At 62.5% G+C, this 106,021-nt stretch carries 116 protein-coding genes and 1 pseudogene (1 of these 117 cut by a window edge); 61 read left to right on the forward strand and 56 right to left on the reverse strand.

What is annotated here, in order from left to right:
- From ACFSOZ_RS30850 to ACFSOZ_RS30860, 3 genes are all read right to left on the reverse strand, one after another.
- Window positions 1-150 carry the start of a GntR family transcriptional regulator gene (locus tag ACFSOZ_RS30850; protein WP_379104346.1) on the reverse strand. 510 nt of this gene lie to the left of the window's left edge, so only the first 150 of its 660 coding nucleotides appear in the window; its start codon is at window positions 148-150; its stop codon lies beyond the left edge, outside the window.
- 22 nt (window positions 151-172) lie between these two features.
- Window positions 173-1,054, reverse strand: coding sequence for a dihydrodipicolinate synthase family protein (locus ACFSOZ_RS30855; protein WP_379104349.1), 882 nt, complete (start codon window positions 1,052-1,054; stop codon window positions 173-175).
- Between the two features lie 332 nt (window positions 1,055-1,386).
- Window positions 1,387-2,169, reverse strand: a complete 783-nt coding sequence (locus ACFSOZ_RS30860) for a hypothetical protein (RefSeq protein WP_379104351.1) — start codon at window positions 2,167-2,169, stop codon at window positions 1,387-1,389.
- 274 nt (window positions 2,170-2,443) lie between these two features.
- Between ACFSOZ_RS30860 and ACFSOZ_RS30865 the strand changes: the two genes are divergently transcribed.
- The 3 genes from ACFSOZ_RS30865 to ACFSOZ_RS30875 are packed head-to-tail and all read left to right on the forward strand — an operon-like array spanning window position 2,444 to window position 4,525.
- The gene (locus ACFSOZ_RS30865) at window positions 2,444-3,025 is read left to right on the forward strand and encodes a glycosyltransferase family 4 protein (RefSeq protein ID WP_379104353.1); all 582 of its coding nucleotides are present in this window, start codon (window positions 2,444-2,446) and stop codon (window positions 3,023-3,025) included.
- The gene (locus tag ACFSOZ_RS30870) at window positions 3,015-3,824 is read left to right on the forward strand and encodes a glycosyltransferase (RefSeq protein ID WP_379104355.1); all 810 of its coding nucleotides are present in this window, start codon (window positions 3,015-3,017) and stop codon (window positions 3,822-3,824) included. The genes ACFSOZ_RS30865 and ACFSOZ_RS30870 overlap by 11 nt, the downstream gene beginning before the upstream one ends.
- A gap of 2 nt (window positions 3,825-3,826) precedes the next feature.
- Window positions 3,827-4,525, forward strand: a complete 699-nt coding sequence (locus ACFSOZ_RS30875) for a Stf0 family sulfotransferase (protein WP_379104356.1) — start codon at window positions 3,827-3,829, stop codon at window positions 4,523-4,525.
- 57 nt (window positions 4,526-4,582) lie between these two features.
- Here ACFSOZ_RS30875 and dprA read toward each other — a convergent pair whose 3' ends face one another.
- From dprA to ACFSOZ_RS30895, 4 genes are read right to left on the reverse strand one after another with little or no spacing between them, the layout of a single operon-like run.
- Window positions 4,583-5,716: a DNA-processing protein DprA gene (gene dprA / locus ACFSOZ_RS30880; RefSeq protein WP_379104565.1), complete on the reverse strand. Its 1,134-nt coding sequence runs from the start codon at window positions 5,714-5,716 to the stop codon at window positions 4,583-4,585.
- Window positions 5,717-5,733: 17 nt separating this feature from the next.
- Entirely contained in the window at window positions 5,734-6,321 is a 588-nt protein-coding gene (gene plsY, locus ACFSOZ_RS30885) for a glycerol-3-phosphate 1-O-acyltransferase PlsY (RefSeq protein ID WP_379104358.1), read from the reverse strand.
- 56 nt (window positions 6,322-6,377) lie between these two features.
- Complete coding sequence (locus ACFSOZ_RS30890; protein WP_379104361.1) at window positions 6,378-7,664, reverse strand: dihydroorotase; 1,287 nt, start codon at window positions 7,662-7,664, stop codon at window positions 6,378-6,380.
- The gene (locus tag ACFSOZ_RS30895) at window positions 7,661-8,626 is read right to left on the reverse strand and encodes an aspartate carbamoyltransferase catalytic subunit (RefSeq protein WP_379104363.1); all 966 of its coding nucleotides are present in this window, start codon (window positions 8,624-8,626) and stop codon (window positions 7,661-7,663) included. Before ACFSOZ_RS30895 ends, ACFSOZ_RS30890 begins: the two co-directional genes overlap by 4 nt.
- Before the next feature lie 177 nt (window positions 8,627-8,803).
- Here ACFSOZ_RS30895 and ACFSOZ_RS30900 point away from each other — a divergent pair, with 177 nt between their 5' ends.
- The 3 genes from ACFSOZ_RS30900 to ACFSOZ_RS30910 all read left to right on the forward strand — a co-directional run bounded on the left by ACFSOZ_RS30900 (window position 8,804) and on the right by ACFSOZ_RS30910 (window position 11,527).
- Window positions 8,804-10,432, forward strand: a complete 1,629-nt coding sequence (locus ACFSOZ_RS30900; protein ID WP_379104365.1) for a DNA alkylation response protein — start codon at window positions 8,804-8,806, stop codon at window positions 10,430-10,432.
- A gap of 196 nt (window positions 10,433-10,628) precedes the next feature.
- On the forward strand, window positions 10,629-11,186 hold the full coding sequence (locus tag ACFSOZ_RS30905; RefSeq protein WP_379104366.1) for a hypothetical protein: 558 nt from the start codon (window positions 10,629-10,631) through the stop codon (window positions 11,184-11,186).
- The gene (locus tag ACFSOZ_RS30910) at window positions 11,186-11,527 is read left to right on the forward strand and encodes a DUF6105 family protein (RefSeq protein ID WP_379104368.1); all 342 of its coding nucleotides are present in this window, start codon (window positions 11,186-11,188) and stop codon (window positions 11,525-11,527) included. Before ACFSOZ_RS30905 ends, ACFSOZ_RS30910 begins: the two co-directional genes overlap by 1 nt.
- On the opposite strand, the gene ruvX is transcribed toward ACFSOZ_RS30910, so the two are convergent.
- The gene (gene ruvX, locus ACFSOZ_RS30915) at window positions 11,445-11,951 is read right to left on the reverse strand and encodes a Holliday junction resolvase RuvX (protein WP_379104370.1); all 507 of its coding nucleotides are present in this window, start codon (window positions 11,949-11,951) and stop codon (window positions 11,445-11,447) included. The two genes, ACFSOZ_RS30910 and ruvX, sit on opposite strands and share 83 nt — an antisense overlap.
- A gap of 123 nt (window positions 11,952-12,074) precedes the next feature.
- Between ruvX and ACFSOZ_RS30920 the strand changes: the two genes are divergently transcribed.
- The 6 genes from ACFSOZ_RS30920 to ACFSOZ_RS30945 all read left to right on the forward strand — a co-directional run bounded on the left by ACFSOZ_RS30920 (window position 12,075) and on the right by ACFSOZ_RS30945 (window position 16,496).
- Window positions 12,075-12,782, forward strand: a complete 708-nt coding sequence (locus tag ACFSOZ_RS30920; RefSeq protein ID WP_379104372.1) for a metal-dependent hydrolase — start codon at window positions 12,075-12,077, stop codon at window positions 12,780-12,782.
- 24 nt (window positions 12,783-12,806) lie between these two features.
- Complete coding sequence (locus ACFSOZ_RS30925) at window positions 12,807-13,223, forward strand: hypothetical protein (RefSeq protein ID WP_379104374.1); 417 nt, start codon at window positions 12,807-12,809, stop codon at window positions 13,221-13,223.
- Between the two features lie 130 nt (window positions 13,224-13,353).
- Entirely contained in the window at window positions 13,354-13,641 is a 288-nt protein-coding gene (gatC, locus tag ACFSOZ_RS30930; protein ID WP_379104375.1) for an Asp-tRNA(Asn)/Glu-tRNA(Gln) amidotransferase subunit GatC, read from the forward strand.
- A gap of 7 nt (window positions 13,642-13,648) precedes the next feature.
- On the forward strand, window positions 13,649-14,104 hold the full coding sequence (locus tag ACFSOZ_RS30935; RefSeq protein ID WP_379104377.1) for a GNAT family N-acetyltransferase: 456 nt from the start codon (window positions 13,649-13,651) through the stop codon (window positions 14,102-14,104).
- Window positions 14,104-15,669 (forward strand): amidase, encoded by a 1,566-nt coding sequence (locus ACFSOZ_RS30940; RefSeq protein WP_379104379.1) that lies wholly within the window; start codon window positions 14,104-14,106, stop codon window positions 15,667-15,669. The genes ACFSOZ_RS30935 and ACFSOZ_RS30940 overlap by 1 nt, the downstream gene beginning before the upstream one ends.
- Before the next feature lie 29 nt (window positions 15,670-15,698).
- On the forward strand, window positions 15,699-16,496 hold the full coding sequence (locus tag ACFSOZ_RS30945; protein ID WP_379104381.1) for a YdcF family protein: 798 nt from the start codon (window positions 15,699-15,701) through the stop codon (window positions 16,494-16,496).
- Here ACFSOZ_RS30945 and ACFSOZ_RS30950 read toward each other — a convergent pair.
- Complete coding sequence (locus ACFSOZ_RS30950) at window positions 16,469-17,188, reverse strand: DUF599 domain-containing protein (protein ID WP_379104383.1); 720 nt, start codon at window positions 17,186-17,188, stop codon at window positions 16,469-16,471. The two genes, ACFSOZ_RS30945 and ACFSOZ_RS30950, sit on opposite strands and share 28 nt — an antisense overlap.
- Before the next feature lie 181 nt (window positions 17,189-17,369).
- Here ACFSOZ_RS30950 and ACFSOZ_RS30955 point away from each other — a divergent pair, with 181 nt between their 5' ends.
- The 4 genes from ACFSOZ_RS30955 (at window position 17,370) to ACFSOZ_RS30970 (ending at window position 20,894) form a co-directional block, all read left to right on the forward strand.
- Window positions 17,370-18,773 (forward strand): L-serine ammonia-lyase, encoded by a 1,404-nt coding sequence (locus ACFSOZ_RS30955; protein WP_379104385.1) that lies wholly within the window; start codon window positions 17,370-17,372, stop codon window positions 18,771-18,773.
- Window positions 18,774-18,950: 177 nt separating this feature from the next.
- On the forward strand, window positions 18,951-19,388 hold the full coding sequence (locus tag ACFSOZ_RS30960) for a DUF1489 family protein (RefSeq protein WP_379104387.1): 438 nt from the start codon (window positions 18,951-18,953) through the stop codon (window positions 19,386-19,388).
- Window positions 19,389-19,464: 76 nt separating this feature from the next.
- A complete protein-coding gene (locus ACFSOZ_RS30965; RefSeq protein WP_379104567.1) occupies window positions 19,465-20,196 on the forward strand; it encodes a vWA domain-containing protein in 732 nt (243 codons plus the stop codon).
- Window positions 20,196-20,894, forward strand: a complete 699-nt coding sequence (locus ACFSOZ_RS30970) for a DnaJ domain-containing protein (RefSeq protein ID WP_379104389.1) — start codon at window positions 20,196-20,198, stop codon at window positions 20,892-20,894. The genes ACFSOZ_RS30965 and ACFSOZ_RS30970 overlap by 1 nt, the downstream gene beginning before the upstream one ends.
- Before the next feature lie 47 nt (window positions 20,895-20,941).
- On the opposite strand, the gene ACFSOZ_RS30975 is transcribed toward ACFSOZ_RS30970, so the two are convergent.
- Window positions 20,942-22,369, reverse strand: a complete 1,428-nt coding sequence (locus ACFSOZ_RS30975) for an SPOR domain-containing protein (RefSeq protein WP_379104391.1) — start codon at window positions 22,367-22,369, stop codon at window positions 20,942-20,944.
- 284 nt (window positions 22,370-22,653) lie between these two features.
- On the opposite strand from ACFSOZ_RS30975, the gene ACFSOZ_RS30980 reads away from it, so the two are divergent.
- The 4 genes from ACFSOZ_RS30980 to ACFSOZ_RS30995 all read left to right on the forward strand — a co-directional run bounded on the left by ACFSOZ_RS30980 (window position 22,654) and on the right by ACFSOZ_RS30995 (window position 26,776).
- Window positions 22,654-22,983 (forward strand): phasin family protein, encoded by a 330-nt coding sequence (locus ACFSOZ_RS30980; protein ID WP_379104393.1) that lies wholly within the window; start codon window positions 22,654-22,656, stop codon window positions 22,981-22,983.
- A gap of 297 nt (window positions 22,984-23,280) precedes the next feature.
- Entirely contained in the window at window positions 23,281-23,610 is a 330-nt protein-coding gene (gene clpS / locus ACFSOZ_RS30985; RefSeq protein ID WP_010909565.1) for an ATP-dependent Clp protease adapter ClpS, read from the forward strand.
- A gap of 6 nt (window positions 23,611-23,616) precedes the next feature.
- The gene (gene clpA / locus ACFSOZ_RS30990) at window positions 23,617-26,085 is read left to right on the forward strand and encodes an ATP-dependent Clp protease ATP-binding subunit ClpA (protein WP_379104395.1); all 2,469 of its coding nucleotides are present in this window, start codon (window positions 23,617-23,619) and stop codon (window positions 26,083-26,085) included.
- A 64-nt stretch (window positions 26,086-26,149) separates the two neighbouring features.
- Window positions 26,150-26,776, forward strand: coding sequence for a chloramphenicol phosphotransferase CPT family protein (locus tag ACFSOZ_RS30995; protein WP_379104397.1), 627 nt, complete (start codon window positions 26,150-26,152; stop codon window positions 26,774-26,776).
- 31 nt (window positions 26,777-26,807) lie between these two features.
- On the opposite strand, the gene ACFSOZ_RS31000 is transcribed toward ACFSOZ_RS30995, so the two are convergent.
- The 4 genes from ACFSOZ_RS31000 to ACFSOZ_RS31015 all read right to left on the reverse strand — a co-directional run bounded on the left by ACFSOZ_RS31000 (window position 26,808) and on the right by ACFSOZ_RS31015 (window position 29,817).
- Entirely contained in the window at window positions 26,808-27,239 is a 432-nt protein-coding gene (locus ACFSOZ_RS31000; protein ID WP_379104399.1) for an HIT family protein, read from the reverse strand.
- A 99-nt stretch (window positions 27,240-27,338) separates the two neighbouring features.
- Entirely contained in the window at window positions 27,339-28,553 is a 1,215-nt protein-coding gene (locus ACFSOZ_RS31005) for a GNAT family N-acetyltransferase (RefSeq protein ID WP_379104402.1), read from the reverse strand.
- 56 nt (window positions 28,554-28,609) lie between these two features.
- A complete protein-coding gene (locus ACFSOZ_RS31010) occupies window positions 28,610-29,338 on the reverse strand; it encodes a glycerophosphodiester phosphodiesterase (RefSeq protein WP_379104404.1) in 729 nt (242 codons plus the stop codon).
- Between the two features lie 14 nt (window positions 29,339-29,352).
- Window positions 29,353-29,817, reverse strand: a complete 465-nt coding sequence (locus tag ACFSOZ_RS31015) for a RidA family protein (RefSeq protein WP_379104406.1) — start codon at window positions 29,815-29,817, stop codon at window positions 29,353-29,355.
- Window positions 29,818-29,955: 138 nt separating this feature from the next.
- Here ACFSOZ_RS31015 and ACFSOZ_RS31020 point away from each other — a divergent pair, with 138 nt between their 5' ends.
- From ACFSOZ_RS31020 to tsf, 6 genes are all read left to right on the forward strand, one after another.
- The gene (locus ACFSOZ_RS31020; protein WP_379104408.1) at window positions 29,956-30,783 is read left to right on the forward strand and encodes a cell envelope integrity EipB family protein; all 828 of its coding nucleotides are present in this window, start codon (window positions 29,956-29,958) and stop codon (window positions 30,781-30,783) included.
- Window positions 30,784-30,898: 115 nt separating this feature from the next.
- Window positions 30,899-32,197: a lysophospholipid acyltransferase family protein gene (locus ACFSOZ_RS31025; protein WP_379104410.1), complete on the forward strand. Its 1,299-nt coding sequence runs from the start codon at window positions 30,899-30,901 to the stop codon at window positions 32,195-32,197.
- A 51-nt stretch (window positions 32,198-32,248) separates the two neighbouring features.
- Window positions 32,249-32,527 (forward strand): DUF4031 domain-containing protein, encoded by a 279-nt coding sequence (locus ACFSOZ_RS31030; protein WP_379104412.1) that lies wholly within the window; start codon window positions 32,249-32,251, stop codon window positions 32,525-32,527.
- On the forward strand, window positions 32,524-33,135 hold the full coding sequence (locus ACFSOZ_RS31035; protein ID WP_379104414.1) for a LysE family translocator: 612 nt from the start codon (window positions 32,524-32,526) through the stop codon (window positions 33,133-33,135). Before ACFSOZ_RS31030 ends, ACFSOZ_RS31035 begins: the two co-directional genes overlap by 4 nt.
- Window positions 33,136-33,312: 177 nt before the next feature.
- Window positions 33,313-34,095 (forward strand): 30S ribosomal protein S2, encoded by a 783-nt coding sequence (gene rpsB, locus ACFSOZ_RS31040; RefSeq protein ID WP_013895360.1) that lies wholly within the window; start codon window positions 33,313-33,315, stop codon window positions 34,093-34,095.
- Window positions 34,096-34,204: 109 nt separating this feature from the next.
- Window positions 34,205-35,128 (forward strand): translation elongation factor Ts, encoded by a 924-nt coding sequence (gene tsf / locus ACFSOZ_RS31045; RefSeq protein ID WP_379104416.1) that lies wholly within the window; start codon window positions 34,205-34,207, stop codon window positions 35,126-35,128.
- A 13-nt stretch (window positions 35,129-35,141) separates the two neighbouring features.
- Here tsf and ACFSOZ_RS31050 read toward each other — a convergent pair whose 3' ends face one another.
- A complete protein-coding gene (locus tag ACFSOZ_RS31050; protein WP_379104418.1) occupies window positions 35,142-36,080 on the reverse strand; it encodes a LysR family transcriptional regulator in 939 nt (312 codons plus the stop codon).
- Window positions 36,081-36,195: 115 nt separating this feature from the next.
- On the opposite strand from ACFSOZ_RS31050, the gene ACFSOZ_RS31055 reads away from it, so the two are divergent.
- From ACFSOZ_RS31055 to lpxB, 13 genes are all read left to right on the forward strand, one after another.
- The gene (locus ACFSOZ_RS31055) at window positions 36,196-36,732 is read left to right on the forward strand and encodes a nuclear transport factor 2 family protein (RefSeq protein WP_379104421.1); all 537 of its coding nucleotides are present in this window, start codon (window positions 36,196-36,198) and stop codon (window positions 36,730-36,732) included.
- A gap of 27 nt (window positions 36,733-36,759) precedes the next feature.
- On the forward strand, window positions 36,760-37,866 hold the full coding sequence (locus ACFSOZ_RS31060) for an aldo/keto reductase (RefSeq protein WP_379104423.1): 1,107 nt from the start codon (window positions 36,760-36,762) through the stop codon (window positions 37,864-37,866).
- 151 nt (window positions 37,867-38,017) lie between these two features.
- Window positions 38,018-38,740 carry a UMP kinase gene (gene pyrH / locus ACFSOZ_RS31065; protein ID WP_111546675.1) on the forward strand — a complete coding sequence of 241 codons (723 nt, stop codon included), beginning with the start codon at window positions 38,018-38,020 and terminating at the stop codon, window positions 38,738-38,740.
- Window positions 38,741-38,850: 110 nt separating this feature from the next.
- Window positions 38,851-39,405, forward strand: a complete 555-nt coding sequence (gene frr, locus ACFSOZ_RS31070) for a ribosome recycling factor (protein ID WP_015317784.1) — start codon at window positions 38,851-38,853, stop codon at window positions 39,403-39,405.
- 34 nt (window positions 39,406-39,439) lie between these two features.
- Window positions 39,440-40,174, forward strand: coding sequence for an isoprenyl transferase (locus ACFSOZ_RS31075; RefSeq protein WP_379104426.1), 735 nt, complete (start codon window positions 39,440-39,442; stop codon window positions 40,172-40,174).
- Complete coding sequence (locus ACFSOZ_RS31080) at window positions 40,171-40,986, forward strand: phosphatidate cytidylyltransferase (RefSeq protein ID WP_379104428.1); 816 nt, start codon at window positions 40,171-40,173, stop codon at window positions 40,984-40,986. The genes ACFSOZ_RS31075 and ACFSOZ_RS31080 overlap by 4 nt, the downstream gene beginning before the upstream one ends.
- Before the next feature lie 104 nt (window positions 40,987-41,090).
- A complete protein-coding gene (gene rseP, locus ACFSOZ_RS31085; RefSeq protein ID WP_379104430.1) occupies window positions 41,091-42,233 on the forward strand; it encodes an RIP metalloprotease RseP in 1,143 nt (380 codons plus the stop codon).
- A 217-nt stretch (window positions 42,234-42,450) separates the two neighbouring features.
- Window positions 42,451-44,820: an outer membrane protein assembly factor BamA gene (gene bamA / locus ACFSOZ_RS31090; protein WP_379104569.1), complete on the forward strand. Its 2,370-nt coding sequence runs from the start codon at window positions 42,451-42,453 to the stop codon at window positions 44,818-44,820.
- 75 nt (window positions 44,821-44,895) lie between these two features.
- Complete coding sequence (gene lpxD / locus ACFSOZ_RS31095; protein ID WP_379104432.1) at window positions 44,896-45,954, forward strand: UDP-3-O-(3-hydroxymyristoyl)glucosamine N-acyltransferase; 1,059 nt, start codon at window positions 44,896-44,898, stop codon at window positions 45,952-45,954.
- Entirely contained in the window at window positions 45,947-46,414 is a 468-nt protein-coding gene (gene fabZ / locus ACFSOZ_RS31100) for a 3-hydroxyacyl-ACP dehydratase FabZ (protein WP_027036657.1), read from the forward strand. Before lpxD ends, fabZ begins: the two co-directional genes overlap by 8 nt.
- Before the next feature lie 13 nt (window positions 46,415-46,427).
- Window positions 46,428-47,261 (forward strand): acyl-ACP--UDP-N-acetylglucosamine O-acyltransferase, encoded by an 834-nt coding sequence (lpxA, locus tag ACFSOZ_RS31105; RefSeq protein ID WP_379104435.1) that lies wholly within the window; start codon window positions 46,428-46,430, stop codon window positions 47,259-47,261.
- Entirely contained in the window at window positions 47,248-48,150 is a 903-nt protein-coding gene (locus ACFSOZ_RS31110; RefSeq protein WP_379104437.1) for an LpxI family protein, read from the forward strand. The genes lpxA and ACFSOZ_RS31110 overlap by 14 nt, the downstream gene beginning before the upstream one ends.
- On the forward strand, window positions 48,143-49,315 hold the full coding sequence (gene lpxB, locus ACFSOZ_RS31115; RefSeq protein WP_379104438.1) for a lipid-A-disaccharide synthase: 1,173 nt from the start codon (window positions 48,143-48,145) through the stop codon (window positions 49,313-49,315). Before ACFSOZ_RS31110 ends, lpxB begins: the two co-directional genes overlap by 8 nt.
- Window positions 49,316-49,346: 31 nt before the next feature.
- Here the strand turns inward: lpxB and gltA are convergent, their stop codons facing one another.
- Window positions 49,347-50,675: a citrate synthase gene (gene gltA, locus ACFSOZ_RS31120; protein WP_379104440.1), complete on the reverse strand. Its 1,329-nt coding sequence runs from the start codon at window positions 50,673-50,675 to the stop codon at window positions 49,347-49,349.
- Between the two features lie 184 nt (window positions 50,676-50,859).
- The gene (gene gltX / locus ACFSOZ_RS31125; RefSeq protein WP_379104442.1) at window positions 50,860-52,284 is read right to left on the reverse strand and encodes a glutamate--tRNA ligase; all 1,425 of its coding nucleotides are present in this window, start codon (window positions 52,282-52,284) and stop codon (window positions 50,860-50,862) included.
- Between the two features lie 102 nt (window positions 52,285-52,386).
- Between gltX and ACFSOZ_RS31130 the strand changes: the two genes are divergently transcribed.
- Window positions 52,387-54,849 carry a ComEC/Rec2 family competence protein gene (locus ACFSOZ_RS31130; protein WP_379104444.1) on the forward strand — a complete coding sequence of 821 codons (2,463 nt, stop codon included), beginning with the start codon at window positions 52,387-52,389 and terminating at the stop codon, window positions 54,847-54,849.
- On the opposite strand, the gene lexA is transcribed toward ACFSOZ_RS31130, so the two are convergent.
- Window positions 54,843-55,580, reverse strand: coding sequence for a transcriptional repressor LexA (gene lexA, locus ACFSOZ_RS31135; protein ID WP_379104446.1), 738 nt, complete (start codon window positions 55,578-55,580; stop codon window positions 54,843-54,845). The genes ACFSOZ_RS31130 and lexA overlap by 7 nt on opposite strands.
- 371 nt (window positions 55,581-55,951) lie before the next feature.
- Window positions 55,952-56,689: a GntR family transcriptional regulator gene (locus ACFSOZ_RS31140; RefSeq protein WP_379104448.1), complete on the reverse strand. Its 738-nt coding sequence runs from the start codon at window positions 56,687-56,689 to the stop codon at window positions 55,952-55,954.
- Between the two features lie 160 nt (window positions 56,690-56,849).
- Here ACFSOZ_RS31140 and kynU point away from each other — a divergent pair, with 160 nt between their 5' ends.
- On the forward strand, window positions 56,850-58,097 hold the full coding sequence (gene kynU / locus ACFSOZ_RS31145) for a kynureninase (protein WP_379104450.1): 1,248 nt from the start codon (window positions 56,850-56,852) through the stop codon (window positions 58,095-58,097).
- Between the two features lie 162 nt (window positions 58,098-58,259).
- On the opposite strand, the gene kynA is transcribed toward kynU, so the two are convergent.
- Both kynA and ACFSOZ_RS31155 read right to left on the reverse strand, forming a co-directional pair.
- A complete protein-coding gene (gene kynA / locus ACFSOZ_RS31150; RefSeq protein WP_379104452.1) occupies window positions 58,260-59,096 on the reverse strand; it encodes a tryptophan 2,3-dioxygenase in 837 nt (278 codons plus the stop codon).
- On the reverse strand, window positions 59,093-60,718 hold the full coding sequence (locus ACFSOZ_RS31155) for an AMP-binding protein (protein ID WP_379104455.1): 1,626 nt from the start codon (window positions 60,716-60,718) through the stop codon (window positions 59,093-59,095). Before ACFSOZ_RS31155 ends, kynA begins: the two co-directional genes overlap by 4 nt.
- A 311-nt stretch (window positions 60,719-61,029) precedes the next feature.
- Between ACFSOZ_RS31155 and ACFSOZ_RS31160 the strand changes: the two genes are divergently transcribed.
- Window positions 61,030-61,860: an alpha/beta hydrolase gene (locus ACFSOZ_RS31160; protein WP_379104458.1), complete on the forward strand. Its 831-nt coding sequence runs from the start codon at window positions 61,030-61,032 to the stop codon at window positions 61,858-61,860.
- Window positions 61,861-61,908: 48 nt separating this feature from the next.
- On the opposite strand, the gene ACFSOZ_RS31165 is transcribed toward ACFSOZ_RS31160, so the two are convergent.
- From ACFSOZ_RS31165 to ACFSOZ_RS31185, 5 genes are read right to left on the reverse strand one after another with little or no spacing between them, the layout of a single operon-like run.
- Window positions 61,909-63,114, reverse strand: a complete 1,206-nt coding sequence (locus tag ACFSOZ_RS31165) for a molybdopterin molybdotransferase MoeA (RefSeq protein WP_379104461.1) — start codon at window positions 63,112-63,114, stop codon at window positions 61,909-61,911.
- Entirely contained in the window at window positions 63,114-63,596 is a 483-nt protein-coding gene (gene moaC / locus ACFSOZ_RS31170; protein ID WP_379104463.1) for a cyclic pyranopterin monophosphate synthase MoaC, read from the reverse strand. The genes ACFSOZ_RS31165 and moaC overlap by 1 nt, the downstream gene beginning before the upstream one ends.
- Before the next feature lie 2 nt (window positions 63,597-63,598).
- Window positions 63,599-64,411, reverse strand: a complete 813-nt coding sequence (trpC, locus tag ACFSOZ_RS31175) for an indole-3-glycerol phosphate synthase TrpC (RefSeq protein WP_379104465.1) — start codon at window positions 64,409-64,411, stop codon at window positions 63,599-63,601.
- A gap of 3 nt (window positions 64,412-64,414) precedes the next feature.
- On the reverse strand, window positions 64,415-65,425 hold the full coding sequence (gene trpD, locus ACFSOZ_RS31180; RefSeq protein ID WP_379104467.1) for an anthranilate phosphoribosyltransferase: 1,011 nt from the start codon (window positions 65,423-65,425) through the stop codon (window positions 64,415-64,417).
- Complete coding sequence (locus ACFSOZ_RS31185; RefSeq protein WP_379104468.1) at window positions 65,422-67,314, reverse strand: SurA N-terminal domain-containing protein; 1,893 nt, start codon at window positions 67,312-67,314, stop codon at window positions 65,422-65,424. Before ACFSOZ_RS31185 ends, trpD begins: the two co-directional genes overlap by 4 nt.
- Before the next feature lie 144 nt (window positions 67,315-67,458).
- Here ACFSOZ_RS31185 and tpiA point away from each other — a divergent pair, with 144 nt between their 5' ends.
- The 5 genes from tpiA to ACFSOZ_RS31210 all read left to right on the forward strand — a co-directional run bounded on the left by tpiA (window position 67,459) and on the right by ACFSOZ_RS31210 (window position 72,603).
- Window positions 67,459-68,226 (forward strand): triose-phosphate isomerase, encoded by a 768-nt coding sequence (tpiA, locus tag ACFSOZ_RS31190; protein WP_379104470.1) that lies wholly within the window; start codon window positions 67,459-67,461, stop codon window positions 68,224-68,226.
- Window positions 68,227-68,375: 149 nt separating this feature from the next.
- Window positions 68,376-68,840: a preprotein translocase subunit SecG gene (gene secG / locus ACFSOZ_RS31195; protein ID WP_379104472.1), complete on the forward strand. Its 465-nt coding sequence runs from the start codon at window positions 68,376-68,378 to the stop codon at window positions 68,838-68,840.
- Between the two features lie 210 nt (window positions 68,841-69,050).
- The gene (locus ACFSOZ_RS31200; RefSeq protein WP_379104474.1) at window positions 69,051-70,163 is read left to right on the forward strand and encodes a L,D-transpeptidase; all 1,113 of its coding nucleotides are present in this window, start codon (window positions 69,051-69,053) and stop codon (window positions 70,161-70,163) included.
- Window positions 70,164-70,404: 241 nt separating this feature from the next.
- The gene (locus tag ACFSOZ_RS31205; RefSeq protein WP_013531733.1) at window positions 70,405-72,042 is read left to right on the forward strand and encodes a CTP synthase; all 1,638 of its coding nucleotides are present in this window, start codon (window positions 70,405-70,407) and stop codon (window positions 72,040-72,042) included.
- A 21-nt stretch (window positions 72,043-72,063) separates the two neighbouring features.
- Entirely contained in the window at window positions 72,064-72,603 is a 540-nt protein-coding gene (locus ACFSOZ_RS31210) for a DUF1697 domain-containing protein (protein ID WP_379104476.1), read from the forward strand.
- Between the two features lie 38 nt (window positions 72,604-72,641).
- Here the strand turns inward: ACFSOZ_RS31210 and ACFSOZ_RS31215 are convergent, their stop codons facing one another.
- Window positions 72,642-74,099 (reverse strand): NCS1 family nucleobase:cation symporter-1, encoded by a 1,458-nt coding sequence (locus ACFSOZ_RS31215; protein WP_379104478.1) that lies wholly within the window; start codon window positions 74,097-74,099, stop codon window positions 72,642-72,644.
- A 294-nt stretch (window positions 74,100-74,393) separates the two neighbouring features.
- On the opposite strand from ACFSOZ_RS31215, the gene ACFSOZ_RS31220 reads away from it, so the two are divergent.
- Window positions 74,394-74,696 (forward strand): DUF982 domain-containing protein, encoded by a 303-nt coding sequence (locus tag ACFSOZ_RS31220; RefSeq protein WP_378917335.1) that lies wholly within the window; start codon window positions 74,394-74,396, stop codon window positions 74,694-74,696.
- Window positions 74,697-74,797: 101 nt separating this feature from the next.
- On the opposite strand, the gene ACFSOZ_RS31225 is transcribed toward ACFSOZ_RS31220, so the two are convergent.
- From ACFSOZ_RS31225 to ACFSOZ_RS38840, 4 genes and pseudogenes are all read right to left on the reverse strand, one after another.
- Window positions 74,798-75,157, reverse strand: a complete 360-nt coding sequence (locus ACFSOZ_RS31225) for a YybH family protein (RefSeq protein WP_379104480.1) — start codon at window positions 75,155-75,157, stop codon at window positions 74,798-74,800.
- A gap of 337 nt (window positions 75,158-75,494) precedes the next feature.
- Window positions 75,495-75,839, reverse strand: a complete 345-nt coding sequence (locus ACFSOZ_RS31230; RefSeq protein WP_379104482.1) for a LysR substrate-binding domain-containing protein — start codon at window positions 75,837-75,839, stop codon at window positions 75,495-75,497.
- A 131-nt stretch (window positions 75,840-75,970) separates the two neighbouring features.
- A complete protein-coding gene (locus ACFSOZ_RS31235) occupies window positions 75,971-76,822 on the reverse strand; it encodes a PhzF family phenazine biosynthesis protein (RefSeq protein WP_379104484.1) in 852 nt (283 codons plus the stop codon).
- A gap of 58 nt (window positions 76,823-76,880) precedes the next feature.
- Window positions 76,881-77,024, reverse strand: a pseudogene (locus ACFSOZ_RS38840) (transposase domain-containing protein); the annotation flags it as partial.
- Window positions 77,025-77,172: 148 nt separating this feature from the next.
- Here ACFSOZ_RS38840 and ACFSOZ_RS31245 point away from each other — a divergent pair.
- The 3 genes from ACFSOZ_RS31245 (at window position 77,173) to dusA (ending at window position 79,649) form a co-directional block, all read left to right on the forward strand.
- On the forward strand, window positions 77,173-77,565 hold the full coding sequence (locus ACFSOZ_RS31245) for a calcium-binding protein (RefSeq protein WP_379104486.1): 393 nt from the start codon (window positions 77,173-77,175) through the stop codon (window positions 77,563-77,565).
- Window positions 77,508-78,278, forward strand: coding sequence for a calcium-binding protein (locus ACFSOZ_RS31250; RefSeq protein ID WP_379104488.1), 771 nt, complete (start codon window positions 77,508-77,510; stop codon window positions 78,276-78,278). Before ACFSOZ_RS31245 ends, ACFSOZ_RS31250 begins: the two co-directional genes overlap by 58 nt.
- Window positions 78,279-78,650: 372 nt before the next feature.
- Window positions 78,651-79,649 (forward strand): tRNA dihydrouridine(20/20a) synthase DusA, encoded by a 999-nt coding sequence (dusA, locus tag ACFSOZ_RS31255; RefSeq protein ID WP_379104490.1) that lies wholly within the window; start codon window positions 78,651-78,653, stop codon window positions 79,647-79,649.
- Between the two features lie 16 nt (window positions 79,650-79,665).
- Here dusA and ACFSOZ_RS31260 read toward each other — a convergent pair whose 3' ends face one another.
- Together ACFSOZ_RS31260 and ACFSOZ_RS31265 are read right to left on the reverse strand one after the other, a co-directional pair.
- A complete protein-coding gene (locus ACFSOZ_RS31260) occupies window positions 79,666-80,367 on the reverse strand; it encodes a TIGR02281 family clan AA aspartic protease (RefSeq protein WP_379104492.1) in 702 nt (233 codons plus the stop codon).
- A 7-nt stretch (window positions 80,368-80,374) separates the two neighbouring features.
- The gene (locus tag ACFSOZ_RS31265; RefSeq protein ID WP_379104494.1) at window positions 80,375-80,608 is read right to left on the reverse strand and encodes a DUF1289 domain-containing protein; all 234 of its coding nucleotides are present in this window, start codon (window positions 80,606-80,608) and stop codon (window positions 80,375-80,377) included.
- Window positions 80,609-80,809: 201 nt separating this feature from the next.
- Between ACFSOZ_RS31265 and ACFSOZ_RS31270 the strand changes: the two genes are divergently transcribed.
- Window positions 80,810-81,808 carry a nicotinate-nucleotide--dimethylbenzimidazole phosphoribosyltransferase gene (locus ACFSOZ_RS31270; protein ID WP_379104572.1) on the forward strand — a complete coding sequence of 333 codons (999 nt, stop codon included), beginning with the start codon at window positions 80,810-80,812 and terminating at the stop codon, window positions 81,806-81,808.
- 32 nt (window positions 81,809-81,840) lie between these two features.
- Here the strand turns inward: ACFSOZ_RS31270 and ACFSOZ_RS31275 are convergent, their stop codons facing one another.
- A complete protein-coding gene (locus ACFSOZ_RS31275; protein ID WP_379104496.1) occupies window positions 81,841-83,370 on the reverse strand; it encodes a sensor histidine kinase in 1,530 nt (509 codons plus the stop codon).
- Between the two features lie 74 nt (window positions 83,371-83,444).
- Here ACFSOZ_RS31275 and ACFSOZ_RS31280 point away from each other — a divergent pair, with 74 nt between their 5' ends.
- The 4 genes from ACFSOZ_RS31280 (at window position 83,445) to ACFSOZ_RS31295 (ending at window position 85,998) form a co-directional block, all read left to right on the forward strand.
- Window positions 83,445-84,065, forward strand: a complete 621-nt coding sequence (locus tag ACFSOZ_RS31280; protein WP_379104498.1) for a thermonuclease family protein — start codon at window positions 83,445-83,447, stop codon at window positions 84,063-84,065.
- Window positions 84,066-84,121: 56 nt separating this feature from the next.
- Entirely contained in the window at window positions 84,122-84,733 is a 612-nt protein-coding gene (locus ACFSOZ_RS31285) for a glutathione S-transferase (RefSeq protein WP_379104500.1), read from the forward strand.
- Window positions 84,673-85,398, forward strand: a complete 726-nt coding sequence (locus ACFSOZ_RS31290; RefSeq protein ID WP_379104502.1) for a uracil-DNA glycosylase family protein — start codon at window positions 84,673-84,675, stop codon at window positions 85,396-85,398. Before ACFSOZ_RS31285 ends, ACFSOZ_RS31290 begins: the two co-directional genes overlap by 61 nt.
- A gap of 108 nt (window positions 85,399-85,506) precedes the next feature.
- Window positions 85,507-85,998 (forward strand): Lrp/AsnC family transcriptional regulator, encoded by a 492-nt coding sequence (locus ACFSOZ_RS31295; RefSeq protein ID WP_006205209.1) that lies wholly within the window; start codon window positions 85,507-85,509, stop codon window positions 85,996-85,998.
- A gap of 14 nt (window positions 85,999-86,012) precedes the next feature.
- Here the strand turns inward: ACFSOZ_RS31295 and ACFSOZ_RS31300 are convergent, their stop codons facing one another.
- The 13 genes from ACFSOZ_RS31300 to moaA form a co-directional block, all read right to left on the reverse strand.
- Window positions 86,013-86,582 carry a DUF3299 domain-containing protein gene (locus ACFSOZ_RS31300; protein WP_379104504.1) on the reverse strand — a complete coding sequence of 190 codons (570 nt, stop codon included), beginning with the start codon at window positions 86,580-86,582 and terminating at the stop codon, window positions 86,013-86,015.
- 46 nt (window positions 86,583-86,628) lie between these two features.
- Window positions 86,629-87,210 carry a GNAT family N-acetyltransferase gene (locus ACFSOZ_RS31305; protein WP_379104506.1) on the reverse strand — a complete coding sequence of 194 codons (582 nt, stop codon included), beginning with the start codon at window positions 87,208-87,210 and terminating at the stop codon, window positions 86,629-86,631.
- The gene (locus ACFSOZ_RS31310; RefSeq protein WP_379104508.1) at window positions 87,170-87,874 is read right to left on the reverse strand and encodes a DNA alkylation repair protein; all 705 of its coding nucleotides are present in this window, start codon (window positions 87,872-87,874) and stop codon (window positions 87,170-87,172) included. Before ACFSOZ_RS31310 ends, ACFSOZ_RS31305 begins: the two co-directional genes overlap by 41 nt.
- Window positions 87,875-87,882: 8 nt before the next feature.
- On the reverse strand, window positions 87,883-88,752 hold the full coding sequence (locus ACFSOZ_RS31315; protein WP_379104510.1) for an NAD(P)-dependent oxidoreductase: 870 nt from the start codon (window positions 88,750-88,752) through the stop codon (window positions 87,883-87,885).
- Window positions 88,753-88,863: 111 nt separating this feature from the next.
- On the reverse strand, window positions 88,864-89,733 hold the full coding sequence (locus ACFSOZ_RS31320; RefSeq protein WP_379104512.1) for an ABC transporter permease: 870 nt from the start codon (window positions 89,731-89,733) through the stop codon (window positions 88,864-88,866).
- Window positions 89,730-90,449 (reverse strand): ABC transporter permease, encoded by a 720-nt coding sequence (locus ACFSOZ_RS31325; RefSeq protein WP_379104514.1) that lies wholly within the window; start codon window positions 90,447-90,449, stop codon window positions 89,730-89,732. The genes ACFSOZ_RS31320 and ACFSOZ_RS31325 overlap by 4 nt, the downstream gene beginning before the upstream one ends.
- A gap of 75 nt (window positions 90,450-90,524) precedes the next feature.
- Window positions 90,525-91,310 carry an ABC transporter substrate-binding protein gene (locus tag ACFSOZ_RS31330; RefSeq protein ID WP_379104516.1) on the reverse strand — a complete coding sequence of 262 codons (786 nt, stop codon included), beginning with the start codon at window positions 91,308-91,310 and terminating at the stop codon, window positions 90,525-90,527.
- Window positions 91,311-91,467: 157 nt separating this feature from the next.
- Complete coding sequence (gene mobB, locus ACFSOZ_RS31335; RefSeq protein ID WP_379104518.1) at window positions 91,468-91,977, reverse strand: molybdopterin-guanine dinucleotide biosynthesis protein B; 510 nt, start codon at window positions 91,975-91,977, stop codon at window positions 91,468-91,470.
- Entirely contained in the window at window positions 91,974-92,606 is a 633-nt protein-coding gene (gene mobA / locus ACFSOZ_RS31340) for a molybdenum cofactor guanylyltransferase MobA (protein ID WP_379104520.1), read from the reverse strand. The genes mobB and mobA overlap by 4 nt, the downstream gene beginning before the upstream one ends.
- 44 nt (window positions 92,607-92,650) lie before the next feature.
- On the reverse strand, window positions 92,651-93,571 hold the full coding sequence (locus ACFSOZ_RS31345; protein ID WP_379104522.1) for a DMT family transporter: 921 nt from the start codon (window positions 93,569-93,571) through the stop codon (window positions 92,651-92,653).
- A 121-nt stretch (window positions 93,572-93,692) separates the two neighbouring features.
- Window positions 93,693-94,052: a hypothetical protein gene (locus tag ACFSOZ_RS31350; protein ID WP_379104524.1), complete on the reverse strand. Its 360-nt coding sequence runs from the start codon at window positions 94,050-94,052 to the stop codon at window positions 93,693-93,695.
- 117 nt (window positions 94,053-94,169) lie between these two features.
- On the reverse strand, window positions 94,170-94,643 hold the full coding sequence (locus ACFSOZ_RS31355) for a hypothetical protein (protein WP_379104525.1): 474 nt from the start codon (window positions 94,641-94,643) through the stop codon (window positions 94,170-94,172).
- Window positions 94,644-94,698: 55 nt separating this feature from the next.
- The gene (gene moaA / locus ACFSOZ_RS31360) at window positions 94,699-95,694 is read right to left on the reverse strand and encodes a GTP 3',8-cyclase MoaA (RefSeq protein WP_379104527.1); all 996 of its coding nucleotides are present in this window, start codon (window positions 95,692-95,694) and stop codon (window positions 94,699-94,701) included.
- A 209-nt stretch (window positions 95,695-95,903) separates the two neighbouring features.
- Between moaA and ACFSOZ_RS31365 the strand changes: the two genes are divergently transcribed.
- Both ACFSOZ_RS31365 and ACFSOZ_RS31370 read left to right on the forward strand, forming a co-directional pair.
- Window positions 95,904-96,257: a gamma-butyrobetaine hydroxylase family protein gene (locus tag ACFSOZ_RS31365; protein ID WP_379104528.1), complete on the forward strand. Its 354-nt coding sequence runs from the start codon at window positions 95,904-95,906 to the stop codon at window positions 96,255-96,257.
- 67 nt (window positions 96,258-96,324) lie between these two features.
- Complete coding sequence (locus ACFSOZ_RS31370; RefSeq protein ID WP_379104531.1) at window positions 96,325-96,936, forward strand: pyridoxamine 5'-phosphate oxidase family protein; 612 nt, start codon at window positions 96,325-96,327, stop codon at window positions 96,934-96,936.
- A 19-nt stretch (window positions 96,937-96,955) separates the two neighbouring features.
- Here ACFSOZ_RS31370 and ACFSOZ_RS31375 read toward each other — a convergent pair whose 3' ends face one another.
- A complete protein-coding gene (locus ACFSOZ_RS31375) occupies window positions 96,956-97,408 on the reverse strand; it encodes a MarR family winged helix-turn-helix transcriptional regulator (RefSeq protein WP_379104533.1) in 453 nt (150 codons plus the stop codon).
- Between the two features lie 47 nt (window positions 97,409-97,455).
- Here ACFSOZ_RS31375 and ACFSOZ_RS31380 point away from each other — a divergent pair, with 47 nt between their 5' ends.
- Window positions 97,456-98,367: an alpha/beta hydrolase gene (locus ACFSOZ_RS31380; RefSeq protein ID WP_379104535.1), complete on the forward strand. Its 912-nt coding sequence runs from the start codon at window positions 97,456-97,458 to the stop codon at window positions 98,365-98,367.
- 14 nt (window positions 98,368-98,381) lie between these two features.
- Here the strand turns inward: ACFSOZ_RS31380 and ACFSOZ_RS31385 are convergent, their stop codons facing one another.
- Both ACFSOZ_RS31385 and ACFSOZ_RS31390 read right to left on the reverse strand, forming a co-directional pair.
- Window positions 98,382-98,777, reverse strand: a complete 396-nt coding sequence (locus tag ACFSOZ_RS31385) for a rhodanese-like domain-containing protein (RefSeq protein ID WP_184874214.1) — start codon at window positions 98,775-98,777, stop codon at window positions 98,382-98,384.
- 161 nt (window positions 98,778-98,938) lie between these two features.
- A complete protein-coding gene (locus tag ACFSOZ_RS31390) occupies window positions 98,939-99,553 on the reverse strand; it encodes a TetR/AcrR family transcriptional regulator (RefSeq protein ID WP_379104537.1) in 615 nt (204 codons plus the stop codon).
- Window positions 99,554-99,652: 99 nt separating this feature from the next.
- Here ACFSOZ_RS31390 and ACFSOZ_RS31395 point away from each other — a divergent pair, with 99 nt between their 5' ends.
- Both ACFSOZ_RS31395 and ACFSOZ_RS31400 read left to right on the forward strand, forming a co-directional pair.
- Window positions 99,653-100,414: a 3-oxoacyl-ACP reductase family protein gene (locus tag ACFSOZ_RS31395; RefSeq protein ID WP_379104539.1), complete on the forward strand. Its 762-nt coding sequence runs from the start codon at window positions 99,653-99,655 to the stop codon at window positions 100,412-100,414.
- 212 nt (window positions 100,415-100,626) lie between these two features.
- Window positions 100,627-102,510: a L,D-transpeptidase family protein gene (locus ACFSOZ_RS31400; RefSeq protein WP_379104541.1), complete on the forward strand. Its 1,884-nt coding sequence runs from the start codon at window positions 100,627-100,629 to the stop codon at window positions 102,508-102,510.
- A 1-nt stretch (window position 102,511) separates the two neighbouring features.
- Here ACFSOZ_RS31400 and ACFSOZ_RS31405 read toward each other — a convergent pair whose 3' ends face one another.
- The 6 genes from ACFSOZ_RS31405 to ACFSOZ_RS31430 form a co-directional block, all read right to left on the reverse strand.
- Window positions 102,512-102,994, reverse strand: a complete 483-nt coding sequence (locus ACFSOZ_RS31405; protein ID WP_379098206.1) for a hypothetical protein — start codon at window positions 102,992-102,994, stop codon at window positions 102,512-102,514.
- 144 nt (window positions 102,995-103,138) lie between these two features.
- Window positions 103,139-103,618: a hypothetical protein gene (locus ACFSOZ_RS31410; protein WP_379098104.1), complete on the reverse strand. Its 480-nt coding sequence runs from the start codon at window positions 103,616-103,618 to the stop codon at window positions 103,139-103,141.
- Window positions 103,619-103,753: 135 nt separating this feature from the next.
- Window positions 103,754-104,155: a hypothetical protein gene (locus tag ACFSOZ_RS31415; RefSeq protein WP_379104542.1), complete on the reverse strand. Its 402-nt coding sequence runs from the start codon at window positions 104,153-104,155 to the stop codon at window positions 103,754-103,756.
- Between the two features lie 502 nt (window positions 104,156-104,657).
- A complete protein-coding gene (locus ACFSOZ_RS31420) occupies window positions 104,658-104,915 on the reverse strand; it encodes a PepSY domain-containing protein (RefSeq protein WP_379098101.1) in 258 nt (85 codons plus the stop codon).
- A 157-nt stretch (window positions 104,916-105,072) separates the two neighbouring features.
- On the reverse strand, window positions 105,073-105,291 hold the full coding sequence (locus ACFSOZ_RS31425; protein WP_379104544.1) for a hypothetical protein: 219 nt from the start codon (window positions 105,289-105,291) through the stop codon (window positions 105,073-105,075).
- A 31-nt stretch (window positions 105,292-105,322) separates the two neighbouring features.
- Entirely contained in the window at window positions 105,323-106,000 is a 678-nt protein-coding gene (locus tag ACFSOZ_RS31430) for a tetratricopeptide repeat protein (protein ID WP_379104546.1), read from the reverse strand.
- Window positions 106,001-106,021 lie beyond the last annotated feature (21 nt).

Below are 106,021 nucleotides of genomic sequence, written 5' to 3' on the forward strand. Positions count from 1 at the left end.
GCGAATGGCACCGAGCGGCAATCCGGTGAAGGCAACCAGTTCGCGTTGCGACACGAACTGGCCCGGCAGCAGGTCGCGGGCCAGCAAATGCCGCGTGAAGCTGGCATAGGCTTTTTCCCTGAGGGTGGTCGGTTCGCTGCCGTCTTCCATTTCAGCGCGCTTCCTTTGCCGGTCAGGCCGCTTCCGTTGCAAACAGCCTGTCATAGGCGGCTGCAAGCTGCTGTTGCCCCTGCGAAGCGATCGGCTCCAGCGGCGGACGGACCGCCAGCCAGCGCTCGTCGCCGGTCTTGCGCGCCACCATGACCTTCACCGCTGGCGTGACCGGATATTTGAGCAATTCGAGCACGAAGGTCTCGACGCGGGCATCGTCGCGTCCATCGGCCATGGCGCGAACCTCGCTCGTTGCGAAATTGGCCATGCCGGAGATTGCGCCTTGAGCACCAATTCGCACCGCTCGTGCCAGATGCCGCTCGTCACCGATCAGGATCACCAGATCACGATGAGCCCCGAGCAGTGCCGCGCTGTGGTCCCAGTCTCCACCGGAATCCTTGACGCCGGCGACCACGTCCGGAAAGGCCGTGCGCAACCGGCCGATCAGGCCAAGCGAGAGTTGCACCATCGTGACCGAGGGAATGTTGTAGAGGAGCACGCCACGGGCGAGGGGACCAAGCGCGGCAAAGACAGCGGAAAACCAGCCGAAAAGACCATCTTCACCGACATTCTTGAAGTAGCTCGGCGGCGCGAGGAGAATGTTGCGGGCGCCGTGTTGCAACGCATGCCGGGCCTGTTCGGCGGCGTCTTCGGCTGCATCGACCAGCACGCCGGCAACAAGCTGATGCGGCAGAATCCCGGCGGCCAGCATGGCTTCGGTCACCGCCCGCCGCTCCACGGCACCCACCGAAGCGCCTTCGCCCGTGGTGCCGAAAAGCGTCACGCTACCGCATCCCTCGGCCAGACAGCTCTTGGCCTGGGCGACCATGGGGGAGATGGCGATCTGCCCGGAGGCATCAAAAGGCGTGGTAAGGGCAGCTGAAAGGCCAAAGCGTGATGTCACCGGCAAGTCTCCGAAAAGAAGTTCGCTGGCAGTGATATCTCACTAACATGTCAGTTGTAAATCAGGCTGGCCAAATTTTTTTGCAATGAGGGGTTCGCACACCGCCCCTTAGCCGGATCTGCTTTTTCGAGCCCCGCAGGAGCGTGCAGCCCGCCCAAGAGGCGAGCGCGAAAAGTTGACTGGCGATGCGATTGCCGAGGCGGGCGGTTTGCAAGACCGCTAGAACCTCAGAATCCCGTCCATCGCGATAGTGGTGAGTAAGTGATGAGCTCGATCCCATCGCCCTCACCATCGTTTCACAATCGGCGCAGGTATAGGTCGAGATCTCGTGGCTAGGCCCTAGAAAGCAGGCGCCCGACTTTACGCGACGCGTGGTTTCGGTCGCTTTCCGACATGAGCTGCCGGGCCACCGGCTGCACATTTTCCCTGTAGGTGATGCATCTGTCGTAAAGTTTGTTCGCCACGCGCTCTTTGCCGATTCGCTCCCACTCCGGCGTCCAGGGCACATCCCAGTCAAAGAGCTGCGAGATGAGACGTTCCCTGTCGAAGCACTGCGGATCCCGATCCAAAATCTGACGGGCTTCATCCGCCAATGGCGTGTAGGCTTTGACCGCAGCCATCTTTCTGGCGCGAGCAGCCGGATCCAGTTGAATTTCTACCTCGACAACCCCCGACACATTGGGAACCGCGGCGGAGCAAAGCTGCTTGCGCCCGGGCTTTGTGCCTTGCAGAAGCCTGTTGAGAGCATTGCCGAATGCGTAGGCCAGATCGTGCATCGGATTGTAGCCATCGACCGCGTCCGAGACGACTTGCACGTCCTGCATATCAGACACATCGACACTGATTCTCGTCAGCACGTCGGCAAAGATGCCACTGTCCCCAGTCAACAGCGCTTTATACCAGGCAGCGTCCGGGATATCGCCGAACACCGCCCCCGCGGTTGCGCCAGCAGCCTCCACCACGTCGCGAGAATATTGGGTTCGGGCAGAGTGGCGACCGCCTGAGCCATCCGTCAAAAGGTAGATTCGGGGTTTCTTGAGCTCAAGCCAGTGATTAATCCTGAGCTCATGCCCTGGATGTGCAAGGATCAGCACATGCTGCAACTTTTCGGACAAGCAACGGCTCCAATCCAGGTTTTCGGCATACGTCCGCGTTTTGATTGTATCTAAGGCGACCGGGCGTCAAAGGCTTCCCTAATATTGGGACAGGCGCCGGTCATTTTTGCACAAACTTGTCTGGTCGATGTCTTCAAACTAAGAACGCTGCCTAGCACCTGTTATCCTCGCCGCCAATGCGGAGATTGTGAAACAGGCAGGAGGCGGCATTTTGCGGGTTCTCATTACCAATCTGTTCGTGTCGCAGAACAGCGGCACCGAAGCCGTTGTCGAATTGCTGGCCGACGGGCTTCGCGGCGCCGGTCATCAAACCATGGTGCTGGCTCCAACTCTTGGCGATATGGCCGACAGAATGCGCCGCCGCGGACATCATGTGGTCGACCGGATTGCGGAGATCGTCGAAAAGCCCGACATCATCCATGGCCAGCATTTGACGCCTTGCCTGACGGCGCTGGCGCGGTTTCCCGATGTGCCAGCCGTGTTTTCCTGCCACAGCGCATTCTTCGAGGTCGAAGCTCCCATGCTTCATCCGCAGATACGCCGCTGGATCGCGGTCGACGAGGCGTGCAAGGCCAAATGCCTGTCACGCGGTGTACCGGCGGACAGGTTGGACCTCATCTACAACGCGGTCGACCTTGACCGTTTCAAGCCCCGCCTGCCGCTGCCTACCCGACCCGCCAGAGGGCTGCTGCTGACCAAGAATTTCGACCACCAGCAGGCCGTGCGCGAAGCCTGCTCGAAAAGCAACGTTCACCTGGATGAGTTGGGTCCGGCTACGGGACGCTTTTTCCCATCAACTCGAAAGGGATTTGCTCGAATACGACATAGTGTTTGCAACAGCCCGCATGGCCATTGAAGCCGCCGCCGTGGGGTGCTCGGTCGTCGTCTGCGACGCGCGTGGCATCGCCGGCCTGCTGGATACGGCAAACATGAAGGCATGGCGGCAAATGAACCTTGGGGTTGGTCTTCTGACCAAGCCGGTCACCGCCGAGAATCTGATGGAAGCGATCTCGCGGTTCGATGCCGACGATGCCGCGAAGGTTTCGGCCTATTTTCGTGAAGTGGCTGGTATCCCGCACTTCGTTCAAGAGCATCTCAGGGTCTACAACGAGGCCATTGCGGCCGATACGGACACGACCGCTGACGAACGGTCACTGGCCACAGCGTGCTGGATCGAGGAAATCGGCGTGTCGCATCCGTCGCGCAGATGGGCCGCCATCGTGAAGGAGATGCACGGATGGCAGACTTCGCCAGACCAGGCTGCGCTTGTGGAATTGCTGCGATCAAACACAAAAACGCTGGAAAGCAATGCCGCATCGTTGATGGAGCTTGGCGAGCAGGTCAAAGCCATTGGACCCGAAATTGCAAAAACTGGTCCGATCCTTGATGTCTCCGCTTCGCTCGACAGGGTAGCCCATGACAGTCAGGCCAGATTGCATCGGCTTGAAGAGCAGCTATCCGGCCTTTCAAACTCTGTCGTCGATAGCTCCGCTTCGCTCAACCGCGTGGCCCACGATAGCCAGGCTGCATTGCATCGAATTGACGAGGAGCTTTCGAGCCTTTCAAATTTCGTCAACGAGAGCAAACGACTCTACAACGGCATGATCCCGCTGTTCATGAGAAAAATGTTTCTTCGGGCTCGCGGGCGAGGCTGAAGGTGTCCGACGACGTACGCGGCTACTCAATTTGCACATCGCCGAGATCTGGCAGCAACTTCCTGGGACTGCATCTCAGTGGCACCGGTGTGCTCGGACACCCGCTTGAGTATTTCAATTGGAGGGGGCGCCGATTTTTCGACGATCCCAACTTTCCTGAAGATGTGGCCGGGCAGGTCGAGAAAATTCTGACCGTCGGGGCCACGCCCAACCATATATACGGCCTGAAAATATTCGCTCACCAGCATGATTGGATTTCAAGCGAAATAGGCTGGTTCGACGCGCTTCCGAATCTTCGGTTCATCTTTCTTTCAAGGCGGGACCTTCTCGGTCAGGCAATATCCTGGGCGAGAGCCCTCCAGACCGGTCAGTTCCGGTCGACTCAACCGGTGAGCCAAGAGGCGGTTTTCGATGCCGAGTTGATTCAGCGGCAACTTGATGCGCTGGTCCGGGAAACGGCGCGTTGGGAGATGTTCTTTGCCCGGACCGGGATTTGCCCTCTCAGGCTCGACTACGAGACGGTGGCGGCGAATCCACGGGGTGCTGTCCGTCAAGTCGCCGACATGATGGGTGTGACGCTCCCGCGCAGCCCAGATTCCATCAGCATCGCGATCCAGCAACAGCGCGACTCAATCAGTCTCGAATGGGCCGATCGTTTCAGGCGTGAGCGCGGTAATCCAAATATGCTGGACCTTGTATAGAGCTGCCTGCATGCGGCGGTGACGAGTGTCGAATGGATCAGGGATCGACGCGGCCCCTCAGGAACCTTCGAACACCAGCGAAACATGACCGCCGGCATGGCGCTCGAGCCGGCCGGCGAGGTCAAGTTCCAGCAGCACCATGAACACCTGGGCCGGATGCAGGCCGGTGTGCCGGATGATCTCGTCGACCGACACTGGCGTCGGGCCGAGCGCCTCGATGACGCTGGCGCGGTCGCTTTCGCCGGGTGGCGGTGTGGCCGAGAAATCGGGCGGGTCTTGAAACGGCGGCACATCCGGCGCCCGCATACCCGTCAGTGGCGCAATGGCGTTGGAAATGTCGGCCGCTTCCGTCACCAGCGTGGCGCCGTCTTTGAGCAGGCCGTTGGTGCCGGCGGCGCGCGGATCGAGCGGGGAGCCGGGCACGGCGAAGACCAGCCGTCCCATCTCCCCGGCAAGCCTGGCGCTGATCAGCGAGCCCGAACGTTGCGCTGCCTCGACCACCACCAGCCCAAGGGCTGCGCCCGCGACAAGGCGGTTGCGGCGCGGAAAGTCCTCGGCGCGCGGCTGCCAGCCGAAGGGCATTTCCGAAATCACGGCGCCGCGCTCGGCAATGTCCTCGCACAGGCCGGCATTTTCAGGCGGGTAGGGCAGGTCGAGGCCTCCGGCCAGCACACCGATCGTGCCGGTCAACAGACTGCCCTGATGCGCCGCCGTGTCGATTCCGCGCGCCAGCCCCGAGACGATGCCATAGCCGTCGCGGCCAAGGTCGGCCGCCAGCATGCGCGCCATCTTGATGCCGGCCAGCGATGCGTTGCGCGCGCCGACGATGGCGACCCCCGGCAGTCTGAACACGGCGGCGTTGCCCTTGACCGCCAACAGCGGCGGCGGATTGTCCATGCTGCGCAACAGCGGCGGATAGTCGGGTTCGCCGATGCCGACAAAGCGCGCGCCAGCCTTTCGGGCTGTCTCCAATTCGGCCTCGATTTCGGCAACGGAAGGGATGCGGGCAATGCGATTGGCGCCGCCCGAAATCATCAATTCCGGAAGTATCTCCAGCGCCACCTCGGCCGAACCGAAGCGATTGATCAGGTCGCGGAAGGAGGCGGGGCCGACATTCTGGGTGCGGATCAGCCGCAGCCAGCTCAGCCGCTGCCGGTCGCTGAGGCGCGGCCCGGCGGCAGGTTCGCTCACCCCGGTGGGGCGATCGCTCACCCCTTGGCTCCGATCTTGCCCTCGGTGCCGGCAAGCAGGCGCGAAATGTTTTCCCGATGCTTGATGAAGACAATGACGCTCATCGCCACGAACAGGGCGGCAATCTGCGGTGTGCCCAGGACGTAGAGGGCGACCGGCACGATGACAGCCGCTGTCAGGGCTGCCAGCGAGGAATAGCGGAAGAGGAATGCCATCACCAGCCAGACGACGGCGAAGATCAGCGCCACCTGCCAGGCCAGGCCGATCAGCACGCCGAGATAGGTGGCAACACCCTTGCCGCCCTTGAACCCCAGCCATGCCGGAAAGAGATGGCCGAGAAAGGCGCCAAGACCGGCCCAGATCGCCATTTCGGGTGCGAAATGCCCGGCAATCAACACGGCGGCCGTACCCTTGAGCGCATCGAGCAGCAGCGTCGCGGCGGCAAGCCCCTTGTTGCCGGTGCGCAGAACATTGGTGGCGCCGATATTGCCGGAGCCAATCTTGCGCACATCGCCAAGGCCGGCGGCGCGCGTCAGCAGCAGCCCGAATGGAATCGAGCCCAGGAGATAGCCGAACACCAGCGCTGGGATGAGGCTGTAAGTCATTGTTTCCCCCCGTTTCCCCAGACAGGCCAGATCAGGCGCGGTGCGCGATCACCGTCTTAGATTGAGAACACTGTGCGGCCCGCCACCAGCGTTTGCAAGACCTTGCCCTGCAGGCGCGCGCCTTCGAAACAGGTGTTTTTCGAGCGCGAACGAATGCCGCTTTCGGCGACGATCCAGGGTTCGTTCAGATCGATCAGTGCAAGATCGGCCATCGCGCCTGGCTTCAGCGTGCCGCCGGGCAGGCCGAACAGTCTTGCCGGCGCAGTCGATAGTGTCTCAATCAGCCTGAGCAATGGCACGTCGCCATTGTGGTAGAGCCGCAACGCTGCACCCAGCAGGGTTTCGAGCCCGATGGCGCCGGCCGCCGCGTCGGCAAAGGGTAGGCGCTTGGTGTCGACATCCTGCGGATCATGCGACGAGACGATGATATCGATCGTACCGTCCCTGACCGCCTCGATCATCGCCAGCCGGTCTTCCTCGGCGCGCAACGGCGGCGTCAGACGGAAGAAGGTGCGGTATTCGCCGACATCGTTTTCATTGAGCGACAGATTGTGGATCGCCACGCCTGATGTCACCGTTGCGCCGTCGGCTTTCGCCCGCGTCACGGCGTTTGCCGCCATCGACGTCGAGATCTTGGCCGCATGATACGAACCGCATGTCAGCCGCGCCAGCGCAAGGTCGCGCTCCAGCGGGATGGATTCGGCTTCACGCGGAATGCCGGAGAGGCCAAGCCAGCTGGCGTACAGGCCTTCGTTCATGACACCGGACGAGCCGAGGTCAGCGTCCTGCGTTTCATGCACGATGGTGGCGCCGAAGTCGCGCGCATAGGTCAGCGCGCGGCGCATCACCAGCGCGCTTGATATGGTGTGACGGCCATCGGTGAAGGCAACGGCGCCAGCCTCGCGCAGCAGGCCGAACTCGGTCATCTCGCGCCCCTCGAGGCCCTTGGTGATCGCCGCCGCCGGAAAGACGTTGACGCTTGCCGTGTCCTTGGCGGTGCGCAGCACGAACTCGACCAGCGCCACATTGTCGATCACCGGGTCGGTGTCGGGCATCATGACGATGGAGGTGACGCCGCCGGCCGCCGCCGCGACACTCGCCGAAGCGATGGTTTCGCGATGCTCGCCGCCCGGCTCGCCGATGAAGACGCGGCCATCGATCAGGCCTGGAATGATCGCCCTGCCGGCGCAGTCGATGACGGTCGCACCCTCGGGCGCGCCCTGGTTCAGCGCCGCCTTGCCGGCGGCAACGATCTTGCGGCCATCGACGATGACGGAGCCGACTTCGTCGATGCCGCGCGACGGGTCGACGATGCGAGCACGCTCGAAGACGGTCGTGCTCATGCGCCGCGGCCCTCATGGTTGCGGCGCGGGTCGAGCAGCGCTTCCATCACCGCCATGCGCACGGCAACGCCCATTTCGACCTGTTCCTGGATGACGCTTTGCGGACCATCGGCGATTTCCGAGGCGATCTCGACACCGCGGTTCATCGGGCCGGGATGCATCACCAGCGCGTCGTCCTTGGCCGCCTTCAGTTTTTCGGCATCGAGGCCGAAATAGCGGAAATATTCGCGCACCGAAGGCACGAACGCGCCTTCCATGCGCTCGCGCTGCAGACGAAGCATCATCACCACATCGGCGCCCTTGAGGCCTTCAGCCATCGAGCGGGTGACAATGACACCCATCTTCTCGATGCCCGACGGCAGCAACGTCGACGGGGCGACGACCCGTACCTGCGCGCCGAGCGCGTTGAGCAGCATGATGTTGGAGCGCGCCACGCGCGAGTGCAGGATGTCGCCGCAGATCGCCACGATCAGCTTCGACAGCGGGCCCTTGGCGCGGCGGATGGTCAGCGCGTCGAGCAGCGCCTGTGTCGGGTGCTCATGCGCGCCGTCGCCGGCATTGACCACCGAGCAGCCGACTTTCTGGGCAAGAAGTGCCGCTGCGCCCGCCGACTGGTGGCGGATGATCAAGATATCGGGCCGCATGGCGTTCAGCGTCATCGCCGTGTCGATGAGCGTCTCGCCCTTCTTCACCGAAGAACTTGCCACCGACATGTTCATGACGTCGGCACCGAGCCGTTTTCCGGCCAGCTCGAACGACGACTGCGTCCGCGTCGAAGCTTCATAGAAGAGGTTGATCTGGGTGCGGCCGCGCAGCGTCGAGGTTTTCTTCTCGGACTGCCGCGAGATCGCGACCGCCCGATCCGCCCGGTCGAGCAACAGCTCTATGTCGGCGGGGGAAAGGTCGCGGATGCCCAGAAGATGGCGGTGAGGATAGAGTGGCAGGGACGAAGCGTCGGTCATCTCAAGGCGCTGCTATAGGGTGGAGATTTTGCGGCTGCAAGCGCCAGCTTTGCATTGGAGCCGTTCTCCCCGGTATTTTCATCGCGCGGGTTGCATGGCTTGGGCTATAAACCGCCGATGGCCTCGGATTCGTGGCTTTCTGACGACAAGGGCCTTTCTACCGATAAAGGATTGGGCGTGACCGACGACGTGACGAACCAGCCGCCGCCGCTGACGGGCGGCAACGCCTGGCGGGGCGATCCGTTGCTGATCCAGCTTGCCGAGCGCTTTTCCGATCCGGTGCGCAAGGACCTCGACGGCCTCGGCCGGTTCGTGCTGACGCACGAGGCGCAGGAATTGGCCCGTCTCGCCAATGTCGAGACGCCGAAGCTCAGGACGCATGATCGCCAGGGACGGCGCATCGATTTGGTCGAGTTCCATCCCGCCTATCATGCCTTGATGCGCCGCTCGGTGGCCAACGGGCTGCATTCCTCGGTGTGGGAAAACGGCGACGCCGAGATCGGCCGCCGCCATCAGGTCCGCTCGGCCCGGTTCTATCTGACGGCTGAGCTCGAGACCGGGCATCTGTGCCCGATCACCATGACCAACGCCTCGCTCGCCGCCTTGATGGCCAGCCCGAAGCTTTTTCGCGAATGGGCGCCGCGCGTGACGACGCGCAAATACGATCAGAGCCAGAAGCCACCGGTGGAGAAGACCGGGCTGACGCTCGGCATGGGCATGACCGAGAAGCAGGGCGGCACGGATGTGCGCGCCAATGTGACAAGGGCGGAACGCGCCGGCAGCGGGTTCTATCGCCTGACCGGGCACAAATGGTTCATGTCGGCGCCGATGTCGGATGCGTTCCTGGTGCTCGCACAGGCGCCGGAAGGACTGTCCTGCTTCCTCGTGCCTCGTGTTCTCGGCGACGGCTCGGGCAACGGCTTCCGCTTTCAGCGGTTGAAAGACAAGCTCGGCAACCGTTCCAACGCGTCCTCCGAGGTGGAATTCGTCAACGCCATCGGCGAGATGGTCGGCGAACCGGGTGCCGGCGTGAAGACGATCATGGACATGGTGACCTTGACCCGGCTCGACTGTGCGGTGGCGTCGTCGGCGGTCATGCGCGCCGGTCTCGCCGAGGCCGTTCATCACGCCCGCCATCGACAGGTGTTCGGCACCACCCTGATCGAGCAGCCACTGATGCAGCGTGTGCTGGCCGACATGGCGCTCGATGTCGCCGCCGCAACCGCGCTGTCGTTCCGGCTGGCGCGGTCGTTCGACGAGGCGGCGAGCGATCGCGGCGAGGCGGCATTCGCCCGCGCCATGACGCCGGTCGTCAAATACTGGGTCTGCAAGATCGCGCCGCCGTTGCTTTACGAGGCGATGGAGTGCCTCGGCGGTAACGGCTATGTCGAGGAGGCGCCGCTTGCCCGCTACTATCGCGAGGCCCCGGTCAATGCGATCTGGGAAGGCTCGGGCAATGTCATGGCACTCGACGTGCTGCGCGTGCTTGGCCGCGCGCCTGGTCTGTTCGAGGACGTGCTGGCCGGCATCGACCGCGACCTCGGCGCCGGCGGACGCGGCACGATCGGCGTGCTGAAGGCGGCAATGCAGGTTGCCGCAACCGACGAAGGCTCGGCCCGGCTGCTCACCGAACAGCTGGCTCTGTCTGCTGCGGCGGCGGAACTGCGCCGGCTGGGGGCAGGGCGGATCGCCGACGCCTTTGTCGAGACGCGATTGGCCGGCCAGTGGCGCAACACGTATGGCATGCTCGATTCGCGCCACGACGCGCGCATGATCATCGATACGCTCTATCCGCCCGTGAACTAAGCCGCGAGCGTTGCGCAAAAACCGGCGCCATTCATCAGTTTGGGGCGCAGGCGAGCCTCCTCATGCGCATCACTAATCGCCGTTAACCTTAACAAATGGTTTCCGTTGCGGTGACGGGCGGCAAAGCCCACTGTCCTGACGAGAGCAGGGAATGGTTCAAATTGGCCATTTCTAGCTTTGCGAAGCAGGAATGCCGATGCGACACGTACTGACCTCTTTTCTGGCCTTGCACTGGGCGATCGTTTTCGCCCTGCTTGCGCTCATCTGCATCGACGGAAACCGCGGTGTTGCTGCGGCGCTGGGAGTGTTGGGCGCCACCATCGAGGGCACTCGCTTCATCGACCTCGACAACGTCATCGTCGTGGCGCCGCTCGCCATCGCGTTGCTGGTCGTCGCGGTGCTTTTCTTCTGGGCCTTTGTCGAAACCCTGATCAATGACGCAACCAGCGAGGGTGCCGACAGCGTTGCCCGCATCGCTTTCATCTCCGCGTCCGGCGTGCTGTCGCTGATCGTCATCGGTGGCGCCGCACAAGGCATCAACGGGCTGTTCATGGTTGTCGCCGTGCAACTGGCGGCACTTCTGGCGTCCTATGTCGCCATGCTTGCCGAGCGGCGTTCCGCGGTTGCGGCGGCTGCTCCGGGTGAGGGCGAGATCCACGCCGTCGCGCATGGCATGGCAAAGGCCGCGGCCCACAATTCGCTGCTTTCACTCATATCGGGCCGGACAGGCTCGAACCCCAAGGGAGGCCGCTGATGCGCTATATCTTCGCATTGTGGGCCGCCCCGATGGCGCTGTTCTGGGGTTGGTTCTACCTGTCGCTCAACGACATGAACTTCGGTTATGTCATGCTGAGCCGGCAGCTGCACGATTTCGTCTTCCAACTCTATGGCCAGATGCTCGGGATCGATCCGGTGACCATCCCCGGCATGGTGGCCAAGGCCTGCGTCTTCGACGGGTTTCTGCTGATGGCGCTGTGGGCGTTTCGCCGCCGTCGCGAAATCGCCGGCTGGATCAAGCAGCGCTCGGCGGGTCCGGTTCCGTTCGAGCGGATGCGTGGAGTGACTGAAGCCGGTCCAAAACTCCCTGCAGAATAAACGCGGCTGCCGCCGAATCGATCTTGCCGGCGCGTTTGCGGCGCGAGAAATCCATCTCGATCAGCGTCCTTTCGGCCGCCACCGTCGATAGTCTTTCATCCCAGAGCACGAAGGGCAGGTCGCTGATCTGCGCCATGTTGCGGATAAAGGCGCGCGATTTCTGCGCGCGCGGCCCTTCCGAACCATCCATGTTGATCGGCAGTCCGATCACCACCGCGCCGGCATTCTCCTTCTGCAGCAAGGCCAGCAGGATGGCAGCATCGAGCGAGAATTTCTTTCGCATGATGACGGGGCGCGGATGGGCGAAGGAAAACCTCTGGTCCGAGACCGCGACGCCGATCGTCTTGTCGCCGAGGTCAAGTCCTGCCAACGTCTTGCCGCCGGCAAGCCGCGCCGGCAATTCCTCGATCGCGATAATGCCCAATGTCTGCCCTTTACCCTTCAACGCCTCGTGTTTTGCCAAACGCGCGACGGACACTGTAACCCTTTGATCTCAGAGCCATTGGCGTTCTATCCTTTGGCAAGGCAAAAATCGAGGAAAGCATTCATGAAATTGACCTGGTACGGCCACTCGGCTTTTCGCATCGAAACCGCCGATGCCAAGATCCTCATCGATCCCTATCTGATCGGCAATCCGTCCTGGACGGGTGGCTGGGAAGGGCCGGCTGAAGGAATCACGCATGTGCTGCTGACGCATGGTCACAGCGACCACATCAGCGGCGCGGTGGAAGTGCTCGGCAAAAGCGGCGCCCAGCTGGTCGCCAATTTCGAGATCTGCATGTACCTGGTCGGCAAGGGCGTCAGCGACAAGAAGATCAATCCGGGCAACATCGGCGGCACCGTCGATTGCGGCGGTTTCACCACCACATTTGTCCAGGCGCTGCACTCATCGTCGTTTCCGGGCGATGGCGGCCAGAACACCTATCTCGGTAATCCCGGCGGCCTCGTCCTGCACTTCCCGGAAGACCGGACGCTCTACCACATGGGCGATACCGACATCTTTTCCGACATGGCGCTGATCAACGAGTTGCATGAACCGAAGATCGGCATCGTGCCGATCGGCGACCGCTTCACCATGGGCGGTGCGGTGGCCGCGCTCGCCTGCCGCCGTTTCTTCAAGTTCGACACCGTGGTTCCCTGCCACTTCGGCACTTTTCCGATGATCGATCCGACCGCCGAGAAATTCGAGGCCGGGCTGGAAGGATCGGATGTGAAGGTGGCATTGCCGAAGATCGGCGAGACGATTACGATCTAGAGGCGGCTAAAACGGAATGAAACCATGGCTTTGAGGCAATCTCTTTGCGTATCCATGTTGGTCGCGGCGTCGCCGGCGCTTGCTGCGGATGATTTCATCGAAGGCGTCTACCTTCAGTCCGAAGAGCTTTGCACGCAGGCCAGGAAGGCCACGCTGCAGACGCTGATCGACGCCGGAAGCATCGTGCTTTCGGCGCACGGCCTGCAGGGGGGCGAATACAATTGCGAGTTTCTGCAGATCAGCAAGGCGACCGCTTCACCAAGCTGGGCGGTGACGGCCATATGCCAGGAGCCGGGTTACGTCTTTCCCGACGTCCTCTCTGTGACGCAAGTGAGCCCGACGCAGCTTGATCTCGTTTCGGTCCGGCCCGCCGATGACGAAAGCGAGGCGAGCGGCAACAGTGGCAGTTACTATCTGTGCGAAGGCGTTGCCCTGCCATAGACAGCATCTTGTCCGTGGACTGATCGCCGAGAGACTCGGCCGGCACCACGGCCTGTCTCTCGCACGATGCATGTTGCGCACCGCGCGCGGCGCCGCTATAGCCCGAACTGGTTTTCCCCGAGGCAAAAACATGTCCGTTGACCTGCAGACAGTGAAGCGCGTCGCGCGTCTCGCCCGCATCGCGGTGAGCGAAGAAGATGCCGAACGCATGACCGGCGAACTTAACGCCATCCTCGGCTTCGTCGAGCAGTTGAACGAGGTCGATGTGTCCGGCGTCGAGCCGATGACCTCGGTGACGCCGATGGAGATGAAGAAACGCAGGGATGTCGTCACCGACGGCAACAAGGCCGCCGACATCGTCGCCAACGCGCCGGCGACCGAAGAGAGTTTCTTCCTCGTGCCGAAGGTCGTGGAGTAGCGCGCCGATGGCAATCGAGATCGCCATTGAAACGCCGCTGCAGGACGACGTGCGCGGACTGGTCCGCGAACTCAACGAGACGTTGCTGGAACTGACGCCGCCGGAGCACTGCTACCACCTGAGTGTCGAGCAGATGGCCGGTGAGGATACGACCGTTTTCGTCGCCCGCGACGACGGCCTGGCCATCGGCTGCGGCGCGCTGAAGCGCCATGACGGCGCCATCGGCGAGGTCAAGCGCATGTACACGCGGCCTTCGCATCGCGGCCGCAAGATCGGCGCTGGGATCGTCGAGCGGGTCGAGGCGCTGGCGCGCAACGAGGGGCTGAAGCGTCTCGTACTGGAGACGGGCGATCGTCATCCCGCCGCGTGGACCGTCTACGAACGCGCCGGGTTTTCGCGCTGCGGCCCGGTGCTGGATTATCCCGATTCCGAGTGGTCGGTGTTTTACGAAAAGAGCCTTTGATGAGCGACCTGACCCAGCTGACGATTTCGCAGGCCCGCGCCAAGCTTCGCGGCAAGGAAATCACCGCGACCGAGATCACCGAGGCCTATCTCGCGGCCATCGATCGCGCCAATCCGGCGCTCAATGCCTATGTCGCGGTGACCGGCGACAAGGCGCGCGACATGGCCAAGGCCTCCGACGCCAGGCTCGTCAAGGGCGAGGGCGGCGCACTGGAAGGTATCCCGCTCGGCATCAAGGACCTGTTCGGGACCGAAGGCGTCCATACCCAGGCCTGCAGCCATGTGCTCGACGGGTTCAAGCCGCGCTACGAATCGACCGTTACCACCAATCTGTGGGCCGACGGCGCGGTCATGCTGGGCAAGCTCAATATGGATGAATTCGCCATGGGCTCGTCCAACGAGACGTCCTACTACGGCCCGGTCATCAACCCCTGGCGGCGCTCACGCCTCGACACGGTGGTGATGCCAACAACGCATCAGGGTGACGGCGGCTTCGTATCGGCCGGCGGCACCAGGACCGCGCGCAGCCTGGACAATGCGCAGCTGGTGCCGGGTGGTTCTTCAGGCGGTTCGGCAACCGCTGTCTCGGCCTTCCTGTGCGCGGGTGCCACGGCGACCGACACTGGCGGCTCGATCCGCCAGCCGGCCGCCTTCACCGGCACCGTTGGCATCAAGCCGACCTATGGCCGCTGCTCGCGCTGGGGCATCGTCGCCTTCGCTTCTTCGCTCGACCAGGCCGGGCCGATCGCCCGCGACGTGCGCGATGCCGCGATCCTGTTGAAGTCGATGGCTTCGGTCGACCCGAAGGACACGACCTCGGTCGACCGGCCGGTGCCGGACTACGAGGCGGCGATCGGCAAGCCGATCAAGGGCATGAAGGTCGGCATTCCCAAGGAGTACCGCGTCGATGGCATGCCCGAAGAGATCGAGGCGCTGTGGCAGAAGGGCATTGCCTGGCTGAAGGACGCCGGCGCCGAGATCGTCGACATTTCCCTGCCCCACACCAAATACGCGCTGCCGGCCTATTATATCGTGGCGCCCGCCGAGGCTTCATCCAACCTCGCCCGCTACGATGGCGTCCGCTACGGGTTGCGCGTGCCGGGCAAGGACATTGTCGACATGTATGAGAAGACCCGCGCCGCCGGTTTCGGCCGCGAGGTCAAGCGCCGCATCATGATCGGCACCTATGTGCTGTCGGCCGGCTATTACGACGCCTACTATCTGCAGGCGCAGAAGGTGCGCAATCTGATCAAGCGCGACTTCGAGAATGTCTTCGCAGCCGGTGTCGACGTCATCCTGACCCCGGCAACACCATCCGCAGCTTTCGGCATCGCCGATGAGGACATGGCGGCCGATCCGGTGAAGATGTATCTGAACGACATCTTCACCGTCACCGTGAACATGGCCGGCCTGCCGGGCATCGCCGTGCCGGCGGGGCTGGACGCCAAGGGCCTGCCGCTCGGCCTGCAGCTGATCGGCCGGCCGTTCGACGAGGAAACCCTGTTCCAGACCGCTGCCGTCATCGAGCAGGCGGCCGGCACATTCCAGCCGGAAAAGTGGTGGTAGGGATGTCGCTCGTCCGACGGGGGTGAGCGATGTTCTTCTATCTTTCCAAGGTCTTCTGGTTCTTCATCCAGCCGCTCAACCTGACGATTTTTCTGCTGCTAGCGGGATTGGTCGCCGCAATGCTCGGCCGACGGCGGCTTGCCGCCACCGGCAGCGTGCTGGCGTTTTTGATCCTGGCGCTGTCGGCATGGACGTCGCTCGGCGCGATGATGCTCAACCCGCTGGAGGAGCGCTTTGCGCGCCCGCCGCTGCCGGAAAGGGTCGACGGCATCGTCGTGCTCGGCGGCGGCTTCGAAGGTGCCATCAACCTGGTGCGCGGCGGCTATGAGCTGAACAGCGGCGGCGATCGGATGGTCGAGACCGCGATACTCGCCCGGCGCTTTCCAACCGCCAAGGTGGTCGTCTCCGGCGGCACCGGCGAATTGTTTCTCGAAGGCGAAGGTGATGCCGCCACGGCACCGCGATTGCTCACCGCGCTTGGTGTGACGGCCGATCGCCTGATCCTCGAAAACAAGTCCCGAAACACCTATGAGAATGCCGTCTTCACCAAGGAGCTGGTGACACCGAAGTCCGGCGAGACCTGGCTGCTGGTGACCTCGGCCTTCCATATGCCGCGCGCCAAGGCGCTGTTCGACAAGGCCGGCTTTGCAACAATTCCCTGGCCGGTCGACTATCGCACCACGGGGCGGGAAGGCATCGGCCTGTTCCGCGACAATCCAGCCGATTCGCTGCAGGCCACTACCATGGCCATCCGTGAATGGATCGGGCTTTTCGCCTACTGGCTGTCGGGCCGGATCGATCAGCCTTTTCCCGCGCCCGGCGGCTGACCGATTACCGCCTGTCTGGCCGCCGAGAAGAACTGGCGCCGCACCAGCACGGCCAGCAGCAACAGTGTCGACAGCACGAACACCATGGGGTCGACGAACCAGCCGAGATAGCCGATCGAGAAGAACACGCCGCGCAGGCCGGAATTGAAATGCTTTCCCGCAAGCATGTTCATCTGCGCCGCACGCCAGACCGCTGTTTCGGTGACCGGATTGCGCGAGGCTTCGCCGTGCGGGATCGGCACGGCGCCGATCAGGATCGTGCAATAGTTGAACAGCCGGTACGCCCAGCCGAATTTGAAGAACGAAAACGCCAGGATCAGCACCAGTCCGAACACCTTTATCTGAAAGGCCGCTCGCGACGGGGCGCCGCCCAGGGGCAGGTCGCTGAGCACTTCAAGAACCCGGTCGGACGCACCGAGCAAGGCAAAGCAGCCGCCGATCGCGATCAGCGAACTGGAGGCGAAGAAGGCGGTTCCCTGTTGCAACCCGCTCATGATGGCGGTGTCGACGATGCGGATCTCGCGCTCGGCCATGGTGCGCATCCAGGCTTGCCGCTGCGCATTCATCGCCGTCGTCAGCGATATGCGGCTAATGAGCTTGCCGTCGGAGGCAAGGGTGTGCAGCAGCCACGCGACGAGGAAGAAAGCCAGCGCCGCGAGATCGACTGTCGAAAGATCGAGGGATTCGCCCATAGTCTGAATTTATCACATTCAGTGTGATCGCTTCGATGCCCGGCAAAGAGCGATCGACAACCAATGTCGCTGCCGGAGCAAACAAGGTCGGCTGGCGCTGCGCCGCGATTGCCAAAAGAGCGGAAACATCCTGGGAATTCCTATATGTAGTCCTCGACGTGACTCCAGGAGACAACGCCGCGTGTTCCTTTCGGTTTTCGACCTGTTCAAGATCGGCATCGGCCCCTCGAGTTCGCACACGATGGGGCCGATGACGGCCGCAGCGCGGTTTCTCGAGGAGGTGGCGGGAAATGACTGGCCGCGCCCGGCAGGCGTCAAGGTCGACCGCCTCGCCGCCAGCCTGCATGGCTCGCTCGCCTATACCGGCATTGGTCATGGCTCGGATCGTGCTGTCATACTCGGCCTTGCCGGCCTGACACCGCAGACTGTCGATCCCGATCAGGCCGATGGCATTGCCGGCCGCATCACCGCGGAAAAGCGCATTTCGCCGCCCGGCCACCCCTCCTATCGTTTCGACCCGGCCACCGATCTGGTGCTGGACCGCAAGACGCCGCTCACCGGCCACGCCAACGGCATGGCGTTCTACGCCTATGATGCCAGCGACCGCCTGCTGCTCAAGCGCATCTATTATTCGATCGGCGGCGGCTTCGTCGTTTCGGAAGAAGAGCTGCAGCGGATGAAGGCCAAGGGGTCGGTGACGACCGAAGGCAGGAAAGTGCCTTATCCCTTCAAGAACGCGGTCGAGATGCTGGCAATGGCCGGCAAAAGCGGGCTTTCCATCGCCGACATGAAGCGCGTCAACGAGGAAACGCAGATGTCGCGCGAGGAACTCGACGCCGGCCTCGACGGCATCTGGAGCGCCATGAAGGGCTGCATCGACCGCGGCCTGTCGCAGGATGGGATCATGCCGGGCGGGCTGAAGGTGCGCCGGCGCGCGCGCATGCTGCACGACAAGCTGCAGGAGCAGTGGCAGCAGAACAAGCCCAATCCCTTGCTCGCCAATGACTGGCTGTCGATCTACGCCATGGCCGTCAACGAGGAGAACGCCGCAGGCGGGCGCGTCGTCACCGCGCCGACCAACGGTGCTGCCGGCACATTGCCGGCGGTGCTGCGCTACTGGCTGCATTTCCATCCCGAGGCCGATCAGCCGAGCATCCGCGACTTCCTGCTGACGGCAGCCGCAGTCGGCGGCATCATCAAGACGAACGCCTCGATCTCCGGCGCCGAGGTCGGCTGCCAGGGTGAGGTCGGCTCCGCATCGGCGATGGCCGCGGCCGGTCTGTGCGCCGTCATGGGGGGCACGCCCGAACAGGTCGAAAACGCCGCCGAGATCGCGCTCGAACACCATCTCGGCATGACCTGTGATCCGGTCGGCGGACTGGTCCAGGTGCCGTGCATCGAGCGCAATGCGCTGGGCGCCGTCAAGGCGGTGACGGCTGCGTCACTGGCGATAAAGGGCGACGGCATCCATTTCGTGCCGCTCGACGCGGCGATCGAGACCATGCGCCAGACCGGCCTCGACATGAACGAAAAGTACAAGGAAACCAGCCTTGGCGGGCTTGCCGTCAATGTCGTGGAGTGCTGAGAGCCCCGTTTGGAACCGCTCCGGCGGCCATCTGATGGCGTTTTCTGCGTTTCCGGTGCTCACGGACCCAAATGTCCGCTGCGCTCAGGTTCTCGAAACCGCCAGGCTTGGTATTGGTACTGTGGAGAAGTCGATCAGGCCGTTGACGCATCCGCGCGCCGGACTAAACCTTAGGCGATGTCTCTCAATCTCATAAAACTCTGCGTCGGCTGCGACAGCGTCGAGGACCTCGAGGAGTGGATCGCTTTCCGCCTCGACGAGCGGCGGCGTGCCGGTGAGCCGGTCGAGCAGTATCACACCACCCGCATGGTGCCGACGCGCGCCTCTGAAATCACCGATGGCGGTTCGCTCTATTGGGTGGTCAAGGGCAACGTGCAGTGCCGCCAGTTGATCACCGAAATCCGCCCTTTCACCGACGACGAGGGCATCGGCCGCTGCCACCTGATCCTCGATCCGCAAGTCGTGCGCACCGATTGGCAGCCGCGCCGCGCCTTTCAGGGCTGGCGCTATCTGAAACCGTCGGACGCGCCGCTTGACCTCGGCAAGGGCAAGGCCGGGTTCATCGAGATGCCGCCGAAGCTGCGGCGCGAGCTTGCCGATCTCGGCCTGCTCTGACCTGGGAATCCTCTGGCCCTCAATGTTGCCTCAGGCAGGGCTTGCAAGCGGTGGAACAACGCCACATCTTGTTTTCATGAGCGACAAGAAGCAGCCCGTGCCCGCAAGGGTTAACCCTGCGCCGGTCAAACCTCAATCCAATGCAGGCGAGATCGAAGCCTTTCTTCGACAGGCAAGGACGCTGGCTGCGTCGGCGACGGGTTCGGGCAGGCTGATCCTTTCGCTCGACGCAACGATGAGCCGCCAGCCGACCTGGGATCTGGCTTGCGAGCTGCAGGGCCAGATGTTCGATGCCGTCGGCAAGGCGGGAACCCTCAGCGTCCAACTGGTCTATTTTCGCGGCCTGGGCGAGTGTCGTTCGTCCGCTTTCGTGACCGATACCAATGCCTTGAAGCAGCTGATGACGCGAATCGAATGCCGCAGCGGCCACACCCAGATCGGCAAGGTGCTGGCGCATGCGCTGAAACAGACGGCCACCGCCAAGGTCAATGCGCTGGTCTATATCGGCGATGCGATGGAAGAGAACATCGACGATCTGGCCGAAAAGGCCGGCAGCCTCGGCCTGCATGGCGTTCCCGTCTTCGTCTTCCAGGAAGGTCATGATTCCGGCGCAGAAAAGGCGTTTAAGGAAATCGCGCGGTTGTCCAAAGGGGCTTGGTTCCGATTTGATCGGCAGGCTGCCGCGACCCTGGCAGGACTGCTTTCGGCGGTTGCGGTGTTTGCAACCGGCGGGCTTAAGGCGCTCGAGGCCAGGGGCAGGCCGGAAGATCGGCTGATGATCGAGCATCTGCGGGGCGGCGGGAACTGATGGGCGCAATTATCCTATTCGTTGCATTGCTTCTGGTGCTTCTCGGTGCGGTGACCATCTTTCTGCGCGCCGATCCGGGAAAACTGGCAAGCGGGATGCGGACGCTCGGACCGGTTCTTCTGGCGCTGGTCGGCCTCGCCGTGATTGTCGTCGGGCGCGAAGGCATCGCCGGCATCATCCTGGCCGCGGCACTTGCCTGGTATGGTTCGGTGCGGATGAAGCGGCCGACGGCGGGGCTCGCACCAGGCAAGCGGTCGACGGTGCGGACCGCGGCATTGGAAATGGAGCTTGATCACGATACCGGCGGCCTGGAAGGCCTCGTGCTGGCCGGTCGCCATGAAGGCAAGATGCTCGGCGCGATGGGCATGGCTGAGCTGCAGCAGCTTTATCGCGAACTCTCCGGCGATCCGGAGAGCCGGCAATTGCTAGAGACGTATCTTGACGGCAGATTTCCCGTCTGGCGCAAAAACACTGAGACGAACGGTGGCGAAGGGCTGGGTGTTGCGCCAGGTTCGGGCGCCATGACTAAGGAGGAGGCCTACAAGGTCCTTGGTCTTGAAGCGGGGGCCGCCGCGGCGGATGTCCGCAAGGCGCACCGCCGCTTGATGCAGCGCCTGCACCCCGATATCGGCGGCACGTCTTTCCTGGCGGCGCGGATCAATGAAGCCAAGGACGTCTTGCTCTCCAATCACAATTAGTTCTCCTTCGACGCAGAATTTTTCCGGGAGATGACTTCCACGCCGTCCTACTGCTGGACGGCGTAGCACTCGACGTTCTTCTTCTTCAAAGCGGTACAGGCCTTCCAGGCGGCGGTCTTCGAACCAAAGCCACCGAAGCGGGCGCGGTAATAGGTGACGCCGTCCTTGTCGAAGGCGACGGTGAAGCCGGACGCGTCGGCCAGCGCCTTGGGCGCCAGCTTGGTGGTCTTGTCGAGAAAGGCTTGCGCTTCGGACTGTTTCGGCGACGAGGCGACCTGGATGGCCCAGCCCGACGGCACCGACGCTGTGTTGACAGGGTCGACGGTTGGCGTCGGCGTTGGCTCGGCATAGGCCGCTACGACCTGGGCCGTGGCGAGCTGAGGCGCCGATACGATGACGGTTTTGACCTTCCTGGTCTTGACGACGGGGGCAGCCTCCTCGCTCTGCGCGGCGCTGTCTTCCGCGACAGTGGCGTCTTCGGCAACGGTGGCAACGTCCTGGGTCGCATCATCCTGTGCCATTACCGGCTTGTCGTCCGGCGTCGGCGCGTCGTGCTTGGGCAGGAGCACCTTGGCAAGGGCGGTGATCGGGTTGTTGCCGCCCGCCTTGGCGACCAGGTCACCACCGCCTCGGGTCGATGCCCGCGGCATATAAGTGTTGATCAACGCAGCCATCTGGTTGTCGCGGCTGCCGCCGGAGCTGCCGCCCATGACCACGCCGACGATGCGGCGATTGCCGTCGGAAACCGACGAGACGAGATTGAAGCCGGAGGCGCGGGTGTAGCCGGTCTTGATGCCGTCGACGCCCTTGATGCGTCCGAGCAGACGGTTGTGGCCGTTGATGCGCTGACGGCCGTAGAGAAAGGAACGCTGCGAGAAATAGCCATAGTACTGGGGAAAATGCTCCCGCAGCGCGATGCCGAGCGTTGCCATGTCGCGAGCGGTGGTGAACTGGCCGGGGTCGGGCAGGCCATTGGCGTTTCGGAACACGGTGCCGTTCATGCCCAGCGCCCGCGCCTTGGCCGTCATCATGCGGGCGAAATTGGTTTCATTGCCGCCGAGGAATTCACCGAGCGCGGTAGCCGAGTCGTTCGCCGACTTGGTGACCATCGACAGGATGGCGGTATCGACCGTGACCGAACCGCCTGCCTTCACGCCGAGTTTCGTCGGCGGCTCGGCTGCGGCATGGGCCGAAAACACAACTTGCGAGTTCCTGCTGATCTTGCCCTTCGCCAGCGCCTCGAAGGTCAGGTAAAGCGTCATCATTTTTGTCAGCGAAGCCGGGTAGCGCCTGCCGTTGGCATCCGCGGAGTACAGCACCTTGCCAGTCTTGGCGTCCACGACAATGGCCGCCTGCCTCGCCGCCAGGGATGACGCGACGTCACCGCAGACGAATGTCAACGCCAGGGCGAAGATCATCATCTTTTTGAGAGGGGAGGTGGATTTGGAAACGATGCCCAACAACGCCTTACGCACTGGTACTTCCCTTGGATTCTTCGTTGCGTTGGAGGCGGCGAAGGGTCCTGCCTCACTTCCGGCCAAGCTACCGGGGCAGCGTTACCAATCCGTTTATGGTAACCGCCGCGTTCACCATTTTCTTCGGGTTTGAAGCTCTCTTTATTCGATTTTTAGCCATTGGCTGCGCAGGCGGGCTCCAAACGCCGGCGAAATATTGACTTTTGTGCGGCGCACAATATATTAGGGTGCATTGCACAAGGGCGCCCCGAAGAAGGACGCTTCAACCCAAGGGAATGCGTGACATGACCCAGACCTATGAGGACTTCAGCAAATACGGCAAAGAGTTTGCCGATACCGGATTGAAGAGCTTCGCTTCGCTCTCCAAGGGCGCCCAGGCGATCGCCACCGAGGCTGGCGAATACACCAAGAAGAGCTTCGAGGCCGGCAGCGCCGCCGTCGAAAAAATCTTTACGGCCAAGTCGCTGGAAAAGGCGATCGAGATCCAGTCCGATTATGCCAAGCAATCCTATGAGGCGTTCGTCGCCGAGGCCACCAAGATTGGCGACCTCTATGCCGAACTCGCCAAGGAAGCCTACAAGCCGTTCGAATCGATCGTCGCCAAGGCGAAGTAATTTCGCTCGGGCGACCCAAATTCGCCTGACGTGACCCAGATCCGGCCCTTTGGGCCCGGGACAGAGCCCGGCCGCGGAAGCGTGGCCGGGTTTTTTCATTTCAATTTCCGCTCCAAGGGCTCGCGCCGCTTCACGATTGCGAAAATCGGACAAGTTTGGTCACCTAGCCATATTGTCAGCTAAACAGAAGGGCTTAAAATCGTCCATCGAACACCTACATGTCGAACTCGCATGGGGATTCGAAAGAGGCAGGAATACGTGACGATCGGTTTGACTGCCACGAGACACGTGGCGCGGATGCAAAACGGCGGCGGCGACGGCAATGAGGCCGGCCGCGGGACGGCCGTCATCACGCGCACCAAAACCAAGACCAAGAAGCCCAGCCTTTACCGGGTCCTCATCCTCAACGACGACTACACGCCGATGGAGTTCGTGGTTCACGTGCTGGAGCGTTTTTTCCAGAAGGACCGCGAAGCCGCCACACGCATCATGCTTCATGTTCACAATCATGGAGTGGGCGAGTGCGGGGTCTATACATTCGAGGTGGCCGAGACCAAAGTGTCCCAGGTCATGGATTTCGCCCGACAGAATCAGCATCCGCTGCAATGCGTGATGGAGAAGAAGTGAGGTAACATGCCGGCTTTCTCCCAAGGCCTGGAAAAGGCGCTTCACCAGGCGCTGACGCTCGCCAATGAGCGGCACCATGAATATGCAACCCTTGAACATTTGCTGCTCGCGCTCATCGACGACACCGAGGCGGCCGCCGTCATGCGCGCCTGCAATGTCGATCTCGATGAGCTGAAGCATACGGTTCTCACCTATATCGACACCGAGCTCGACAATCTGGTCACCGGCTACGACGAGGACTCCAAGCCGACAGCCGGCTTCCAGCGCGTCATCCAGCGCGCGGTGATCCATGTGCAGTCGTCGGGCCGCGAGGAAGTGTCGGGCGCCAACGTGCTCGTCGCCATCTTCGCCGAGCGCGAGAGCCATGCCGCCTATTTCCTGCAGGAACAGCAGATGACCCGCTACGACGCGGTCAACTACATCTCGCACGGCATTGCCAAGCGTCCGGGCGCGTCGGAGACACGCTCGCCGCGCGGCGCCGATGACGAGCAGGGCGGCCAGAACGGCGCCGAGCCGCAGGAGGAAGGCGGCAAGAAGAAGCAGCAGCAGGATGCGCTGACCGCTTATTGCGTCAACCTGAACAACAAGGCCAAGGCCGGCAAGATTGACCCGCTGATCGGCCGCGAGTCCGAGATCAACCGCACCATCCAGGTGCTGTGCCGCCGGTCCAAGAACAACCCGCTCTATGTCGGTGATCCCGGTGTCGGCAAGACGGCGATCGCCGAGGGCCTCGCCAAGCGCATCGTCGAGGGCGACGTTCCCGAAGTGCTGCACAACGCCACCATCTTCGCGCTCGACATGGGTACGCTGCTCGCCGGTACGCGCTATCGCGGTGACTTCGAGGAGCGGCTGAAGCAGGTCGTCAAGGAACTCGAGGACTATCCCGGCGCGGTGCTGTTCATCGACGAGATCCATACGGTCATCGGGGCGGGAGCGACTTCGGGCGGCGCCATGGACGCGTCCAACCTGTTGAAGCCGGCCCTGTCCTCGGGTGCGATCCGCTGCATCGGGTCGACCACCTACAAGGAATTCCGCCAATTCTTCGAGAAGGATCGTGCCCTGGTGCGGCGCTTCCAGAAGATCGACGTCAACGAGCCGACCATCGAGGACGCCATCGAGATCATGAAGGGCTTGAAGCCCTATTATGAGGAATTCCACAAGGTGAAGTTCACCAACGAGGCGATCAAGGCCTCGGTGGAGCTGTCGGCGCGCTACATCAACGACCGCAAGCTGCCGGACAAGGCGATTGACGTGATCGACGAGACCGGCGCCTCGCAGATGCTGGTGCCGGAAGCCAAGCGCAAGAAGACCATCGGCATCAAGGAGATCGAAGCGACAATCGCCACCATGGCGCGCATCCCGCCGAAGACGGTTTCGGCCGACGACGAGAAGGTGCTGCAAGGCCTCGATATCGAGCTGAAGCGCGTCGTCTATGGCCAGGATACCGCGATCAGCGCGCTGACCTCGGCGATCAAGCTGGCACGTGCCGGTCTGCGCGAACCGGAGAAGCCGATCGGCTCCTACCTGTTCTCGGGTCCGACCGGCGTCGGCAAGACCGAAGTGGCCAAGCAATTGGCCGCCTCGCTTGGGGTCGAGCTGATCCGCTTCGACATGTCGGAATACATGGAGCGCCACACCGTGTCGCGGCTGATCGGCGCGCCTCCCGGCTATGTCGGCTTCGACCAGGGTGGTCTTTTGACCGATGGCGTCGACCAGCATCCGCACTGTGTGCTGTTGCTGGACGAAGTCGAGAAGGCGCATCCGGATCTGTTCAACATCCTGTTGCAGGTCATGGACCACGGCAAGCTGACGGACCATAACGGCAAGCAGATCGACTTCCGCAATGTGATCCTGATCATGACCACCAATGCGGGCGCGTCGGATGCGCAGCGTGCGGCGATCGGCTTCGGCTCGACCAAGCGCGAAGGCGACGACGTCGAGGCGATCAACCGGCTGTTCACGCCGGAATTCCGCAACCGTCTCGATGCGATCATCCCGTTCGGCTCGCTGCCGGTGCCGGTGATCCATCAGGTGGTGCAGAAATTCGTCATGCAGCTCGAGGCCCAGCTTTCCGAGCGCGGCGTCACCTTCGACCTGTCGCCCGATGCGATCGCGTGGCTGGCCGACAAGGGCTATGACGAGCGCATGGGCGCTCGGCCGCTCGGCCGGGTCATCCAGGAGCACATCAAGAAGCCGTTGGCCGACGAGGTGCTGTTCGGCAAGCTCAAGAAGGGCGGCACGGTGCGCGTCACCGTCGAGAAGAAGGAAACCGGCGAGACCGGCCTGAAGCTCGAATCGCTCGCCGACGAGGCGCCGGTGAAGCCGAAGAAGGAAGAGCCGGAAGAAACGCCGAAGCCCGCAAAGGCCGTGGCGAAAAAGCCCGCGGCGAAGAAGCTGGTGGCGCAGAAGCCCGAAGCCAAGGGCAAGGACGGCGGCAAGCGCAGCCTCGTGCCGCAACTGCCCAGAAAGAACTGATCCTGACGAAAATCGAAAAAGCCCCGGAAACGGGGCTTTTTTCATTGCAGCGACGAGGGGACGCATGGCCGGACAGATCATCATCCTAAACGGTGCGCCGCGATCGGGCAAAACAAGCATCGTCCAGGCCATCCAGGAGAATTTCGATGGCGTGTGGATCAATCTCGGCGTCGATGTCTACGAGCAGGCCACGCCGCCGCGATATCGGCCTGGAATAGGATTGCGCCCGGGTGGCGAGCGTCCGGACCTTGACGGCCTCGTGCCCCAATTCTACGCCGCGCTCTACGAATCGATTGCCGCCCACAGCCGGCTGGGGCTGAATGTCGTGGTGGATGTCGGCCACCACGATGCCTATTCGAAGCCCCTCGATTGTCTGGTCGATTGCGCGCGCCGTCTCACCGGCCTGCCGGTGCTGCTTGTCGGCGTTCGCTGTCCGATTGAAATCATCATGGAACGGCGCGCCGCCAGCGTGACGGGCAGGGGATATGTGACCGGCTCGCCCGATGATCCCATACCGTTGCCCGTGCGCCTGTGGCAGGAAGAGGTGCACCGGCCAGGCGTGTACGATCTGGAAGTCGACACCTCGCTGCTGAGCCCTGTGCAATGCGCGGATGCGATCCGGCGGCGGCTGGAGCAAGGCATCGCTCGGCCGAGCGCGATCGAGCACCTGGCTCAAACCACCGCCGGGTAGAACAGTTTACAGTCGTGAAGCGACCTGCGCGTCAGCTTTGCAGCGCCGCCCGTATCTTTTCAGCGTTCTGCGCCAGCACTTCTGGCTTCTCCATCCCGCCCGTGTGCGGCTTCAGCGGGGTGCCATCGAAGCGCGGGATGACATGTACATGCAGATGATAGACGGTCTGCCCCGAGGCTGGCTCATTGAACTGCATGATGGTGACACCGTCGGCGCCAAAACCTTGTTTGACGGCCCGAGCCACTTTCTGGACGACCGTGAAAAGCGGGCCGAACGTTGACGGATCGGCGTCGAGCAGGTTGCGCGATGGTGACTTCGGCACCACCAGCGTATGGCCGGGCCCCTGCGGCATCACATCCATGAAGGCGACGACCGCCTCGTCCTCGTAGACGCGATGAGAGGGGATTTCGCCGCGCAGGATCTTTGCGAAGATGTTGTCGGTGTCATAGGCGGTTTGGGCCATGGCAAACGCTCCGGATTGTGCCTTCGTGTAGCGAAGCCGCCGGAAGTCGGCAAGGCGATTGGGCAAAGTGACCCCTTCCGATCAGGGCAACCAGGGTCGCTACTCCTCCAGATCCTTGCGGAATGGAGTGTGTTCTTCCAGATATTCGCTCATCCGCTCCACTTCGTGCCGTTCGCGCCTGAGATAGTCGGCAACGGCGTTGCGCAAGCCGGGGTGCGCGATGTAGTGCGCGGAATGCATGGTCACCGGTCGGTAGCCGCGCGCCAGCTTGTGCTCACCCTGCGCACCTGCCTCGACCACCTTCAGCTTGCGCTCGATGGCAAAGTCGATCGCCTGATGGTAGCAGACCTCGAAATGCAGGAAGGGATGGTCCTCGATGCAGCCCCAGTTGCGGCCATAGAGTGCGTCGGAGCCGATGAAATTGATGGCGCCGGCAATGTAGCGCCCATTGCGTTTGGCCATCACCAGCAGGATGTCGTCGGCCATGCGTTCGCCGATCAGCGAGAAGAACTGTCGGCTGAGATAGGGCCGGCCCCATTTGCGGCTGCCGGTATCCATGTAGAAGGCGAAGAAGTCGTCCCAGGCCTTTTCGGTGAGGTCCTTGCCGGTCAGCCAGTCGATCGAGATGCCGTTGGCCAACGCCTCGCGCCTTTCCTTCTTCATCGCCTTGCGCTTGCGCGAGGCAAGGGTGGCGAGGAAGTCGTCATAGGTTGAAAAGCCTTCGTTGAAGAAATGGAACTGCTGGTCGGTGCGGTGCAGGAAACCCGCCGCTTCCAGCACCTCCACGTCGCTCTCTTGCGCGAAGGTGACATGCGCGGAAGAGACACCGAGTTTCTGCGTGACCGCCTGCAGGCCCGCCGCCAGCCCGGCCTTGACGGTGCCGATATCCTCGCCCCTGGTGACCAGCAGGCGAGGGCCTGTGACCGGCGTGAACGGCACCGCGCATTGCAGTTTGGGATAGTAGCGGCCGCCGGCGCGTTCGAAGGCATCCGACCAGCCATGATCGAACACATATTCGCCCTGGCTGTGCGACTTGAGATAGCACGGCACCGCGCCGATGAGCTTGCCTTGCGCGGTTTCCAACCGCAAATGATGGCCTTGCCAGCCGGTGCGCCGTATGGCGCAGCCGGACTCTTCGAGCGCGCTCAGAAAAGCGTATGAAACGAGCGGGTTGTAGCCGTTTTCTGCGTCGCCGCGCGTGGTCCCACTGAGGCTGTTCCACTCGTCCGCGGTGAAAGCGCCGATGCCAGCTGCGACGCGGATCGAATAGTCCGCATTTGCTGTCTGGCCATCGCCGTCATCGCCTTGATCCATGAGGCTTATTTAAGCTCCGTCCGGCCTGGTACAAGTCACGTTTCAGACACCCGACTTCATGCGACTTTGACCAGATCGGGTTCGAATCCTTCGAACGTCATCTGGTCGGCATATCTATAGGTCAGGTCCACCGCGGGCTGGTCATGCACCGTCCAGGTGATGACCGGCATTTTCAGCTTCTCACGCACGAAGCCGACGAACCGGTTGGGCAGGTCGCCGGCGGCATAGGAGGTGAAGGCGATCTCGTGCGCCAGCATGGCGAAATGCGCCTCGATCAGCTGGTTCTCCTTGCCGTAGGCGGTCAGCCCGCCCGGAATGCCCGGCGCATGTTTGGAGAAATCGCGGATCAGCCAGTGGTCGAACGACATGATCGCTGCCTTGCCCTTGTAACGTTTGAGCATCTTGCCGACGCTCGCCACGAGACCCCCGTCACGGCCGGGGACCCCTTTCAGCTCCACGACGACCGGCACCCGGCCATCGATAAGATCGAGCGCTTCCTGAAGCGTCGGCACGTGGTCTGACGTGCCGCCGACCTTGAGCGCCGTCAGCTCGGCCGCGGTGCGCTGCCAGACGAAGCCGTCCTGTCCGGTCAGCCTTTGCAGGTCGCCATCATGGATGATGACGGGAATGCCATCCGATGACAGGTGCACGTCGCATTCGATGGCATAGCCGCGCTCGGCAGCGGCATTGAAAGCGGAAAGCGTGTTTTCCCAACGCGTCTTGTTCATGTCGTGAAAGCCGCGATGGGCGACGGGCCGGGCGGTCAGCCAGGATAGGTCGGTCATGGTTGTTCCCTGGCTCACTCGATTTCGAAGATGGCTTCGATTTCCACTGCGGCATTAAGCGGCAGCGAGGCGGTGCCGACGGCGGAGCGGGCATGCTTGCCGCGCTCGCCAAGTGCTGCAACCAGGAAATCGGAGGCGCCGTTGGCAACCAGATGCTGCTCGACAAACTCGGGTGCGGAGGCGACGAAAACGGTGATCTTCACCAGGCGGCGGATTTTCTCGAGGTCGCCGAGTGCAGCCTTGGCCTGCGCCAGGATGTTGATTGCGCAGTACTTTGCCGCGTCCTTGCCAGCCGCCGTGTCGACGTCACGGCCGAGAAGTCCGCTGGCCTGCAGCTTGCCGCCCTTGAGCGGCAACTGCCCGGCGGTGAACAGCAGATCGCCGGTCCTGCAATAGGGCACGTAGTTGGCGGCGGGCGCGGCGGCGACAGGAAGCGTCACGCCCAGATCGCTTAGCCGCTTTTCGATTGTTTCACTCATGGTATTTCCCTATTGCTTGGTGACGCCGCGCTGGCCGGGCCGAAATTGCTATTTTTGCCTCGCTTCCGCCACGACTTTTTTTAAGCTGGACCATCTTTCCCTGCGGCCTGCCATCAGCCGCGACGATCGGAGTACCTCATGCGCGCAACGCGCCTTGCATTCCATGCCGTGCTGTTGTCGGCAGTCTTCTCGATCGGCCCTGCTTTCGCCGTGCCGGCGCTGCAAGCCCACCGCGCCGTTTACGACCTCACCCTCAAAAAGGCGTCCGATCAATCCGGCATCACCGGCATATCCGGCCGCATGGTCTATGAGTTCAACGGCTCGGCCTGTGAAGGCTATACGGTGAAATTCCGCTTCGTCACCCAGATCGTCACCGCCGACAATACGAGGCTGACCGACCAGCAGACGACCACTTTCGAGGACGCCGAAGGCAAGACCTTTTCGTTCGTGACGAAGTCCTTCGTCGACCAGAACCTCGACAAGGAGGTCAAGGGCATCGCCACGAAAGAGACCAAGGGATTGAAGGTCGATATCGACAAGCCTGAAAAGAACAGCCTCGAGCTGGCCACGACCCAATTTCCAACCCAGCATCTGGTCGAACTGATCGGCAAGGCCGAAAAGGGCGAGAATTTTTACGAAACCAACCTGTTCGACGGTTCCGAAGACGCCAACAAGGTGATGACCACCACCGTCGTCGTCGGCAAGAAAACCGATGCCGACAAGGCCGACCCGGAGGCTCCGGCATTGGCGAAGCTCGCCACCGACAAATACTGGCCGGTCGACATCGCCTATTTCGACGACAGCGACAAGACAGGCGAAGAGGTGCCGGAGTACCGGATCAGCTTCAAGCTGCACGAGAACGGCATCACTCGCGACCTCGTCATGGACTATGGTGACTTCTCCATGACCGGCAAGCTGGTCAATCTTTCGCTGTTCGACCAGTCGAAAACCTGTCCGACCAAATAATGGTTCAGCTCGCCGGATGATTGACCACGACACGGCGTTGTCGTGGCGAACGACTTGAACCTGCCGCAATCGGCTCTCAACTTCCTTGCCAGCGTCGAGGCGCGAGGGGGGCAACTTGAGCAGGATCGATGTCTTCGTGGCGCCGCGGCCCAATCCGGCGCTGATCAAGATCATGACGTTCGTCAACCGGATCGTCATGCTGCATGGCATTCCCGGCCTTCGCGATATCTTGCCGTTCAACCGCGTGGCCGGACTGCGTGGCGTCGCCAATGTGCGTCACATCGACTTTCCCGACGCCGACCTCGAGCGGCTGAGGGCCAGATGCGGGGCAGGGAAGGCGACCTTCATCACGCCCAATCACCCCGAGTTCTTCACCGACTGGATGCTCGACAAGGAGATCGTGTCGCAGGTCAGCCCGCTTGCGGCCTCCTGGGCGACGAACGGTGTCGTCAACGGCCTTGGCCGGCTGATGCAGAAATTCTGGCTGGCCAACAATCTGATCGCCCAGATCCCCGGGAACAGTGAGGCAGCCAAAGAACATTCCGTCGCCTGGGCATTGAAAGGCCATGGCGTGCTGCTGCATCCCGAAGGCGGCGTCGGCTGGCATGCCAACATCGTTGCGCCGCTGCTGCCCGGTGCCGTCGAGATGGGATTGGAAGCGTTGAAGCGTGGCCGCACGGCAGGTTCCGATTTCCAGGTCTGGATCGCGCCTGTCGTCTGGAAACTGGCCTTCACCAGGAATGTCGAAGCGGCGCTGGCGAAGGAATGCACCTATGTCGAGAAAAGCCTGAAAATTGAACGCCGCGCGGCCGACACGCTGCCGCAGCGCATCCACCATATCTATTCGACGCTGCTGGCGCGCGACGAAGCCGCGTGGGGCATGCCGTCCGACGAACGCGAGACCTATGCCGAGCGCCAGCAGATATTGGTCGCCAAACTGGGCCGCCGGCTCGGCGAAGACATTTCAGTCGACGCCGTTGTCACCGACACCACCGAGCTTCTGCGACTGGCGCGTCGCTGGCAGCGCGAAAACACCGGCGACGCTGAACGGCAAAAAAAGGTCCGGGCGCTCGCCGATATGATTCAGAGGCTGCAACGCGTCGGGCCCTGGGCCTCGGCCAATCCGCGCATCACCCAGGAGGAGATCGCCGAGCATCTGAAGCGGATCCGCAACGACTATTGCCGGAGCGGACTGCGCGACACGATGAACCGGTTCATTCCGCAGCCGGCCGGGCCGCGTTGCGCCCATATCCGGGTACCCGATCCACTCGGCCTGCATGAGCATGCCGGCTCGGTCGACGATGCTGTTGCCGAGTTGCACCGTCGCATGCAGGACACAGTCACGGGCACCGTGGCTGAGCTTGCGGCCAATGGCGGCTTCATTTTCTATCCGAATCCATTCTATCGTCCCTGACATGCCGATCGTCATTCGGTTGGAAAGAATGGAAGGCAGACAGCAAGCCTCATGGCAGTCTATGTCGACGCGGCGATCTGGAACTGGGCCGGCCATCGCTGGTGCCATCTGATGGCTGATGACACCGATGAGTTGCATCGCTTTGCCGCACAGCTTGGCGTCAAGCGCTCGTCCTATCAAGGGCCGCCCAAGACATCGGCGCCGCACTATGACATAACCGGCTTCGAGCGCGACCGTGCGGTGCGGCTCGGCGCTGCAGAATGCAGCCGCGAGGAGATCGTCGCGATCTTCCGGCGGGTGCGGGTGCCCAACGGAAAGGCTCGACCATGACACCAACGGCATTTCTGGCTTATTGCGCCGCGATCACGCTTGCAGCAGCAACGCCAGGACCGGCGATGTTCGCGGTCATCACCAACGGCGTATCGCGCGGGTTCCTTCGTGCATTCATGGCCGGAGTTGGCGTCGCCGCCGGCGATGCCGTACTGGTCACCCTGGCGTTGCTCGGACTGGTGGCGTTGGCCCAGACTTTCGAATGGGTTTTTCTCCTGCTGAAATACGCAGGCGCTGCCTATCTGGTTTTTCTCGGTATCAGAATGTGGCGAGCTGCCGCCACGCAATCGGATGAACCGCAGGCGTCGCAGGCGAGATTGTCACGGTCGTTCTTCCTCGGCGCATCCATTGCGCTGGGCAATCCGAAGGCGATCCTGTTCCATGCCTCGATCATGCCGCTGATCCTTAACCTCAACACCATGACCCTTGCCGACGGCCTGCTGGTGGTCGCTGTCGTCATCAGCGTCAACGTCATCACCATGGGTATCTATGCTGCACTTGCCGGACGGGCTTCGGGCTGGTTCAGGACGCCGAGACGCATGAGGCTGATGAACAGGTTTGCCGGCAGTGCGATGATCGGCACCGGAGCGCTGATTGCCGCACGCTGAGTGGTGAAACGCCACATGGCTTGCGTTTGTCGCGCATCCCCTCTATATGCGCGCTCATTCCACACACGGACTTTGGTGTCTGCCCGGGAGAAATCCGGCTGAAACCTCCGGTGGCGTTCGAGGACAAAGTCCAAAAATGCCTGTGTCCGTGGAGGCTAACCGGAAAAGGAACTAAGAATGGCTCTGCCTGATTTCAGCATGCGCCAGCTTTTGGAAGCTGGCATTCACTTCGGCCACCAGACTCACCGCTGGAACCCGAAGATGGCGCCTTACATCTATGGCGCCCGCAACAACATCCACATCATCGACCTCAGCCAGACGGTGCCTTTGCTGCACCAGGCGCTGAAGCAGGTTTCCGACACTGTCGCCAAGGGTGGCCGCGTGCTGTTCGTCGGCACCAAGCGCCAGGCGTCCGACATCGTCGCCGATGCGGCACAGCGTTCGGCCCAGTACTATGTCAATTCGCGTTGGCTCGGCGGCATGCTGACCAACTGGAAGACGATCTCGAACTCGATCCAGCGCCTGCGCAAGCTCGACGAGATGCTGGCCGGCGAGGCCCAGGGCCTGACCAAGAAGGAGCGCCTCAACCTCGACCGCGAGCGCGAGAAGCTCGACAAGGCGCTGGGCGGCATCAAGGACATGGGCTCGACGCCCGACCTGATGTTCGTCATCGACACCAACAAGGAAGCGATCGCCATCCTCGAGGCCAAGCGCCTCGGCATCCCGGTCGTCGCCATCATCGATTCGAACTGCGATCCGGACAAGATCGACTTCCCGATCCCCGGCAATGACGACGCGGCCCGCGCCATCCAGCTTTATTGCGACCTGATCGCCAAGGCTGCGATCGACGGCATCGCCCGCCAGCAGGGCGCGCTGGGCGTCGACATCGGCGCTTCGGTCGAAGCTCCTGTCGAACCGGCGCTCGATCCGGCCCCGGCGTCGGAAACCCCCGAAGCTTGATAATCGAAGGCCGGTTGCGGCCTTCATCTTTCTCATATTTTGGCACGCTAAACAGACGCATCATCGAGGTTCGATGGTGCGTCGGTGCATTTAAAACAAAGAGGCGACAATGAGCATTTCGGCTGCACAGGTCAAAGAACTCCGCGACTTGACCGGCGCGGGCATGATGGATTGCAAGGCGGCGTTGAACGAGACCAACGGCAACATGGAAGAGGCCATCGACTGGCTGCGCAAGAAGGGCATTTCGAAGGCTGACAAGAAGGCCGGCCGCACTGCGGCCGAGGGCCTGATCGGCGTCGATTCCGGCGTGCGCGAAGCTGCCGTCGTCGAAGTCAACTCCGAAACCGACTTCGTTGCCCGCAACGATCAGTTCCAGGAGCTGGTGCGCAATGTCGCGAAGGTCGCGCTCGCCTATGGCGGCAAGACCGAGGTGGTCGCGGCGGCCAAGTATCCGGGTTCGGACAAGTCAGTCACCGAGGTTATCAAGGACGCCGTCGGCACAATCGGCGAGAACATCAGCTTCCGCCGCTCCGCCAAGCTGACCGTTCCGCACGGCGCAGTCGCGACCTACGTCCACAACGCGGTTGCCGATGGCCTCGGCAAGCTCGGCGTGCTGGTCGCCATCGAGACGACGGGCAACGAGCATGCCGCCAACGCCTTCGCGCGCCAGGTCGCCATGCATGTCGCGGCCACCAATCCGATGGCGCTGACCGCAGAGCAGATCGATCCGGCGGCGGTTGAGCGCGAGAAGGCGATTTTCTCCGATCAGGCTCGGCAGTCCGGCAAGCCGGAAGCGATCATCGAGAAGATGGTCGAGGGCCGTCTGCGCAAGTTCTATGAGGAAGTCGTACTCCTGAAGCAGGCCTTCGTGCTCAATCCCGACATCACTGTCGAGAAGGCGCTGAAGGATGCCGAGAAGGACATCGGCGCGCCGGCCAAGATCACCGCCTATCTGCGCTTTGCGCTGGGCGAAGGCATCGAGAAGGAAGAGACCGATTTCGCGGCGGAAGTCGCGGCGGCGGTCAAGAAGTAAGCTGCCGCTGCGGCTATTCTTCTGACGAATTTTTTCGGCCGGGTGTCCGCAGGGATGCCCGGCCGATTTCTTGTGCGGTGTCGATGAAGGCCCTGAGCTTCGGCGCCATGGACGCCCGGCGCGGAAAGTAGAGGAACAGCCCCGGCTCATCGATCGCGGCTTCGCGCAGGATTTCGACCAATCGGCCGGCCTGGATATCGGCTCGCACCAGCGGCTCGAACAGATAGGCGAGGCCGACGCCGGCCAGCGCCATGTCGCGCGCCGACAGCGGATCGGTGACAACGACGCTGCCACGCGTTTCGACGCTGATATCCTTGCCATGGTCGGACAGATCCCAGCGGTAGAGCGCGCGCGATCGCAGCAGCCGATAGCCGACGCAGTTGTGGCTGGAGAGGTCCGCCAGCGTCCGCGGTCTTCCATGGCGGCCGACATAGGTGGGGGAGGCGACGATGACCGTTCGGAACGGCTCAGTCAGCCGCACCGTCACCATATCCTCGGCGATCATCTCGCCCAGCCGTATGCCGGCGTCGAAGCCTTCGCCGACAATATCGCTCAGGCGCTCATCGGTGAACACTTCCACCGTCACCTCGGGATAGCGCTCGGCCATTGCCGACAGGATGGGCATCAAGGCGAGAGGCAGCGCCAGGCGCGGCACGTTGATCTTGAGCAGCCCGCTCGCCCTGCCTTTCACCGAGCGAATGCGCTCGATCCTGTCGGCGATGTCTTCCAATGCCGGTTCCGCAGCCGCGACAAGCGCGTCGCCAGCTTCGGTAAGCGCGACGCTGCGCGTAGTGCGGGCAAACAGCGGCTGGCCGATCCGCTCTTCCACTAGGCGCACCGCGTGGCTGACCGCCGAAGGGCTCATGCCAAGTTCCGCGGCGGCCGACGCAAAGCCGCCTCGCCGCGCCACAGCGACAATGACAGGAAGGTGGCTGAGCAGATCGCGATCCATTCATGCACAATATCGCATAGTCCATGCAGATAATGCAATCTTTTCGACGCCGGCGCGCCGGGCCACGTTGTCGCCAACAGATCGGCGGCGGGCCGATGCGCAAAGGAGAAGAGACATGAATGCATTGAAGTACGCTACCTTCGCGGCGGGACTTGCGCTGGCGCCAGTCGATGTCGGCGGGGCCGAACCGTCCCGTGAAATGACGCTCGCTGATGAGCGTGCCGTCATCCGCGTCGCCGATGCCATCGATCGCGCCGTCGATGCCCAGGATTGGCGGCTCGCCCGCAGCTACTTTGCCGACCGCGTCACCGTCGACTTCAGCAGCCTGAGCGGACAGCCTCAGGCCACCATCGCCTCGGACGACCTGATCGGAACGTGGGCAGCGAACCTTCGGGGCAGCAAGACCAGCCTGCATCTTCGCACCAATCACCAGGTCGCCTTCGACGCCGACGCCGCGACCGTCTTCTCCAACGGCTATGCCTGGAACAGGATGGAAGGCAATGGCGACACGCTGTGGGAAGTCTGGGGCACCTATGAACACCACCTGACCCGATCGGGCGCCGGCTGGATAGTAGACGGCTTCACATTCCGCATGACGCATGAGCGCGGCAACCAGTGGGTCAAGACGACCCCCGGACAGGATCGGCGTTGACCATTGGATCAGGATCGGAACGACATCATGACAATGTCCTACTACACCCTCGGCAACAGCGGGCTGCGTGTCACCCGGCTGGCGCTCGGAACCATGACCTTCGGCACCGAATGGGGCTGGGGCGCCGACAAGCAGACGGCGCGCGCCCTGGTCGATGCCTATGTCGAGGCCGGCGGCAATTTCTTCGACACCGCCGACGCCTATACCGGCGGCACCTCCGAGACCTGGCTCGGCGAGTTCATCGCCGAGCGCGGTCTGCGCGACAAGGCGGTGATCAGCACCAAATTCAGCATGAATCTGGAGCAGGGCAATCCGAACGCAGGCGGCAATGGCCGCAAGAACATCATCCGGGCCGTCGAAAGCTCGCTGAAGCGGCTCGGTACCGACTATATCGACCTCTATATCCTGCATGCCTGGGACAGGCTGACCTCGCCGGAAGAGGTGATGCGGACGCTGGACGATCTGGTGCGCGCCGGAAAGATCCGCCATGTCGGCCTCTCCGACGTCCCCGCCTGGTACGCAAGCAGGGCGCAGTCGGTCGCCGAGCAGCGCGGCTATGAGCCGGTTTCGGCGCTGCAGCTCGAATATTCGTTGGCCGAGCGCAACATCGAGCATGAATTCGTGCCGTTCGGCACCCGCTACGGCTCCGGCATCATGGTCTGGAGCCCGCTGGCAAGCGGCCTTTTGAGTGGCAAATATCGTTCAGATACAATCAGCAAGGCCGGTGGCCGGCTGGAGACGATGCGCGGTTCGACCAATCCTGGGTTCCAGAAATTCACCGACCGCAACTGGGCAGTCGTTGCCGAACTGGAGAAGGTCGCAGGCGAGCTCGGTCGCGGCATGGCCCAAATCGCCTTGAACTGGGCAGCGACGCGGCCCGGTGTCGCCTCGGTGATCATCGGGGCGACCAGGCTTGATCAGCTCAAGGACAATCTCGGCGCGCTGGATTTCGAAATTCCGCTGGAGCTTCTGGCAAGGCTCGATGCGGTCAGCCGGTCAGTCACGCCGTTCCCGTACTCGTTCTTCGGCCCGGAAATCCAGTGCGGTCTCACCGGGGGCCAGGCGGTCGGCGGCAAGCCGGCCGGCTACTTCCCGGACCTGCTCATGAAAGGCACTTTTGCCGGCGTGAGTTAAACAAAAGCCGAGAGAATTTCCGGCTCGGGCGCCGCGTGACATCGCGGCGCCCTTCGTGTATCGGAACACGGCATCGCGCCATTGTTTCGGGGCGGCGCCTGCGCGAGGGTGGCCACCCGGAACGCGTCACATGCAAAATGACGAGGACCAGATGACGGTGAAGCCCCTCTACCGACGTGTCTTGCTGAAAGCGTCGGGCGAAGCATTGATGGGCGAACAGCATTTCGGCATCGACGTTTCGGTCGTGGATCGCATCGCCGCCGATATCGCCGAGGCGCGCGCACTGGGCATCGAGGTCGGTGTCGTCATCGGCGGCGGCAACATCTTTCGCGGCGTGGCCGTTGCCTCCAAGGGTGGCGATCGCGTCACCGGCGACCACATGGGCATGCTTGCCACGGTCATCAATTCGCTGGCGCTGCGCACGTCATTGAACAAGATCGGTGTCGACGCCGTCGTGCTTTCGGCGATCGCCATGCCCGAACTTTGCGAGAGCTTCTCGCAGCGCCAGGCTACCGCCTACATGAACCAGGGCAAGGTGGTGATCTTTGCCGGCGGCACCGGCAATCCGTTCTTCACCACTGATTCGGCCGCCGCACTTCGCGCGGCTGAGATCGGCGCCGACGCGCTGTTCAAGGGCACTCAGGTCGACGGTGTCTACTCGGCCGACCCGAAGAAGGATCCGAATGCGACGCGTTTCGAGCGCATCAGCCACGGCGAAGTCATAAAACGCGGCCTCTCCATCATGGATACGGCAGCGATTGCACTTGCGCGCGAAAACAACATTCCGATAATCGTTTATTCGATCCACGAAAAAGGTGGGTTTGGCGATATTCTGAGGGGCGGCGGCCGCTGCACGGTCGTCGCGGACGATTGATCCGGGGCCTGATCCCGAAGAAGGGGAAGCCGGTTTTCGAAAATCAGGCTCGAACACGGGGCCTTGCCCCGAAGCAGTGAACCCGCGGCAGACGGGTCGAGGAGACTAAGATGAGTGGTGAGTACGACGATCTCAAGCGGCGCATGGACGGGGCAATCGCCGCGTTCAAGCATGATCTGGCTTCGCTGCGGACCGGTCGCGCCTCCAGCAATCTGCTCGACGCGATCCAGGTGCAGGCCTACGGCACCACCATGCCGATCAACCAGGTCGCCAACGTTTCGGTGCCGGAGCCGCGCATGATCTCGGTGTCGGTCTGGGACAAATCGATGGTCGGCGCGGTCGACCGCGCCATCCGCGAATCCAATCTGGGTTTTAATCCGATCGTCGACGGCACCAATCTCCGTATTCCGCTGCCCGAGCTCAACGAGCAGCGCCGCAAGGAGCTGGTCAAGATCTCGCACGGCTACGCCGAGAACGCCCGTGTCGCCGCGCGTCATGTGCGCCGCGACGGCATGGACTTCCTGAAGAAGGCGGAGAAGGACGGCGACATCAGCGAGGACGATCAGCGCAAGCGCTCCGACCAGGTCCAGAAACTCACAGACGAAACGATCAGCACCATCGACCACCTGCTTTCCGATAAGGAAGCTGAAATCATGCAGGTTTAGGGTCTTGGCCATCGGCTGACCCGAAAGCGAGAACATGGCAACGCCCGCGCATGTCGCGATCATCATGGACGGAAACGGACGCTGGGCCAAGGCACGCGGCATGCCTCGCCTTGCTGGCCATCGCGCCGGCGTCGAGGCGCTGCGCAAGACGGTGCGCGCAGCACCCGGGCTCGGCATCTCCTTCCTGACTGTCTATGCCTTCTCGTCGGAGAACTGGTCGCGGCCGAAGTCCGAGGTCAGCGACCTGATGGGCCTGCTGAAACTGTTCATCCGCCGTGATCTGGCCGAACTGCACCAAAGTGGCGTGCGGGTCCGAATCATCGGCGACAGGGCAGGGCTGCAGCCCGACATCAGGGGGCTGCTCGACGAGGCCGAATCGCTGACTGCCGCAAATGAAGCGCTGACGCTGGTGATCGCCTTCAACTATGGCGGACGCGACGAGGTCGTGCGCGCGGCGCGCAAGCTTGCCGCGGCGGTGGCGCGTGGCGAACTCGACAGCGAGGCGATCACCGCCGAAAGTTTTGCCGGCGCTCTCGACACCCAAGGCATTCCCGACCCGGAACTGGTCATCCGCACCAGCGGCGAGCTGCGGCTGTCGAACTTCCTTCTGTGGCAGGCTGCCTATAGCGAGCTGGTCTTCCTGCCTTGCTACTGGCCCGACTTCAGCCGCGAGCACTTGGCCGAGGCCTTGCGCGAATTTGCCGGCCGCGAACGTCGTTTCGGCGGACTTGGCCCGCAGGACGTTGCCTCGCGACCGGCCGCAGGATGAGCAATCTCCAGCTTCGCGTCATTTCGGCAGTTGTGCTTGCCATCATCACCCTCGGCTTGACCTGGCTCGGTGGCCTGCCGTTCCGGTTGCTGTGCGCCGTGATGGCGGCGGTGATCTTCCATGAATGGACACGCATGTCGCGCCCGGCCGCGGCCACGGGTCTGGGTTTCCTGCCGGAAGCGCTGCTGGTTGCTTTCATTGGCGCCTTGATCGCTGGCTTTGCCGCGTGGTGGCTGCTGCCGCTTGTCGTGCTCATGGTTGCCGCAACGGCGATTGCCGCCTCGGTTCGCAAGATTGGGCAATGGGACGCGGCTGGCCTTGCCTATGCCGGCATTTCCGGCTTGTCGCTCGCCCTGCTGCGCGATGGCGACCGGTCAGGCCTTGTCGCCATCCTGTTCCTGTTTGCGGTCGTCTGGGCCACCGATATCTTTGCCTATTTCGTTGGCCGTGCTGTCGGCGGCCCGAAACTGGCGCCGTCGATCTCTCCCGGCAAGACGCGCAGCGGCGCGCTCGGCGGCGCTGCCGGCGGCGTTGTGGCCGGGCTCATCCTGGCCGCGGTTGCCGGCGTCGGCAATCTGGCATTGCTCGGCCTGGTGGCGCTGGTGCTGTCGATTGTCGCCCAGGCCGGCGACCTGTTTGAATCGTGGGTCAAACGCCGTCACGGCCGCAAGGATTCGGGTGCGCTCATCCCGGGCCATGGCGGCGTCATGGATCGTGTCGACGGGCTTGTCGCGGCAGCTTTCGCCCTGTACGTCATCGGCTGGATTTCGGCGACCGCCGATCATCCGGCGCAGGGGCTGTTTCCGGTTTGAGTGGTGTCATCTCAGGGGCCGTTGCGCGCCGCGCCTTGGATTCGCCTGGATTGATGCCACAGTCACGGCGCTATCCGCGCCGCGGAAGAATTTGAGGGTTTATCTTGAACGATATTCTTCACGCGCTTTTCAGCACCCAAGGCTTCGTCCTCGGCACGCTCTTGCCTTTCCTCTTTGTGCTGACCGTGGTCGTGTTCGTCCATGAAATGGGCCATTATCTTGTCGGACGCTGGTGCGGGATCGGGGTCAAGGCCTTCTCGATCGGCTTCGGCCCGGAGCTTTTCGGCTTCAGCGATAGCCACGGCACGCGCTGGAAACTGTGCGCGATACCGCTTGGCGGCTATGTCAAATTTGTCGGCGACATGAACGCCACCTCGAGCCAGCCCACTTCGGAAGAGATGGACACGCTGACCGAGGAGGAGCGCAAGGTCGCCTTTCACACGCAGCCGATCTGGAAGCGCGCGGCGACGGTGGTCGCCGGGCCGCTGTTCAACTTCCTGCTGACGATCATCGTCTTTACCGTGCTGTTTTCCGCCTATGGCCGCTATGTCGCCGAGCCGATGGTCGCAGAGGTGACCGCTGACAGCCCGGCGGCGAAAGCCGGCATCCTGCCCGGCGACCGATTCGTCAGCGTCGACGGCAGCAAGGTCGAAACCTTTGGCGACGTCCAGCGCCTGGTTTCGGGACGCGCCGGCGACACCATCACTTTCGTCATGCTGCGTGACGGCAAGGAGGTCACGGTGACCGCGGCTCCGCGGCTGATGGACCAGGAAGACGCGCTCGGCAACAAGGTCAAGGTCGCCGTGATCGGCGTCGTCAACAACAAGGAACTTGGCCAGCCGAGGTTCATCACCTACACGCCCGTCGGTGCGGTTGCAGCGGCCGTCGAGGAGACCGGGCATGTCATCCAGCGCACCGGTCAGTTCCTGCAGCGTTTCGTTGTCGGGCGTGAGGATAAATGCCAGCTGGGCGGCCCGGTGAAGATCGCCGACATGGCCGGCAAGGCAGCGAAACTGGGGTTCGAATGGCTCGTGCAACTGATTGCGCTGCTGTCTGTCGGCATCGGGTTTCTGAATCTATTGCCGATTCCCCCCCTCGACGGCGGCCATCTCTTGTTCTACGGGGTGGAGGCCGTCATTCGCCGTCCGGTGTCGGATCGGATGATGGAAATGGCCTATCGGGTCGGGTTGCTTCTGGTGCTGGGCTTCATGGGTTTCGTTTTCTGGAACGATCTGTTTGGGTGCTGAAATCATGAAGAAATTTGGCTTTGGCATGGTCGATGTTGAGACGCCGTTTACCATGCACGGGGATATGAGTGACGCGAAAGCCACGCCGCAGGGTTAAGTAAATACAAATTAACCAGAAGCCTTGCGTGTAGGGAAAATCCGGTTAATACGGTACGAGAAATTACCGCACGTCCGGTTTTCTCGCCGTGGGGACTACGAGAAAAGGTTATTAAGCCCGATGAAGGCAGCATCCAAGTTTCTGAGCGCCGCTTCCGCGGTGACCCTGTCCGCGGCTCTTGTCGTGCCAGGCGCGCTCGCAGTGCAGTTCGTTGCCACATCGGCGGCCGAAGCCGCTGTCGTCAGCAGAGTCGAAGTGAGCGGCAACCAGCGTATCGACGCTGATACCGTTCGCAATTACATCTCCATCAAGCCGGGCAAGGCGTTCTCCAGTTCCGATATCGACAGTGCGGTCAAGGCGCTGTTCGGCACGGGCCTGTTCTCGGATGTGCAGATCAACCAGGTCGGCTCGACGCTGGTGGTCAAGGTTTCCGAATACCAGGTCGTCAACCAGGTGCTGTTCCAGAACAACAAGAAGCTCAAGGACAACGCGCTGGCGATGGCGGTGCAGCTGAAGCCGCGCGGAACGTTTTCGCAGGCGACTCTCGATTCCGACGTCGAGGCGGTCAAGGCTGCCTACAGGCGTATCGGTCGCGACGATGTGACTGTGACAACGCAGGTCATGCAGCTTGGCGACAATCGCGTGAACGTGGTCTTCAACATTACTGAAGGCGACCGCACACAGATCGCGGCAATCAATTTCGTTGGCAACAGCGCCTATTCCAGCCGCCGCCTCTCCGATGTGATCAATACCAAGCGCTCGTCATGGGTTTCCTTCATCCTGCGCGACGACGTCTATGACGACGACAAGCTGCGCGCCGACCAGGAGCTGCTGCGCCGCTTCTATTACAATCACGGCTATGCCGACTTCCAGGTCGTGTCCGCTGTCGGCGAACTCGACAACGCGACGAACAAGTACACGGTGACCATCACTGTCCAGGAAGGCGACCGCTACACGTTCGGCGATGTCAGCGTCGAAAGCACGATCCCGGAAGTCGACAGCAAGTCACTGGAATCGGTGGTCGAGACCCGCAAGGGCGACGTCTACAATGCCAAGGACGTCGAGGACACCATCATCGCGCTAACCGAGAAGGTGGCCGGTTCCGGCTATGCCTTCGCGCAGGTGACACCGCGCGGCGACCGCAATTTCGAGAACCACACCATTTCGGTTGTCTACACGATCGACCAGGGCACCAAGGCCTATATCGAGCGCATCGAGATCCGCGGCAACGACCGCACGCGTGACTATGTCATTCGCCGCGAGTTCGACGTCAGCGAAGGCGATGCGTTCAATCAGGTGCTCATCCAGCGCGCGAAGAAGCGTCTGGAAGCCCTCAATTACTTTGACAAAGTCGATATCTCGACCGTGCCGGGCTCGCAGCCCGATCAGGTCGTGCTGGTGGTTGACGTGGTCGAAAAGTCCACCGGCGAGTTCTCTGTCGGCGCCGGCTATTCGACCGGCGGTGATACGTCCGGTCCGTCCGTCGAAGGATCGATCACCGAGCGCAACTTCCTCGGTCGCGGTCAGTTCATCAAGGTGTCGGCTGGTGGCGGCAAGAATTCGCGCGACTACAGCTTGTCTTTCACCGAGCCCTATTTCCTCGGACGGCGCATTGCCGCAGGCTTCGACATCTTCAAGCAGACGCGGGAGTACGACAAATACGATAGCGATACCACTGGTGCTACGGTGCGCTTCGGCCTGCCAATCACCAACAGCATCACGACGCAGCTCGCGTATAACATCTCGCGGGAAAAATATGAGTACGACGACAGCTGCGATAACAATGCAGACGGCGTGCTGGGTGACTGCGACATCTCGCAGGCGATCGTTCAGGGTATCGAGGAAAGCCCCTGGATCAAATCGTCGGTCAGCCTTGGTCTGGTCTACAACACCATCGACGATATGAAGAACCCGCACGAAGGCATTTACGCCAACACGACGGCCGAATTTGCCGGCCTGGGCGGCGATGCCAAGTATGTGAAGCTTACCGGGCGCGGTAGCGTCTATCAGACGCTTTCGGAGCAGTTCGATCTGGTTGGCCTCGTGTCGGCTGGTGCAGGTCATGTCCAGTCTTACGGCGGCGATGGCAGTTTGCGCATCTTCGACCAATTCCAGAGTACCGACCGCATGATCCGCGGTTTCGAATATGGTGGCATTGGCCCGGCGGACAGTATTACGGGTGACCACCTCGGTGGCACGACGTATTTCAACGCCTCGGCCGAAGCCCAGTTCCCGCTGCCGGTCGTTCCGGAAAGCTTTGGCCTGCGCGGCGCCGTGTTCGCGGACGCAGCAACGCTCTATGGCACCAAGATCAGCGACACCGTCGCCACTCAGACATCGACTGACATGGAGCTGCGCGCCTCGGTCGGTATCGGTTTGATGTGGGCGTCGCCGTTCGGTCCGATCCGTATCGACTATGCGATCCCGGTCAAGAAGGAAGCAACCGACGACGTGCAGGAATTCAACTTCGGCATATCGACCCGCTTCTGATCGGCGGCCAACGATGCTCCCGGATTTTTCAGGTCCGGGAGAAATGTTCCGACCTAGCTGGATATAGCTTCTGGAATGACCGATCCGGTGTTCTTCGCGCCATCACGCCGGTACACGGCGGGCGAAGTCGCGAATCTGACCGGCTCGGTGCTTGTCGATTCCGGCCAATCCGATATTTCGATCCAGGCACTCGCGCCAGCCAACGAAGGCGGCGAGAATGCGCTCGTTTTCGTCGATGGCAAACGCAATTCGGCGCTGATGCCGTCACTGCGGGCGGCCGCGGTCCTATGTCCGGCGGAATTCGCCAGCAAGGCGCCGGCTGGCATCGCCGTTCTGGTCCATCCACGTCCGCAACAGGCCTTCGCGCTGGTCGGGCGTCTGCTCTTTCCGACGGCCGCGACACCGGGGCCAATGACCAGTGAAACCGGTGTCTCGCCGCATGCTCATGTCGATCCGACCGCGCATGTCGAAGCCGGCGCGGTTATCGAGGCCGGTGCTGTCATCGGTCCGAGTGCTTCGATCGGTAGCGGTACCGTCATCGCGCCCAATGCGGTCATCGGACAATCCTGCCAGATTGGCCGCGACGGCTATGTCGGCCCGGGCGCCAGCATCCAGTATGCCTTGATTGGCAACCGCGTCATCATCCACGGCGGCGCCAGGATCGGCCAGGATGGTTTTGGCTTCGTCGGCGGCGCCAAGGGACCCGAACGCGTGCCCCAGGTCGGCCGTGTCGTTATCCAGGACGACGTCGAGATCGGCTCGAACACCACCGTCGATCGCGGCGCCATGTCCGATACGATCATCGGCCAGGGTACCAAGATCGACAATCTCGTGCAGATCGCCCATAACGTTCGCATCGGCCGCAATTGCATAATAGCCGGGCTTTCGGGTATTTCGGGTTCAGTGGTCGTGGGTGACAACGTCACCATGGGAGGCGGCGTCGGGCTTGCGGATCACCTGACCATCGGGTCTGGGGCCAAGCTTGCCGCCAGAAGTGGATTTATGAGCAATGTCCCTGCAGGCGAGATCTGGGGCGGTTATCCGGCACAGCCGATGGCGGAAGCCATGCGGGAGATAGCCATGCTGCGCAAGCTCGCCAGGACCCGCAAACAGGGCGAGGGAGGCAATGGCTGACATGATCGCGTCGACGACGCTGGAGGCGGTCGACATCATGGGGCTGATGAAGCTCCTGCCGCACCGCTATCCGTTCCTGATGATCGATCGCATCGTCGACATCGACGGCGACGAGTCTGCTGTCGGCATCAAGAACGTGACCATAAACGAGCCGCATTTTCAGGGCCATTTCCCCGAGCAGCCGGTCATGCCGGGTGTGCTCATCGTCGAGGCGATGGCGCAGACGGCCGGCGCCATCTGTATCCGCAGCCTGGGCACTGAAAAGCCGTCATTGGTCTATTTCCTGACCATCGACAACGCCAAATTCCGCAAACCGGTCGTCCCCGGCGACCAGTTGAAGATCTATGTCAAGAAAATCAAGAAACGCGGCAACCTGCTCAAATTCGCTTGTGAAGCCATGGTCGACGGCGCCAAGGCGGCCGAGGCCGAGATTTCAGCCATGATGGTCACTAGCGACTGACGATCGAATGCTTATGAAAATCAAGACATCTATCCATGCTTCCTCTGTCGTGGAGGAAGGCGCCCAAATCGGCCAAGGCGTGCGCATCGGCCCGTTTTGTCATGTCGGCGCCGATGCGGTGATCGGCGACGGCGTCGAACTGGTCAGCCATGTCTCGGTGATGGGCGCGACCACCATCGGTGCATCGACCAAGGTCTACCCGATGGCGATACTGGGCGGACCGCCGCAGAACACCAAGCACAAGGGCGGCCGCACCACCCTGGTCATCGGCAAGAACTGCACGATCCGCGAAGGCGTGACCATGCACCTCGGCACCGATTCCAGCCGCGGCGAGACGACGGTCGGCGACAACGGCAATTTCCTTGCCTATGCCCACATCGCCCATGATTGCGTCGTAGGCAACAATGCGACGTTCGCCAATGGGGCGACACTGGGCGGCCACTGCGAAGTCGGCAACAATGTCTACATCGGCGGCCTGACGGCGGTTCATCAGTTTGTCCGCGTCGGCGACAACGCTTTCTTGGGTGGCTGCTCCGCGATCGTGGGCGACGTCATCCCCTATGCCATCGCGGTCGGCAACCGCGCCAGCCTGCGCGGCCTCAACATCATTGGCCTGAAGCGTTCCGGCCTGCCGAGGTCCGAAATCCATCTGCTGCGCAAGGCCTACAGGATGATCTTCGATCGTTCCCGAACCGTTGGCGAGAACATCGAATTCGCCAAGGCGGAGTTCGCGTCGTCACCGACCGCCATGAGGATCATCGATTTCATCACCAGTCGCAGCAAGCGGCATTACGCGGTGCCGTCGCTCAAGGGCGGCGATGGCGATGATGTCGATGACGAAGACTGAGACCGCGTCAGCGGGTCTTGATCTTCCGCCGGGCTCGAGGGTCGGCATCATCGCCGGCGGTGGCAGTCTGCCGGTCGAAGTCGCGGCCGGCTCGGCTGAACGAGGTTACCCTCCCTTTGTCATCCTGATGGAAGGCGAGGTGGACCGCATGGCCGAGCTCTCCCGGTATGAGCATGAAAGCCTCGCTCTCGAAGCTATCGGCTCGCTGATACCATTGCTGAGGCGGCACCGGATTACCCATCTGGTGCTTGCCGGCGAGATCAAGCGCAGGCCACGATTGCTTGCGTTGCGCCCCAGTCTCAGCCTGCTCGCGGTGATCCCCCTGGTGGTCATGGCGCTGGCGCGTGGCGACGATGGCCTGCTGAAGGTCTTGGCTCGCGGCCTCGAAGCGCGTGGAATAAAGGTCGTCGGCGCCCACGAAATCGTACCAAACCTCGTGGCCGCCGAAGGCGTCCTGACCAAAGCCGCGCCCCGAAAATCGGACTGGCTCGACATCGAGGCTGGCCTTGCGGCGGCAAAGGCCATAGGGGCGCTGGATATTGGCCAGGCGGCGATTGCGGTCGGCGGCCGGACCATTGCGCTCGAAGGCATCGAGGGGACAGCCGGACTGCTCGATCGCGCCAAGCTGTTGCGCGGTCACGGCCGTATTGCGGGCAAGACCCGCGGCGTCCTGATCAAATGCGCCAAGCCTGGTCAAGAACTGCGCGCAGATCTTCCTTCCATCGGTCCGCAGACGGTCGAGGCGGTGCATGCGGCCGGGCTTGCCGGCATCGCCGTCGAAGCGGGACGGTCGCTGGTTCTCGAAGGCCCTGAAACCATAGCGCGCGCCAACGCGCTTGGTCTGTTCGTCATTGGTTTGTCTGCCGCTACGGATCCGCACCATGGCTGACAGGGCATTGAAGATCGCAATCGTTGCCGGCGAGGAGTCCGGCGACTTGCTTGGCGCCGACATCGTGCGTTCGCTCAAGCAGGCTACCGGGCGTGAGGTGCAACTCGTCGGTCTCGGCGGCCGCCATTTGCAGGCACTGGGATTGGTGTCGCCATTCGATGCCGGCGAGATCGCACTGATGGGTTTCAGCGCTATCCTGCGCGACCTGCCGCGCCTGATGCGGCGGATCAACCAGCTGGCCAAAACCGTTGCGGATGAGAAGCCTGACTGCCTCATCACCATCGACAGCCCCGACTTTTCGCTGCGCGTCGCCAGGAAGGTGCGTGCGGCCAATCCGTCGATCCCGATCATCCACTATGTCTGCCCAAGCGTCTGGGCATGGCGGCCGGGCAGGGCGGTGGCGATGAAGCCCTATGTCGACCATATCCTCTGCATCCTGCCGTTCGAGGTGAAGGAGCTCGAGCGGCTGGGCGGCCCGCCCGGAACCTATGTCGGGCATCGCCTCACCCATGATCCGGGCGTCCTCGCCGCGGCCAAGGCGCAGGACCTGCCGCGCGACCTCGCTCCGGACCACGTCAAGACATTGCTCGTCCTGCCCGGTTCGCGGCGGGGCGAGGTTCGGCGGCTGCTCGACCCGTTCGGCGAGACAGTATCGATGCTGCGCGCGCGCGGACATCGTCTGCGGCTGCTGCTGCCGACAGTGCCGCATGTCGCCGACCTCGTCAGATCTTCGGCCACAAGGTGGGATGAGAAGCCCGAGATCATCCTTGATCCCCAGCGCAAATGGCAGGCTTTCGGCAAGGCCGACGCCGCGCTGATCGCGTCCGGGACGGTGTCGCTGGAGCTGGCGCTGGCGGGTGTGCCGATGGTCTCCTGCTACAGGCTCGATCCAGTCGCCCGTGTCGTGGCGCCTTACCTGCTGTCCGTCTGGTCGGCGCTGCTGCCCAACCTGATCGCCGATCGCGCGCTGGTCCCGGAGTTCTACAACGAGTACGTCAAGCCGAACAATCTGACCCGGCAACTGGAAGCGCTGTTCGCCGACAGCGGCATGCGCGCTTGGCAGAAGCAAGGCTTTGCCGAGATCACGCGGCGTATGGCGACCAACAAGCCGTCCGGTGAGATCGCGGCGGGCGTCGTGCTTCATCACATAAAAAAAGCGCCCTGACGGGCGCCTTTTTCAGTCCGGAAAGCTTCGATCAGCGCTTGGCGATCGGCACGTAGTCGCGCTCCGGCGCGCCGGTATAGAGCTGGCGCGGGCGGCCGATCTTCTGGCGCGGATCCTCGATCATCTCCTTCCACTGCGCGATCCAGCCGACGGTGCGGGCGACCGCGAACAGCACGGTGAACATGGTGGTGGGGAAGCCCAACGCCTTTAGCGTGATGCCGGAATAGAAGTCGACATTGGGGTAGAGCTTCTTCTCGATGAAATAGGGATCGGTCAGCGCGATCTTCTCCAGTTCCATGGCGATGTCGAGCAGCGGATCGTCCTTGATGCCAAGCTCGCCCAGAACCTCGTGCGCCGTCTTCTGCATGATCTTTGCGCGCGGATCGTAGTTCTTGTAGACACGGTGGCCAAAGCCCATCAGCCGGAACGGGTCGTTCTTGTCCTTGGCGCGGGCAATGAACTCCGGGATGTGATCGACATGGCCGATCTCGCCCAGCATGTTCAGCGCCGCTTCATTGGCGCCGCCATGGGCTGGGCCCCACAGGCAGGCAATACCGGCAGCGATACAGGCGAACGGGTTGGCGCCCGAAGACCCGGCGAGACGCACCGTCGAGGTCGAGGCGTTCTGCTCATGGTCGGCGTGCAGGATGAAGATACGCTCCATGGCGCGCGCCAGCACGGGATTGATCTTGTATTCCTCGCACGGCACGGCAAAGCACATATGCAGGAAGTTGGCGGCGAAGTTCAGCTCGTTCTTCGGGTAAATGAAGGGCTGGCCGATGTGGTATTTGTAGGCCATCGCCGCGATCGTCGGCATCTTGGCGATCAGCCGCATGGAGGCAACCATGCGCTGGTAGGGGTCGGAGATGTCGGTGGAGTCGTGATAGAAAGCCGACAGCGCACCGACCACGCCGCACATCACCGCCATCGGATGCGCGTCACGGCGGAAGCCGGTGAAGAAGCGCGACATCTGCTCGTGCACCATGGTGTGGCGGGTCACGCGGTAATCGAAATCGTCCTTCTGCGCCTTGGTCGGCAATTCGCCGTAGAGCAGGAGATAGCAGACCTCGAGGAAATCGCCGTGTTCGGCCAGCTGATCGATCGGATAGCCGCGGTGCAAGAGGATGCCGGCGTCGCCGTCGATGAAGGTGATCTCGGACTCGCAGCTTGCGGTCGAGGTGAAGCCGGGATCATAGGTGAAGGCGCCGGTGGTGCTGTAGAGCGAGGCGATGTCGATGACATCGGGCCCGACCGAACCGCTTCGCACCTTGAACTCGTGAGTCTTGCCGGCGAATTCAAGCGTTGCCGTGGCCTCTCGGGTCGTGCCGCCCAAATCCAGTTTTTTCGCAGCTTCGGTCATTGCAAACTCCTTCTTGTTTCCTCATGCCGGCAAAGGCAAAATTCTGCAGAGCGACACGTCGAAATCACCGCAATGCGCGTATTCGCCACCGCATATTAGGAGGTGCGTGCCAGATTGGGCCAAGGCCTAATGTTGCACTGCGAAACGCGCCTTTCAATGCCAATCTTCTTGGGCCAGTTTGCTCCTAATCGATTTGATCCGCTATGCGCGCCAGGCTCTCCTCGCGCCCGAGCACGGCAAGCACGTCGAACACGCCCGGCGAGGTGCTTTTCCCGGTCAACGCGGCGCGCAAAGGCTGGGCCACGGCGCCAAGCTTGTGGCCGCCAGCCTGCGCATAATCGCGGACCGCGGCCTCCGCGGCAGTGGCCGTCCAGTCGCCTGAAAGCGCGTTCAAAGCTTCGTGAGCGCCGCGCAGGATCTTGCGTGCGTCGTCATTGAGCAGAAGTGCCGCCTTGTCGTCGATCGGCAGCGGCCGGGTGGCAAACAGGAAGGCGGCGCCATCGACAAGCTCGACCAGCGTCTTGGCGCGCTCCTTCAGGCCCGGCAACGCGGCGAGCAGCTGCGCCTTGTTCTTCTCGTCGAGGCGCGCGGCCATCGCCGGACCACCCTTGAGATAGGGCAAGGTGGCGATGAAGATATCGAACAGCTCGGCATCGCTCATGCGGCGCATATGGACGCCGTTCAGCGCCTCGAGCTTGGCGAAGTCGAAGCGGGCCGCGCCCTTGTTGACATCGCCGATGTCGAACCAGGAAATCATGTCCTTGATCGACATGATCTCGTCGTCGCCATGGCTCCAGCCGAGCCGCGCCAGGTAGTTCAGCAGCGCGTCAGGCAGGTAGCCCATGGCGCGATAAGCCTCGACGCCAAGGGCGCCGTGCCGCTTCGACAGCTTGGCGCCATCGGCGCCGTGGATCAGCGGGATATGCGACATCGACGGCACGTCCCAGTCCATGGCGTTGTAGATCACCGTCTGGCGGGCGGCGTTGGTCAGGTGGTCGTCACCACGAATGATATGGGTGACGCCCATGTCGTGATCGTCGACGACGACGGCATGCATGTAGGTCGGGTTGCCATCCGAACGCAGGATGATGAAGTCGTCGAGATCCTTGTTGGGAAAGCGCACCTCGCCCTGGACACGGTCGTGCACCACCGTCTCGCCCTCGGTCGGCGCCTTGATGCGGATTGCGCCCTTGGCGCCTGCGGGCGCCTCGGACGGGTCGCGGTCACGCCAGCGGCCGTCATAGCGGGGCGGCAGCCCCTTGGCCCGTGCTGCCTCACGCATCGCCTCCAACTCGGCCGGCGTCGCGTAGCAGTAGTAGGCCTTGCCCATGCGCACGAGCTCCTCGGCCACCTCACGGTGGCGCGGCGCACGCTCGAACTGCGACACCGGCTCGCCGTCCCAGGTCAACCCGAGCCAGGAAAGCCCATCGAGAATGGCCGCGGTGGCAGAATCTGTCGAACGCTCACGATCGGTGTCCTCGATGCGCAGCAGCATCGTGCCATCGGTGTGCTTTGCATACAGCCAGTTGAACAGCGCCGTGCGCGCGCCGCCGATGTGCAGGTAGCCGGTGGGCGAGGGGGCAAAACGGGTGACGACCTTGTCGGACATGGAACTCTCGGAAACCATCTGAAGCGGGATGCGGTTGCGCGGACTTTCGCGCGGTCGGCGTTCATGTAGCATAGGGTGTCGAGGGTGCAAGGGGCAGACCCGATGGCTGGACGAGGCCGGGGCTCGGATCAGGGCGAGGACGCTGCTATCGGCGTCAGCGAACGGTCGCTGTTTGCGCCGCCGCAGCCGGCTTCGTTGCCGCCGCCATCACCGCTCGTGCCGGGCACCGGCAACCTGCCATTGCAAGCCGATATCCCGGTCGCTGTTCCAGTTGCCGAAGTCGGCAGAATCGTGCGCGTGCGCCGGCAAATCGGCCCGATATCACTGCCTCGCCTGCGCCACAGCCTAGCCACGGCAGCGGGTCTGGAGCTCGACCGAGGCGTGGCCTTTCTGCTGGTGCCGGTCTGCCTGGCAATCGGGGCGATCGGCTATTTTTCGCTGGCGGCGGAGCCTGACTTTCCAAAGCCTGTCGCGGTCGTTGCGCTGACGGCGCTCTGTGCGCTTGTCTCGCGTTCCTGGCCGAAAACCCATCTGTGCTTCATGGCAGCATTGTTGTGTGCGCTGGGCTTGCTCGTCGCAAAGGTCGAGACATGGCGGGCGGGAACGCAGATTCTGGGCTCGGAAATCTCGACGCAACTGACGGGGCGGGTGGTCTCGCTCGACCGGATGGAGAGCGGCCGCATTCGGCTGACCATCGACGTGACGTCGACCGCCCGGCCGAAATTGCGCTATGCGCCGGAGCGGGTTCGGCTTTCGGCGCGAAAGATCCCGGCAGAGATGACCGCCGGCTCCCTCATCACCGGCTACGCCAAGCTGTTGCCGCCGACAGGCCCGGTGCGGCCGGACAGCTACGACTTCTCCTTCGACAGCTACTTCGCCGGCATCGGCGGCAGCGGGTTCTTTCTCGGCAATCCAAAGATGGCCGCCACCGATGACAACGAAATGCCGCTGTCGGCCCGCCTTTTCTCGGGGATAGAAAATGCCCGCGAAGCCATCGCCGACCATATCAGGGGCAGTGTCGGTGGTGCCGAGGGCGAGATCGCCGCGGCGCTGATCGTCGGCGTGCGCGCCGGCATTCCCGATGACATCAACGAAGCGATGCGGCGTACCGGCATTTACCACATCATCTCCATTTCCGGTCTGCACATGGCGCTGGTCGCCGGCACAATCATGGGCTTGCTGCGTGGCGCCTTCGCCCTGTTTCCGGACTTTTCCGCGCGTCGGCGGGTGAAGAAATACGCGGCCGCCGCGGCACTTTTCTCGATCGCCGCCTATCTAGTCATCTCGGGCGTCGTCGTTGCCGCGGAGCGCAGCTTCATCATGCTGGCGGTGATGCTGATTGCCGTGCTGTTCGATCGGGCGGCGCTGACCATGCGCAATCTGGCGATCTCGGCGATCGCCGTCATTGTGGTGTCGCCGCATGAGGTGGTCGGCCCGAGCTTCCAGATGTCGTTCGCGGCGACGGCTGCGCTGGTCGGCGCCTATGCCGGCTGGTCGGATCATCGAGCGGGAAAAACGAGACCTCCGCCACCACGGCGATCGCTGCCTGGCTTTCTCACGCAAAAATTCCTGCTGGCGGCTGGTGGCCTTGCCATGACCTCCATCATCGCCGGCGGCGCGACTGCACTGTTTGCCATCTGGCATTTTCAGCGGGTGTCGCCGCTCAGCCTGTTCGCCAATCTGGCCATCATGCCGATCGTGTCACTGGTAGTCATGCCCTTCGCCGTCCTCAGCGCGCTGGCGATGCCGTTCGGTGCCGACGGCCCCTTTCTTTATGTGATGGGCAAGGGCCTGACGGCGATGATCGCCATGTCCGGATGGATTTCCGAGCGCTCGCCGGTCGACGCCGTCGGGTTGATTTCGCAGCAGTCTGTCCTGCTGGTGGCGATTGCCTTGGTCATTGCAACCATGGCGACGACATGGCTGCGGCTCGCAGCCCTTCCCTTCGCGCTTGCCGGCCTGTTGACCGTCTCGGATACGCGCGCACCGGACGTGCTGATCTCGGAGGACGCCAGGCTGGTCGCGTTGCCGATCGGGGGCGGCGAGCTCGCCGTCAGCCGCGCACGTCCGAACGAATTCACGGTCGACAACTGGAAACGCGCTCTGACATCCGAAACCATCGTCGTGCCGGAGGTGTTCAACAACGGCGACGGGCAATTCGACATAGCGGATGCCGCTGGAATACCGCCCGGAGCGCCTTTCTACTGCGCATCAGGCGTTTGTCTCGCCAAGCATCCGTCCGGTGCGATCATCGCGCATGTCGAAGATCGAAAAGACGCCTGGAAAGCCTGCGGCTTCGCTGACCTGATTGTCATCAATGACGCGACGGCCTATGACCCCTGTCACAATCCCCTGGTGCTCGTCATCACCAAACGGCAACTGGCCCGCAAGGGCAGCGCCGCCGTCTTCTTCGATCGAGAGTCGGCGACCACGCCGGCAACGGTCAGCTTCGCGGTGGACAGGCCATACCGGCCCTGGCACACGCAACGCAAATTCTCGCGCGAGGCGAGGGGCCTGCCGCCCTTTCGCAAACCCGAAAAGCCGGTTGCAAGCCCTGCTCAGTAGCGCCTGATCAGGCCCACGAGCTTGCCTTGCACCTTGACCCTGTCCGGTCCAAAAATGCGGGTTTCATAGGCCGGGTTGGCGGCTTCGAGAGCAATCGAGGCGCCCTTGCGGCGGAACCGCTTCAGCGTCGCTTCCTCTTCATCCACCAGCGCCACGATGATCTCGCCCGGGCTCGCTGTGTCGGCGTTACGGATGATGACGGTGTCGCCGTCGAAGATGCCGGCCTCGATCATCGAATCGCCCTTGACCTCCAGGGCGTAGTGCTCGCCACCCATGATCATGTCCGGCGGCACCGAGATCGAATGCGTCTGGTGCTGGATGGCGTCGATCGGCACGCCGGCGGCAATGCGGCCCATCACCGGTATCGACACGGCGGAGACCACGTCGTCGTCATTGCCGGCAGAAGGCATCCGCGAAGGCGACGGCTTGATTTGCCGACCAAGTCCGCCTTGCCCAAGACTGCCCTGAATGACGCTTGGTGAGAACTTTTTTGCCGCGTTGAGGCCAGGCGCGATCGAGTCCGGCAGCCGCAGCACTTCCAGCGCGCGCGCCCGGTTGGGCAGTCGGCGAATGAAGCCGCGCTCCTCCAGCGCCGTGATCAGCCGGTGGATGCCGGATTTGGAGGCAAGGTCGAGCGCTTCCTTCATCTCATCGAAGGATGGCGGAATACCGCTCTCCTTGAGGCGTTCATGGATGAACATCAGCAGTTCATGTTGTTTGCGCGTCAGCATGGCAGCCCCCAGGTTACCTGAAATCGGAATCGGAAAAACAAACCCAGAACAAACACTATCTGTTCCAGTTGTGTTCCGCAACCGTTTAAAGTTTAATGAATTTGTTAAGACGGCTGAAATCATCTGCCGCGCGGCAGCGTGCGGCGTTCGACGCTTGTCTGCCACCGCCACAGCCTTGGTTCGATTGAAAATGTTATGGTTAATGGCTTGTGGCCCACCCTGTATCGGGCTTGGCATCCGTTACAGATGAAGCTTGACGAGAGGGCTTTGTTCACGTCACCGATGGTTGGCCTGCCGTGAACGAAACGAAGCCAAAATGCCAACTTCGCCGGAGAAATTGACGAAGTCGGCTTTGGCTTGTTCCTGTTGCATTACCGCTTGTTTGTGCTGCGGTCGCAGGCATGGACATAGACATGCAACGTGTAGTCGATGTGGGCAATCATCAGGGTTTTCGCGCGCTCGATGTTGCGATCGAGCGCCGCTTCCATGAGCGCGGTGTGATGTTCGATCGCGACAGCCTGGCGCAACGCCGTCACGGCCTCCTCATAACCGTGCTGCAGACCGGCGACCGCCCGCAGGGTTGGTGCAAGGCCTAGAAAACGGTGATGGCGACGCAACTGATCCGCGATCGTGGAATGGAAGGTCAGCAGCCATGGGGATGTTGCCGCGCCGAGCAGTGCCGCGTGGAAAGCCTCGTGTTTTTCATCCCATTCGTCGACCACGCCGTCGGACGGGTCGTCGACCGCTGTCTTGCAGCGCGACAGCCGGTAATGGGCGGCGACAACGGCGTCCTCCCATTCACGGCCGCCTTTCTCGATCGATTCCTGGAGCAGCGGCAGTTCGACCACCAGCCTCGCGCGTGACAGATCTTCCAGCTCGACGCGCGAGACTGGTGCGACGGCAAAGCCGCGATTGCTGATGGCGGTCACCAGGCGCTCGGCCTCCAACCGCGACAGCGCCTCGCGTAACGGGGTCCAGCCAATGCCGTAGCTATTGCGCAACCCGCTGAGCTTGAGCGGCGCGCCGGGCTTCAGACGGGTCGTGAGGATATCGCGACGCAACAGCCTGTAGGCTGCTTCCGTCTTCGAGAAGTGCTCGTCGTCCAGCATCGCCGTCCATCCATACTATCTGGGCGATGATTATATATGAAATTCTTTCATTCCGTAAATTATATATAATGTTTGACAGCAACCAAGAGACTGCCCATGATCGGCCAACCGTTTCACCTGATGCTCATCCGAGCACGCTCATGCGCGGGGATAGTCGATCATGAATGCCACTCTCGATCTCGCTGCAATCGCGGCGATGGATGCCGCGGATCCGCTGCGTGCCATGCGCGATCGTTTCGTCTTGCCGGAAGGGGTGATCTACCTCGACGGCAATTCGCTTGGCGCGGCTTCACCCGCCGTCTTCGAAGAGATCCAGAAGGCCGCGACGCAGGAATGGGCGCAGGATCTCATCCGTGCCTGGAACACCGCCGGCTGGTTCGACATGCCGGTCGAGCTCGGCGACCAACTCGGACGCCTGATTGGTGCCGCAGCCGGCCAGACGGTGGTCTGCGATACAACCTCGATCAACATCTACAAGGTCTTGCATGCGGCACTCACAATGCGGCCGGACCGGTCGGTCATCGTCGCCGAGGGCGACAGTTTTCCAACCGACCTCTATATGGCCGAAGGCGTTGCTTCGACGCGACCAGGTACCGTGCTGCGGCTTGAGGGAGTCGACGCGCCTGATATTGAGGAGCTGATCGATGAACGCGTCGCCGTCATCCTGGTCAACCACGTCAACTACAAATCCGGTCAGTTGCGCGACATGGCGGCGCTGACCCGCAGGGCCCATCAGGCCGGTGCGCTGATCGTCTGGGACCTCTGCCACACCGCCGGAGCGCTGCCGGTCGAGCTTGACGGTGCCAATGCCGATTTCGCCATTGGCTGCACCTACAAGTACCTCAATGGCGGCCCGGGCTCACCGGCCTTCATCTATGCCGCAAGGCGCCACCATGGAGATGTCCATCAGCCGCTCAGCGGCTGGTGGGGGCATGCGCGGCCGTTCGCCTTCGAACAGGCCTATGCGGCCGGCACCGGCATCCGCCGCTTCCTGTGCGGCACGCAGCCGGTGTTGTCGATGCGGGCGCTCAAGGGCGCGTTGGACCTCTGGAACGATGTCGACATGGCGGTGGTGCGCAAGAAGAGCATCGCACTGACCGACCTGTTCATCCAGCTCGTCGAAGCGAAATGCGGCGCCTATGGCCTCGAGCTCGAAAGCCCGCGCAACGGCGATGAGCGCGGCAGCCAGGTTTCGTTCATCCACCCGCATGGCTACCAGGTGATGCGGGCCTTGATCGAGCGCGGCGTGATCGGCGATTTCCGCGCGCCGTCGACCATCCGCTTCGGCTTCACGCCGCTCTATGTCGGCTACAGGGATGTCTGGCAGGCGGTCGAGGTGCTGGAAGACATTCTGCGCACCGGCGCCTGGCGGGACGCGCGGTTCGCGGTCAAGACGGCAGTCACTTGAGGTGTGTTGATATTCAGGTGATGCCGGCCTGCAAACGACGGCTTTCTGCGCTTCTGGTGCTCACGGACCCGAATGTTCCGCCCGGTTCTCGAAAACCGTCGTTTTCGGCTCGGCCTGACCTGAATCGCATTACTCCTTGGTGCGTAAAAGTGCGCACAATAGTCAGAGCCGGGTGCGGACCGTCCAGAGCTCTGGAAACAGGACGACCTCGAGCATCTTCTTCAAGTAGGACGCACCCGACGTGCCGCCGGTGCCGCGCTTGAGGCCGATGATGCGCTCGACCGTGGTGACGTGGTTGAAGCGCCAGCGGCGGAAATAATCCTCGAAGTCGACCAGCTTCTCGGCCAGTTCGTAGAACATCCAGTAGCGTTGCGGGTCACGATAAACGGTCTGCCAGGCAACCAGGACCTCTTCATTCTCGGCGCGCGTCTCACGCCAGTCGGTGCGCCTGGCGTCGGCGCCGATATCGAATCCGTTGCGCGCCAGCAGCAGCAGCGCTTCGTCGTAGAGCGACGGCTCGGCCAGGATCGTCTCCAGCTTCTGGCTGAGGTCCGGCCGGTGCTTGTGCGGGCCGAGCATGGCGAGGTTGCGGTTACCGGCCATGAACTCGATGGCGCGATATTGCCAGGATTGGAAACCCGAGGATTGGCCGAGCGCGTCGCGGAACTCGGTGTATTCGCTAGGCGTCATCGTCCGCAGCACGTCCCAGGCGTTGTTCAACTGTTCGAAAATGCGGGCGACGCGCGACAGCATCTTGAAGCTCGGCTCGAGGCGGTCGGCGCGGATGGAACGGATCGCGGCACCGATCTCGTGCAGAGCGAGCTTCATCCAGAGCTCGGAGGTCTGATGCTGGATGATGAACAGCATCTCATCATGCGCCGACGACAGCGGCGTCTGTGCCTCCAGCACTTTCTCCAGGTGCAGATAGTCGCTGTAGGACATGCGCTCCTTGAACGACATCTGTGCGCCTTCGGAAGCCGGATCGTATGGTTCGCTCAATTGATTTTCTCCGTGCGCAGCCGGAAGCGCTGGATCTTGCCGGTCTGCGTCTTGGGCAACGCAGCGATGAACTTCACCGATCGCGGATATTTGTAGGGCGCGATCGTCGCCTTGACGTGGTCCTGCAGGCGCTTGGTGGTCAACGCGTCAGGTGCCACGCCTTGCACCAGCACGACATGCGCCTCGACGATCTGTCCGCGTTCGGCGTCTTGGGCGCCGATCACCGCGCATTCGGCGACATCCGGATGCGCCAGCAGCGCCGCCTCGACCTCGGGGCCGGCGATGTTGTAGCCGGCGCTGACGATCATGTCGTCGGAGCGGGCGGCGAAATGGAAGAAGCCGTCCTCGTCCTGCGTGAAGGTGTCGCCGGTGAGGTTCCAGCCGTCGCGAACGTATTCCGTCTGCCTGTTATCGGCCATGTAGCGGCAGCCGGTCGGGCCGCGCACCGCCAGCCTGCCGGTCGTGCCGCGCGGCACCTCGCGCATCTCATCATCGACGATGCGCGCCTCATAGCCGCCCACCGGCTTGCCGGTCGACGCGGGCTTCATGTCGCCAAAACGGTTGGAGATGAAGATGTGCAGCATTTCGGTGGCGCCGATACCGTCTAGGATCGGCTTGCCGGTCTTTTGCGTCCACTCTTCGAAAACCGGAGCGGGCAAGGTTTCGCCGGCCGAAACGGCGACGCGTAGCGATGACAGGTCGGCACCCTCGTCCATGGCCTTCAGCATCGCGCGATAGGCGGTCGGCGCGGTGAAGGAGATGGTCGCTTTGTAGGTCTCGATGATGTGGATCATGTTGGGCGGCGTCGCCTGTTCGAGCAGCGTCGCCGCCGCACCGAAGCGCAGCGGGAAGATGGCGAGACCACCAAGGCCGAAGGTGAAGGCCAGCGGCGGCGAGCCGACAAAGATGTCGTCCGGCGTCACCTGTAGGATTTCGCGGGCGTAGGCGTCGGCGATGGTCAAGAGGTCGCGGTGGAAATGCATCGTCGCCTTCGGCACGCCTGTCGTTCCCGAGGTGAAGCCGAGCAGCGCGACGTCGTCGCGGCCGGTGTTGACGGCGCTGAAAACAACCGACTTGTCGAGAGCCGCGCGATCGAGTTCGGCATCATGGTTGGCGGTGCCGTCGAAGCCGATAACCTGCTTGAGGAACGCGCTGTCCTTGGCGCAAGCGGTCATCTCGTCCATCAGCCTGGTGTCGCAGAGCGCGATTGTGATTTCCGCCTTGTCGACGATCTTGGCAAGCTCGCCGGCGCGCAGCATCGGCATGGTGTTGACGACCACGGCGCCGACCTTGGTGGCAGCCAGCCAGCAAGCGACCATGGCGGGGTTGTTGGCCGAGCGGATCAGCACCCGGTTGCCCGGCTTCACGCCATAATTCTCGACCAGCGCATGGGCCAGCCTGTTCGTCCAATCGGACAGTTCCTTGTAGGTGCGGCGGCGGCCATTGCCGATCAGCGCGGTATGGTCACCCAGGCCCATCTCGACCAGCCTGTCGGTTAGTTCGACGCCGGCATTGAGACGTTCAGGATAGTCGAAACCGTCGAGCAGGAAGTCCGGCCATTGCTCGGGCGGCGGCAGGTGATCGCGCGTGAACGTGTCGATATGCGCTGAAGGCCCAAGCATGTCGCCGCTATCCTGTCTGCTGCCTGGCCAGTGCACGAGGCTTCTGGCTGGTGTGGTGGATTTGAAATTCCTGCTTTTGGAGGAGGCTCCATGCCGCCGGTCGCACCTCGCTCGACGTCACCCGAAAGGGCGGACATCCGCAGGTTTTGGGCAGCACGGCAGACCTCCCATTGTCCGCTGTTCGTCAGGGCAGGATCGCACCAGTCGAAATTTGTTTCAAGCCTAAAATATTTTTCTTCTGGAGCATTGACGCATGCCGTGGCGGTGGCCATTGCTAGCGGAGAAACGTTGCCGTTTTGGGGAGGGCGCGGATGCTCAAACGTCACATTGCCGATTGGGATGGCGCCTATGCCAACGGCGCGAACATCGCCGGCAGCGACCGCTGGCCGGCGGCGTGGATCGAACCAGCGCAAGCGTTTCGTGGCGCGCTTTCGGCAGAGGGCCGGGCAAGGCTGGACATCGCCTATGGCGGGGGACGGCGCAATCGCCTCGATCTCTTCCTTCCAAGCACCACGCCCAAGGGGCTCGTGGTGTTCATCCATGGCGGTTACTGGATGGCATTCGACAAGAGTTTCTGGTCACATCTCGCAAATGGCGCGGTCAGCAGCGGCTTTGCCGTGGCGATGCCGTCCTACACGCTGTGCCCGGAAATACGCATCGCCGGCATCGTCCAGGAGATGGGCGCGGCGATCAGCAAGGCGGCCGAAATGGTCGACGGGCCATTGATGTTGACCGGCCATTCGGCCGGCGGCCATCTCGCCAGCCGCATGGTGACGACAACCACGCCTCTGGCGGCGGACGTGGCGCGGCGCATACGCCACGTCGTCTCGATCTCAGGTGTCCATGACCTGCGCCCGATCATGCAGACCGAGATGAACGCGACCCTGGCAATCGACGAGCAGGAGGCGCTGGCCGAAAGCCCGGGGCTGTTGCGCCCGATGGACGGTGCCCGCATCACCTGCTGGGCCGGTGGTGGTGAACGCGCCGAGTTCCTGCGCCAGAACGCGTTGCTTGCCAACATCTGGACCGGCCTTGGCGCGGCGACCAGCACAGTGGTCGAGCCAGACCAGCATCATTACAGCATTGTCGACGGCCTTGCCGATCCGGCGCATCCGCTGACCCGGAGCTTGATCTCGGAGTAAGAACGAGATCATTTTATGATGTATTATGAATGACTTGTCAGAAATACTTCAACGCAGCATCAGCATGCTGCAAGCTTCACCGGCGGCCGCTGCTGGGGCAAATGGTGCCCGCACGATCAGCCCGTTGGCGTCGGCCAGCATTCGGAGCATCGAGGAATCCTGGATGCCGAACGGCGTCGCCACCAGCGCGCCGTCATCTTCGCTGACCACCGCCCGCACATAATCCTGACGGAGGTCATTGGCCGGCATTGCGGCGCCCAATCGCGCCGGGCGTATGTCCTGGTGATGATTGCGGCCGCCGAGCCGTGCCAGCAGCGGCTTCAGGAACAATTGCGAGCAGACTAGGCTTGCCACCGGATTGCCGGGCAGGCCGATGCACCTGATATCGCCGAGGCGGCCGAACATCAGCGGCTTGCCGGGGCGCATGGCGATTTTCCAAAAGCCGAGCGTCATGCCTTCGCCGATCAGCACGTCGTGGATCAGGTCGTGATCACCGACCGAGGCACCACCAAGCGTGACGATGACATCCGCGCCGGCCGCGACCGCTTTCTGCACCAGCGCAGCGATGGCCTCCTTGCGGTCGGCAGCGATACCGAGATCGAGTGCGCGAGCGCCGACCGACTGTGCCGCAGCGGCGACGCCATAGGCATTGGAGGAGATGATCTGGTCCGGCCCGAGTTCGCTGCCGGGCGGCAACAATTCGTCGCCGGTGGCAATGATGGCGACCAGAGGCCGTTTCACCACGTTGACCCGGGGATGGTTGGCCGATGCCGCCAGCGACAATGCCGCCGGGTCGAGCACGCGGCCTTTTTCCAGCAGGACGTCGCCTTTCGAAAAGTCGAGGCCGATGCGGCGGATGTTGCGCCACTCCGTCGTCGGTTCGGTCACTTCGATGTCGCCGCCGCCGAGGTCGCGGACATTCTCTTGGATGACGATGGTGTCGGCTCCGTCAGGCAGCGGCGCACCGGTGAAGATGCGCACGGCTTGTGCCTTGCCGACCGTGCCGTCAAATCCGCGCCCGGCCGGCGCCATGCCGATCACCGAAAGTCTCGATGGCGCCGACGCCACATCCGTGGCGTGGGCCGCGTAGCCATCCATGGCCGAGGCGTTGAAGGGCGGCTGAGTGCGCAGTGCGACGACCGGCTCGGCCAGCACCCGGTCCACCGCCTCGAGGAGCGGAACGCTTTCACCGGCCAGCGGCGCAGCACCTTCCAGCAGGCGTTCGAGCGCCTCCGCGACGGGAACCAGCGCCATCAGGCGCGCGCCTTGTAGTCACCCGACTTGCCGCCGGTCTTTTCGACCAGCCGGATGCCGGAGATGACCATGGCGCGGTCCACCGCCTTGGCCATGTCGTAGATGGTCAGGCAGGCCACGGAAGCAGCGGTCAGCGCTTCCATCTCGACGCCCGTCTTGCCGGTGACACGCGCCAGCGCTGTGACCTTCAGGCCCGGCAAAGCGTGGTCCGGTTCGATGTCGACGGAAACCTTGGTCAGAAGCAGCGGATGGCAGAGCGGGATCAATTCATGCGTCTTTTTCGCCGCCATGATGCCGGCGATGCGCGCGGTGCCGAGCACATCGCCCTTCTTGGCATTGCCGGCGAGGATCATCGTCAGCGTCTCGGGCTGCATCGCGACAAAACCCTCGGCGATTGCCGTGCGCGTCGTCTCCGCCTTGTCGCCGACATCGACCATGTTGGCCTCGCCCTGCGTGCCGAGATGGGTGAGGGCGGCCGTCATCGTCAGATCGCCTCGGCCGGTGCCTTGCCCGTCAGAAGCAGGCGCGTCGCCGTGGTGACGTCCTGTTGCCGCATCAAGCTCTCGCCGACAAGGAAGGTGCCGATGTCGCTCTTTTGCAATTTGAGGCAATCGTCATGCGTGAAGATACCGCTCTCGCTGACCAGCAGGCGATCGGCCGGCACCATCGACGCCAACCGCCCGGAGGTTTCGATGCTGGTCTCGAATGTTCTGAGATTGCGGTTGTTGATGCCGATCAGCCGCGAAGACAGCTTCAGCGCGCGCTGCGTCTCGGCCTCGTCATGCACTTCGACCAGCGCATCCATGCCAAGTTCGAACGCCGTCGATTCGAGGTCGCTGGCCAGGGCATCGTCGACGCTCGCCATGATGATCAGGATGGCGTCCGCGCCCCAGGCGCGGGCTTCGTAGACCTGGTACGGGTCGAACAGAAAATCCTTGCGCAAAGCCGGCAGGGCGACGGCGGCTCGCGCCCTGGTGAGAAATTCGGGCGCGCCCTGGAAAGATGGCGCGTCCGTCAGTACCGAAAGACAGGCGGCGCCGCCTTCAGCGTAGGCCTGCGCCAATGCCGGCGGGTCGAAATCGGCACGGATCAGGCCCCTGGAGGGGCTTGCCTTCTTGATCTCGGCGATAAGCGCGAAGGCGCCGGATTTGCGCTTCGCCTCAAGCGCGGCAAGAAAGCCGCGTGGTGCGTCGGCATCTTTGGCCCGCGCCTTGATTTCGGCAAGTGGCACGCGTGCCTTTGCCGCCGCGATCTCGTCGCGCTTGTAGGCCTCGATCTTGCGAAGAATGTCAGACACGCTTTATCCGTTCGAAATCTCGACCAGCCTGTCGAGCACCTGCAGGGCCCGGCCGCTGTCGATGGCTTGCGCCGCTGCCGTGATGCCGTCGCCAAGCGTCGTCGCCTTGCCAGCCACGACCAGTCCTGCGCCGGCATTCATCAGCACCGTGTCGCGATAGGCGCCAGCAGCGCCGCCCAGCATATCGCGCAATGCCTTGGCGTTGTAGGCCGCGTCGCCGCCGCGCAACTCGTCCTTGGTGTGGCGCGCCAACCCAACCGCTTCGGGAGTCAGCGTGAAGCTGCGGATCTCGCCGCCGATCAGTTCGGCGACATGCGTTTCGCCGGTGGTGGTGATCTCGTCATAGCCGTCGCCATGAGCGACCCACGCATGCTCGGCGCCCAGCGCCTTCAGCGCCTCGGCTACTGGCAGGATCCATTCCGGCAGGAACACACCGACCAACTGCCGCCTGACGCCAGCCGGATTGATGAGCGGGCCGAGGAGGTTAAAGATGGTGCGGGTGCCGAGCTCGACGCGGGTCGGGCCGACATGCTTCATCGCCGGATGGTGCGCGGGCGCGAACATGAAGCCGACGCCAGCCTCATGGATGCAGCGGCCGATGAATTCGGGCGAGATGTCGATCTTGACCCCGAGCGCACCCAGCACGTCGGCGGCGCCTGTCAGCGACGACAGGCCGCGATTGCCGTGCTTGGCGACCGGCACCCCACTGCCGGCTATGACGAACGCCGACCCCGTCGAAATGTTGACGCTGTGGGAATTGTCACCGCCCGTGCCGACGATATCGATGGCGCCGGCCGGCGCGTCGACGCGCAGCATCTTGGCGCGCATGGTGGCGACCGCGCCGGAAATCTCGCTCACCGTCTCGCCGCGCACGCGCAGCGCCATCAGGAAGCCGCCGATCTGGCCGGGCGTTGCGTCACCCGACATGATGATGTCGAAGGCCTCACGCGCTTCCTCGAAGGAAAGCGCGCTTCCGGTCGCGACCTTGGCGATATGGGTTTTCAGCGCGCTCATCTTGTCGAGGCTTGGGCGACGGCGGCCTGGTCGATGCGAACGTCGTATTGCGTCTGCAGTTGTGCCACCAGTTGATCGAGCAGATCATCCGACATGCCGGAGGTGAAGGATTTCTGCGCATCGTCCGGCACCGAACTGGCATCGGCCCCGGCGGGCTCGAACACTTCGGCGATCTTGTACAGGATCTGTCCGTCGCCGGTGGGCGAGGGGATCAGGCCGGTGCCGCCTTCGCCGACGCCGAACATCGCCGCCGCACCCTCCTTGCCGAAATCGACATCGTCGGCCTCGCGCTTGACGCCGCGCTTGGTCTGCTTCTCCAGCTTCAGTTCGCCGGCGATGACGTCGAGCGTGACACCGGCCTTGAGCCGCTTTTCGAGCTCGTCAGCCTTGGCGGCGAGCCGCTTGGTCGTCTCGGCTGCCGTCCAGTCGGCGACGACTTTCTGGCGAATCTCGTCCAGTGTCCGGTCGCGGGCCGGCGTGATGGAAGCCACCTCGTAGAAAACGAAGCCGTTGTCCGCCGTGGTCAAGGCGTCGTTTTCCGTCTTGGGTTCGGCGTCGAAGACAGCCTTGATCAATTCCGGCGATTGCGGCAGGTCCTTGACGATGGTTGCGTCGGGCCGCAGCCCGCTGCGATCGATGGCGTCGATGGTGACAACCTTCAGCTTCAGCTTGGTGGCGGCGTCGGCCAGCGAACCGCCGGCAGCGCGGGTGTCTTCATAATTGTCGCGCACGTCCAGAAGAATGCGGCTTGCCTCGCCCAGTGCCAGATCCTTGCGGATCTGGTCGGACGCTTCGGCCAGCGGCTTCACCACTTCGGGCTTGATCTCGGTGACGCGCAGCAGCACCGGACCGAAGGCACCCTGCACAACCTGACTGACTTCATTGGCATTGAGTTTGAAGGCCGCGTCGGCGACCGCCTTGTCGGCGATCTTGTCCTTGGCCAGCGTGCCGAGCAGCGTGTCGGCCGGGGTCTTGCCCGCCGCCGTGACCAGCTTGTCGAAGGTGGCGCCGGCCTTGAGCGAATCGAGCGCTGCCTTGGCCGCGTCAGGCGTCTTGAACACAAGCTGCTCGATGGTGCGCAGCTCTGGCGTCGTGTAGCGCGCCTTGTTCTTGTTGTAGTCGTCGTTGACCTGTTGGTCGGTGACGGCGGTCGTATCCATGATGTCGACCGGTTCGAGCCTGACATAGGAGAATTTGCGGTATTCGGGCGCCGCATATGTCTTCTTGTTTGCGTCGAAATAGGCCGAGAGCACGCTGTCGGACGGCGCCTGGATCGGCTCGACCAGTGCCTTGGGCAAGGTCAAATAGTCGATGGTGCGGTCTTCGCCGCGATAGAGCGCGACCGCCTTGAAGAAAGTGTCCGGCGCCTTGAGGCCATCCGAGACCGCCTCGACGATCTGCTGGCGCACCGCCACCTGGGCACGGTTCTTAAGATAGTCCTCAGGCCGCATGCCGATCTGCTGCAACATATATTCGAAGGTTCGCCTGTCGAACTGGCCGCCAGGGCCCTTGAAGGCCGGATCTTCGCGCGTCAGCTCGGCCAGCCGGTCCTTGGAGAGGCCGAGGCCCAGCTTGCGGGCCTGTTCGTCGAGTACGGCTCCCGAGACGAGCTGCGCCAGCACCTGGTTGTCGATGCCGAGCGCCTTTGCCTGTTCGTGGGTGAGACGCTGGCCGAACTGCTGCGACATGACGGCGAGCTGGCGATCATAAGCCAATCGATACTCGTTGAGCGACACCTTGGTGCCGCCAGCGGTTATTACCGAATCGTGGCCGGCGAAACCGCCCATCACTCGCCCGGAAATGCCCCAGGCGAGGAAACTCACCACCAGCAGCGAAAGCAGCGTTTTCGCGACCCAGGTTCCCGCCGCGTCTCTCAATATACCAAGCATGGACAATTCCGATTTATGCGCATCTTCGCGTGCGCCGAGTCTGAAACAAGCGCAATAGCGCCCTTCCGTGCCACTGTCGATTGCTTTGTGGCCTGATTTTGGTAGTGAGGGCCAAAGCCGAATATTGCCCGGAGAAGCAAACCAATGACGCCAGGAATTCGCCCACTCGTTGCCGGCAACTGGAAAATGAATGGCACCAGCGCCTCGCTCAATGAGCTCAGGATGATCGGCAATGGCTTCATGAGCGGTCTCGACGCGGAGACCGAAGCGCTGGTCTGCGTCCCAGCAACCCTGCTAGCCCACGCCGCCGAGATCCTGTCGCGCACGCCGGTCCATGCCGGCGGCGAGGATTGCCACACCAAGGAAAGCGGCGCCTACACCGGCTGCATCTCAGCGGAAATGCTGAAGGATGCCGGCGCGAGCCATGTCATCGTCGGCCATTCCGAATGCCGCGAGCAAGCGGGTGAGGATGACGCGATGGTCCAGGCCAAGGCCTCCGCCGCCTGGCGCGCCGGGCTTGTGGTCATCATCTGCATCGGCGAAACGCAGCAACAGCGTGAAGCGGGCGCCACGCTCGACGTGCTGTCACGGCAGATCGCCGGATCTGTGCCGCCAAGCGCCACCCCGTCCAACTCCATCATCGCCTATGAGCCGGTATGGGCGATCGGCACTGGCCTGACGCCGACTGCGGCCGATGTAGCCGAAGCACACGCGCATATCCGCGAAAAGCTCTCGGAAAAGCTCGGCGGCGTGGCGGCCAAGATGCGCATTCTTTATGGCGGCTCGGTCAAGCCCTCCAACGCTGTCGAACTGCTCGGCGTCAAGAATGTCGACGGCGCGCTGGTCGGCGGCGCCAGCCTGAAAGCGGCGGACTTCCTTGCCATCGCCGAGGCTTATCGCAACATCGCCTAAGGGCAGACGGCGCCGGAAATCGTTGCAAAGGGAGCGTTGCTTCCCATATTCCGGCCACGGGCTTGGAAATGCCGTCAAAGCATTGTATTGAGCCGCCTCCAATTCACCGGTCGTGTTCGCGGCCGGGCAAGGCCTTGCCAGGATAAACTATGGAAACCGTACTGATCGTCATCCATCTCATGGTCGTGCTCGCCCTTGTCGGCGTGGTGCTTTTGCAGCGCTCCGAAGGCGGCGGCCTTGGCATCGGCGGCGGCTCGGGCTTCATGACCGCGCGCGGCGCGGCCAATGCGCTGACGCGTGCGACGGCGATCCTGGCGGCCGCCTTCTTCGCCACCTCGCTGACGCTGTCGATCGTCGCCCGCTACGGCGAGAAGCCGATCGACATCCTTGACCGCGTGCCCGCGACATCGGACGGCGCCGGCAAGGGCGTGCTCAACCAATTGCCCGGGACGACCACCCCGGCGCCTGCCGGCAACGCCACGCCGACGCCGCCGTCCGGCAACGACGCCGCCGCAAAGCCCCCGGCCACGGCGCCTGCCGCCGGTTCGACTCAGCCGGCGACCAACGGCACCACCCCCGCTGCACCGGCGACCCCGCAGGTCCCGAACCAGTAGTCTCCAACGCCCGAAGCCGCGACCTGTTGTCGTTTGAACACAGTCGCGGCAAATGCGGCACGATCACGAAGATTCGAGTGGGTGCGGCGCGGCCTCGCGCTTGAGGCATCCGCGCTTATTCGACTATAGATTGCGCGCGGCATTTCCGGCGCCCTTGGGGGGCGCTGGGCGACGCCGTGGGCAACAGCATAGAACGATCGGATCTTCGCCATGCAGCTTCGCAGCTTCATTTTCCTGGGACTTTGCGCCGCACTCGGCATGAGTTCCCCGGCTTTCGCCGGTGTGCCGGCCAATATGGCCGTATCGGCTGACAAAACCAGTGCCATCAACGTCGCCGTCAAGAGTGATTCGGCGCAATTGAAGCTTCTCAAGAAGAAGAAAAACCCGACACCGGACGATCTCGCCCAGATCAAGAAGATCGAGGCCAAGATCGTTGCCGACAAGGAAGCCGCCAAGGCCAAGGCGCTCGAAGCCAGAAAGCTGGCAATGCGCGAAGCGGCGAAGGCCAAGGCCGACGCGGAACGGCAGGCATTCCTCGCCAAGCGGGGCAAGAGCGCGCCGGTGTCCGAAGTGGCTGACGCCAAGCCGGCCAAGAACGCTGCCAAGGTCCTCGAGCCAATCGAACCGATCGAACCGATCCAGTCGGCTGAGCCGCTCCCGGCCGAAGTGATGAATGTCGCGTTGACCGGCAACAACGGCGAGCTGCGCAGCGAAGTCGTCGGCCAGAAGCAGGCGAGCGGCGGTCTGTTCGCCGGCCTCTTCGGCGGCACCTCCTCTTCTTCGATTTCATATCTCCCCGAGACGCGTGCCCTGGACCAGGCTCTCGCCAAGAAGGAAGCCAAGAAGCAGTTCAAGGTGAAACCGGAATTCGTCCCGCAGGACGTGGAATTCACCGGCTACGATGCGGGCACCATCGTCATCGACACCAGCGCCCGCCGCCTCTATCTCGTCGAATCGTCTTCCACCGCTCGCCGCTACGCCATTGCGGTCGGCCGCGAGGGCCTTCAGTTCAAGGGCACGGTTGCGGTCGGCGACAAGCAGGAATGGCCGCGCTGGATCCCGACGCTGGACATGCAGAAGCGTGAGCCGAAGCACTATGGCCAGTACAAGGACGGCATGCCTGGCGGCGGTCAGAACCCGCTCGGGGCGCGCGCCATCTATCTCTATGACGGCAAGAAGGACACGCATCTGCGCATCCACGGCACCATCGCGCCGCAATCGATCGGAACCAGCGCCTCCAATGGCTGCTTCCGCATGATCAACGAGCACGTCATGGACCTCTACAGCCGCGTCAGGGTAGGTACCAAGGTCGTCATCATCTGACGCCTGCGTCCATCATGCCGAAAGGGCCGGCCTTGCCGGCCCTTTTGTTTTGCCTTGCCTCTAAAGCGCGTCGCGTTGAAACGGAATCAGTCGACGCGCTTTAGATCTTCGTTTCATGCATGTCGTTGTCCCAAAACCGCTGCACACTTTTGGGCGACATGCATAGGACATCACGCCTTCTTGGGAAAAAACCTTCGCGGCGGTTTTTTCTCTGGCGGAATCAATCCGGCCGCGTTAAGCGATGACTCCCATGGCGCGATATGTATTCATCACAGGCGGCGTGGTTTCCTCACTTGGAAAAGGCATTGCCGCAGCGGCCCTTGGGGCTCTCTTGCAGGCGCGAGGCTATCGCGCGCGCATCAAAAAACTCGATCCCTATCTCAATGTCGATCCGGGCACGATGTCGCCGTACCAGCATGGCGAGGTTTTCGTCACCGATGACGGCGCCGAGACCGATCTCGATCTTGGCCATTACGAGCGCTTCACGGGGCGCTCGGCCAATCAGCAGGACAACATCACCACCGGCCGCATCTACAAGAACATCATCGAGCGCGAGCGGCGCGGCGATTATCTTGGTGCAACCGTGCAGGTCATCCCGCACGTTACCGACGAGATCAAGAATTTCGTCCTCAATGGCAATGACGACTATGATTTCGTGCTGTGCGAGATCGGCGGCACGGTCGGCGACATCGAGGCGATGCCGTTCCTCGAGGCGATCCGTCAACTCGGCAACGACTTGCCGCGCAACAACGCCGTCTACGTGCATCTGACGCTGATGCCCTACATCCCGACAGCGGGTGAGCTGAAAACCAAGCCGACCCAACATTCGGTCAAGGAATTACGTGGCATCGGCATCGCGCCCGACATCCTGCTGGTTCGCGCCGATCGCGCCATCCCCAAGGAAGAGCGCCGAAAACTGTCGCTGTTCTGCAACGTCAGGGAAAGCGCCGTGATCCAGGCGCTCGACGTGCCGCACATCTACGACGTGCCGATGGCCTACCACAAGGAAGGGCTTGATTCGGAAGTGCTGGCCGCTTTCGGCATCGATCCGGCGCCGAAGCCTCGCATGGAGCCCTGGCAGGCGGTGTCCAACCGCATCCACAATCCGGAGGGCGAGGTGACCATCGCCGTGGTCGGCAAATATACCGGCCTCAAGGATGCCTACAAATCGTTGATCGAGGCGCTTTCGCATGGCGGCCTGGCCAACCACGTCAAGGTCAAGCTCGACTGGATCGAATCGGAGATCTTCGAAAAGGAAGATCCGACGCCCTGGCTGGAAAAGGTGCATGGCATCCTGGTTCCCGGCGGCTTCGGCGAGCGCGGCTCAGAAGGCAAGATCCTGGCGGCGAAGTTCGCGCGTGAACGAAAGGTGCCGTATTTCGGCATCTGCTTCGGCATGCAGATGGCCTGCATCGAGGCCGCGCGGTCGCTGGCCGGCGTCGAGCACGCCTCCTCGACCGAATTCGGCCCAACCGAGGAACCGGTGGTCGGCCTGATGACCGAATGGCTGAAAGGCAACATGCTGGAGAAGCGCCGGGAAACCGGCGATCTCGGCGGTACGATGCGGCTCGGCGCCTATCAGGCCGAGCTCGCCAAGGGTTCCAAGATCGCCGAGATTTATGGCGATACGCAGATTTCCGAGCGCCATCGCCACCGCTACGAGGTCAATGTCGACTACAAGGAGCGGCTCGAGGATTGCGGCCTGGTGTTTGCCGGCATGTCGCCCGATGGCGTGCTGCCGGAAACGGTCGAATACCCCGATCATCCCTGGTTCATCGGCGTCCAGTATCACCCGGAACTGAAAAGCCGGCCGCTCGACCCGCATCCGCTGTTCGCCAGTTTCATCGAGGCGGCGGTGGAGCAGAGCCGGCTGGTGTAGCGACCACTGGCTGGCAGGGCGATGCAGACCTATGTCGCGCTCCTCTACAGCATCATCCTGGGGCAGGGGCGACGGGTGGTCATGGCCGACCTCAAGGCGATGGCCGAAAACCTTGGCCTGAAGAATGTTCGCACCTTGGTGGCGACCGGCAATCTCGTCTTCGAGACGTCGGCGACGGCCATCGCCGATCTGGAGCAACGGCTGGAAGCAGCCTTCGAAACAACCTTCGGCCGGCATGTCGAGATCATCGTGCGCGGTGCCGAGGAGTGGCTGACGCTTGCCGCCGGCAATCCGTTCCCGGGCGAGTCCGCCGAAGCCGGCGACCAGGTCGCGGTGCGTGTGATGCGCCAGCCCGCGCCCATGGATGCCGTCGCGGCGCTCCAGGCCTATGCCGCCGAGGACGAGAAGGTGCTGTCGGTCGGCGGCGACATCTGGCTTGTCTTTTCACGTGAGAGGCCGAGTTCGCGGCTGCTTGCGGCAACCAACCACAAACGTCTGGGCATCGGCACGTCGCGCAACTGGAACACGGTGCGCAAACTGGCCGAGATGGTGAGCGCATAAGATTGGGGGCGGCCTTGCGCCGCCCCCAGTAGTGCCCGTCAGGCCTTCGCGGTCTTGGCGCCGGCACCGAGTGCCGCGGTGCGCAGCACGTAGTAGATGATGCCGGCGATGGCGACGCCGAAGAACCAGCCATAGACGCCCCACCAGGACGGCAGCCAGTTGGTGAAGTTGGGCAGGATCGACGAGAAGATGGCGCCGATGCCGGCGGCGATGAAGGCATTGACGTGCCAGCCGCCCTGGAAGCGGAATTCGCCGTCCTCGCGATAAAGCGCTTCGACGTCGACCTCACCTTTGCGGATCAGATAATAGTCGACCATCATCACCCCGAAGATCGGTCCCATCGTCGCGCCGATGATGTTGACGAAGGAGGCGGCGCTGCCTTCCCACGGCGCGAAGGGATAGAGCACGAGCGCAATCAGCGCCGCGATATAGCCGCCCTTCTTAAAGTCGATCTGCCTGGGAAAGACGTTGGAGAAGTCGAAGGCCGGCGACACGAAGTTGGCGACGACGTTGATGCCAAGCGTCGCCACGGCGAAGGTCAGGGCCGCAAGGGCGGCCAGGAACCAGCTGTCGAATTTGGCCGAGATCTGGTCGGGGTGCAGCAGCACCTCGTGATAGACGTCATAGGCGGCAATGGTGGTGACGCCGGCGACCAGAGAGAACAGGATGAGGTTGACCGGCAGGCCCCAGATGTTGCCCTTGCGCAGCGACGCCTGATCGGGCGCATAGCGGGCGAAATCGCAGAAGTTGAGATAGAGCGCCGAGAAATAGGTCACCCAGATCGCGGCCACCGCAAACAGCGCAGTCCACGAACCCGGCGTGCCCGGCACGCCCGCATCCTTGGTCTTCTCCAACAGCACGTCCATAGGGATGTCGCTGGTGAAGGCGAAGGTTCCGGATTTGACGCACAGGTAAATCGCCAGGATCAGCATCATCACCCAGACCGCCGGACCAGCCCAGTCCTGGAAGCGGCGCACTGTTTCCATACCGCGCTGGATGATCAGCAGCTGCAGCGCCCAGATGACGACAAAGCAGATCACTTCCAGGCCGGAATGACCAAGGAAATGCGTGTTGGCGTTGAAATCGGCGAACCATTGCGAGCGGATCAAGAGCGCCACGATGGCGCCGGAGGCGGCGGCGGTCTGCGCGCCGTACCAGAAGCAGGCGACGATGGCGCGCACCAGAGCTGGTATGTTGGCGCCCCAGATGCCGAAAGAGGCGCGGGCAAGCACGGGGTAGGGCACGCCGGTCTTCACGCCGGCATAGCCGACCATGTTCATCAGCGCGTAGATGATCAGTGAACCGATGCCGATGGCGATGATGAAGTTGACGAAGCCGCCACAGAACAGGAACAGGCTGGCGGCCAGGTAGTAGCCCCAGAGGCTGTGAACGTCCGACGTCCAGACGTTGAAGATCGAGAATGGTCCCCAGTTTCGAACTTTGGCCGGAGCCAGATCCTCGTTGTACAGATCAGGTGACGCGCCTTGTATCGTCATTCAAATATCCTCCCCTTGATTGCCCGCGCGCCGCCGCGCGTTGGCCCCGCAAGGTAAGCCTGACGCAGGGGAACCGACAAGCAATCCATTTGCCGGCTTTGGCCTTAAAGATATTCAATGAGAACCGCGATTATCGTTCGGATGCGATGGTGGGCCGCTTTGCATTTGTCGGTCGAGTGATTCGAATTTTCGGCGTCTCGCGATTTTTCAAAATTCCGCTTCTTGCACGGAACCAAGCTGCGGATGGCGCGTTTCATTGGGTTCGATCGTGCAGCGGTCGACCGGGAGGAAACGATGGATTATCTGCATTTCTTTTCGCCCGTGCGGATTTCGCGCGGGCAGGGACATCCTGCTGAAGAAATCGATAGTGTTGCCGAGGCCATGGTGTTCTTGCGGAAATGGCCGACGGGACGGCGCGGTCCGGTCTATCAGTGCGCGCTGAATTGCTGCTCGGCCGCCTTGTCGGGCCAGATGTCGGCCGAGGAAGCAAGGAAAGCGTTTACAGGCTTTGCCCGCATCACGCGCCTTCTCGACGATGACATGGCGTTGCCGCTCGGCGGCGAAGGCGAAGCCAAGGTGTATGCGCTGAGGCGGTAAGCGCCGTTCTCTTGATGATTTTGCAAGGTCTCGCGCCGTGGTGGCGCGGGTCTTGTTTTGGTGCGTTCCGAGAATGACGGGCGTCCGAATAGAGGCTGCCCTCAGGTGACGGAATAACGGTCGATCACCCAAAGCCAGCTGCCATCGTCTTGCCGTCGGGCAACCTCGCTGGTCACGTCGCCATCGGGGAGCCGGGTCGACGTGAGCGCAAGATCGCCGCATATGAGGGCGGGGCGCTGCTCTCCCATGGCAAACTTTCGTCCTGACGCGACAATCTCGACATAGTGGCCGCGAATGGCCTCCCTGCCGCGCAGCAAATTTCCGCCGCCGCAGTCGATCACCGCATCGGGTTCGAACAGGGCCATCATGCCGTCGACGTCGCCTGCGTGCTGCCGCGAAACCAGCAGGGGCTCCAGTTGCTGGGGATCGTAGACAGGCTTTTTCCCGGCTGGATCGTTCATGCTTGCCTCCACTTGTCATCCAGTCGAAATCTTATCGCAAACTGTTCGGCACCGTCCGTGACAGGTCGAGGAATTTTCTGGATCAGCGATGCGATCGGGCTCAGCAGTTGAGGGCGTGCCAATCGTGGGGCGAGATGCCCGCCTGGAAGCGAGAACGGCTGCACGTCGAGCTAGGGAGGGGGTGGCAAGCTCGCGGTTCGCCGCCTTTGCAAGAAGCGGCGCACGGCAGGGTCTGCTTCCAGCCCGATCGCTTGTTCATAGGCTTCGCCCGCCGCGACCATGTCCCCCATTCGCGCATGAAGCTCGGCACGACTTCCCTTCTGCATAATTTGATAGTTCAGCGCCGCCCGTCTGACTCATTGGATGCCGCTCTCACCGAAACGCCGTTCTTGCCGGCCAACTTTGCGGCCAGATACTCGCCAAGTAGATTCACTCTGAGGTGACGTCGCGTGCCGGGAGGCGTGACCCAGTGGATGGCGCCGCCTGGGAGAGCCCAGCCGTCGAGAAGCCGCTCGATGCGCCCGTCGGCCAACTCCTCCACGATCATGAACTCGGGCACCACTGCTATCCCCATACCGGCGTACAATAGCGGCATCGAGCCGTCGCTCGTGTTCGCTCGCAGCGGTCCCGACGGTTTTACCGCAAACCATTTCTCCTGCGGTGCTCGTGAAGCGCCGGACATCCAACCCGGTGTAAGTCAGGCATGGAAGAGAAGCGAGATCGAGCGGATGGTAACCGTCCGGAGAAGGCCGCAAGTTAGGCGGCCTGATCGGGTGGGGACTTCGATGGCTGCGAGTACGAATTTGGTTCAAATCAAAAGGCTACAACGCCCTTGATACAAGTCTTAACGTCGCCGCCGATCCAAATCTGGTCATCGACCTGCTCCACATGAACACGTCCTTCCCTTCCAAGGACAGTACCCTGGCTGGCAATGTAAGACGAGGGCGCGATGCCGCTTCCGATCAACCATTGGGCGATGCCCGCGTTCAGGCTGCCGGTTACAGGATCTTCAAAACCGGCAGCGGTAAAGGCGCGCACCTCGAAATTTGCATCCGGCCCCTCTTTCATAGGGTCCCAGGGAGCAACAACACCGACCCGCAGTCCGGACAGCACGGCAAAATCCGGGCGTAGCGCCAAGACATCAGTCCTGGAGCGTAGTAGGACAGCAAGCCAGCCAGGGCCATTGTCCACCCAGTTGGCGTCGACGATGACATCAGAGGCCAACCGCAGACCGTTGATAGCTCGCGTTAGCGTGTCGAGTTCCACCGGGCCCGAGCGGCGTAGCTGGGGGGCTTCGAAAGAAAGCCGTTCATTGTCGCACCGAATGCGGACAAGTCCTGCTTCGCACTCTTGGATAATGTCACCGCTCTTTGGTCGCCCACCGGAGGACAGCCACACATGGCAACTTCCCAAGGTAGGGTGACCCGCGAAGGGCAATTCAGCAGCAGGCGTGAAGATGCGAACGCGGTAGTCGACATCCGCCGACTTCGGCTGTAAAAGGAAGGTCGTTTCGCTAAGGTTCGTCCACCTTGCGAAGGCGGCCATCTCAGACGCGGTCAAGGAATCCGCTCCTATGACAACCGCCAACGGGTTACCTAGCAACGCTCTGGAAGAGAAAACATCAACCTGGTGGAATGAAAATTTTTTGGTTCCGTGTCTCACCATGGCATCCTGACGTTTCGAATTTATGCGGCCTTTCCGCATTTGGGTAAAATTTAGCTGACTGCCAATTCCACGGAAGTAACTCTTCAAGCCGTTTGACAGGTATGTCGGCAATACGGGCGAGAACATCGCCAAGCCAGGCCTGCGGATCGATGTCGTTGAGTATGGCGCTCATGATGAGCGTCGCCATGAAGGCGGCACGGTCAGCGCGGTTCCTATTAGGCATCAGCACCGCTTCCTCGGGTCCGCGTTGATGGCCTCCGCCAGCGCACCTGCTCATTTGCGTGAGCGTACGTCGACGATCGTTCTCGTCGGAGTGTGCTGCTCACTGCCTCAAAGCATGAAGATTATTCTTGAACTATGTCGACAATGCCGGCGACCAGGTCATTGAGACCATCGGCCAGGGCACCGACAATGTGCAGGCCTATGTCAGCTTCAATCTCTCCGGCCAGGAGCTGGAGAACCTGCAGCTGAGAAGCAACGGCAACATCAACGGCACCGGCAATTCCATCGCCAATGTCATTACCGGCAATTCGGGCGTCAACATCCTGATCGGCCTTGGCGGCAACGATACGCTGGACGGCAAGGAGGGTGCCGACACCATGCAAGGCGGCATCGGCAACGACACCTACTATGTCGACAATGCCGGCGACCATGTCATTGAGACCATCGGCCAGGCACCGACAATGTGCAGGCCTATGTCAGCTTCAATCTCTCCGGCCAGGAGCTGGAGAACCTGCAGCTGAGAAGCAACGGCAACATCAACGGCACCGGCAATTCCATCGCCAATGTCATTACCGGCAATTCGGGCGTCAACATCCTGATCGGCCTTGGCGGCAACGATACGCTGGACGGCAAGGAGGGTGCCGACACCATGCAAGGCGGCATCGGCAACGACACCTACTATGTCGACAATGCGGGCGACCATATCGTTGAGACCATCGGCCAGGGCATCGACAACGTGCAGGCCTATGTCTCCTTCAACCTCACCGGCCAGGAGCTGGAGAACCTGCAGCTGCGCACTTCGGCGTCCATCAACGGCACCGGTAATTCGATTGCCAATGTCATCGGCGGCAATTCCGGCAACAACATAATCAATGGCCTCGGTGGCAACGACACGCTGTCAGGCGCGCAGGGCAACGACAGCTTCGTCTTCACCACGGCTCTCGATGCCTCGACCAATGTCGATACCATCACCGACTTCTCGGTGGTCGACGACACCATCCAGGTCGACAATTTGATCTTTGCAGCGCTCGGCGGCAACGGCACGCTGACGGCCGATCAGTTTGTCGCCAACGCGTCGGGCACCGCTGACAATACCAGCCAGCACATCGTTTACGAGACCGACACTGGCTGGCTCTACTATGACAGCAACGGCAGCACCGCTGGAGGCTCGACCCATTTCGCCACGCTGGCCGCCAACCTCGCGCTGACCAACGCCGATTTCGTCGTGGTGTGAGGGAAGCAGGCAAACGACAGAAGCGGCGAGGGACTTGCCTACATCGCACATGTCGTCGATATGACGGTCGATGAGTTCGCCGAAAGTTTTCAGGCGCGCTAAACGGGACTTGGTCGGCGTCTCACCGCGATCGACTTGGCGCTCGGTTTCGGTTGCCCAGCGCCGTGCGTCGTCTCGGCGCAGGAAGGTCTCGCTGACGTAACGGCCCTTGCGACGGACTTGGACCCGCCAGGACGAGAGCTTTGTGTAGGTGGCCATTTTTCGTGTGCGCTCCGTGTGCACTGAGAGATCGAAATGTGGCGAAAATGGTCGTATTCTGGCGTAAATTCGTGTGCACTCGGCAGGTTCTAACGATTTGATGTTAAAAGTAAAATGCTGAAAAATCAAGAACATAGGCTTGCCATTGCCCCAATGATGGACTGGACGGACCGGCATTGCCGGTTCTTCCATCGCCAGATGACGAGCCGTGCGCTGCTTTACACCGAGATGGTGGTGGCCGACGCGGTCATCCAGGGCGCACGCGAGCGGCTGCTCGCCTTCGATAACGCGGAACATCCGGTCGCATTGCAGCTTGGTGGTTCGGACGCCGGAAAACTTGCCGAGGCGGCGCGCATTGGCGAGGCCTTTGGCTATGACGAGATCAACCTCAATGTCGGGTGCCCGTCCGATCGCGTCCAGTCCGGCACGTTCGGCGCCTGCCTGATGAAAGTGCCCGACCTCGTCGCCGGCTGCGTCGCGGCGATGAAAGCGGCGGTGACAATTCCCGTCACCGTCAAATGCCGCATCGGCGTCGACGAACAGGACCCGGAACCCGCACTTGATGCGCTGGCGGACGGTGTTTTCGACGCCGGCGCCGACGCGCTGTGGGTGCATGCTCGCAAGGCATGGCTGGAAGGGCTGAGCCCCAAGGAAAACCGTGACATCCCGCCGCTCGACTATGGACGCGTCTATCGTCTGAAGGCCAGAAAGCGAAACGAATTCATCGGCATCAATGGCGGTATTCAATCGATCGAAGAAGCGCGGGCGCATCTCGACCATGTCGACGGCGCCATGCTTGGCCGCGCCGCCTATCACACGCCCGGAATTCTGGCTGGCGTTGACGCCGCTTTCTATGGCGCCAGGCCCTACGCCTTTGATTTCGCCGCGCTGATCGATTCGATGGCAGAATACGCGGCCCGCCATATCGAGCAGGGCGGGCGGCTTGGCCATGTCACCCGCCATATGGTCGGTCTGTTCCATGGCTTGCCCGGCGCGCGCCGTTACCGCCAGATCCTGTCCACCGACGCGACCCGGCCGGGTGCCGGACCGGACGTGCTGAAGACGGCTTTCGCAGCCGTCGAGTTCGGTGGGGCGGCGGCGGAAGCGGCCTGACGCGTTCGGTTCGGGGTCAATCCCTGAGGATCATCCGGTCGCCGCGCACATCGAAGCCCGACAACGAGCCGATGAAGTTCATGCCAAGCAGGCTCTGGCTGAGCATGCCGGGTGCTGCGACCATCACCGACATGTCTTTGCGCACGATGCCGCCGATCGCCAGTTGATCGGTCTTCACGGCCGCTGCGCGCGCCATGCCGTTGGCGGTCGAAACCGGTATGGTGTAGTTGAGCGCCGCTGGATTGAACCCGGACGCCTGGGCGTCCTCGGAGGTCAGCACGGTGCTCGTCGCGCCGGTATCAATCACGGCGCGCACCGGATTGCCGTTGATCAGGATGCGGGCTTCGAAATGGCCGTTGTCCGCCTTGTCGAGCGTCACCGTGGCGTGGCCGTCTTCGACGCCCAAGGCGAGCGGGCTGCCGGGAACAAGGCCCGCGGTCACCCGGCTGGCGAAATCCTGCAGTTCATAGCGATACTGGTAACCGGCGATCAGCGCCAGCGCGATGGCCGCCCAGGCGCCGAGGTTGCGGGCCATGGCGCCCAAGGGCCTGCCCGAGCGAAGCAGGCCGGCGCCGATCAGCGCGCCGAAGGCGCCGAGCCAGATCAGCCGGCCAAAATCGTAATTCTCGACGCCGAGCGTGCTGCCGCCGGAATCGTTGACCATGAGCAGGACTGCTCCCACCCCGATCACGGCAATCAGTATCCAGAACAACCTCATCTGCGTCTCACGAAAGCACGTCGCGTTCGCGCGCCATGCGGGTGCGGCGCGTTTCCCGGCGCGGCCGGCGCTCGACCGTGTCCAGCCGGGCAGGCAATTCAGCCATGACGCTGCGGCGTGTTTCCGGCGTCATTGCGATCCAGGCGCCGATTTCCTCGCGCGTGCGACCGCAGCCGAAGCAGAAGCCGGTTTTCATGTCGATCGAACAGACCAGGATGCACGGGGATTCGATGGCCGTCATGACTTTCTCTTGAGGGTCTCTATCCGGAATCCCTTTGTTCCATCTCCACATGGTGCAACGGCAAAGCCAATGCAAGCCCTCACAATTGCGCCGTGCGCAGCCGCCTTCGCGGCAAAGGGTGGAGGGATAATCCAAGAGGTTGTGCCAACCGCGCAAGGCGGCTATGCCGCTCACCAACTCCACGGAATGACCGCCAACGACATGACCAGCGCGCTGCCTTTCGATGATTTTCGCAACCTGCTGGCCAACCTGCCGGCGGCCGACACGACGGCCGAGGCGCGTGTGCGCGCGCTGTTTGCCAAGGCCGACAAGCCCAGGAGTTCGCTTGGCCGGGTCGAGGACATCGCCGCCTGGCTCGCCGCCTGGAGCGGGCGTGCTCCACCCGCCGTGACAAGGCCGCTGATGGCGGTCTTTGCCGGCAATCACGGCGTTACCCGGCATGGCATTTCGCCCCGGCCTGTGGCGGCGACCGCCAACGCGGTTGAGCTTTGTGCCGCCGGAGGTGCTGCGATCAACCAGATCTGCATCGCCAACGATCTCGGGCTGAAGGTTTTCGATCTTGCCCTGCACGTCCCGACCGCTGACATGACCGAGGATGCCGCGCTCGACGAGCGTGGCTGCGCCGCCACCATGGCCTTCGGCATGGAAGCGATCGCCGGCGGCACCGATCTGCTTTGCCTCGGCGATCTCGGCGTCGGTAACTCCACCGTCGCTGCTGCCATGTTTGCGGCGCTGTTCGGGGCTAGAGGCGCCGACTGGGTCGGCCCGGGATCCGGCGCCGACGCGGCGATGCAGACACGCAAGGCGGACGTGGTCGATGCGGCGCTGGCCTTTCATAGCGACCATCTCGGCGACCCGCTAGAGGCGCTGCGCCGGGTCGGTGGCCGAGAGTTCGCGGCGATTGCCGGCGCCATCCTCGCCGCACGGATGCAGAAGATACCGGTGCTGCTCGACGGATTGGCGGCAACGGCCGCTGCAGCGGTGCTGCATGCCGCCAATCCCGCCGCGCTCGACCATTGCCTTCTTGCCAGCCTGTCGCCGGAGCCCGCCCACGCCCGCGCCGCCGAACGCCTCGGTCTTCGCCCGTTGCTCGACCTGGGCATCAGCCATGGCGAAGGGGCAGGGGCTGCTCTTGCCGCAGGACTGCTCAAGGCGGCGGCGCTGACCAGCTCAGGCATGGCGGCGGCCGTTCGGGGTTAGGGGCCAGGCGCGCCCAATCCAGGTTACGTCTACTACCGCCGCCGCGCCGCCACGGCCGCCACTGCCGCGGTCGGCAGCGCCGGCAGTTCCTCCATCACCCGGCTCAGCGGGAAGATGGCGATCGCCTCGGTGCCTTCGCGCAGCTTGGAGTGAAGTTGGAACTCGCCGCCATGGATGGCGAGCAGGCCCTGCACGATCGGCAGGCCAAGCCCGGTGCCTTGCTCGGCGCTCTTGATGGCGATCGAACCCTGGCCGAAGGCCGAGAGCACCACCGGGATTTCGTCTTCGGGGATGCCGGGACCATTGTCCTTGATCGAAATGTACTGTCCGCCACCCGCCGTCCAGCCGACGCGAACGCGGATTTCGCCGCCGGTGGCGGTGAACTTGATGGCATTCGACAGAAGGTTGAGCGTGATCTGCCGCACCGCCCGCTCGTCGGCGAACAGGCGCAGCAACTCGTGCTCGAAATCCTGCACGACACGGATATCCTTGTTGCGCGCCCTCAATTCCATCATGTGACAGCAATCCTCGACGATGTTGAGCAGCATCACCGGCTCCTCGTTGAGTTGGTAGCGGCCGGCCTCGATGCGCGACAGGTCGAGGATCTCGTTGATGAGATCGAGCAGATGCTGGCCGGATTCATGCACGTCATGAGCGTAGTCGCGATAGGTGGGATTGCTCATTGGTCCGAGCACTTCGTTCGACATCACTTCGGAGAAGCCAAGGATGGCATTGAGCGGCGTGCGCAGTTCGTGGCTCATCGAAGCGAGGAACCGGGATTTCGCCAGGTTGGCGTCTTCCGCCCGCCGCCGCGCCTCGTCGGACATCGATTTCGCCGTCTCCAGTTCAGCGACCAGCGCGTCCTTTTCGGAGCGGAACGACAACAGCATCAGGGACGCGCGGTTGAGATCGCGGGCCAGATAGGCGAAGAAGGGCAGCGACACGACCAGCAGCCCGGCCATGATCGCCTCGACCGGCATCCACAGCTTGATGCCGGCATAGGCGTAGAGCGCGACCGGAACGGCAAAGGTCGCCGGCAAGGCGCCGCGCAAGGATGAGGTCACTACCGCGGTCGCCGCCATCGCGAAGAGCAGCACCACCGCCTTGACGACATGGAACTGGTCGACCTGGCAAGTGCTGCAGCCAAGCCAGACGAACCACCCCCAGCCGAGCCCACAGAGGAAGTGGCCGATCAGCAGTTCTCTTTGTGTTTGCAAGGGGTTGAGATCGGAAGCTTCAGTGCGCTCGATGCGCCGCGCCAGGAATGTAACGATGGTGTAGCAGGCGAGCGTGAACAGTGCCCAGAGCCCGATCTCGTTGCCGACGCCGGTAAGCCAGCCGGCTGCCGCGATCGCCAGGACGAGCAGCGGGATGGCGATGGCACTGCTTGTCATCGCGCGGGCATGGAGCTTCAGGAGTTCACGATCAAAATCGGGATTGCCCGCCTGCTGCGAAAGACGGTCGCGCGTCTTGCGCACCGCGCGCGCCACATCGCTGTTGCGATGAGGTTTCCTGCGGTCCACTATGAACTTGTCCGCTGTGTTCGAGCGTTGCAAGGGCATGAAACTTCGATTTATGCGAGCAGCGGTTTCCAAGTGTTAAGCTACGTTCGAATGATTAACCAACCGTTTGCCATATGAGCCGTTCATGGGGGCCAAGGCCGCGCCGGCGATACGTTTCGCCTCCCCGAAGCCCATGGCGCCGGCTGCTGGACTACGGGCTTACCGTCATCATTTTCGGGCTGCTGATCCTGCTGGCCGCTCGCCTCGACCGTGTGGAAACACGCAAGACGGTAGGTGCGGCCATCGTCAGCGACGGCGATTCGATCACGCTTGGCGCCGAGCGCATCCGCATGCGCGGCATCGATGCTCCGGAGTATACGCAGACCTGCCGCAGAAATGGCGCCGACTACCCATGCGGCACACTTGCGCGCCAGTCGTTGGTGCGCCTGATCGCCGGCAAACCCGTCTCCTGTGCCGGCTGGCAGCGCGATCGCTACGGCCGGCTGCTTGGCAATTGCACCGCCGGCGGCAAGGATCTCAACCGTGCGCAGGTCGAGGCGGGCTGGGCGGTCGCCTTCGGCGACTTCGAGAGCGAGGAAGCCATCGCCCGTGCGGGAAAGGCCGGCATCTGGGCCGGCACGTTCGACCAGCCGCAGGACTGGCGCGACAGCCATCACGGCGAAGCCGTCGAGAGAAAGCACGGCACGCTGGCGTCGATCGGTGATGCCGTGCGCGAGATTTTTCGTTTCTGGTGAAGCGCATAGGCGGCTGAACCCAACAAGTTGTCTGGAAAACCGGGAGGAAAGATAGAATGAAGTTGTTCGATGGCGGCCGCGCACCCAATCCGAGGCGGGTCCGCGTTTTCCTGGCCGAGAAGGGGATCGCGGTTCCACTGGTGTCCGTCGACATGGGCGCACTCGAGCACAAGCAGCAAGCGGTCAGCTCGCGCAACCCTTTGCAACGCCTGCCGGTGCTGGAACTCGACGACGGCTCCGTCCTCACCGAATCAGTCGCCATCTGCCGCTATTTCGAGGAGTTGCATCCCGAGCCGGCCCTGTTCGGGCGTGGCGCACTCGGCAAGGCGCAGGTCGAGATGTGGCAAAGACGGATGGAATTCAACCTGCTCAGTTGCGTCGCGCAGGCCTTCCGGCACATCCATCCGGCCATGAAGGAATGGGAAATCCCGCAGATTCCCGAATGGGGCGAGGCCAACAAGCCCAAGGCCGTTGAGTTCCTCAGGCTGCTGGACGATGAACTGGGCAGCCGGGAGTTCATCGCCGGCGACAGCTATTCGATTGCCGACATCACTGGCCTGATCGCCGTCGACTTCATGAAGCCGGCACGCATCAAGGTGCCGGACGAATGCGCCAATGTGTTGCGCTGGCATCAGGCGGTTTCCAGCCGACCGAGCGCCGTTGCCTAACCATGAGCCCGAAAAGTGGAAGCCGGTTTTCGGACGAGATCACGGTCAACGACGATGCGCTCGAAGGCTTCACCGCGACGGTGCGGGCTTGCCGCATCTGCGTCGAAAGTCCGATCGGCCGGCCACTGCCGCACGAACCGCGCCCCGTGCTGCGACCATCGTCCAGCGCCCGCATCCTGATTGCCAGCCAGGCGCCGGGAACCAAGGTGCATCTGTCAGGCATGCCGTTCACCGATGCCTCCGGCGACCGCTTGCGCAGCTGGCTCGGGGTGACAAGCGAGGAATTCTACGACATCGAAAAGTTCGCCATCGTGCCGATGGGCTTCTGCTTTCCCGGCCAGGATGCCAAGGGTGGCGACCTGCCGCCGAGGCGCGAATGCGCGCCGGCCTGGCGCGCACCCTTGATGGCCTTGATGCCGCGGATCGATCTGGTGCTGACGATCGGCATCTATGCGCAGTCCTGGCACGTGGGTGCGGCGCGCCGGGCCTCGCTGACGGAAACGGTGATGGACTGGCGTGCCATCTGGGACGCGCCCGGCAGTCAGAAAGTGCTGCCGCTGCCGCATCCGTCATGGCGCAACAGCGGCTGGCTGAAGAAGAATCCATGGTTTGAAATGGATTTGCTGCCATTCCTGAGATCGGAAATCCGCTATCGTCTCGATTGACCTTTCAGCAAGAAATCACTCGCTTTTTGCCTGATCGGCAGAATTTCTTTCTTGTGAAAGGCCTGGATAAGGCAGAGTATAGGCAATCTATTCCCTTGGGAGCACGATATGGACCGCCTCGATAGAAAAATTCTCCGCCTCTTGCAGGAGGACGCGACACTCGCGGTCGCCGACGTTGCCAAGAAAGTCGGGCTGTCGACGACACCTTGCTGGCGGCGCATCCAGAAGCTCGAGGAAGAGGGCGTCATCAAGCGGCGTGTCGCCATTCTCGACCATGAGAAGGTCAATGTCCGGGTCACCGTCTTCGTGTCGATCCGCACCAATTCGCACAGCCATGAGTGGCTGCGGCGGTTTTCCGAGGTGATCCAGGAATTTCCCGAAGTGGTCGAGTTCTACCGCATGAGCGGCGATGTCGATTATCTGCTGCGCGTCGTGGTGCCCGACATCGCCGCCTACGATGCCTTCTACAAGCGGCTGATCGCCAAGATCGAGATCCGTGACGTTTCGTCGTCCTTCGCCATGGAGCAGATCAAGTACACGACCGAGATCCCGCTCGACTACATGGTGCTGGACAAGGAATCGGGCGCCAACGCCGCTTGAGCTGACGGAACGTCTCAGTTCTTTTTCTTGTTGAGGAAACTCCAAGGTGAGTTCACCGGCAGCGTGATTGTGTCAGGCACGCTGTCGACGCTCACCACATCGGCCTTGCGCACGGTGTAGCCGGACTGGATGACGCTGACGCCATCGAGAATGAACAGCTGGCTTTTCTCCATATCCGGCTTCAGCGCACCGGTAACCGAGACCGGCTGGTAGGCTTCCGACATCTTGTAGGGGCGAGCCGGCGTGACCAGCACGATCTGGTTGGGCGGCGGCGTCGGCATGTGGCTGCAGGCGCCTGTCCACGGCACCAGCAGGAACTGATAGACAAGATCGCCGTCGCGATCGACCGGCAGTGCATAGCCGGCCAGCTGGATAGTTTTGTCCTGCAGGCTCAGGGACAGCGTCTCGCCATGGTCGGGCAATTTTGCCGCGATCATCGGCAGCCCGACGTTTTCGGCCGCGACCTGCGTCGCCGGTCGCAAATCCTTCCAGACTATGTGTGCTGTCTCGGCCGAGGCATTGGCGGCAATCGACACAGACAGTGCAACTGCGAGCGCCATGGTTGATCTGATATGCTTGCTCATCGGCCGCTTCCTTTGGTCTGGAGTAAAGACGCCGCCACCAGCGGCGTCAACGCTCGAGCCGCATCACATGTCGGCGAGAACCGGCCGTGCCGATCTCATGGAACCCGCGCGCCGCAAACATGTCGCGAAAGCCCATGAAACTGTAGCTCGGCGACGCCTGATCGACCGGATAGGCTTCGATCGAGCTGGCGCCCTTGGCAAAGGCATGATCGATGGCCGCGTCGAGCAGTGCGGCAGCCAGCCCGTCTCCACGCAAGGCCCTTGGCACGTAGAAACAAACGATCGACCAGATATCGATCTCGCTGTCGTCCTGATGGCGTGAAAGCCTGCGATAGGTCTGGCGTGGCGCGACCGAGCACCAACCGACGGTCTTGCCGTCAAGATGGGCGAGGATGCCGACCGGCGTGCCGGCATCGACAAGCGCCATCATGGCCCGCTTCTTCTCGTCGTTCTGGACATGCTCGCGGCGGGGCAGATGGCGCCAGGCCATGCACCAGCAATATTTCGGTGCGCCCGGCTGTTCGAACAGGTTTTCGAAATCGGCGCGCGTCGAGCCCGTCACTTCCATGAAACGGATTTTACGTCCGTCAGCCTTTCCTGGCGGCGAGGCGTTCGAGCGTCCTGGCATCCGATAGTTCCTTGACAGCGTCCTTGCCGATCCAGCGCGCGGTCTTGTCGGTCGATTGCGCGAGCCTTTCGGCGACGGCAAGGACAGCAGCGTGCATATCCATCGATCGTTTGCCGATCGAACGAAGGGCCCAGTTCACGCCCTTCTTCACGAAGTTGCGGCTGTCGGTGGCATGCGCTTCGATGATCGGCAGGAAGGCGAGAAAGGTCGCCTCCGGCTCTTTCTTCCGGTGGACGACAGACCAGGCCATCATGGCAAAAGCCGTGCGTCGAACGAATTCCCGTTCATCGGCCGCGAACTCGCCGATCAGTTCTTTCCAGGCGTCCGTGTCGACGAAGAGATCAGAGACGCCATCGACGATATCCCAAGAGTCGAAACTCGACGCCCATTGCCTTGCATCCGCGGCAGAAAACCGCTTCGGGTCGGCCGTGACGGAAGCGATGAACTGCGCCTCCATGATACCGGTCTGCCACAGCGCGAAAGCGCGCTCGTGGTTGCGCTTGATTTTCCTGGCAATCTGCCGCTGCACCCCGTGCGAGATGCCGAGCGCACGTTCGATCTTGATGCCGTAGCGCAGCATGCCAAGGCGATTTTCTTCCGAGCCGATCGAGCGCAGATGCGCGACGATTTCGTCGGCACTCGATTGGGGCGAAAGCTCGGCCATCGCGAACCCTATTTTTCCAGGCGCGCCAGCAGCGAGGACGTGTCCCAGCGCTTGCCGCCCATCGCCTGCACATCCTTGTAGAATTGATCGACAAGTGCGGTCACCGGCAGCTTGGCGCCGTTGCGGTCGGCCTCGGTCAGGCAGATGCCGAGGTCCTTGCGCATCCAGTCGACGGCGAAGCCGAAATCATATTTGCCGGCGTTCATCGTCTTGTGCCGGTTCTCCATCTGCCAGGAGCCGGCAGCGCCCTTGGAAATCACCTCGATCACCTTCTCGATGTCGAGCCCGGCCTTCTTGCCGAAATGGATGCCTTCGGCCAGGCCCTGGACAAGGCCGGCGATGGTGATCTGGTTGATCATCTTGGTGAGCTGGCCAGCACCGGCCGATCCCATCAAGCCGACCATGCGGGCATAGGCTTCGATAACGGGCCTGGCCTTGTCGAAAGCTTCCTGCTCGCCGCCGACCATGACGGTCAGCACGCCGTTCTCGGCGCCGCCCTGGCCGCCGGAGACCGGCGCATCGAGGAACGAAAACCCGCCGGCCAACGCGGCCAACGCCAGTTCGCGTGCGACCTCGGCCGAGGCCGTGGTGTTGTCGATGAAGACCGAACCTTTCTTCATCGTCTGGAAGGCGCCTGCCGGTCCTGTCGTCACTGAACGAAGGTCGTCATCATTGCCGACGCAGGAGAAGACGAAATCCTTGTCCTTGGCCGCCTCCGCCGGCGTCACCGCGAGGCTGCCGCCGTGCTGGCCAACCCATTGCTCGGCTTTGGCCTTGGTGCGGTTGTAGACGGTGACGTCGTGGCCGCCCTTGTTCCGGAGGTGCCCGGCCATCGGATAGCCCATCACGCCAAGACCGAGAAATGCCACAGATGCCATGAGCTTGCCCTTCAGACGGAAACAGAATTTGCTGCGAAAGCTCTAGGCTCTGCGCTCAATTCGTCAAGACGCCTGTGGCCTGATCGACTGGTGCAGGCGGTATGGAACCAGTCAGCGTTTCAGGTGGATGGTGATCCGGCGCTCGATCCATTCAACGCCATGGCGCAATATCTCGACCATGACGAGGTAGACTACGGCAACCCAGATATAGGCCTGGATGTCGAAGGAGTTGGCGAAGGCGAGCTTGGCATTGCCCATCAGGTCGTAGACGGTGATGATGGCGACGATGGCAGAAGCCTTGATCATCAGGATCAGTTCGTTGCCATACGGCCGCAAGGCGACAATCAATGCCTGCGGCAGGATGATCTTGCGCAGCGTCTGCAATTTGTGCAGGCCAAGGGAAGCAGCACCTTCCCACTGGCCCCTGGGCACGCTCTCGATGGCGCCGCGCAGGATTTCCGCCTGGTAGGCGGCGGTGTTCAGGGCAAAGGCAAAGACGCCGCAGTTGAAGGCGTCCTTGAAAAAATCCCAAAGCGTGAATCGGGCAACAGTCAGCCCGTCGCTGATGACCGGAAGGTAGATACCGTATTCGCTGAGCTGAGGCCGGAAAGAGCCGACGCCGTAATAGACGAGAAAAGTCTGGACCAGCAGCGGCGTGCCACGGAAGAAGTAGACGTAGCAGTAGGCGACGCCGGACAGGATCCGGTTCTTGGACATGCGGCCGTAAGCGACGGGGACCGACAGTATCGCACCAAGCACCATCGCTATGGCGACCAGCGACAGGGTGACCCCAAGGCCTTTCAGATAGGCTGGCGCATATTTGGCAAAGAAGGCGGGATTCCAGGCAAGAACCAGATAGGCAACGATGCCCAGCCCGAAGGCTATCCACAGGCAGACGAGCGCATAGCCTGCGATGCGGGGGCGCGGCCAGCCGCGCGCCCGAGGCGGGGGCCGTTCGACCATGGTGGCTGTGGCGCTCATCGTTGTGCCTCCCGTCGGCCGAGCGAGCGCAGGATGGCGCTGGTGGCGAAGGACGACACGACTGCCAGGCCGAGAAAGACCAGGGCCGCCACACTGTAAAACATGAACGAGTGCTTGGTGACGCGAGCGGCCACGCCGGCATTGCGCAACGTCTCGGCGAGACCGACGACTGACACGAGGGACGTGTCCTTGAGCAGGCTAAGCCAGCAGTTCTCAAGCCCGGGAAAGGCGATGCGAAGCAACTGCGGCAAGATCACCTTGCGCATGGTCAGCCAATTCGAAAGGCCGATGGCATAGCCACCCTCATACTGGCCTTTCGGTATGGCGCGGAAGGCGGACAGGAAAACCTCGCTGGCATAGGACGAGAAGATCAGCGCAAGCACGATCATGCCGGCGACGAAGCCGTTGACGTCTATGGTCGCGTCGGGCCGGAAATATCGGATGAGATGCTGCAGCAGGATCGGCACGCCGAAGAAAAACAGGAAGAGGGTCACCAGTTCCGGCAGGCCGCGGAAGACCGTGGTGTAGATGTTGGCTGCAAGGCGCAGCGAGGGTTCTTCGGACTGTTTGGCCAGTGCTATGAAAAAACCGATCGCCAGCCCAATCGGCAGTGTGGCGAGCGCAAGCGCCACGGTGACCAGTGCGCCATAAGCGATATCATCAAGCCAGCCATCGGGTCCCCAACTGAGAAGTGTCCATATGCTCTGGGCTGGCATTGACGGGTCTTGTCTCCACGCTGATCAGGGAAGAGCGAAAGGCGGCGGGAAATTTCCCGCCGCCTTTGTGTATTATCAGGAATCGCCGCCGAAGACGTCGAACTTGAAGTACTTGTCGTTGATTTCCTTGTACTTTCCGTTGGCGCGGATGGCGTCGATGGCAGCGTTGAACTGGTTGACCAGATCGGTCTCACCCTTGCGCACGGCGATGCCGGCGCCAGGTCCGAAGATTTCGACCGGCTGCGGCGACGGCGTGCCGAGAATCTTGCAGCAGGCTCCATCCGGCGTCTCCAGCCACTGGCTCAGAACGACGATGTCGTCTTCAATGGCGTCAAGCCGGCCATTGGCGAGATCGGCCTGCTCTTCCGGGCTGCTCGGATACCCCTTGACGGTGCTGTCGGTGTAGGTCTTCGAGGCATAGTTGAAATGCGTGGTCGTGGTGGCGACGCCGACAGTCTTGCCTGCGAGATCTTCCTTGGTCACGCCCTTCAGCGTGGTGTCCTTCGGCGCGGCAAGGGCCGAGGGCGTGTTGTAGTATTTGTTGGTGAAGTCGACCTTTTCCTTCCGCTCCGGCGTAATCGACATCGAGGCGACGATGGCGTCGAACTTGCCGGCCTGAAGCGCGGGAATGATGCCGTCCCAATCCTGGGCGACGAAGGTGCACTTGACCTTCATCTGGTCACAAAGCGCCTTGGCGATGTCGATGTCGAAACCGACGAGCTGGCCATCGGCGGTGAGGTTGTTGAAGGGCGGGTAGGCGCCTTCGGTGCCGATCCTCAGGGTCTTTTCCTGGGCCTGGGCTACGCCGAGCGTCAGCAGCGCAGCCGATGCGGCAAGCGCGATACGCAGTGCAATACGCATGATAGTCCTCTCTTTATGGTCCCGGCCGTCGTTCCAAACGGCTCTGTGGGGCGGTGCTTTTGACCGCCCGCTGGCGCGATACTCCCATTCTTTCCAAGAAAAAAGCAACTGCAAAACCACAAAAATGGGCAAGACTATTCTGCCGCTACGTTAGCTCTCAAGCAACGAGTCCGGTGGCCCGCTCGATGAAGTCGGCTATTGATTTCACATCGTCGAGATCGAACACCGGCAGGTGCTCGCCTTCGGCAGCAAAATCGGCGGCGACGGCGACGATATCCGGATCACCTGCCGAAAGCGGCGTACGGTCCTTGGCTTCTAGCCGGCGGGTTTCGATCTTACGGTGGGCTTCGCGCTTGTAGCCTTCGATCAGCACCAGATCGCAAGGGGCGAGCCGTGACAGAATCGCCTCCAGTGTCGGCTCATCCTCGCCGCGCAGCTCGTGCATCAGCGCCCAGCGATTGCCGGACACGATCGCGACTTCGGTGGCGCCGGCCTGCCGATGGCGGAAGCTGTCGGCACCCGGCTTGTCGATGTCGAAATCATGATGGGCGTGCTTCACCGTCGACACTTTCCAGCCGCGCCGGACAAGCTCAGCGACCAGCTTTTCGGTCAATGTCGTCTTGCCGGAATTCTTCCAGCCGGTGATGCCGAAGACGCGTCTGTTCATGGTTTCATGCTCTGCAATAGACGTTCGGCCTGAACAAGGTCATTGGGCTCGTTTATGTTGAAGAAAGGGTCTACCGGTTGGCCCGCGGATTGCGGAACCGGGAATTCCACCTCGATAAAATCATGCCGGTCGATGAAGGCCGAAACCCGCCTGATATCCTCATCGACCAGAAAGTGCCGCAAGGCGTCGCGACAGTCCATCGGCCAGAGCGCGAAGGTCGGGTGCCGCTTGCCGTCCGAGCAAGCAACGGCAATCGAACCGGTGCGCTGAACGGTGGCAGTGGTCAGTCGCTCGACAAGATCAAGCGGCAGGAAGGGCGTGTCGCCGGCAGCGGTGACGATTGCCTTGCAAGCCGTGTTGGCAGCAGCCCATTCGAGGCCGGTCAGGATTCCGGCAAGCGGTCCGGCAAAGCCCGTGACCGTGTCGGCAAGCACCGGCAGCCCAAAGTGGGAGAATCGCGCCGGATCGCCGTTGGCGCTGAGCGCCAGGGGTCCGATCTGTGGGCCAAAGCGCGACACGACCTGGTCAAGCACGCGACCACCGCCAAGCGGCAACAGGCTCTTGTCGCCGCCGCCCATTCGTCGTGACTGGCCGCCGGCCAGAATGATCCCCGCAACATCTCGCTTCATGCCATCGAGCCTGTACGCCAGCCGCCGGAAATCACAAGAGGCTGCTAGATTCCATCCGGGACCATGGTTGGCCCGGTGCTTTCGGCGACAATCTTGCGCCGGCCGACGACCCGCTCGCGGTAAAGTGCATAGAGGCCGGAGCCGATGATGATCGTGGCACCGATGATCATCGGCAGATCGGGAATATCGGAGAAGATGAACAGGCCAAGCAGGATCGACCAGATCAGCGCCGTGTAGCGGAACGGCGCGATAAAGGAGATGTCGCCGGCCCGCATCGCCATGATGATGAACTGGTAGCCGATGAGCACCAGCACCGCGGCCAGCGCCAGCAGGGCCGTGCTTTTCCCCGTCATCGGCGTCCAGCCGCCCATCGGCGAAAGCAACGCGGCTCCCAGGATTGTCATGGCAAGCGCCGTGGCGGTCGACACCAGCAGCGTCGGAATGGCCTGGGGAATCCGCTTGGTGGCAAGATCGCGCACCGCACAACAGGCAACGCAGGCCAGCGCCACCAGCGAATAGACGCTGAACCCTTCGAAGCCAGGCCGCACGATGACCAGCACACCGGCGAATCCGACCGCGATGGCCAGCCAGCGCCGCCAACCGACGCCCTCGTTGAAGACCAGTGCCGCGCCCATCGTCACCGCCAGCGGCAGCGCCTGCAGGACAGCCGAGACGCTGGCGATCGGCAAATGGGCGAGCGCGATCAGGAACGTCACCGTGCCGCCGGCTTCGCCGAGGACGCGCAGCGCCACCATTGGCTCCAGCATCGAGCGTAGCCGGACAAGGGCACCGCGCTGCCAGGCAAGCGAGCCGACGAAAAGCGTCGCGAACGCTCCCCTGATCAGCATGACTTGCGCCATGTTCATCGATTGCGACGAGTATTTGGTGATGGCGTCGTTGAGGGTGAAGCCGGCCATCGCCACCACCATGAACAACGCGCCGCGAAGATTTGGAGAAAGGGGCAAGACGACTACCGGTTCTGCTTCGCAGCAAGCCTGTAGCAGCCGGATATGAAACAGCAATACCAAAGGGCTGGGCCACAGAATTTTCGGTAGCCCAGAATATCGCCTGCCGTAGTGGCAGACCTTACTTCTTCGGCGTCAGCACTTCGGTGCCGTTGCCTTCCTTGCCGGCGATCGTCCACAGGCCGTGCAGCGAACCGTCGTCCATCACCTTGTAGACGACGAGGCCAATGTCCTTGTCCATGACATAGCCGGCGGAGAAGGCATCATCGTTGCGCATGCAGATACCGTCGGAAGATGAGCCGCCGGTTTCCCAGTGGATCGCGCACGTCGTCCCGCTGGTCAGCGTGATGGTGGCTTCGCCGCCATAGGCCGAGCCGTCGAAATTGGTGCCTGCGACGGTATAAGTGCCGCCGATCGACTGGGCCGCCGCGGGCAGGGCGGCGAGGCCAAGCAACGCGAAAGAAAGAAGAAGTTTGCGCATGGTGTGTTCCCCCGAGCGAAAGACCGCTACGAGACGGAGGCTAAGCGCGAAAACACCACCGGTAAATCAGGCGAACATTCGCGAACAGAGATTTGTCGGCGGTGTGGCCGAAAATGCTCATGGTCCCTTGAGACTGCCGGCGATGGCGCCGACCAGCGGATCGTATTTCGATTTCGCGGCGGGCGGATAATCGATCCAGACACTTCGGATGACGCCATCCCGGCCGAACAGGCGCCGCTCGTAAAAGATCTTGCCGTCCTTCAAGCCCGACAGCACCGCCCAGTCCTTGCCGGCCTTGCTGTAGGTGACCTTGTAGCCGGTTTCGTCACTGGCCTTCTCGGCCGCCACGAAACCCTTCGGCGTGTCATCGTCGACGTTGAGGATGCCCGAGCAGATCAGGCTGGCGCCGTCGGCGCTCAGCCATTGCTGGCCGTCACCATTGTCCGGTTCAGGCTGGCGGTCGGTGAAGATCTCGTCGGGAAAGGTGCAGACGGTGCCGAAGCGTTCGTTGACATAGGTGAACCGCGCGGCAATTGCATTGGTCGCCGCAATTGTTGCGACAACCGCCAGAAATGAGCAACGCCTCTGCATATCTCGCCTCGAAGCCAATGACCGAGGGCGATCTTGCATCAATTTCCCGAAAAGATCAGCCGCCGGTGACGCTCATGTGCCGCGAAACGGAGGGGCGGCTGGTGCGGCGGTCGATGATGAAGTCATGGCCTTTTGGCTTGCGGCCGATGGCTTCGTCGATGGCGTCGGCGACCAGTTCGTTGCCTTCGGACGCACGCAAGGGCGCACGCAGGTCGGCGGCATCCTCCTGGCCGAGGCACATATAGAGCGTGCCGGTGCAGGTCAGCCGGACGCGGTTGCAGCTCTCGCAGAAATTATGCGTCATCGGCGTGATGAAGCCGAGCCGTCCGCCGGTCTCGGCGACATGCACGTAGCGGGCCGGGCCGCCGGTCTTGAAAGGAATGTCGGTCAGCGTGAACTGGCGTTCCAGCGACGCGCGCAGCAGCGACAGCGGCAGATACTGGTCGGTGCGGTCGCCCTCGATCTCGCCCATCGGCATGGTTTCGATGACCGTCAGGTCCATGCCGCGGCCATGCGCCCAGCGCATCATGTCGGGCAGCTCGGCGTCGTTGAAATCCCTCAAGGCCACAGCGTTGAGCTTCACCTTCAGCCCGGCAGCCTGTGCGGCATCGATGCCCTGCATCACCTTGTCGAGATGGCCCCAGCGGGTGATCTTGTGGAACTTCTCGGCATCGAGCGTGTCGAGCGAGACGTTGATGCGCCTGACGCCGCAATCGGCGAGTTCGGCGGCGAAACGCGACAGTTGCGAGCCGTTGGTGGTCAACGTCAATTCTTCCAGCGCGCCGCTTTGGAGATGCCGCGAGAGCTGGCGCACGAGGTGCATGATGTTCTTGCGCACCAGCGGCTCACCGCCGGTGAGGCGCAGTTTTCTGACGCCTTTTTCGATGAAGACCGTGCACAGCCGGTCGAGTTCTTCCAGCGACAGCAGGTCTTTCTTCGGCAGGAAGGCCATGTCCTCGGCCATACAATAGGTGCAGCGGAAATCGCAGCGGTCGGTGACCGACACCCTGAGATAACTGATCGTGCGACCAAAAGGATCGATCATGTCCATGCTTCAAGTGCTTCCCGTGGCCGCCGTGGCTGTGAACGGCTTCGTTATATACCGCTATGTGATACGATCCGGCCGGTCATTCAAGATACCGCGTCTCGATCTTTGGTAACATTCCCTGGCCGACATCGCATGTCGGCTCATCTCAAACGGCCTTTTCCCTTGAGGCGAAGCAGCGTAGGGAATGGTGGATTGCTACGGGATCGAACATCATGACCGCACCCAGGGAACTCCGAGTCTCGAAGGATCGCAGACTGCTGTCCGTCACCTTTCCCGATCATCGGCCGTTCGAATTGCCGGCGGAGCTGTTGCGTGTCGCTTCGCCGTCGGCCGAGGTGCAGGGCCATTCGCCCGAACAGCGGGTGACGGTTCCCGGCAAACGCGATGTGGCGATCCTCAAGATCGAGCCGGTCGGCAACTATGCCGTGCGCATTACCTTCGATGATTTCCACGACACCGGTATCTTCACCTGGAATTACCTGCACACGCTCGGCCACGAGAAGGATGCGCGCTGGGCTGCCTATCTCGCCGAGCTTGCGGAAAAGGGCTTGAGCCGGGACCGCTGATCCCGTCGTTGTCGTCAAAACGTCATCGATGTGGCGTAGCGCCGGCAAAGGTTTGGAGACGAAGACAATGTCCGTCATCACCACGGTCGAGCAGCTCGAGGCGCTCTATGGCATTCCGGGCGAAGCCTCATTGGTCAAGGAGCTCGACCACGTCATTCCGGAATATGCCGCCTTCATCGAGGCCTCGCCTTTCGTCGCGCTGGCAACCAGCGGACCGGAGGGGCTGGACTGTTCGCCGCGCGGCGATCTCGCCGGCTTCGTGCGCATCGTTGATCCGAAAACGCTGATGATGCCGGACAGGCGCGGCAACAACCGCGCCGATTCGCTGAGAAACATCATTCGCGATCCGCGCGTCGGTCTGCTGTTCCTGGTGCCGGGCTCCGGCACGACGCTGCGTATCAACGGTCGGGCTCATATCACGACGGATACAGCGCTGTGCGCGTCATTCACCGTCGACGGCAAGGCGGCGCGCTCGGTAACCGTCGTCGATGTCGATTCGGTCTATTTCCAATGCGCCCGCGCCATTGTCCGCTCCGAGCTCTGGAATCCGGCGAGGCATGTCGCCCCCAAGTCGCTGCCGACGCCCGGGCAGATCCTGGAAATCACCAGCCGCAAGACCATCGACGGCGATACCTACGACAAGGAATGGCCGGAGCGGGCGAAGAAGACGATGTGGTAGCTCGGGGCTGAAAGGGCGGCTAGGCGTCTTTCAGCACATCATAAATCTTGCGCATCTGCTCGCCGATCATGTCGCATTGTTCCGGCGTTGACTGGCTCATCGCCTTCTCGATCAGCGCCATATGCACTTTCAGCGCCTGCATCAGCAACGCTTCCCCAGCCTCGGTCAGGGCAAGCCGCAGGATGCGTTTGTCCTTCTCGTCGCCTTCGCGGCGCAGCAGGCCACGCGCTTCCAGCTGCGGCAAAAGCATGGTGATGTTGGAGCGGCCGACGAGCAGCTTGCGGGCAAGGTCGTGTTGCGACATGCCGGGGTGGCGGTAGAGGTTCATCAACACGTCGAGCTGCGCCGGCTTCAGGTCGAGAGGCGCCAGCTTCACCGCCAGCGTGCGCTCCAGCACATGGCAGGCGCGCGCCACCGCGACCCAGTTGCGAAAACGTGGGTTGTCCCAAGGTAACTCTTGTTTATTGTTCATCTTTGAACTATTATGTTCATGCTTGAACGTATGGATGGATTCTCACTATGGCATCAATCGGGCTGAAGGTCATCCGGGGTGTGTTTGGTGCGGCCGAGCGTATTGCGCCGCGCCTGACCGGGCGCGCGGCTTTCGAACTGTTCTGCCGCACGCCGAATGTGAAGGCGCTCAGCGACGGGGAGCGCCGCGCCGTCGACCGTGCCGCCGAGTTCATGACCGAGGCGCGCCATCACCGGCTGAAGACAGCGACCGGCTGCGTCATGGTGCACGAATTCCGCCCGGAGCCGGGCAGGGCGAAGGCCGGTACCGTGCTTGTCGTCCATGGCTGGCGTTCGCGCACCGAATATATGCGGGCGCTGATCGAAGGCTATCGCTCAGCCGGCTACAGGGTCGTTTCGCTCGACCTGCCTGGCCACGGCCAGTCGCAGGGCCGGCGGCTGAACATGGTCAATGCCGTGGATGCGATGCGGGTTGCCGGCGAATGGTTCGGCCCATTCTTGGCAGCGGTCGGTCACTCCTTCGGGGGCGCCGTCGCCGCCAATGCCATCGCCGGTTCGGTCAAGAACATCCCGCCGCTGGTGGCCGGACGCCTGGTGCTGATCGCGGCGCCAAGCTCGCTGCCGGCGATCTTCGCCGACTTCAGCCGCATGCTCAATGTCGGCCCGCGCTCGCAGGCCGCCATGGCGGACCGTGTCGAACATCTTTCCGGCCGGCCGTTGCATGAATTCACCGGCGACCGCCAGCTCGCACATGCGCCGGTGCCGACCCTGGTCATCCATGCACCGGACGACCGTGAAGTTCCGGCCGATCATGCGACACGCTATGCCGGCGCCGGCGGCCATGTGCGGCTTTACTGGGCTGACGGGCTCGGCCACCGCCGCATCCTCGCCGACAGGGGCGTAGTGGAACGCGCTGTCGGCTTCGTCGCCGAGCATCGGGGGTCGTCACTGCTGCATTGAGCGGCGATCGAAGCTTATTTCTTCTTCCCGCCGGGCTCGACCGGCAGTCCGGCCGCCTTCCAGGCGGTGTAGCCGCCCAGGATGTGCTTGACCGGCGACAGCCCCATGTCCTGAGCCGTCTTGGTGGCCAGCGCCGAGCGCCAGCCGCCGGCGCAGAAGAAGACGAAGCTCTTTCCCGAGGCGAAGAACGGCTTGTGGTACGGGCTTTCGGGATCGATCCAGAATTCCAGCATGCCGCGGGTGACATGTTTGGCGCCGGGAATCCTGCCGTCGCGTTCGACCTCGCGCGGGTCGCGCAGATCGACGAAGATGGTGTCTTCATCGTCGAGCAGCCCGGCCGCTTCCTCCGGCGACACCACCTCGATCTCGGCATTCGCCTCATCCAGCAGTTCGCGATAACCCTTTTTCATGAGGCTTGTCCTCCCGACTGCGCATTTGGCTGGCTGCCTAAGCAGACATTCTGCCCCACGAAGTCTGCTTAGATCCCCTTGTTTTTCGCAGGTTCTGATCGCAAAACCGTGGGACACTTTGCGGAACCTGCTTAGATTTCCAGCACAATGACCGGCGTTTGTCACGCTCTGTCCGTGCCGGCCATCACCTGCCAGGCCGCCATCGCACCGGCCACGGTTGCCAGGAGAGCCGAATGCGAGGCGCCGTCGCGGGCCTGGATCGACATGCCGTGCTGAACCGTGGCGTAGAAGGTGGCGGCAGCGCCGCAGTCCAAGTCCGCCGGCAGTTCGCCCTCGGCAACGCCGCGCTCGAGACGCTTGCGCAGCGCTGAATGGTTTTCGCCGCGACGGCGGCGCAGATCGTCGCAGATGGCGCCGCGGCTGGAGTCCTGGTGCAAAGCGCCGAGCGCGATTAGGCAGCCTTGCGGGCGGTCGGTCTGCGCATAGGCTTTCGCCGTCAGGCGCAAAAATTGTTCGATCGCCAGCCGCGCGGTCGGTGCTTCCTCAAGCGCCAACCAGATGTCGGCACCCTCGGTGCGCGAATAAAGGTCTGTCGCCTCGAGGAACAGCGCCTCCTTGCTGCCGAAGGCGGCGTAGAGGCTGGGCGAGTTGATGCCCATGGCGGCGGTCAGGTCACTCATCGATGCGCCTTCGTAACCGCGAGCCCAAAAAACCTGCATCGCGCAGCGCAGGGCTGTAGTTCGATCGAAGGTGCGGGGACGGCCTCGCTCAGACATGACGCTCTTTTCTGTGTTGATCGATACATAATTCAGTTGACGCTGCCGGGCAAGACTGACAGGTATTTATGTGTCGATCATTACAAAAAGGAGAAATCGATGTCATCCAATCTGCAGGCGGGCAACCAACTGGGCGGCAAGGCCGCGCTCGTCACCGGCGGCAGCCGCGGCATAGGCGCGGCGATTGCGCGAAGGCTCGCGGCCAATGGTGCCAGCGTGGCAATCACCTATGTCAATGGCGAGGAGCAGGCTGTCGCGGTCGTCAGGGAAATCGAGGCAACCGGCGGTCGAGCCATCGCGATCAAGGCCGACAACCGGGATGCCGTGGCCATAGACAAGGCCGTCGATGACGCCGCGACTGTCTTCGGCCGGCTCGACATCCTGGTGAACAGCGCCGGCATCTGGCGCGCGGCTTCCATTGAGACATTGTCGCTCGCCGATTTCGACGAGACCATGGAGGTCAATCTGAGAGCCTCGTTCATCGCCTCCAAGGCGGCGGCGGCCCATATGGGCGAAGGCGGCCGGATCATCTCGATCGGCAGCAATCTCGCCGAGCGGGCCACCGACACCGGCCTCACCGCCTATTCGGCCAGCAAGGCGGCGCTTGTGGGCCTGACCAAGGCGCTGGCACGCGACCTCGGCCCACGCGGCATCACCGCCAATGTCGTTCACCCCGGTTCGACCGACACCGACATGAACCCGGCAAACGGTCCGCATGCCGAACACCAGCGGCAGAAGATGGCGACACCGCGCTTTGGCAAGGCCGACGACATCGCCGGCATGGTCGCCTGGCTCGCGGGTCCCGAAGGCCGTTTCATCACTGGCGCCGCGCTGACCATCGATGGTGGCGCCAACGCCTGATCCGCAATGGATTGCCCCCGGCCGGAGTGGACGCATCCCGCTCCGGCCGTCACGATGTTGTGAAACCGTTCTGCAACAGGCTTTCGGAAATTTATGAAAGCTTAACGAAATCAGTATGAATCAGTATAGTCGCGCCTTACATCCGCCATGCGGTGCGCGAGATCGTCTAGCGGTGCGGAACGGGAGCCGGTTACAACCGGAGCGGGTGGTCCATGAAATTCCTCGGAAACAAAGCAACCGTGATGCCGCTGGTTGCAATCTCGGCGACGCTGGCCTTCGGTGTGCCACAGGCAGGCGCGCAAGGGCTTTTCGAAATGCTTTTCGGGGGTGGCATCAAGCACGCTCCGCAAGGCGAATTTCCGCCCCCGCCGCCAAAGAACAAGCCCAAGGCACCGGGCGGCAGTGGCGGCGGCGTGAGAATCAGCGGCCCATCCTACTACACCTACAAGGCTGATCGGCTGGTTCGCATCGACTTTTCGGCGCTGGCGACGGCACCGCAGCCGGCGACGCCGCAGGACGCCGCTTTCGTGCCTTCAGTCACGGGTGCGGCTTTCCGTGATGCGGTTGCCGGCTTGAGCGACTACGAACTCTATGCCGAGCCTGACGTCGCCAAGGCGCTGATCGCCTATTACTCGGCCAATCCGGATTTCATCTGGGTGACCGGAACCAGCCTCAACAGCCGCGCGCAGGATGCGGTGCGGGTGCTCGGCGAGGCTTCAAGCTACGGCCTCACGCCCGCCGACTACACGGTCGAAGTGCCTGCTGCCAGCGCGTCGCCGGCTGACGCCAATGCGCAACTGAAAGAACTCGTCCGCTTCGAGATGGCGCTGTCGGCCCGCGTGCTGCGCTATGCCCATGATGCGCAGAACGGCCGCGTTGAGCCCAACCGCATGACCGGCTACTATGATTTTCCGGCCAAGCCGATCGACCTGGTGGGCGTGCTGAAAACGCTGGCGCACACCCAGGAAGTGCGCACCTACCTTGAATCGCGGCATCCGCAGAATGCGGAATACCAGGCGCTGCGTGTCGAACTGGAGTCCCTGCAGGCCAGCGCCGAGAACGAAATCGTCGTCGACCCCAAGCTGTTGCTGAAGCCGGGCGAAACCAGCCCGGAATTGCCGAAGCTGCTGACCTTGATCGCACGCAATCTCGACGACGAGATGGGCGGCGCCTATGGCGAAGTCCTGTCCAGGCTGGCCACCAGCCAAGTCTATGACCCGGAACTGGTTCCAATCATCAAGGCTGTGCAGCAGAAGGCAGGCATGAAGGGTGACGGCGTCATCGGTCCGCGCACCGTCGCGACGCTGGCCGGGACCTCCAAGGCCGACAAGCTGCTGAAGGTGGAAGTGGCGCTGGAGGAACTGCGCTGGCTGCCCTCCGACCTCGGCAGCCCGCGTGTCTTCATCAACCAGCCGGCCTTCACCGCGAGCTATATCGACAATGGCGAGGAAAAGCTGAAGACGCGCGTTGTCGTCGGCCGGACCACCAACCAGACTGCCTTCTTCTACGACCAGATCAAGCAGGTCGATTTCCATCCTTATTGGGGCGTGCCCCAGTCGATCATCGTCAACGAGATGCTGCCCAGATTGCGCAATGATCCCGGCTATCTCGACCGGGCCGGCTACGAGGTGACCGACTCGCGTGGCAAGCGCATCCCGTCGTCCGCGGTCAACTGGGGCGCTTATGGCGCCAACATTCCCTACAGCGTGCGCCAGCAGCCGAGCGAGGCCAATGCGCTGGGCGAGCTGAAGATACTGTTCCCCAACAAGCATGCGATCTACATGCACGACACCCCGCAGAAGTCGTTCTTCAAGCAGGACATGCGCGCGCTCAGCCATGGCTGCGTGCGGCTGCAGGATCCGCGCGGCATGGCGGCGGCGGTGCTCGGTACCTCGGTCGACTATATCGCCGAGAAGCTGAAGCACGGGCATTCGACCGAGGATGTGACACGCAAGATCCCGGTCTATGTCGCCTATTTCACCGCCTGGCCTGACATGTCCGGCAAGGTTGAATATTTCGGCGACGTCTACGATCGCGATTCGCGGCTGAAGCAGGCCCTGGACGCCACCGAAGCGGTTCGCTCACCGTCGAGTTGAGCTAACGCTGCAACAGCGGTCGCCGGAAGCCGGCGTCCCGCCCGGCGATCAGCCAATAGACCAATCCGGCGACAAGGCCGGCAGCGGCGATGATGCCGATGTCGGCCCAGCGCTCGGGGTCCATGTCCTCCGCTGAACTTGGCCAGATCAGGACGAAACCGGCGGCGGCGGCCGCGGCACCGAAGACCATGTGCAACAGGACGTTGCGCAACGAAAAGAGCTCGGCAATCAGCGCGAAGATGAGCGTCTGCAGCGCGGTCACGACTATGGTCAGGAAATAGACGAACAGGCCGAGCGGCGGCACCACCAGGACCGCTATCGGCGAGACGCCCATGACGTCGAAATAGCTGGGCGCGTTGGGCAGGGAACTGAGCGCGGCGTAGATCGCCGCGACCGCGATCAAGCCCACCAGAACCGCCACCAGGTAGCCGGCCAACATCATCAGTATGCGCTTCAGCACGTGCTTCGCCGTCGCCATGCCCATCCCCCATGCGGCGCCCAAGCGTCCAGTCAGCCATCAAAGCGGGACTGACGCAAGGGGAGGCGCGCCTTCGTGGTAGGTCAGCTTGAAATCTGACGCTGCGCTTTTTGCCGGGCGGCGTTCTTCGCTAGGCTCTGGACATATTTGTCAGTTCCTCGGCATTTGGGGTGGCACAAGTTGAACGTACGGCGTCGTCGGCTCCTTATCAGAGCGAATGCGGCTCGGGGCCGGCTTCCCGTGTTTGCCGAGCGACCTAATGTATTGATAGAGCGATTGCATATCGCTCTCCTCCATCGCTCGGAGATTGTACCAGGGCATCGGCGGAGACGTTCTAATGCGCTTCAGCATCCCTACGAATCCACGCTCGGTCATTACCGAAGCATCTATCCGAAGATTGGTCGCATAGGTCGTGCCCCAGGGACCGCGCCAACCGACCGAGCTGCCCATTAAAGCCTTTTCAGGATCAATCTTGCCTTCTGTTTCGCTGTAGCCTTCGGTATGGCAATCGTGACAACCGCCGATGATTGATACCTGCAACCCTCGTTCGACCGAGACTTCGCCTTGAGCGAAGGCTGCAATTGGCATCGTGAGGCCGGCCAATAGGAAAAACAGGCTTGTGACACGCATCCTTCCCTCCCATGCGTTCCGCTAAGCATATATGAGCCAACGTCCGAAGGCGACGGCCGCGTCAAGGCCCTCAAATTTCAAACTGATGCACTACCCGCTCCTTGGCAGGCCGTCGCGGAACGCGAAGCGGGCTGCTCAGGCGCCGCCACACAGATGCTCGGAGTCCGGCAGCGCCCATGATCCTTTGACGGCGAGATCGATGCCGTAGTAGACGCGGCCACGCTCATCGTCCTTGGGACAATCCCTGGGAATCGAGATCAGACACATCTCGACCGGTTCGCCGACCTTCGAGGCGGCTAGGCCAGGTTCTCGATCATAGGAGACGGCACCGCCGTCATTGGTGAATGTCGCGGCACTGCCTGCATCCGGACTGGCCGTTTCCAGCGGATCGTCGCCAAGCCGCGTGGTCAGCGTCTTGATATGCGTGGACGCGCATTGTCCGATTGCCGAGGGCAGGGGTTGATCGGTCCCGTCCGGGTTCCGCGCGGCGGTTTCCAGCGCCTTCTTGCCGATCAACGCGATGTTGTAGTCCTGCACCCATGACGGCGCATTGCCATAGGTTTTGCAGCGCGTTGTTCAGAGCACTGACGATGCAGGCGGTATCGCCCCCGCAGGCATTGCGGTCGGCAATCAGCCCGCGGGCTATCTTGCGCTTGTCGCCGCCGAACGCCGGCTCGAAATCCTTGAACGCCCTGGAGACCAGCAGATCGATGGCCGACAGCTGCGGATCGGCACAGATCGCCCTTTCCGCCGGCAGGCTTGCCTTGCGGCAGTCGAAGGACGGTCCATCGGCCCGCGCCGAAGCAGTCCCGAGGATGCCGCAGGCCAGGATGGTCGCGAGCACAGCCCAAAAAACAGGGTCGAACGGAAGATCGCATGTGTGCCCCCAAGCCAACACCCCAAGGCGCGCTCAGCGCCTTGACTTCGACATCATACGCCGAGAGTGGACAATTTTAGGCGAGGACCCGCTGGCCATTGAGAATGCGCGAAGAGCGGGCCGGCGCATCCGCAAAGGGACAGGATGTCTGCCGACGAACCTTTATTTTGGCTCGGCGGTCACAGGGTCGTAGGTGATTTCGACCTTCGCCTTGTCCGACGTGTAGTAGGTGACGACGTAAGCGCCGCTGTCCCAGTCGACCTCTTTCACATAGCGAAAGCCGTCGCGCTGCTCGACCTTGGCGAGGATCTCCGACAGCTTCTTGGCATTGGGCGGCGGCAGCGCAGCATCGTCCGCGGCAAGGGCCGGCCCGCCGGCGAGAAGAACGGCGACGCTTGTCGCCAGCAGAAATCTGGACATGGCTTTCCCTCAAAGTTTCGTCGGACAGAAACTCGCTGCCATGCCGGTTTGTTCCGCAACTGGAATGGGGATGGCCATCCAGTCCGCCCACAACACAAAGGCTTCAACGGTTCTTTGCGGCCAATCGGACTTCTGCCGGGCCGCATACGGTCAGCCGTCACTCCGGCAAGCCCGCGAACCGCATGTGTCCGATCCAGCGATCGAGGGCTCCGGGGGCGGTGTAATTCTTCTCCCACTGCTTGCGTTGTTTGCTGATGGAGTCGCCGGGCGAGTCTTTGAGGAAAACCGCAAGCGCCTCCTTCGCCTCCCGCTGGTTGCCCAGGCAGGCGTGGATCCCCGCAAGCATTCGGTGTGCGCCGCTCGGGATTCTGGACATTTTCCGCATCGCCGTTAGCGCAGCCCCGCAATCATGCTTTTCGTAGAGCGCCCAGCCCCATCTGCCAGTTGAACCAGTCAGGATAGAAAGGATCGATGCCCATGGCCAGCTCGATCCGATCGATCGCTTCGTCGATGCGGCCAACATTCAGCAGCACGCCCGCACTGTGGACGAGGATATTCGGGTCGCTGGGGTTCAGGACGATCGCCCGATCGTACCGCGCAATGGCTTGCTCGACCTCTCCGGCTTCGGAGTGGATTTGGGCGCGGGCAAAGTGCGCGTTGGCATCGTCCGGAGCGAGCAGGATAGCCTTGTCGGCGTATTCGGCGGCGCGCTTCAACGCCTCGTCGGGGTCATTTTCCTGCTTGTGCCAGAATACCGAGTCATTGCGATAGGACCAGGCCATCCCGATGTAGCCGAACTGCGAGTTCGGATCCGCTTCGATCGCCTTGAGGCTGAACTGCCGTAGCCGCTCGTTCCCCGCTAAAGAGAAATCCTCTTTGGCGGCTCTCCCCATCAGGTAATAGCGGAGCGCGCTGACCCGGGCGGCACCGCTCTCTGGCAAAGGTCGCTCGATCCTTACTCCGACCCGATCCGCAAGCGTTCGGATGATTTCCTCCTGGACGACGAAAAGATCGGCAATCTCCCGGTTGTAAGAGTTGGCCCAGACATGTGATCCGTCATGCGCATTCAGCAACTGGGCGGTCACTTTCAGCCGATCTCCGACCTA

It is taken from the genome of Mesorhizobium newzealandense (assembly GCF_042682145.1).
In the GTDB taxonomy this organism is placed as follows: domain Bacteria; phylum Pseudomonadota; class Alphaproteobacteria; order Rhizobiales; family Rhizobiaceae; genus Mesorhizobium; species Mesorhizobium newzealandense.

Bases quoted from the DNA above. Each gene is read 5' to 3' on its own strand.
- ACFSOZ_RS31285 (WP_379104500.1), top strand. From the start codon at position 84,122: ATGAAGTTGTTCGATGGCGGCCGCGCACCCAATCCGAGGCGGGTCCGC.
- ACFSOZ_RS31000 (WP_379104399.1), bottom strand. From the start codon at position 27,239: ATGGCCCAAACCGCCTATGACACCGACAACATCTTCGCAAAGATCCTG.
- ACFSOZ_RS30895 (WP_379104363.1), bottom strand. From the start codon at position 8,626: ATGACCGACGCTTCGTCCCTGCCACTCTATCCTCACCGCCATCTTCTG.
- ACFSOZ_RS31030 (WP_379104412.1), top strand. From the start codon at position 32,249: ATGGCAGTCTATGTCGACGCGGCGATCTGGAACTGGGCCGGCCATCGC.
- ACFSOZ_RS31290 (WP_379104502.1), top strand. From the start codon at position 84,673: ATGCGCCAATGTGTTGCGCTGGCATCAGGCGGTTTCCAGCCGACCGAG.
- ACFSOZ_RS31270 (WP_379104572.1), top strand. From the start codon at position 80,810: ATGACCAGCGCGCTGCCTTTCGATGATTTTCGCAACCTGCTGGCCAAC.
- ACFSOZ_RS31160 (WP_379104458.1), top strand. From the start codon at position 61,030: ATGCTCAAACGTCACATTGCCGATTGGGATGGCGCCTATGCCAACGGC.
- ACFSOZ_RS31055 (WP_379104421.1), top strand. From the start codon at position 36,196: ATGAATGCATTGAAGTACGCTACCTTCGCGGCGGGACTTGCGCTGGCG.
- ACFSOZ_RS31425 (WP_379104544.1), bottom strand. From the start codon at position 105,291: ATGTCCAGAATCCCGAGCGGCGCACACCGAATGCTTGCGGGGATCCAC.
- ACFSOZ_RS31355 (WP_379104525.1), bottom strand. From the start codon at position 94,643: ATGCAGAGGCGTTGCTCATTTCTGGCGGTTGTCGCAACAATTGCGGCG.
- ACFSOZ_RS31375 (WP_379104533.1), bottom strand. From the start codon at position 97,408: ATGAACAATAAACAAGAGTTACCTTGGGACAACCCACGTTTTCGCAAC.
- plsY (WP_379104358.1), bottom strand. From the start codon at position 6,321: ATGACTTACAGCCTCATCCCAGCGCTGGTGTTCGGCTATCTCCTGGGC.
- ACFSOZ_RS30970 (WP_379104389.1), top strand. From the start codon at position 20,196: ATGGGCGCAATTATCCTATTCGTTGCATTGCTTCTGGTGCTTCTCGGT.
- secG (WP_379104472.1), top strand. From the start codon at position 68,376: ATGGAAACCGTACTGATCGTCATCCATCTCATGGTCGTGCTCGCCCTT.
- ACFSOZ_RS31310 (WP_379104508.1), bottom strand. From the start codon at position 87,874: ATGGCCGAGCTTTCGCCCCAATCGAGTGCCGACGAAATCGTCGCGCAT.
- ACFSOZ_RS31330 (WP_379104516.1), bottom strand. From the start codon at position 91,310: ATGCGTATTGCACTGCGTATCGCGCTTGCCGCATCGGCTGCGCTGCTG.
- ACFSOZ_RS31050 (WP_379104418.1), bottom strand. From the start codon at position 36,080: ATGGATCGCGATCTGCTCAGCCACCTTCCTGTCATTGTCGCTGTGGCG.
- ACFSOZ_RS31350 (WP_379104524.1), bottom strand. From the start codon at position 94,052: ATGCGCAAACTTCTTCTTTCTTTCGCGTTGCTTGGCCTCGCCGCCCTG.
- pyrH (WP_111546675.1), top strand. From the start codon at position 38,018: ATGACGGTGAAGCCCCTCTACCGACGTGTCTTGCTGAAAGCGTCGGGC.
- ACFSOZ_RS31395 (WP_379104539.1), top strand. From the start codon at position 99,653: ATGTCATCCAATCTGCAGGCGGGCAACCAACTGGGCGGCAAGGCCGCG.
- mobB (WP_379104518.1), bottom strand. From the start codon at position 91,977: ATGAACAGACGCGTCTTCGGCATCACCGGCTGGAAGAATTCCGGCAAG.
- tsf (WP_379104416.1), top strand. From the start codon at position 34,205: ATGAGCATTTCGGCTGCACAGGTCAAAGAACTCCGCGACTTGACCGGC.
- ACFSOZ_RS31230 (WP_379104482.1), bottom strand. From the start codon at position 75,839: ATGTCCGGCGCTTCACGAGCACCGCAGGAGAAATGGTTTGCGGTAAAA.
- ACFSOZ_RS31185 (WP_379104468.1), bottom strand. From the start codon at position 67,314: ATGCTTGGTATATTGAGAGACGCGGCGGGAACCTGGGTCGCGAAAACG.
- ACFSOZ_RS31280 (WP_379104498.1), top strand. From the start codon at position 83,445: ATGAGCCGTTCATGGGGGCCAAGGCCGCGCCGGCGATACGTTTCGCCT.
- ACFSOZ_RS31200 (WP_379104474.1), top strand. From the start codon at position 69,051: ATGCAGCTTCGCAGCTTCATTTTCCTGGGACTTTGCGCCGCACTCGGC.
- ACFSOZ_RS31275 (WP_379104496.1), bottom strand. From the start codon at position 83,370: ATGCCCTTGCAACGCTCGAACACAGCGGACAAGTTCATAGTGGACCGC.
- ACFSOZ_RS31305 (WP_379104506.1), bottom strand. From the start codon at position 87,210: ATGCCAGGACGCTCGAACGCCTCGCCGCCAGGAAAGGCTGACGGACGT.
- ACFSOZ_RS31075 (WP_379104426.1), top strand. From the start codon at position 39,440: ATGGCAACGCCCGCGCATGTCGCGATCATCATGGACGGAAACGGACGC.
- ACFSOZ_RS31005 (WP_379104402.1), bottom strand. From the start codon at position 28,553: ATGGATCAAGGCGATGACGGCGATGGCCAGACAGCAAATGCGGACTAT.
- lpxB (WP_379104438.1), top strand. From the start codon at position 48,143: ATGGCTGACAGGGCATTGAAGATCGCAATCGTTGCCGGCGAGGAGTCC.
- ACFSOZ_RS30980 (WP_379104393.1), top strand. From the start codon at position 22,654: ATGACCCAGACCTATGAGGACTTCAGCAAATACGGCAAAGAGTTTGCC.
- ACFSOZ_RS31010 (WP_379104404.1), bottom strand. From the start codon at position 29,338: ATGACCGACCTATCCTGGCTGACCGCCCGGCCCGTCGCCCATCGCGGC.
- clpA (WP_379104395.1), top strand. From the start codon at position 23,617: ATGCCGGCTTTCTCCCAAGGCCTGGAAAAGGCGCTTCACCAGGCGCTG.
- ACFSOZ_RS30940 (WP_379104379.1), top strand. From the start codon at position 14,104: ATGAGCGACCTGACCCAGCTGACGATTTCGCAGGCCCGCGCCAAGCTT.
- ACFSOZ_RS31295 (WP_006205209.1), top strand. From the start codon at position 85,507: ATGGACCGCCTCGATAGAAAAATTCTCCGCCTCTTGCAGGAGGACGCG.
- ACFSOZ_RS31235 (WP_379104484.1), bottom strand. From the start codon at position 76,822: ATGGTGAGACACGGAACCAAAAAATTTTCATTCCACCAGGTTGATGTT.
- rpsB (WP_013895360.1), top strand. From the start codon at position 33,313: ATGGCTCTGCCTGATTTCAGCATGCGCCAGCTTTTGGAAGCTGGCATT.
- ACFSOZ_RS31080 (WP_379104428.1), top strand. From the start codon at position 40,171: ATGAGCAATCTCCAGCTTCGCGTCATTTCGGCAGTTGTGCTTGCCATC.
- mobA (WP_379104520.1), bottom strand. From the start codon at position 92,606: ATGAAGCGAGATGTTGCGGGGATCATTCTGGCCGGCGGCCAGTCACGA.
- ACFSOZ_RS30995 (WP_379104397.1), top strand. From the start codon at position 26,150: ATGGCCGGACAGATCATCATCCTAAACGGTGCGCCGCGATCGGGCAAA.
- ACFSOZ_RS31165 (WP_379104461.1), bottom strand. From the start codon at position 63,114: ATGGCGCTGGTTCCCGTCGCGGAGGCGCTCGAACGCCTGCTGGAAGGT.
- trpD (WP_379104467.1), bottom strand. From the start codon at position 65,425: ATGAGCGCGCTGAAAACCCATATCGCCAAGGTCGCGACCGGAAGCGCG.
- ACFSOZ_RS30960 (WP_379104387.1), top strand. From the start codon at position 18,951: ATGTCTCTCAATCTCATAAAACTCTGCGTCGGCTGCGACAGCGTCGAG.
- ACFSOZ_RS31210 (WP_379104476.1), top strand. From the start codon at position 72,064: ATGCAGACCTATGTCGCGCTCCTCTACAGCATCATCCTGGGGCAGGGG.
- ACFSOZ_RS31220 (WP_378917335.1), top strand. From the start codon at position 74,394: ATGGATTATCTGCATTTCTTTTCGCCCGTGCGGATTTCGCGCGGGCAG.
- ACFSOZ_RS31385 (WP_184874214.1), bottom strand. From the start codon at position 98,777: ATGAAAAAGGGTTATCGCGAACTGCTGGATGAGGCGAATGCCGAGATC.
- ACFSOZ_RS31370 (WP_379104531.1), top strand. From the start codon at position 96,325: ATGTCCGTCATCACCACGGTCGAGCAGCTCGAGGCGCTCTATGGCATT.
- frr (WP_015317784.1), top strand. From the start codon at position 38,851: ATGAGTGGTGAGTACGACGATCTCAAGCGGCGCATGGACGGGGCAATC.
- bamA (WP_379104569.1), top strand. From the start codon at position 42,451: ATGAAGGCAGCATCCAAGTTTCTGAGCGCCGCTTCCGCGGTGACCCTG.
- tpiA (WP_379104470.1), top strand. From the start codon at position 67,459: ATGACGCCAGGAATTCGCCCACTCGTTGCCGGCAACTGGAAAATGAAT.
- ACFSOZ_RS31020 (WP_379104408.1), top strand. From the start codon at position 29,956: ATGCGCGCAACGCGCCTTGCATTCCATGCCGTGCTGTTGTCGGCAGTC.
- moaA (WP_379104527.1), bottom strand. From the start codon at position 95,694: ATGGACATGATCGATCCTTTTGGTCGCACGATCAGTTATCTCAGGGTG.
- ACFSOZ_RS30870 (WP_379104355.1), top strand. From the start codon at position 3,015: ATGGCCATTGAAGCCGCCGCCGTGGGGTGCTCGGTCGTCGTCTGCGAC.
- clpS (WP_010909565.1), top strand. From the start codon at position 23,281: ATGCAAAACGGCGGCGGCGACGGCAATGAGGCCGGCCGCGGGACGGCC.
- ACFSOZ_RS31420 (WP_379098101.1), bottom strand. From the start codon at position 104,915: ATGTCCAGATTTCTGCTGGCGACAAGCGTCGCCGTTCTTCTCGCCGGC.
- lpxD (WP_379104432.1), top strand. From the start codon at position 44,896: ATGACCGATCCGGTGTTCTTCGCGCCATCACGCCGGTACACGGCGGGC.
- lpxA (WP_379104435.1), top strand. From the start codon at position 46,428: ATGAAAATCAAGACATCTATCCATGCTTCCTCTGTCGTGGAGGAAGGC.
- ACFSOZ_RS31365 (WP_379104528.1), top strand. From the start codon at position 95,904: ATGACCGCACCCAGGGAACTCCGAGTCTCGAAGGATCGCAGACTGCTG.
- ACFSOZ_RS31155 (WP_379104455.1), bottom strand. From the start codon at position 60,718: ATGCTTGGGCCTTCAGCGCATATCGACACGTTCACGCGCGATCACCTG.
- ACFSOZ_RS30920 (WP_379104372.1), top strand. From the start codon at position 12,075: ATGAAATTGACCTGGTACGGCCACTCGGCTTTTCGCATCGAAACCGCC.
- ACFSOZ_RS31260 (WP_379104492.1), bottom strand. From the start codon at position 80,367: ATGAGGTTGTTCTGGATACTGATTGCCGTGATCGGGGTGGGAGCAGTC.
- ACFSOZ_RS31380 (WP_379104535.1), top strand. From the start codon at position 97,456: ATGGCATCAATCGGGCTGAAGGTCATCCGGGGTGTGTTTGGTGCGGCC.
- ACFSOZ_RS31315 (WP_379104510.1), bottom strand. From the start codon at position 88,752: ATGGCATCTGTGGCATTTCTCGGTCTTGGCGTGATGGGCTATCCGATG.
- ACFSOZ_RS31060 (WP_379104423.1), top strand. From the start codon at position 36,760: ATGACAATGTCCTACTACACCCTCGGCAACAGCGGGCTGCGTGTCACC.
- ACFSOZ_RS30890 (WP_379104361.1), bottom strand. From the start codon at position 7,664: ATGAGCACGACCGTCTTCGAGCGTGCTCGCATCGTCGACCCGTCGCGC.
- ACFSOZ_RS31410 (WP_379098104.1), bottom strand. From the start codon at position 103,618: ATGCGTGTCACAAGCCTGTTTTTCCTATTGGCCGGCCTCACGATGCCA.
- ACFSOZ_RS30905 (WP_379104366.1), top strand. From the start codon at position 10,629: ATGCGACACGTACTGACCTCTTTTCTGGCCTTGCACTGGGCGATCGTT.
- ACFSOZ_RS30945 (WP_379104381.1), top strand. From the start codon at position 15,699: ATGTTCTTCTATCTTTCCAAGGTCTTCTGGTTCTTCATCCAGCCGCTC.
- lexA (WP_379104446.1), bottom strand. From the start codon at position 55,580: ATGCTGACGCGCAAACAACATGAACTGCTGATGTTCATCCATGAACGC.
- ACFSOZ_RS31390 (WP_379104537.1), bottom strand. From the start codon at position 99,553: ATGTCTGAGCGAGGCCGTCCCCGCACCTTCGATCGAACTACAGCCCTG.
- ACFSOZ_RS31320 (WP_379104512.1), bottom strand. From the start codon at position 89,733: ATGAGCGCCACAGCCACCATGGTCGAACGGCCCCCGCCTCGGGCGCGC.
- ACFSOZ_RS30910 (WP_379104368.1), top strand. From the start codon at position 11,186: ATGCGCTATATCTTCGCATTGTGGGCCGCCCCGATGGCGCTGTTCTGG.
- ACFSOZ_RS31110 (WP_379104437.1), top strand. From the start codon at position 47,248: ATGACGAAGACTGAGACCGCGTCAGCGGGTCTTGATCTTCCGCCGGGC.
- ACFSOZ_RS31035 (WP_379104414.1), top strand. From the start codon at position 32,524: ATGACACCAACGGCATTTCTGGCTTATTGCGCCGCGATCACGCTTGCA.
- ACFSOZ_RS31225 (WP_379104480.1), bottom strand. From the start codon at position 75,157: ATGAACGATCCAGCCGGGAAAAAGCCTGTCTACGATCCCCAGCAACTG.
- fabZ (WP_027036657.1), top strand. From the start codon at position 45,947: ATGGCTGACATGATCGCGTCGACGACGCTGGAGGCGGTCGACATCATG.
- ACFSOZ_RS31265 (WP_379104494.1), bottom strand. From the start codon at position 80,608: ATGACGGCCATCGAATCCCCGTGCATCCTGGTCTGTTCGATCGACATG.
- dusA (WP_379104490.1), top strand. From the start codon at position 78,651: ATGCTGAAAAATCAAGAACATAGGCTTGCCATTGCCCCAATGATGGAC.
- ACFSOZ_RS30925 (WP_379104374.1), top strand. From the start codon at position 12,807: ATGGCTTTGAGGCAATCTCTTTGCGTATCCATGTTGGTCGCGGCGTCG.
- gatC (WP_379104375.1), top strand. From the start codon at position 13,354: ATGTCCGTTGACCTGCAGACAGTGAAGCGCGTCGCGCGTCTCGCCCGC.
- ACFSOZ_RS30965 (WP_379104567.1), top strand. From the start codon at position 19,465: ATGAGCGACAAGAAGCAGCCCGTGCCCGCAAGGGTTAACCCTGCGCCG.
- ACFSOZ_RS31140 (WP_379104448.1), bottom strand. From the start codon at position 56,689: ATGCTGGACGACGAGCACTTCTCGAAGACGGAAGCAGCCTACAGGCTG.
- ACFSOZ_RS31325 (WP_379104514.1), bottom strand. From the start codon at position 90,449: ATGCCAGCCCAGAGCATATGGACACTTCTCAGTTGGGGACCCGATGGC.
- ACFSOZ_RS30950 (WP_379104383.1), bottom strand. From the start codon at position 17,188: ATGGGCGAATCCCTCGATCTTTCGACAGTCGATCTCGCGGCGCTGGCT.
- ACFSOZ_RS31405 (WP_379098206.1), bottom strand. From the start codon at position 102,994: ATGGGCATGGCGACGGCGAAGCACGTGCTGAAGCGCATACTGATGATG.
- ACFSOZ_RS31130 (WP_379104444.1), top strand. From the start codon at position 52,387: ATGGCTGGACGAGGCCGGGGCTCGGATCAGGGCGAGGACGCTGCTATC.
- ACFSOZ_RS30935 (WP_379104377.1), top strand. From the start codon at position 13,649: ATGGCAATCGAGATCGCCATTGAAACGCCGCTGCAGGACGACGTGCGC.
- ACFSOZ_RS31015 (WP_379104406.1), bottom strand. From the start codon at position 29,817: ATGAGTGAAACAATCGAAAAGCGGCTAAGCGATCTGGGCGTGACGCTT.
- gltA (WP_379104440.1), bottom strand. From the start codon at position 50,675: ATGACCGAAGCTGCGAAAAAACTGGATTTGGGCGGCACGACCCGAGAG.
- moaC (WP_379104463.1), bottom strand. From the start codon at position 63,596: ATGACGGCCGCCCTCACCCATCTCGGCACGCAGGGCGAGGCCAACATG.
- kynU (WP_379104450.1), top strand. From the start codon at position 56,850: ATGAATGCCACTCTCGATCTCGCTGCAATCGCGGCGATGGATGCCGCG.
- ACFSOZ_RS31300 (WP_379104504.1), bottom strand. From the start codon at position 86,582: ATGAGCAAGCATATCAGATCAACCATGGCGCTCGCAGTTGCACTGTCT.
- gltX (WP_379104442.1), bottom strand. From the start codon at position 52,284: ATGTCCGACAAGGTCGTCACCCGTTTTGCCCCCTCGCCCACCGGCTAC.
- ACFSOZ_RS31400 (WP_379104541.1), top strand. From the start codon at position 100,627: ATGAAATTCCTCGGAAACAAAGCAACCGTGATGCCGCTGGTTGCAATC.
- ACFSOZ_RS31215 (WP_379104478.1), bottom strand. From the start codon at position 74,099: ATGACGATACAAGGCGCGTCACCTGATCTGTACAACGAGGATCTGGCT.
- ACFSOZ_RS31205 (WP_013531733.1), top strand. From the start codon at position 70,405: ATGACTCCCATGGCGCGATATGTATTCATCACAGGCGGCGTGGTTTCC.